We start from the raw sequence: 115,343 nt of genomic DNA, 5'->3' as shown, positions 1-115,343 counted from the left end.
CGGCGAGCACGCCCTTGCTGGCCTGCTCCGGCGTGGCGCCGGTCACCGGCTCCTCGCGGGATTCGATGTAGCCGCGACCGCGCAGGGTTTCCAGCTGCTGGCGGGTGAATCCCTGGGCGGTGATGGCGCTGTGCACCAGGCCATGACGATGCTGAGCGAGCAGCTCCAGCAACGCGATCTGGCGGGTGGCTCGCCCCAGGCTTGCCGGCTCGGTGGCGCGGCCCTTGTCGGTCAGCGTCCAGCGCTCACGGGTACGCGCCTCCAGGGCGCGCCCCTGACGCAGCAGCGAGGGCATCGCCTGGGCGAAGGTATCGCCGAGCGAGTGCTGGTAATAGCGCGCGGTAAACTGACATATCCACAACCAGTCGGCCGGCAGCGGTTCGTCATCGATGACTTCGCTGACAGGCTTGAGCTTGTCGATGGGGAAACTTGAGTCGCTGCGCAGCTCGGCGATCACCCCGACCAGCTGGCGACGCCCGAATTCGACGCGCACGCGCAGGCCCACCTGCCAGCCGTGGCGGGGCGGCTGGCGGGATGGCAGGTAGTCGAACAGATCGCGCAGCGGGCCGGGAATCGCGATGCCCAGCACACGTCCCGGCAGGTGAGTCGCAGTCTTGTCGGTAGTGTCAGGCACGCAAGGTATCCGGATATGAGGTGATATGAGGCGTTCAGTAAAACGGGGATATGCCGTGGCACGCAGTCTACAAGGTGTTGCCCGCGATAAACGGCACAAAGTTTGGTCTTGCGGCAGATGACTGGTAAAATGCGCGGCCTTCCGTCGGAAACGGCGGAATGACCGGTTCAATCCAAAACCCGTGTACGGTGCCTGGCAAGTGATCAGGTGGCGGTGCACAGCGACCTGAGGTTACACATCATGAAACAGGGTATCCATCCGGACTACCAGCGCCAGACCGCAACTTGCTCCTGCGGCGCGCAGCACGAAATCGGTACCACTTCCAAGCAGACTTTCGCGCTTGACGTGTGCTCCGAGTGCCACCCGTTCTACACCGGCAAGCAGAAGCAGGCTACCACCGGTGGTCGCGTCGAGCGCTTCAACAAGCGTTTCGGTGCTGCCATCAAGCGCTGATACCTTCAGCTGCTTGTCGCTTTCATGGCGCTGCGCATCTTGCAGCGTCATGGACGAAAAACCCGCTCACGAGCGGGTTTTTTTGTGCCTGTCGTTCAGGCCGCTCTGAAGAGGGCCGCGACCACGACAGCTGATTCGAGATGCCCTTGCGAAGATGTCACCCCTGCGCTGCGCTTGCTGAAGGGAAAGATTGTTTCCGATCTGGCACTTTTTCTGCTCTGCCTCTGCATCAAGCGCGCCGGAATGGTGGGTTGCGTCGGTGAGCGGTCGAAAATCGAGGATCTTGCGCGAATCGTGGCGTCAACAAGGGTCGAAATCGACACGAAATCCTGTCAGTGATAAGGAAAGGTTTATGGCTGGACAGGGCATCCATAACGTTAGACGAATGGCTAAAACATTTTTTAAACAGTCGTTTTAAAGTCATGCATAACAGCAAGTTGCGTCGGTTGTTCAGAGGTGTCTTTTTCTATATTCTGGAGCAGCCAACCCCCCGCCAAAATACCGGATGACACGCATGTCTGATGCCATGAAGAAAGCAGCACTGCAATATCACGCCGAACCGATTCCCGGGAAGCTCTCCATCGAGCTGACCAAGCCGACCGAGACCGCCAAGCACCTGGCGCTGGCCTACAGCCCGGGTGTTGCCGAGCCGTGCCGCGAAATCGCCGCCGACCCGGAAAACGCCTACCTGTACACCGGCAAGGGCAACCTGGTCGCGGTCATCTCTGACGGGACTGCCATCCTTGGCCTGGGCAACCTGGGCCCGCTGGCTTCCAAGCCGGTCATGGAAGGCAAGGGCGTGCTGTTCAAGCGCTTCGCTGGCATCAACTCCGTCGATGTCGAAGTGGATGCGGAAAGCCCGCAGGCCTTCATCGACACCGTGCGTCGCATCCACACCACCTACGGTGGCATCAACCTGGAAGACATCAAGGCACCGGAGTGCTTCGAGGTCGAGCAGGCGCTGATCGAGCAGTGCAACATCCCGGTCTTCCATGACGACCAGCACGGTACCGCCATCGTCACCGCGGCCGGCATGCTCAACGCCCTGGATATCGCCGGCAAGAAGCTGGAAGACGCGCGCATCGTCTGCCTGGGTGCCGGCGCTGCCGCCATCGCCTGCATGAAGCTGCTGGTCGCCAGTGGTGCCAAGGTCGAGAACATCTTCATGCTCGACCGCAAGGGCGTGATCCACAGTGGCCGTGACGACCTGAACCAGTACAAGGCGATGTTCGCCACCGAGACCGAGCTGCGCACGCTGGACGACGCCATCGATGGCGCCGATGTCTTCGTCGGTCTGTCCGGCCCGAACCTGCTCAAGGCAGAGCAGCTCAAGAAGATGTCCGCCAATCCGATCGTCTTCGCCTGCTCCAACCCGGACCCGGAGATTCACCCGGATACCGCTCGCGAAGCACGCCCGGATGTCATCATGGCGACAGGTCGCTCTGACTACCCGAACCAGGTCAACAACGTGCTGGGCTTCCCGTTCATCTTCCGTGGCGCGCTGGATGTGCGTGCGACGCGCATCAATGAAGAGATGAAGCTTGCCGCCGTTCACGCTCTGAAAGATCTGGCGCGTGAGCCGGTCAGCCAGGATGTGCTGGATGCCTACGAGATCGACAGCCTTGAATTCGGCCCGGGTTACATCATCCCGACGCCGATGGACTCGCGTCTGCTCGAGCGTCTGCCTGCAGCCGTGGCCCAGGCGGCCATCGATTCCGGTGTCGCGCGCAAGCCGTACCCGGCGCACTACCCGCTGACCAGCACGGATCAGGTCTACGGTTAAGCGTCAGCGGTCGAATGGCCGGTTGGCGGCGTCGCTTGAGCGACGCAGGAAATGAAAAAGCCCTCGTCGGAGATTCCGGCGAGGGCTTTTTGTTGGTGGATGCTTTCAGTCATGAGCCACGAACCACCCGCGACTGGCACCCGTGCGGGCAGGCGCCAGGCCTTTGCTCAGAAGCTGTAGAGGATGGAGGCCGCCGTGGTGGTGTCGGTCTTGGCATCCGACTCGTCGGGCGGATTGGTGTTGTTCTCGATCTCATGCGAGAGCTTCAGGGCAAGGCTTGCATTGATGGCGACCGTCAGCGCGGTATAGCTGCGACTGATCACGTTCTCGCGCGTGGCCTCTGCCGAGAACTGCTGCTCGAACTTGGAGGTATCGGACAGCTGCCAGCGGTAGTCCATCGCGCCATAGCCCAGCAGGTAGTTCTCGTGATCCCCCGCCGTGATGTCATCGAACCGATACCCCGGCCCGGCCTCGAGGGATAGGTTGTGCTCGGGGCCATCCAGTACCGTGACGCCTTCACCGACGATGGAGGTGACCTGGTGGTTGTAGCCGGAGAAGCGTTCCTTCTCCCAGCGCAGCAGCCCGAAGGCGTAGTGGTCATCGCTGAGGTCATAGCGCTCGCGCTGGCCGACCAGGTACTTGTCGGTCGTGGTCTCGCCACTGCTGGAGACGTGCTTGGCCTCCACCCGGAAGGTGTGGGTCCAGGGCTTGAGGTGCCAGGACAGGCTGGTCTTGCCCAGCAGGGTCTCGCTGTTCGAGTTGCCCGACAGCTTGGTGAACCCCAGCTCGGCCTGGCCGCTGAAGGGCTCAGAGTCCTCGCTGGCGGGGGCGGTGCATAGAAGAGGTCGTCTGCGACAGCCGTGTCGAGGGGAAGCAGGGCCAGGCACAGAAACGCGGTCCTGCGCAGTGTGGGCAATGGGTGAAGCATGCGAACTCCGGCATGTTTGAGGCATGACATCATCATCGGATATGTGACTTGCGAGATGACGCTGGCTGAGCGGGGCGGCCTGGCGCGTCATCCGGACGCTACCAGTGGATCGCGATACGGGGGAGCCTTGCGAATGCTCATATGGCAGAAGAGCGACCAGCGGCCGCTCTTCCTTGGGCTCTCCCCCTGCCGATGAGGCTGGCAGGCGAGGTCTGGAGATCAGATCAGAAGATGGCCTCGAAAGTTCCGGTACCTTCCGAACCGCTTTCCTGCTCCAGCTCCTTGCGAATGGTGCGTTCCTGATAGGGCGGCAGATTATCCTTGCGGAACAGTTCGCTGATGCCGCCGGACTGACCACTGCGCAGGCGCTTTCCGGTGTCCGGGTCGATGGTCGCCGTCACGATGTTGTTCGGACGCTCCATGGTGGAGGACGGCATGCCCTTGAGGGCACCGCGCATGTAGTCGACCCAGATGGGCAGGGCAGCCTGGGCGCCATACTCGGCCAGGGTGTCGTTGGAGTCCTTGCCGACCCAGACCGTGGCCACCAGCTTGCTGTTGAAGCCGGAGAACCAGGCATCACGCTGGTCGTTGGTGGTGCCGGTCTTGCCGGCCAGGTCATCACGACCCAGCGCCAGAGCGCCACGGCCAGTGCCGCGCTTGATGACATCCTGCATCATGTCACGGATCAGATACATGGCTTCGGGGGAGGCGACACGCTCGGCCAGCGGGTACTGGCGACCGTCACGATTGACGGTGACCATGCCCGGCGCACAGTTGGCACAGGCAACCGCTGGATGCGCTTCATAGTCGGTCTCGTCATCGCCACGCGTGATGGTATCGATGTACCAGGGCTCGACACGGAAGCCGCCATTGGAGAGCACGGCGTAGCCGCGTGCCATCTCCAGCGGGGTCAGTGAGGCGCTGCCCAGGGCCAGTGACAGGCCATTGGGCAACTCGTCACGCTGGAAGCCCAGCTTGACCAGGAAGTCGAGGGTCTTGTCGAGGCCGACCGTCTGCAGCAGACGCACGGAGACCAGGTTCAGCGAACGATACAGGCCAACGCGGATGCGGGTCGGGCCGGTGAACTTGCCGCCGGCATTTTCCGGGCGCCACACCTTGCCGCCATCCTGAAGCACGACAGGGGCGTTGTTGATGATGGTCGCCGGTGACATGCCGGCCTGCTCGAGCCCGGACAGATAGACGAACGGCTTGAAGATCGAGCCTGCCTGGCGGCGTGCCTGGATGGCGCGGTTGAACTTGCTGGCGGAATAGCTGAAGCCACCTTGCAGGGCGAGGATGGCGCCACTTTCCGGATCCAGTGAGACGATGGCGGATTGCGCGTCCGGCAGCTGGCCCAGGCGGTAGCCGTCGTCCTGCTTGATCACGCGTACCAGATCACCGGCATTGGCGATCTCGGCGGCCGAGCCCGGCACGCCGCCACGCCATTTGGCGCTCTTGTACTCACGCGCCCACTTCAGGCCGTCCCAGTCGAGGGTCACGGCTGTGGCGTCGGCCAGCAGCACCTTCATCTGCTTGCCGGTGCTTTCCACCACGATGGCAGCCTTCAGCGGGCCGTAATCCGGGGTACGGTCGAGCACTTTCAGCCAGTTCGAGACATCACGGTCGATGCCGGCGATGCGCTTCTCGCTCTTCTGGGCCGCCTGCCTGGCGGTTTCCAGCACTTCCGGCGACTTGGAGAGTTCTTCCTCGAGGCCGGCCTGATCGGTCTGGTCCTGGGCTTCCGCCAGGGAGGCGGCGATGTCGGATTCCTCGACCCCGCGCCAACCGTGGCGAGTATCGTAGGCGATCAGCCCCTTGATCAGCGCATCACGTGCCATTGGCTGCAACGAGCTGTCCAGCGTCGTGGTGATGCGGACGTTGTCGGTGTAGGCCTTGTCGCCGAAGCGGTCGACGGCGAAGCTGCGCGCCATTTCCGCGACGTAGGGTGCCTGCACTTCCGGTCGGGAGTAATGGCGTGCCGCGGTGATCGGCGCCTTGACGGCTTCGTCATAGGCCTGCGGTTCGATGTAGCCCAGCTCCTTCATGCGCAGCAGGATCCAGTTGCGACGGATCAGTGCGCGCTGCGGATTGGTCAGCGGGTTGAAGCTCGACGGCGCCTTGGGCAGACCGGCCAGCATGGCTTGCTCGGCCAGGGTCAGTTCATCCAGGGACTTGTCGTAATAGGTGCGCGCAGCGGCGGCGATCCCGTAGGCGCGATGGCCCAGGAAGATCTTGTTGACATAGAGCTCCATGATCTCCTGCTTGGAGAGAATCTCTTCCATCTGCAGCGACAGCAGAATCTCGCGAATCTTGCGCGTGAAGGTCTGGTCCAGCGTCAGCAGATAGTTGCGCGCCACCTGCATGGTGATGGTGCTGCCACCTGACTGGATGCTGCCGCTGGAGGCCAGCTGCACGGCCGCGCGCGCCAGCCCCTTGGGGTCGATGCCCGGGTGGGAGAAGAAGTTGCTGTCTTCGGCGGCGAGGAGGGCGTCGATGAAGGTCTCGGGGATCTCGTCGTAGGTGACCGGGATGCGACGCTGGTCACCGTATTCGCCGATCAGCTTGCCATCGCGGGTATAGATGCGCAGCGGCGTCTGCAGCTTGGTATCCTGAAGCTGATGGACGTCGGGCAGGCCCGGCGAGAAGTACAGCGAAGCGCCAACGATGGCCAGAAGTCCCGCGGCACATAGTGATAGCAGCAGCCAGAACACTGGCGAGAATAGTCGTCTCAATAGCTTCATGGGCAAGACAGGGTCCGTGGGTAAGAAAAGCGAGTGGCTGCGCGGGGATTGGCAATTCCATTGCTGGGGCATTATAAGTAGCGGGTTCAGATGCGGCCAGCGTTGAACCCTGACTTGCGCGTCTGTTGTGTTATTCTGGGAAACATAATGTAACATCCTGGAATGATAGAGGGTGTCGCGGCAACGTCGTCAGGGAACCGGCGGCCAGCCAGTCTGGCAAGATCGTCATCAGAGCAGGGGAACGCCAATTGCTGGGACTCAAATCCGCCGGCAAGGGACTCATCGGGGTCGATATCACGTCGGCCACGGTGAAGCTCCTGGAGCTGTCCAGGCAAGGAAATCGATACCAGATCGATAGCTATGCGGTGCGTCCACTCAAGGAAGGCGCAGTCGTCGAGCGACGGATACGGGACATGGACGAAGTCGTGCTGGCCATCAAGCGCGCGGTCGAGCAGGCGCAGCCGCGCTCGAAGCGCGCCGTGGTCGCGGTTCCCGCGAGCGCTGCCATCACCAAGACACTGAGCTTCCCGGCCAATCTCGCCGATGACGAGATCGAGCAGCGCATTGCGCTCGAGTCCGAAAAGCACTTTCCCTTTCCGCTGAACGATGTCGCGTTCGACTTCCAGCATCTGGGCGTCAATCCGCGCAATCCCGATCAGCAGGATCTTCTGCTGGTGGCGTGTCGCAGCCTGGATGTCGATCAGCTGACTTCGGCACTCTCCCAGGCCGGCCTCGAGCCGGCTGCCGTCGATGTCGAGACCTTCTCCCTCGAGCGCGCCTTCGGCGAGCTGCGTCATCAGTTGCCGCCGACCTACGACAATGAAGAGTGTGTTGCCGTCGTCGATATCGGTGCGACCATGACCGCCTTCCACGTCATCCAGAACGGCCGCATCGTCTACAGTCGCGACGCCGTCTTCGGGGGACGTCAGCTGACGGACGAGATAATGAATCGCTTCGATCTCTCCAATGATGAAGCGGGCCTGGCCAAGAAGCGTGGCGGCCTGCCGGATACCTATGACAGCGAAGTGTTGGGTCCGTTCCGCGAGACGCTCATCCAGCAGATCGCGCGCTCGCTGCAGCTCTACTACACCGCCGGCAAGCGTCGTGAGGTGCAGCGCATTCTGCTCGGGGGCGGCACGGCCGCCATCGCCGGGCTGCGTGAGGGCCTGGCGGAGCACACCGGGCTTGAAGTGATCATGGCCAACCCCTTCACGCACATGAGCGTCAATCCGCGCGTCGATATCCAAGCGCTTGCGGGCGATGCCCCGGCGATGCTCACGGCCTGCGGTCTTGCGATGAGGAAGCGCTCATGACCATCGAGATCAACCTGCTTTCCTGGCGTGAAGACCGGCGTGAGAAGCGCAGCAAGCGCTTCATGGGCATACTGGCGCTGGCGGCTGTCGTCGGCATCGGTGGCGGCTATGGCATGAGTGAGTATTACCAGAGTCAGCTCGAGGCGCAGCAGCAGCGCCATGCCTTCATCGAGAAGGAAATGGCCCGCCTCAATCGTGATATCAAGGAAGTCGAGGACATCGAGGCACGACGCACCCAGATGCTCGACCAGATAGAGCTGATCCGCAGTCTGCAGTTCTCGCGTCCGGAAACGGTGCGGGTCTTCAATCAGCTGGTGACGTCTCTGGTGGACGGTGCCTGGTATCAGAGCATCAGTCGCAGCGGGCGCCAGCTCAAGGCGAATGGCACGGCGGAAAGCACGCGTCAGGTTTCCGGCCTGATGCGCGCCATTGCCCTGTCGGATTCCTTCGGCACCCCGACGCTCTCCGATGTGCAGAGCAATGACGACGATCAGCGCAGCTTCAATATCACGATTCCGGAGCGCCCGGCGGGGTCTGCGCTGGACGCTGCCGATGCGGTAAATGACAAGAAAGGAGGTCGGCGATGAGTTTCATCGATGCTGAGATCCGCCGCCTCAAGTCGACGGATTTTCGTGATCTTGATCTGAAGGAAGCCGGCATCTGGCCGGTCACGCTGCAGGCCGTGCTGGCGCTCATCGTGCTGGGCGCCCTGTTCTGGGCGTCCCACTGGTTCCTTGCGGCGCCCAAGGCAGAAGACCTCGAACGTCTGCGTGCCCAGGAAAGTCAGCTGCTCCAGCAGTTCGAAAGCAAGGCGTTCAAGGCCGCCAACCTGCCGGCCATGCGCGAGCAGATGGTGGAGCTGGAGTCTCGCATGGGGCAGCTGCTGGAAATGCTGCCCACCGACGCGGAAGTCCCGGCGCTGCTGGATGATATCAGCGAGACGGCTATCAACAACCAGCTGGCGGTCGAGTACATTCGTCTGAAGCCGGCGGAGAATCGCAACTTCTATGTCGAACAACCTTTCGATATCAAGGTGCGCGGCGACTATCATCGTATCGCCGCCTTCATTTCCGGTGTCGCGGGGCTTTCACGCATCGTGACGCTGCATGATTTCGTGCTGACGCCGGTCGCCAACAGCGATGATCTTGAGCTCTCCCTGCTGGCCAAGACCTACAATTATCGTCAGACCCCGGCAACATCAGGAGGCAAGCAATGAGCCTGATGACACGTCGAAATGCCGTGATGGGTACTTTGTTGCTGGCCACTCTGCTTGCGGGCTGTGGAGATCCGCAGCTGGGCGCGCTGGAAGGGGAACTCGAGTCCTTGAGGGGGCGTCCTTCCGGCAAGGTGCAGGAGTTGCCGCCGCAACCCGAGTATCATCCCGTCACCTATGACATGGCGGATGCGCGCAGTCCTTTCCAGTCACGCCTGCCGGAGCCCGAAGAGGAGCTGACAGCCGTCGACAACGGTGTGCGACCGGACCTCGATCGCCCTCGTGAGCCACTGGAAGCCTGGCCGTTGGAACAGCTCAGCATGGTCGGGACCCTGGATGTCGATGGCGCGCGCTCGGCATTGATTCTGACGCCGGAGCAGGAAGTCCAGCGTGTGCGGGTCGGCAACCATATGGGTAGCAACTTCGGCAGGATCACCCGTATCGGTGATACGCAGATCGATATGGTGGAAATCGTGCCCAATGGTCAGGGCGGTTGGATAGAGCGGTCTCGCGCCATGGCGCTGAAAGAGCCCGTGTCGACAGGTGGTTGAGATCACTGGCGTTGGCAGTAGCCATATTGTCACGGAAGACGAACGGTCGCCCCATCAATAGATGGCGACCGACACCATAACGCTTCGATAAGAATAAGGCGCGATCAGCCCGACGGTTGAACGGAGCCACGGCGAGACAGGGGACTAGGGAACATGACGCGATTGCAACGAATGAGTCTGCTGGGGCTGGCGGCAGTCGGAAGCCTGATGGCAAATGTAGCGATGGCCGCGTCATCGCTGCAGGACCTCAACTTCACCGCCCTCGGGGGCGACCGTATGGAGCTCAAGCTCGACTTCGTCGGCGGAGTGCCGGAGGTCAAGGGCTACCGTATCGAGACGCCGCCGCGGATCACCATCGACCTCCTGGACACCAGCAGTCAGCTCGACAAGCGTCGCTTCGATCTGGGGCTCAGCGGCGTGGACGAGCTGGTGGCGCTGGAGGCCGGCTCGCGCACGCGCCTGGTCATGAAGCTCAACCAGTCCAAGCCGTACGTCACGCGCACCGAGGGCAACAGCCTCTACGTCATCGTCGGCGAGCAGGGCGGTGCGCCGGGCGCTCAGCCTGCGACTGCCTCCCAGGCGAACGCCGCCAACGTGCCGCCGGACAACCGTGCCCTGGAAGTGGCAAGCGAGCCGGCAGTCAGTGGTATCGATTTCCGTCGTGGCACGGATGGTGAAGGCCGCGTCGTGATCAACTTCAATCGCTCCAATGTCGAGTCACGTGTCACCGAGCGCGGGCGCAAGATCTATGTCGACATCAAGGGCGTGAAGCTGCCGCCGGAGATGAATCAGGTGCTGGATGTCGGCGATTTCGCCACGCCGGTGACCCGTATCGATCCGCAGCGTACCCGTGATGGTGTGCGTATGGTGGTGGATGCCAGTGGCTACTACACCCAGCTGGCCACCCAGGCAGGCAACGAGCTGGTGCTTGAGGTCAAGCCGCTGACGCGTGAAGAGCAGGCGGAGCGCATCAAGGACAAGTTCCCCTACACCGGCAAGAAGATCTCGCTCAACTTCCAGAACATCGAAGTGCGCTCCGTGCTGCAGATCATCGCTGACTTCACGGGGCTCAATCTGGTCGCCAGTGACAACGTCACCGGCAACGTGACCCTGAACCTGAAGGAAGTGCCCTGGGATCAGGCGCTGGATCTGGTGCTCAAGTCCAACGGTCTGGCCAGTCGTCGCATGGGCAACGTGCTGATGGTCGCGCCGGCCGAAGAGCTGGCGGCACTGGAGCGCAAGGAGCTCGAGGCGAACCAGCAGGTCAAGGAGCTGGCGCCGATGACCACCGAATACATCCAGGTGCGTTATGCCAAGGCGGCGGACCTGGCGGCGTTGCTGCGCGGTGAAGGCGGTATCGGTCTGCTGTCCGAGCGGGGCCGCGTGATGGTCGATGAGCGCACCAATACCATGCTGATCCAGGACACCCGCGATACGCTCGAGTCCATTCGCGGCACGCTGGAATACCTCGATATCCCGGTGCGTCAGGTGCAGATCGAAGCGCGCATCGTCATTGCGCGCAGTAGCGTCTCCAGCGAGATCGGTGTCAATTGGGGGCTTTCCAACAGCAGCAACGGCAAGTTCGGCCTGGAAGGCGCGTCTACCGGTACGACCAGCGACGGCGGTCTGAGTGTCAATCTCGGCGATGACAGTGATCCGGGCAGTACCTTCAGCTTCGGTTACCTGTCCGGCGATATCCTGCTGGACCTGGAACTCTCGGCGCTGGAAAGCGAAGGCAAGAGCCAGACCATCTCCCAGCCCAAGATCATCACCGCCAACCAGAAGAAGGCCGTCATCAAGCAGGGTCAGGAAATTCCCTACGAGGAGGCGACCTCCAGCGGCGCGACCAACATCGAGTTCAAGGAAGCGGTGCTGGCATTGGAAGTGACGCCACAGATCACGCCTGACAACCGCATCATCATGGACCTGTTGATCAACAATGATGATGTCTCCGATGACAGCTTCAATGGCGAACCGGCCATCGATACCAATGAAATCGAGACGCAGGTGCTGGTCAATGATGGCGAAACCGTGGTGCTGGGTGGCATTCTGACCTCCGAGCAGATTCGCAGCGTCTTCAAGACGCCCTTCCTAGGAGACCTGCCGGTGATCGGGAATCTGTTCCGCTATACCGAAGAGTCCAACGAGAAGGTAGAATTGCTGGTATTCATTACCCCGAAGATCATCGAGGACGGCCTGGCGGTGCGCTGATGCATGTGATTCCCAACGTATTCCTTGTCGGCCCCATGGGGGCCGGCAAGAGCACTATCGGCCGCCTGCTGGCGGCCGACTTGCATCGTGAATTTTGCGATAGCGACCATGTGATTGAAGACCGCTGCGGAGCCAGCATTCCGTGGATTTTCGACGTCGAGGGCGAGTCCGGCTTTCGTGAGCGTGAGCAGGCTGTCATCGATGAGCTGACCTCGCTCAGGGAAGTCGTGATGGCCACCGGTGGTGGCGCCATCATGGCGGAGGCCAATCGGCGCGTACTGCGCGAACGCGGCACTGTCGTGTATCTCTACGCGCCTGTCGAGCAGCAGCTCAAGCGAGCCGGCCGTGATCGCAATCGTCCGCTGTTGCAGCAGGATGACCCCGGGAGGGTGCTCAAGCGGCTGTTCGAGTTGCGTGACCCGCTCTACCGCGAGACGGCCGATATCATCGTGCGTACCGATCGTCGTAGTCCTCGGGCGGTCACCAACGAGATTCGGCGCCGTATCAAGGCGCTGGCGAACCCGTTGCACGCCCCTGGCTAGTCTCATCAGCGGCTGGTGGCCCTGGCGGGCATCAGTCGCTGTCACCTGTTTCGCCCAAGGAGAATTCTGATGTCCCTGGCACCTGCTCATCGTCTTGATGTCGCGCTCGGCGAGCGCAGTTATCCCATTCATATCGGGCCGGGCCTGACCGCACGTGGTGATCTGATTCGTGAGCACCTTGCGGGGCGTCAGGTGATGATCGTCACCAACACCGTAGTGGCACCGCTGTATCTGGACGCACTGAAGGCCTCGTTGGGCGAGGGGCTCGATATCCGCGAGGTCATCCTCGACGACGGTGAGCAGACCAAGCACATGGCCAGCATCGGCCTGATCTGGGATGCCCTGCTCGAGGCCGGCTTCAATCGCCGCTGCACCTTGATCGCCCTCGGTGGCGGTGTGATCGGTGACATGACCGGCTTCGCGGCGGCCTGCTATCAGCGGGGTGCGGCCTTCATCCAGGTGCCGACCACGCTGCTGTCGCAGGTGGATTCCTCGGTGGGCGGCAAGACCGGCGTCAATCATCCGCGCGGCAAGAACATGCTGGGCGCCTTCTGGCAGCCGCGTCTGGTGCTGATCGATACCGCGAGCCTCAAGACATTGCCGCAGCGTGAGCTGTCAGCGGGCATGGCCGAGGTCATCAAGTATGGTCTGCTGTGGGATGAAAGCTTCCTGAGCTGGCTGGAAGACAACATGACGGCCTTGATGGCGCTGGACGAGACCCTGCTCGGTGACGCCATTCGCCGCAGCTGTGCCATCAAGGCGGATGTCGTGGCGCAGGATGAGACCGAGCAGGGCGTGCGTGCGCTGCTCAATCTGGGTCACACCTTCGGGCATGCCATCGAGACGGATCAGGGCTATGGCGTCTGGCTTCACGGCGAAGCCGTCGGCACCGGCATGCTGATGGCGGCTGAGCTTTCGGCGCGCATGGGCTGGCTGTCGAGTGCGGATGTGGAGCGTGTCTCGCACATCATCGCCAAGGCGGGCTTGCCGCTGGCGGCTCCGGAAGACATGGGCGTCGAGGACTTCCTGAAGCACATGCAGCTGGACAAGAAGAATGTCGATGGCCGCCTGCGCCTGATCCTTCTTGAGCGCATCGGCCGCGCGGTGATCACCGAAGAGGCGCCAGCCGGCGTGCTGGCCGACATGCTGGAGCACTGGCCACGCAGCTCTCGCTGACATCTCGGCCAGCCATTGGCTGGTTCATGGGCGCTGCACGATCACGCAAGCCGTCACCCTCTGGGTGGCGGCTTTTCTTTTGGCAGCTTTTCTTTTGGCAGCTTTTCTTTTGGCGACTTGTCTTTTGGCAAGTATCAGCGCGCCGTGGCGGAGTCATTGGTGGAGCGTGATTCCTGAATTGGTATGCCGTATGCGTAATCGGTATGGGGCAGATCGAATAAAAACGCTGTTTTTTATTCAGCCAATACTAAAGTTGCAAGGCGAAATTCATGAGGCATGTCTACCCGCTAAGCGCTTGAGCCTACAGGGTTTTTTGGTTAGGGGTTCTTCTAACCTTCGGTTTTGTCAGGTTTTTTTGGTCGATGGGCGACCTGTGGAGAATTGCGCAGGCGGGAAGCTGGGGGATATGCTCGAGGGAAATCTGGCGTCGTGTAGCGACACTGATGGCGCCACTATCGGCAGGTATAAAAATAAAGATAACCGATAACTATAACCGGGAAAATGCTTGAAAAAAAGCATCTGGACACATGATTTCTCCGTGAGGCACGCCCCATGAACAAAGGTCTCCACCATCCGGGAGAGTTCCGCGACAACTGCGGCTTCGGTCTGATCGCCCATATGGAAGGGCAGGCGAGCCACGAACTGCTGCAGACCGCCATTGAATCCCTGACCTGCATGACCCACCGTGGCGGAATTGCCGCTGATGGCAAGACCGGCGATGGCTGTGGCCTGCTGCTCAAGATGCCGGACGGCTTCATGCGCCAGATCGCTCGAGAATCCCTCGGGCTGGAACTGGGCGCTCGCTATGCCGTCGGCACGCTTTTCCTGCCTGATGATGACGCGCGTGAACAATCCGCGCGTGATGCTTTCGAGTCGGCGCTGAGCGCGCGCAACCTCGAGGTGCTGGGCTGGCGCGAAATGCCGGTAGATGACAGCGTGTGCGGCCCGATGGCCCGCGACTGCCTGCCGCGCATCCGTCAGGTCTTCGTCGGCGCCGCCGATGAGCGTACTGACATCGCCTTCAATGTCGATCTGTTCATGGCGCGTCGCTATGCCGAGCAGGCGCTGAAGAGCGAAGAGGACTTCTACGTCTGCTCGCTCTCCAGCAAGGTCATCTCCTTCAAGGGCCTGGTGATGCCGGAAGATCTTCCGCGCTTCTACAAGGATCTGGGCGACCCGCGTCTCGAGACCGCGATCTGTGTCTTCCACCAGCGCTTCTCGACCAACACCGCGCCACGCTGGCCGCTGGCCCAGCCGTTCCGCTTCCTCGCCCACAATGGCGAGATCAACACCATCGAGGCCAACCGCGGCTGGGCCAATGCGCGCAAGGAGAACTTCGTCTCCGAGCAGCTGCCCGAGATCGCCGAGCTGGACGAGATCGTCAACACCGTCGGCTCCGACTCCTCCAGCATGGACAACATGCTGGAAGTCCTGCTGACCGGGGGCATGGATATCTATCGCGCCATTCGCATGATGGTGCCGCCGGCATGGCAGAACGTCGAGCAGATGGACTCCGATCTGCGTGCCTTCTACGAATACAACTCCATGCACATGGAGGCCTGGGACGGCCCGGCGGGCATCGTGCTCACCGACGGTCGCCATGCCGTGTGCATGCTGGACCGCAACGGTCTGCGTCCGGCGCGTTGGGTCATCACGCGCAATGGTTTCATCACCCTGGCCTCCGAAATCGGCACCTACGATTACAAGCCGGAAGATGTCGTCGCCAAGGGGCGCGTCGGGCCGGGTCAGGTGTTGGGCGTCGATACCGAGACCGGTGAAGTGCTGCACACCGATCAGGTCAGTGAGCGCCTCAAGGGCGCACATCCCTACAAGCGCTGGCTGCGTGAGAACGCCAACTATCTCGAGTCAGCGCTGACCGAGCTGGCGCGCTTCCAGCCGATGGATGCCGATCAGCTGGACGTCTACCAGAAGATGTTCCAGGTCAGCTTCGAGGAGCGCGATCAGTTGCTGCGCCCGCTGGCCGAGAGCGGTCAGGAGGCGGTCGGCTCGATGGGCGATGACACGCCGATGGCCGTGCTGTCGCGCCAGAATCGCGTTCTGACTGACTACTTCCGTCAGAAGTTCGCCCAGGTCACCAATCCGCCGATCGATCCGCTGCGCGAAGCGATCGTGATGTCGCTGGAGACCTGCTGTGGTGCCGAGCTCAACATCTTCGACGCGACGCCGGAACACGCGCATCGCCTGATCCTGACCACGCCGGTGTTGTCACCGCGCAAGTTCAATGCGCTGGTCAATCACGAAGATCCGGCCTTCACCTCGCAGACGCTCAAGCTGCACTACGATCCGGCGCAGGACTCCCTCAAGCAGGCGCTCAAGGGCCTCTGTCAGCAGGCCGAGGAAGCGGCGCGCAATGGCAAGGTGATCCTGGTACTCAGCGACTGTGGCTTGAAGAAGGGGCAGCTGCCGATCCATGCCGCACTGGCGACTGGCGCCATCCATCATCACCTCGGTGCGCTGGCCCTGCGCCCGCGCGTCAACCTGGTGATCGAGACCGGCTATGCGCGTGACGCGCACCAGATGGCAGTGCTGTTCGGGGTCGGCGCCACGGCGGTCTACCCGTACCTTGCCTATCAGGTGATGGCTGACATGCATCGCACTGGCGAGCTGTCCGGCAACCCGGCAGATGCCCGCGAGAACTATCGCAAGGGCATGCAGAAGGGCCTCTACAAGATCCTGTCCAAGATGGGCATCTCGCACATCGGCTCCTACCGTGGCTCGCAGCTGTTCGAGGCGGTCGGCCTCAACAGTGAAGTCATGGACATGTGCTTTACCGGCATGGCCTCGCGCATCGAAGGCGCCGGCTTTGCAGAGCTGCAGTTCCAGCAGGAGCTGCTGGCCCGTGAAGCCTGGCTGCCTCGCAAGCGCATCAAGCAGGGCGGGCTGGTCAAGTACGTGCATGGCGGTGAATACCACGCCTACAACCCGGATGTGGTGGTGAAGCTGCAGCAGGCCGTGCAGCAGGGTGACTACGGCAAGTGGAAGGAATTCGCGCGCCTGGTCAACGAGCGTCCGGTGGCGACCATTCGTGACCTGCTGACCCTCAAGCCGGTCGCCGAGCCGCTGCCGATCGAGGAAGTCGAGTCCGTCGAGTCCCTGCTGCCGCGCTTCGACAGCGCCGGCATGTCGCTTGGCGCGCTGTCTCCCGAGGCACATGAAGCGCTGGCTCAGGCCATGAACGAGGCCGGCGGGCGCTCCAACTCAGGTGAGGGTGGCGAAGACCCGGCGCGTTACGGCACCGTGCGCTCCTCCAAGATCAAGCAGATCGCCTCCGGTCGCTTCGGTGTCACACCGGCGTACCTGGTCAATGCCGAGGTACTGCAGATCAAGGTCGCACAGGGCGCCAAGCCCGGTGAAGGCGGTCAGCTGCCGGGGGGCAAGGTCAACGACCTGATCGCACGTCTGCGCTATGCCGTGCCGGGGGTGACACTGATCTCGCCGCCGCCGCATCACGATATCTATTCCATCGAGGATCTGGCGCAGCTGATCTTCGATCTCAAGCAGGTCAATCCGTCGGCGCAGGTCTCGGTCAAGCTGGTCTCCGAGCCGGGGATCGGCACCATCGCCACCGGTGTCGCCAAGGCGTACGCCGACCTGATCACCGTCTCCGGCTATGACGGTGGCACCGCGGCCAGCCCGATCACCTCGATCAAGCACGCCGGTTCCCCGTGGGAGCTGGGGCTGCCCGAGGTGCATCAGGCGCTGCGCATCAACCAGCTGCGCCACAAGATCCGTCTGCAGACGGATGGCGGCCTCAAGACCGGTCTCGATGTGGTCAAGGCCGCGATCCTGGGCGCCGAGAGCTTCGGCTTCGGCACCGCGCCGATGGTCGCGCTGGGCTGCAAGTACTTGCGTATCTGTCACCTGAACAACTGTGCCACCGGTGTCGCGACCCAGCACCAGGCGCTGCGTGACGAGCATTTCCGCGGCACCGTCGAGATGGTCAAGCACTACTTCCGCTTCATCGCCGAGGAAGTGCGCGAGCTGATGGCGCTGCTGGGCGTGCGTCAGATCACCGACCTGATCGGTCGTACCGATCTGCTCGAAGTGCTGGAAGGCGAGACCAACGCGCAGCGTCGTCTCGACCTCACGCCGTTGCTGGGCAATGACTTCGTGCCCAAGGATGCGCCGCAGTTCTGCCAGGTCAGCCGCAACGAGCCGCATGATCCCGGTGCCAAGAATCTCGAGATGCTGGCCGCGATGGAATCGGCGATCGACAGCCGCAGCGGTGGCGAGTTCAGCTTCCATGTCACCAACTGTGACCGCTCGGTGGGTGCGCGTGTCTCGGGTGAAATCGCCAAGCGCTATGGCGAGGCCGGGCTGGCAGGATCGCCGCTCAAGGTCAGTCTGACCGGTGTAGCAGGCCAGAGCTTCGGTGTCTGGAACGCGCACGGACTCGAGATGCATCTGGAAGGCGACGCCAATGACTATGTCGGCAAGGGCATGAACGGCGGCAAGCTGACCATCGTGCCGCCGCGTGGTTCGCGCTTCGAGAGCCACAAGACCGCCATCATCGGCAACACCTGCCTGTACGGCGCGACCGGCGGACGGCTGTACGCCGCGGGCACCGCCGGCGAGCGCTTCGGGGTGCGCAACTCCGGTGCGCACGCCGTGATCGAAGGCGCGGGCGACCACTGCTGTGAGTACATGACCGGCGGTCTGGTGTGCGTATTGGGCGAGACAGGCGTCAACTTCGGCGCGGGCATGACGGGCGGCTTCGCCTACGTGCTGGACGAGAATCGCGACTTCGTCGACAAGTACAACCACGAGCTGGTGGAAATCCACCGCATCAATACCGAAGCCATGGAGGCCTATCGTCGCCATCTGCGCGAAGTCATCGAGGAATATGTGGCCGAGACCGGCTCCGAGCGCGGGCGCGACATCCTGCGCGATTTCCCTGACTTCGTGCGTCACTTCTGGTTGGTCAAGCCGAAGGCGGCAAGCCTCAACGGCCTGCTGGACCAGTCACGGCGTCAGCCGGAGTGATCGCATCCCTCACCCCAGCATGCCTCGGGTGAGGGCCCGCACCGCGACGGTGCCCGGATTTTGAGAGAGGATTCATCATGGCCAATCAGCTCGCCAACGACTTCCAGTTCATCGATGTGGGTCGTCAGGACCCGCAGAAGAAAGATGCTCGCGTGCGCGCACGTGAGTTCAACGAGATCTATGCCGAGTTCAAGCCGGTAGAAGCCGCCAGCCAGGCACATCGCTGCCTGGGCTGTGGCAACCCCTACTGTGAGTGGAAGTGCCCGGTACACAACTACATTCCCAACTGGCTGAAGCTGGTCTCCGAGGGCAACATCCTCGAAGCTGCCGAGCTCTCTCACCAGACCAACTCGCTGCCGGAAGTCTGTGGTCGCGTCTGCCCGCAGGACCGTCTCTGTGAGGGCGACTGCACCCTGAATGACGGCTTCGGTGCCGTCACCATCGGCTCGGTGGAGAAGTACATCACCGACACCGCCTTCGCGATGGGCTGGCGTCCCGACATGTCCAAGGTCAGCTGGACCGACAAGCGCGTCGCCATCATCGGTGCAGGCCCGGCGGGTCTCGGTGCCGCCGATATTCTGGTGCGCAATGGCGTGCGTCCGGTGATCTATGATCGCCATCCGGAAATCGGCGGTCTGCTGACCTTCGGCATCCCGGAGTTCAAGCTCGAGAAGGGCGTGATGACGCGTCGCCGCGAGATCTTCGAAGAGATGGGCATGGAGTTCCGTCTCAATGTCGAGGTCGGGCGTGATGTGACCTTCGATGCGCTGCTCGAGGAATACGATGCCGTCTTCCTGGGCATGGGTACCTACAACGCCATGAGTGGCGGCTTCCCGGGCGAGGATCTGCCGGGCGTGCACAAGGCGCTCGACTTCCTGATCGCCAACGTCAATCACTGCCTGGGCTTCGAGAAGGACCCGGCGGATTACGTCTCCATGGAAGGCAAGAAGGTCGTGGTGCTCGGCGGTGGTGATACCGCGATGGACTGCAACCGCACCTCCATCCGTCAGGGCGCGGAAAGCGTGACCTGTGCCTACCGTCGTGACGAGGCCAACATGCCGGGCTCACGCCGTGAGGTGACCAATGCTCGCGAAGAGGGCGTCGATTTCCTCTTCAACCGTCAGCCGGTGGCAGTGGTCGGCGATGGCAAGGTCGAAGGCGTCAAGGTCGTGCGCACCCGTCTGGGTGAGCCGGATGCCAATGGCCGTCAGCGTCCGGAAGTGGTGCCGGGATCTGAAGAGATTCTGCCGGCGGATGCCGTGGTCGTGGCCTTCGGCTTCCAGGCAAGCCCTGCACCGTGGTTCGCCGACTTCGACATCGCCGTCGATGAGCGTGGCCGCATCGCGACCAGCGCCGAGCGTCATGCCTTCCAGACCACCAACGCCAAGGTGTTCGCTGGCGGTGACATGGTGCGCGGCTCCGACCTGGTGGTGACCGCCATCGATGAAGGGCGCCGTGCCGCTGAAGGGATTCTTGATTTCCTGGAAGTGTAAAGGTGAACTGACGTCACGCATCAGGCCCGCCATGGCGGGCCTGATGCGTTATGACGGTGCATCGGATGGTGGCGCGAGAAGGGCAGATGGTGGCATTCAAATTGAGCCGGAGCAGCCTTTCCGCTAGACTGGCGACCCATCCTGATCCGTTCCCCCCGGATCTCTCCTACAGCTCACGTTTTCGGCAGGTTTCCATGACACGATTTATCTTCGTGACGGGCGGCGTTGTGTCCTCGCTTGGCAAGGGCATCGCATCCGCTTCGCTGGCGGCTATTCTCGAGGCCCGTGGCCTCAAGGTCACCATCCTCAAGCTGGATCCGTACATCAACGTCGATCCGGGCACCATGAGCCCGTTCCAGCACGGCGAAGTCTTTGTCACCGAAGATGGCGCGGAAACCGACCTCGACCTCGGTCACTACGAGCGTTTCATCCGCTCGCGCATGACCCAGGGCAACAACTTCACCACCGGCCGTGTCTACGAGCACGTGCTGCGCAAGGAGCGCCGCGGTGACTACCTCGGTGGAACGGTGCAGGTCATCCCGCACATCACCGACGAGATCAAGCGCCGCGTGATCGCCGGTGGTGAAGGGTATGACGTCGCACTGGTCGAGATCGGTGGTACCGTGGGTGACATCGAGTCGCTGCCGTTTCTGGAGTCCATCCGTCAGCTGCGTGCGCAGCTGGGTGGCGAGCGTGCGCTCTTCATGCACCTGACGCTGGTGCCGTACATCAAGACGGCTGGCGAGACCAAGACCAAGCCGACCCAGCACAGCGTCAAGGAGCTGCGCTCCATCGGTATCCAGCCGGATATCCTGATCTGCCGCAGCGAAGTCGAGATCGAGGAAAGCGAGCGTCGCAAGATCTCGCTGTTCACCAACGTCGAAGAGCGTGCCGTCGTCTCACTGCAGGATGCTGACACCATCTATCGCATTCCGTTGATGCTCCACGAAGCCGGCCTCGATGAGATCGTCTGCGACAAGTTCCGCCTGGAGGCCAAAGAGGCCGACATGTCCGAATGGGTCGCGGTGCTCGACGCCAAGCTCAACCCGCTCAAGACCATCAACATCGCGATGGTCGGCAAGTACATGGAGCTGCTCGACGCCTACAAGTCGCTGAACGAGGCGCTGACCCACGCCGGTATCCAGGGGCGTGTGAAGGTCAACGTCGACTTCATCGACTCCGAGGAAATCGAGCGCAACGGCACCGACCGCCTGATCGGCAAGGACGCGGTGCTGGTGCCGGGCGGCTTCGGCGAGCGTGGTGTGGAAGGCAAGATCGCCACCGCGCGCTTCGCGCGTGAGAACAAGGTGCCGTATCTGGGCATCTGCCTGGGCATGCAGGTTGCCGTCATCGAGTTCGCACGTAATGTGGCGGGCTGGAGCGATGCCAACTCTACCGAATTCACCCATGACACCCAGCACCCGGTGGTCGGTCTGATCACCGAGTGGCTGACGCCGGAAGGCAAGATCGAGACCCGCGATGCGGCGTCTGATCTGGGCGGCACCATGCGTCTTGGCGGTCAGGCCTGCAGCCTGCTCAACGGCTCCAAGGCGCATCAGGCCTATGGCAGCGACGAGATCGTCGAGCGTCACCGTCACCGCTATGAGGTCAATGACCAGTTCGTGCCGGCCCTGGAAGAAGCGGGCCTGATCTTCTCCGGTCGCAGCGTCGACAACTCGCTGGTCGAGATGGTCGAGCTGCCGGATCACCCATGGTTCGTGGCATGTCAGTTCCACCCGGAATTCACCTCCACGCCGCGTGATGGCCATCCGCTGTTCACCGGCTTCGTGAATGCCGCGCTCAATCACAAGGCGGCGCGTACTCGCGGCGAGTGATAGGGTGTTGAGCGGGCGCCACCTCGGGTGGCGCCCGTAGGTCTTCTGCGTGGTGGTTGCAGGTCTTGATGTTCGCCAGAGCATCATCAGGCAGACTGCCGATGGACAACGATTTGATGGACGGTGCAGAGATGAGCAACGAACAACGCGTGATCGACTTTGCGGGTCTGCAAGTCGCCAACGATCGTCCGATGACGCTTTTCGGTGGCATGAACGTGCTCGAATCGCGGGAGCTGGCGCTGGAAGTCGCCGAGCAGTACGTCGAGGTGACGTCACGCCTGGGCATGCCGTACGTCTTCAAGGCCAGCTTCGACAAGGCCAACCGCAGCTCCATGCACTCCTACCGCGGACCCGGGATGGAGAAGGGGCTCGAGATTCTGGCCGAGATCAAGTCGCGCTTCGGTGTGCCGATCATCACGGACGTGCATGAGCCGCATCAGGCGGCAGCCGTGGCGGAAGTGGCCGATGTCATTCAGCTGCCGGCCTTCCTGGCGCGGCAGACGGACCTGGTCGTGGCCATGGCGCGCACCGGCGCCGTCATCAACGTCAAGAAGCCGCAGTTCCTCGCGCCGCACGAGATGCGCCATATCGTCGCCAAGTGCGGTGAAGCGGGCAATGACCGGATTCTGCTGTGCGAGCGTGGCTCCAGCTTCGGTTACAACAACCTGGTGGTCGACATGCTCGGCATGGCCGAGATGAAGGATAGCGGCCTGCCGGTCTTGTTCGATGTCACCCACTCGCTGCAGCGCCCGGGCGGGCGAGTCGATTCCGCTGGCGGGCGCCGTGAGCAGGTCTTCGATCTGGCACGCTCCGGTGTCGCCTTGGGGCTTGCGGGTCTGTTCCTCGAAGCGCATCCGGACCCGGACAACGCCAAGTGTGACGGCCCCTGCGCCTTGCCGCTGGACCAGCTCGAACCCTTCCTGCGCCAGCTGCAATCGCTGGATGCGCTGGTCAAGGGCTTCGCGCCGCTGGACATTCGTTGAGCAGGACTACTGGCCGTTCACCTCTGTGTGAGCGGCCTTTTTGCACTATGGGCAAGATGCCCGTCGTGGTGTTTCAATCCCCCGTGTAGAGGACGACACAAGATGGCCAATATCGTCGAAATCCGCGCCCTTGAGGTGCTCGATTCCCGTGGTAACCCGACCGTACAGGCCGAGGTCGTGCTGGAAGGTGGCCAACGCGCCAGTGCCTGCGCGCCTTCCGGTGCCTCCACCGGTTCGCGTGAAGCGCTGGAATTGCGTGATGGCGACAAGAGCCGTTATCTGGGCAAGGGCGTGCTGAAGGCAGTCGAAGCCGTCAATGGCGCGATCCGCGAGCGCCTCGTGGGCATGGATGCACTCGACCAGCGCGCGCTGGACGATGCCATGCTGGCGCTGGATGGTACCGAGAACAAGGAATCGCTGGGTGCCAACGCGATTCTTGCCGTCTCTCTGGCGGCTGCCAAGGCGGCAGCGCAGGCCAAGGGCATCGAGCTCTACGCTCACATCGCTGAGCTCTACGGCCAGCCGGGCCAGTACTCCATGCCGGTGCCGATGATGAACATCATCAACGGCGGTGAGCATGCCGACAACAACGTCGACATCCAGGAGTTCATGGTCCAGCCGGTCGGCGCGCCGACCTTCCGTGAAGCATTGCGCACCGGCGCCGAGATCTTCCACGCGCTGAAGAAGGTGCTGCAGGGGCGCGAGCTGAGCACCTCCGTGGGTGATGAAGGTGGCTTTGCTCCGAACCTGGCGTCCAACTCCGAAGCACTGGCCGTCATCAAGCAGGCCGTCAGCGATGCGGGCTACACCCTGGGCACCGATGTGACTCTGGCGCTGGATTGCGCGTCTTCCGAGTTCTACCAGGACGGTCAGTACAACCTGTCCGGCGAAGGCAAGAGCTTCGACGCACGTGGTTTCGTCGACTATCTGGCGGGCCTGGCCGCGGAATATCCGATCGCCTCCATCGAAGACGGCATGGATGAGTCCGACTGGGAAGGCTGGAAGATGCTGACCGACGAGCTGGGTGACAAGGTGCAGCTGGTCGGCGACGACCTGTTCGTCACCAATACGCGCATCCTGAGCCGCGGTATCGATGAAGGCATCGGCAACTCCATCCTGATCAAGTTCAACCAGATCGGCTCACTGTCCGAGACTCTGGATGCGATCAAGATGGCGCAGGCCGCCGGCTTCACCGCGGTCATCTCCCACCGTAGTGGCGAGACCGAAGACACCACCATCGCCGACCTCGCCGTCGGTACCTGTGCTGGCCAGATCAAGACCGGTTCTCTGTGCCGCTCTGATCGTGTCGCCAAGTACAATCGTCTGCTGGTGATCGAGCAGCAGCTGGGAGACGTGGCTTACAACGGTCTGAAAGAGATCAAGGGTCAGTAATTGCCCGTGGTGCGAGGGGCTCAGCGCCCAGCACCGTAGAGGTAACTTGCAACGGGGTCGTGCCTTCTGGCACGGCCCCGTTGTGCATTGCAGGCGATGAATGAGTGGGGAGGCAGGAAATGGACCGCTTCCAGGCACTGATCTCGTGTAAGTCATCTCTTACAAATTCCGCAGGACAATCGAGACACTGACTGCGAGTCGCCTGCGGATATGAACGTATGTTCTTCATTATCTACTTGTTTTTATTGAATATATTTTCTCTGATGGTCTGTTCGGGTATAGCGGGGTAAGAGGTTTGGCTAGTTGCCTCGCCGGCGAATGCTGCCCAGAATGGCTGCATGGACGTGAGGGTGCGGCGGGACACCGCAGTCTCGGCAGGATGCCAACGGGATGATCAGAAAAGACTTGATGGCGAGACAGGACGTTTCGCCCCGCTGAGCAGGACGCTCGGCGGAAAAGGACCTGGCATGGACGTCGGTAGCAGAGAGCTGCATATCTTCGCTTGAAGGAGTCAGGCGAGAGATGCCAAGGAAGCAAGGATGGCGGGCATGACACCGGAGTGTGTCAGGATCAGGATGATCCGTCGGCGATGGGAAGCGCCACACAGGCAGGAAGCACGATAACGACACGGAGTGTCGAAGAGCCCCAGGCTCTGATATGCAGTCAGGAAGCTTGCCCTTCACAGGAAGTGACGGATGACGGGACATCATCTGTGTCAGGAATGATGGGGCAGACAGCGGCAGCATCAAGTGGCAGGAAGCCACGACAAGGATAGTCGGACAAGGAATGTCGTGAGGCTGTCAGCTGCACAGGCAGGGAGCGGTAAAGGCAGGACGCCGGGCAATGCATGGGCAGGACAGCAGGACAGGCAAATATCTGCACTAACGGGCATTGCGGTGGGACAGCTGCGCGAGCAGTGCTGCAATGCCCGCCACGCGTGACGGTGCGCCCCGAATGACAGGATGTCGTGAAGGGCAGGGACAGCACTCAGGAGTGCGATCCAGGATGGATCGACAGGGACACGCTTGGAGCGGGCGACCTTACGGGGTCGCCCTTTTTTTATGTCTGGAGGTCGGGGGGGGAGGAGTTCTCAGCGCGAGCTCTTCAGGCACAGGCTTCAGGCATCAGATACAGAAACGGCAGCGGCTCCCGGGGGAATCGCTGCCGTTTCTGTCGTCAGAGCCGGGCTTTGCCCTGTCAGGGCGGGCAAGCCGCTAGCCACGCGAGATGCGGGTGACTTGAGGGGCTTACTGCTCCAGATACTCAAGCTTGCCGTCGACACCATCCCACTTCTCGGCGTCTTCCATGGCGTCCTTCTTCTCGCTGATGTTCGGCCAGACTTCGGCCAGATCGGCATTCAGCTCGATGAATTCCTTCTGGTTCTCCGGCACTTCATCCTCGGAGAAGATGGCTTCGGCGGGGCATTCCGGTTCGCACAGCGCGCAGTCAATGCACTCATCCGGGTTGATCACCAGGAAGTTCGGGCCTTCGTAGAAGCAATCCACCGGGCAGACTTCCACGCAGTCGGTGTATTTGCAGCGAATGCAGTTCTCGGTGACGATGAATGCCATGCAGGTCTCCTGACGCGGATTGGCGTCTCTCTCGTAGGTCGTGGTCCAGGCGCCCACCATGTGTCGTCTCGGCGACATCATGGCCTTCAGGTTATAAGCGGCGCAGATGTTATAAGGCGTTATTCTAGTGGCGCTCTGCCGCCCCCGCAATCAGCAGGGGCGGATCGTTTTGGAATGGTGCTATGCCCGAAGGTTGCTGTCGAGTCTTGCCATTCACTCTTGAGCCTTGCCGTTCCTTCTCGGAGCAGGCGTGACGGCACTCAGCGCTGCCGGTGCCATTCGTAGATCAGCTCCAGCGCTCGCTTGGGGCTCAGATCATCCGGGTCAAGGCCGTTGAGGGCTTCGACGACCGGATGCGGCGGTGCCGCGAACAGGTCATTCTGTTGCGGTACCGGCTGGCCCAGCGCATCCTCGCGCGCCACCTGTGGGCGATCGATTTCCTGCTGCTCCAGGCTGGTCAGCTTCTCGCGCGCGCGCAGGATGACGCTCTGCGGCACCCCGGCCAGCTGGGCCACCTGCAGGCCATAGCTCTGGCTGGCAGGGCCTTCCTCGACGCGGTGCATGAAGACGATGCCATCGCCGTGCTCAGCGGCCGTCAGGTGCACGTTGGCGACGGCATCGGCATGCTCGGGCAGCGCCGTCATCTCGAAGTAATGGGTCGCGAACAGGGTAAAGGCACGCGTGCGCGCCAGATGCTCGGCGCTGGCCCATGCCAGTGACAGACCATCGAAGGTCGAGGTGCCGCGGCCGATCTCATCCATCAACACCAGGCTCTCGTCAGTGGCGTTGTGCAGGATGCTGGCGGTCTCGGTCATCTCGACCATGAAGGTCGAGCGGCCGCCGGCCAGGTCATCCGATGAGCCGATGCGCGTGAAGATGCGATCCAGCGGGCCGATGCAGGCGCGCGTCGCCGGCACGAAGCTGCCGGTATGCGCGAGCAGAGCGATCAGTGCCGTCTGACGCATGTAGGTGGATTTACCGCCCATGTTGGGGCCGGTGATCACCAGCATGCGCCGCGTATCATCGAAGCGCACATCGTTGGGGACGAAGGGATGGTCGCTGACATGTTCGACTACCGGATGGCGGCCGCCTTCGATGTCGATGCCCGGGGTCTCGCTGAGTTCTGGACGCACGAAATCGAGCGCGGCGGCGCGATCGGCGAAGGCGGTCAGCACATCCAGTGATGCCAGCGCACGGGCCGTCTGCTGCAGGCCATCCAGTTCGGTATTCAGATCATCCAGCAGGTGCTCATACAGCAGCTTCTCGCGCGCCAGTGACTTGGACTTGGCGGACAGCGCCTTGTCCTCGAATTCCTTGAGTTCGGGGATGATGAAGCGCTCGGCATTCTTGAGGGTCTGGCGACGGATGTATTCCGGCGGGGCCTCGGCCGATTGCGAGCGCGGCAGTTCGATGAAGTAGCCATGCACGCGGTTGTAGCCGACCTTGAGGTTGCTCAGGCCGGTGCGCTCGCGCTCGCGAGTCTCGAGTGCGACCAGATACTGGCCGGCGTTCTCGGACAGGCCGCGATACTCGTCCAGCTCATCGTCGTAGCCATCGGCGATCACGCCACCATCGCGCAGCACCACCGGCGGATTCTCGACCAGCGCCTCGCTGAGCATCGCGGAAAGTGCCGGGAACAGGCGGATGGCATCGCGCAGGTCATCGATGGCGCTGCCTTTCTCGACGCTGGCGAGCACGGCGCGCAGCTCGGGCAGGGTGTTGAGACCATCGCGCAGGCGTGCCATGTCCCGGGGGCGTGCGCTGCGCAGCGCGACACGGGCGAGGATGCGCTCCACATCTCCGATGCGCTTGAGCAGGCCTTGCAGTTCGAAGGGGTAGTCGCCATCCAGTAGACGCTGTACCGCCGCCTGACGCTGGCCGATCTGGCGCTGATCGCGCAGCGGGCGGTTGAGCCAGCGCTTGAGCAGGCGTGAGCCCATCGCGGTCGCGGTGACGTCAAGCACGCTGGCCAGCGTGTTGTCGCCGGTGCCACCCAGGTTGGTATCGATCTCGAGGTTGCGGCGGCTGGCGGCATCGATCACCACCGAGTCATCGCGGCTTTCGACGGCCAGCGCGGTCACGTGGGGCAGGCCGGTGCGCTGGGTGTCGCGAGCATAGTCGAGCAGGGCACCGGCTGCCGTGACGGCGCGCGTCAGGTGGCTGCAGCCAAAGCCGTTGAGGTCCTGGACGCCGAACTGATCGCACAGCAGGCGCAAGGCAGTCTCGTGATCGAAGTGCCAATCGCTCTGGCGGGTCAGGCCTGGGCGCGAGGACAGGCTGGCGGGGAGGGTACGGCTTTCGCCGACCATGACTTCGGCAGGCGACAGGCGCTGGATCTCGGCCAGCAGCTCGTCATCACCATTGACCTCGAGCACGCTGAAGCGACCGGAGGAGAGCTCGAGAGCGGCCAGGCCCCAGGTCTCTCCATCACGGTGCAGCGCCACCAGCAGGTTGTCGCGGCTGGCATCCAGCAGCGCCTCATCATGCAGCGTCCCCGGCGTGACGATACGCACCACCTTGCGCTCGACAGGCCCCTTGCTGGTCGCCGGGTCACCGATCTGCTCACAGATGGCCACCGATTCGCCCATCTTGACCAGACGTGCCAGATAACCTTCGGCGCTGTGGTAGGGCACCCCTGCCATGGGGATCGGTGAACCGCCGGAGCTGCCGCGCGCCGTCAACGTGATATCGAGCAGTTGTGCTGCGCGTTTTGCGTCCTCATGAAACAGTTCATAGAAGTCGCCCATGCGATAGAACAGCAGCACGCCGGGGTGCTCGCGTTTGATCTTCATGTACTGCGTCATCATCGGCGTCATCTGGGGCGCGCTGTTCTTGGCCATGGCCATGGACTTCCTTGACTGCACTGCAATGGGAAAAAGCACACATGCGAGAACACGGCATGCGGGATGCGCGATATTCTACGGACTGGCGCGGCCGGCTCCAATGCCTGTGATGTCTCATGCTCGCTGCCCTTTTCACTTGATGACCTTTACAGGGAGAAAGTTCGTGAGCCAATTGACTGGTACGACACCCGAGGCTGCGTGCGTGAATGCTCTGGCTGAGCAGTTGCAGGCGCTGGCGATCGCGCGCGGCGTGCGCGTCACCACCGCCGAGTCGTGCACCGGGGGCGGCGTGAGTGCCGCGATCACGGCGATTGCCGGCAGCTCCAGCTATTTCGATGCGGGCTACGTGACCTATTCCAATGCCACCAAGCAGCGGCTGCTGGGGGTCAGTGAGGCATCGCTTGAAACTTTCGGCGCCGTCTCCGAGGCGGTCGTGTGCGAGATGGTGCGGGGCGCCTGTCGCGACAGCGGCGCTGAGCTGGGGGTGGCGATCAGCGGCGTGGCCGGCCCCGGCGGGGGAAGTGACGAGAAGCCCGTCGGCACCGTGTGGCTGGCGTGGGGGAGCGAGGCGCGCCAGCAGGCACGCTGCTGTCACTTTCCCGGCGACCGGCAGGCGGTGCGTGACGCCGCCGTGCGGGAGGCGTTGCAGGGCTTGATCAAGCGCGTGGAGGCCTTGCAGATCGGCACCGAAGACGCGTGAGTCCGATGCAAGCCCCGCGTTGGGGGTGCTGCCTGAAAAAGCGCACCACCGGACTGGCAGAGCGACGCAACTTGCGGCATTATACTGTCCATGTATACAGGGTTTTGCCACGGCACCTCAGCCGCTAGTCTGACGGTGTCTGCTCAGCTCTCAGTGACAGAATTCTCTATTCCAGGTGGCAGCCCGTGTGGCTCCGCCGTTCGACAGGAGGCCACATGGCAAAGGACGACAATCGTACCAAGGCGCTGAACGCGGCGCTGTCCCAGATCGAGCGCCAGTTCGGCAAGGGCGCCGTCATGCGCATGGGCGATGCCCCGCGTGTGGCCATCCCGTCGGTTTCCACCGGTTCTCTGGGGCTGGATATCGCACTCGGCATCGGCGGCCTGCCCTTCGGGCGCGTGGTCGAGATCTACGGCCCGGAATCCTCGGGCAAGACGACACTGACCCTCTCGGTCATCGCCCAGGCGCAGAAGCAGGGCAAGGTGTGTGCCTTCATCGATGCCGAGCACGCACTGGATCCGTCCTACGCCGAGAAGCTGGGCGTCAATCTGGACGAGATGCTGGTCTCCCAGCCGGACACCGGTGAGCAGGCGCTCGAGATCGTCGACATGCTGGTACGTTCCGGCGGTGTTGACGTCATCATCGTCGACTCCGTGGCAGCACTGACGCCGCGTGCCGAGATCGAAGGCGAGATGGGTGACTCACACGTTGGCCTGCAGGCGCGTCTGATGTCCCAGGCGCTGCGCAAGGTGACCGGTCACATCAAGAACGCCAACTGCATGGTGGTGTTCATCAACCAGATCCGCATGAAGATCGGCGTGATGTTCGGCAGCCCCGAAACCACGACTGGCGGTAACGCACTGAAGTTCTACTCCAGCGTGCGTCTGGATATCCGTCGTACCGGTTCCGTGAAGTCCGGTGATGAAGTCACCGGTAACGAGACCCGCGTCAAGGTCGTCAAGAACAAGGTCGCGCCGCCGTTCCGTCAGGCCGAGTTCCAGATTCTCTACGGCAAGGGCATCTATCACGCCGGTGAGGTGATCGACCTGGGTGTGCAGTGTGGTCTGGTCGGCAAGTCAGGTGCCTGGTACAGCTATCAGGGCAGCAAGATCGGCCAGGGCAAGGCCAACTCCGCCCAGTACCTGGAAGACAATCCCGCCATCATGGAGGAGATTGAAACCCAGATCCGCGCCCAGTTGCTGGCAGCCCCGGAAGCCAAGGAAGAGTCGAAAGAGGCCGCGGCCGCCGAGAGTGAAGACGACCTGGATATCGATCTCGATTGAGGCTCGTCCAGAAGAAAGAGCAAGAGCGCCGGCCGTCAGGCTGGCGTCATCTCAGCGTGTCGTTTCCGACCCGGTGCGATGAACGCAAGGCGCCCGCCCCGATGACTCGGAGGCGGGCGCCTTGCGTTCACGTCCATCGATGTCCTTCTGCTCAACCCCGGAGAGCATGACCATGCACGATGACAGCGCTGAAATGGGCGGGCCTGAATATCAACCGCTCGACTCAGGTGCGATGACGCCGCAACGGCGTGCGCGCAATGATGCCATCGCGCGACTGGCGCGCCGCGAACATAGTCGCCGTGAGCTGCACGACTATCTCAAGGAGCGTGACTACCTGCGGGCGGTCAGCGATGACGAGTTGGCAGAGCGGCAAGCCGCGGGCGAGGAGGGCGCGCAGGCGACCTTGAGTCGCGATGAGGTCGAGCTGCTGATCGAGGAGGTGCTGGAGCGCATGGCCGAGGAGGGCCTGCAATCCGATGAGCGCTTTGCCGCCAGCTTCCTGCGGACGCGCGTCCTGCGCGGGCAGGGGCCGAGGCGTATCCAGCAGGAGCTGCGCCAGCGTGGTATCGATAGCGAGACGCTCAATGCCGTCATGCGTGCCGCCAGTGACCCGACGCCGGATGCCTTCGGCCATGTCGAGGCGGTGGATTTCTTCGAGCTGGCGCGCGAGACGCTGGCCAGGCGCTTTTCCGGCCCCGGCGAGGGACAAAAGGAGCGCGCACGGCGCGAACGCTTTCTGCTCCAGCGCGGCTTCGACTATGAGCAGCTGCGCTATGCCATGGAGTCCGCCTGGAGTGATGAGGAGGAAGATGGCTAGCTGGCGAGCATCTGTTTGGCTCTCATGACGCGCAAACCGGCGCTTCAGGACATTTCCCCCCCTTTAGCTTGCGCGAACAGACGTTATACTAGGTCGTCTTGCGACGGCACGGGGCAGGCGCCTTCTTTCATGCTTTTCATTGCACCTCCATGCATACCCACATGGATGAATATGCAGAAACCATGCGGAAGTCATGCAGAAGACCCCCGGAGCGTCTTTACGCACATCGCTACGGAACCTCTATGAAAAGCGCAGAAATCAGAAACGCCTTCCTGACCTATTTCGAGAAGCAGGGCCATACCATCGTTCCCACCAGCTCTCTGGTGCCGAACAACGACCCGACCCTGCTGTTCACCAACGCCGGCATGGTGCCCTTCAAGGATGTCTTCCTGGGTCGTGACCCGCGTGGCTACAGCCGTGCGACCTCCGCGCAGCGCTGCGTGCGCGCCGGTGGCAAGCACAATGACCTGGACAACGTCGGTTATACCGCCCGTCACCACACCTTCTTCGAGATGCTGGGCAACTTCAGCTTCGGCGACTACTTCAAGCGTGAAGCCATCCAGTTCGCCTGGAAGTTTCTGACCGAAGAACTCGGCCTGCCGAAGGAGAAGCTTTGGGTCACCGTGCACGTCAGCGATGACGAAGCCCGTGATATCTGGTTCAACGAGGTCGGCATCGATCAGAACCGCTTCTCGCGTCTCGACGAGGACAACTTCTGGCAGATGGGCGACACCGGCCCGTGTGGCCCGTCCTCCGAGATCTTCTATGACCATGGCGAAGACGTCGCCGGTGGCCCGCCGGGCAGCCCGGACGAAGATGGCGATCGCTACATCGAGATCTGGAACCTGGTCTTCATGCAGTTCGACCGTGACGCCGAGGGTACGCTGCACCCGCTGCCCAAGCCGTCCATCGATACCGGCATGGGCCTGGAGCGTGTCGCGGCCGTGATGCAGGGCGTGCACTCCAACTACGAGATCGACCTGTTCCAGAATCTGCTGGCCGCCGCGGCCGAGATCATCGGTCACGACAACATCGCCACGCCGTCACTGCGTGTGGTGGCTGACCACATCCGCTCGTGCGCCTTCCTGATCGCCGATGGCGTGCTGCCCTCCAACGAAGGCCGTGGCTACGTGCTGCGTCGCATCATCCGTCGCGCCGTGCGTCATGGTCACAAGCTGGGCGCGCGTGGCAGCTTCTTCTACAAGCTGGTCGCGGCTCTCGACAGCGAGATGGGCGATGCCTATCCGGAACTGCGCGCCGCACGCGAGCAGATCGAACGGGTGCTGCTCAAGGAAGAAGAGCAGTTCGCGCGTACGCTGGAACATGGCATGAAGCTTCTGGAAGAAGCCATCGCTGGCCTCGAGGGCAATACCCTCGACGGCGAGACCATCTTCAAGCTCTACGACACCTACGGCTTCCCGTATGACCTGACCGCCGACATCTGCCGCGAGCGCGAGCTGATCCTCGATGAGGCAGGTTTCCAGGCGGCCCTGGAAGCACAGCGTGATCGCGCCCGTGCCGCCAGCAACTTCGGCGGCGACTACTCCGCCAACCTGGTGCTGGAAGGCGAGACTGTCTTCACCGGTTACGACCAGTTGGAAGGGGAAGCCACCGTCACCTCGCTGTTCGACGCCGAAGGCAATGCCGTCGAGCAACTCGAGGTGGACACCAAGGGCATCGTGGTGCTCGACACCACCCCGTTCTACGGCGAGTCAGGTGGTCAGGCCGGTGACACCGGCTATCTGCATCTGGATGGCGGCCGCTTTCAGGTCAGCGATACCCAGAAGCAGACCGGCCATCACCTGCACCACGGTGTGCTGATCGAAGGCGCTCTCAAGGTCGGTGACAAGGTGCGTCCGCAGGTCGATGCCGAGCTGCGTGCGGCTTCCGTGCGCAACCACTCCGCCACGCACCTGCTGCACGAAGCGCTGCGTCTGGTGCTGGGCGAGCACGTTCAGCAGAAGGGCTCGCTGGTCACGGCCGAGCGTCTGCGCTTCGACTTCAGCCACTTTGAAGCGATGACGGCCGAGCAGCTGTCCGAGGTCGAGCGCATCGTCAACGCGCAGATCCTCGCCAACGCCGAGACCACCATCGAGTTCATGAGCCTCGATGAGGCCAAGGCGCGCGGCGCAGCGGCACTCTTCGATGCCAAGTATGGTGAGGAGGTCCGCGTGCTGACCATCGGTCAGGACGCCTTCTCCATCGAGCTGTGCGGCGGGACTCACGTCAAGCGCAGCGGCGACATCGGCCAGATGCACATTCTCGCCGAAACCGGTATCGCGTCCGGCGTGCGTCGTATCGAGGCCATCACCGGTCGCGCCGCGCGTGACTTCCTGCTTGCGCAGGAAGCGACCCTGACTCGCCTCGGTGAGCGTCTCAAGGCCAAGCCGGAACAGGTCGAGGAGCGCGTTGGCAGCCTGCTGGAGCGCAACCGCGGCCTCGAGAAGGAGCTTGAGCGCCTCAAGGCCAAGCTGGCATCTGCCTCGGCCAGCGACATGCTCAGCGACATCGCGAATGTCCAGGGCATCAAGGTGCTGGCCAAACAGGTCGAAGGCGTTTCCGGCAAGGAGCTGCGCGGCCTGATGGATGACCTCAAGTCCAAGCTCGGTTCCGGCATCCTGGTGCTCGGCGTCGCGGACGGTGACAAGGTCAGCCTGATCGCCGGTGTCACCGACGACCTGACCTCGCGCGTCAAGGCGGGTGACCTGGTACGCCACGTGGCCGAGCAGGTCGGCGGCAAGGGTGGCGGTCGTGCTGACATGGCCCAGGCCGGTGGCAGTGATGCTGCCTCGCTTCCGGGTGCACTGGCCGGTGTGCCATCATGGGTAGACGCCCAGCTGGGCTGACAGTACAAGATGAAGGCCGGGCTCCTCCTGGGGAGACCCGGCCTCTTTTTGGGCTCACATGAGCTTCATGTGGGGACAACGCAAACGGACACGGATAACGGAAACGCACATGGCGCTATACGTTCAGAAGTTCGGAGGCACTTCGGTCGGCTCGGTGGAGCGGATCAAGGCCGTCGCCGAGAAGGTCAAGCGATTCCGCGATGAAGGCCATCAGATTGTCGTGGTCGTCTCTGCCATGAGTGGCGAGACCAACCGACTGATCGGTCTCGCCAGCGAGATCAATGATGACCCGACACCGCGCGAGATGGACATGCTGGTCTCCACTGGCGAGCAGGTCACCATTTCCCTGCTGGCCATGGCGCTGCAGAAGATCGGCGTCGACGCGACCTCCTACACGGGGGCGCAGGTGGGAATCCGCACCGATAGCGCGCACACCAAGGCGCGTATCCAGCGCATCGATACCGATGACCTGCGTGAAGACCTCGACGATGGCAAGGTGGTCGTGGTGGCAGGCTTCCAGGGTGTCGATGAGGAGGGCAACATCACGACGCTGGGTCGTGGTGGCTCTGATACCACCGGTGTTGCCCTGGCTGCCGCACTGAAGGCGGATGAGTGCCAGATCTACACCGATGTCGATGGTGTCTATACCACTGACCCGCGCGTGTGCTCCAAGGCACGTCGTCTGGAAACGGTGACCGTCGAGGAAATGCTGGAAATGGCGAGCCTGGGCTCCAAGATCCTGCAGATCCGTTCGGTGGAATTCGCCGGCAAGTACAATGTTCCCCTGCGTGTGCTGTCTTCCTTCGAGGATGGCCCGGGTACCCTGATCGTCGCTGAGGAAGAAGACAACATGGAAGAACCGCTGATCTCCGGCATCGCCTTCAATGTCAACGAAGCCAAGCTGACTCTGCTCAACACGCCGGATATCCCGGGTGTCGCTTCCAAGATCCTGGGCCCGATCGCCGATTCCAACATCGAAATCGACATGATCGTCCAGAACGTCTCTCCGGACGGCAATACCACTGACTTCTCCTTCACCGTCGCCAAGACCGACTTCAAGGCGACCCAGCGCATCCTGACCGAGACGGTGATTCCGTCCGTCGGTGGTGGTGAGATGCGCGGTGATGACAACATCGCCAAGGTCTCGCTGGTCGGTGTCGGCATGCGTTCTCACGCCGGTGTCGCCTCCAAGATGTTCCGCGTACTGGCGGAAGAAGGCATCAATATCCGCATGGTCTCCACTTCAGAGATCAAGATTTCCGTCCTGATCGACGAGAAATTCATGGAGCTGGCGGTTCGCTCTCTGCACACCGCTTTCGGGTTGGATGCAGAAGCGATCAGCGACGAGACTGCCTGAGTCTCACCACGGAGCGTGCAGCAAGGAAGTCGTAAAGGCACCGACAATCAATGACTTGCCCGAGTCGTGAAGCGTCGGTGCCCAGTCTGGGGATATTGGTCTGGCAGACGTGCGGTACGTGAAGTCGACAGCGCCCGATGCATTTTCTGTCATTCTTCTGAATGTCAGTCTGTGCATCGGGCGCTTTCATTCAACGTGTCTATCGGGTGTGATGAAGGTATGGCATTGGCCGTCGGAGCATGCATGGCGCATAATTCGAGCTTCATGCATCAGGGTGGTCGACTTGTCCCGGTCGATCGCCGCCTCCACATCCCGTTGAAGTCCCAGCTGTTTTGAATTTCTGACAAGGAGATCAGTCATGCTCATCCTGACCCGTAGAGTGGGTGAAACTCTGATGATCGGAGACGACATCACTGTCACCGTTCTCGGAGTGAAAGGTAATCAGGTGCGTATCGGTGTGAACGCGCCCAAGGACGTTGCCGTCCATCGAGAAGAGATCTATCAGCGCATCCAGCGTGAGAAAGAAGACAATGGCGATGCCATTGCCTGACGGCATGCTGCGCCTGCACGTCGCACAACCCTGCACGACCCGATGAACGCCAGCCATTGTCCCCATGGCTGGCGTTCGCGTGTGTGGGCTTGCGGCAGGTGAGGGCGGCCCGTCTGCCCCATGAACAACGGCGTACTTACCTCCATGAGCAGCGGCTCATGCGGGGTGATGAGAGGACGGCTTGTTCAAGTCTGTGTTCCGTAAGGGAAAAATTTGGCTTTTTTCTCAAAAAGGGGGAGACAAGCCGATTCTGGTTCGGTAATATGCCCGCTCCCTTGAACGAGACGCGACGACAGGCTAGCCATCGTCATGTTCTGGTTCATGCGGGGAGATTGCTTGGGGGCGCGCAGCCTCGAGCCTGTTGTCGAGTGGTGATGAGATGTTCAGCATCGAAGCCAAAAAATCGTCACAGAGGCTGGACAAAGCCCAATCAAATGAGTAAGATATGCGCCGTACCTGATGAGGAGAGGTGGCCGAGTGGCTGAAGGCGCTCCCCTGCTAAGGGAGTATAGGGTTTATAGCCCTATCGAGGGTTCGAATCCCTCTCTCTCCGCCATTAGGTACAAATGCAGTAAAATGCGCCCTTAGCTCAGCTGGATAGAGTACCTGACTACGAATCAGGCGGTCGGAGGTTCGAATCCTCCAGGGCGCGCCACTGCAACGCAAGACATGAAGTTGGAAAGACGCAGTACTCGCACGATAAAGTCCTGAAGTCATTTTGAAATGCTCAGGCCACAGATTTCAAGGTTTATGCGCCCTTAGCTCAGCTGGATAGAGTACCTGACTACGAATCAGGCGGTCGGAGGTTCGAATCCTCCAGGGCGCGCCAATTGAAAAACCCGCTTCAACGAAGCGGGTTTTTCTTCGTCTGAAGAAAAGTCAGGCAATGAAAGACGCCAGGCTTTGAGGCCAGGTTCTCAAGCAAGGTTATGAGGCAGGATCAGTGCCGAGTGATCGCCGCCTGCACACCCCGACCCCCGCATTGCCGACGATCTTGTTGTTCTACCGCTTTCCTTGACTGTGATGTCACGCCTTCGGGCGGACGATCGCCAGGGCGCCCTTTTCGCGAGGGGCGCCCTTTTTTTGGTTCACGGATCGGGGCAGTGGCCGGATCGGGTGTTGGCCGGTGCTGATGTTCAGGTTCAGGTTTCAGTTCAGGCTCAGACTGGGGCGTTCACGGCTTCCATTTGCGATGCCTGGGGCGATTCCGATGCCTGAGGAGATTCCGGTGCCTGAGCCGGTTCCGGCATGCGAGTCACTGAGGTGAGAAGACTCGGCGCCAGCTCCAGCGCAGTGCCGGCCACCAGGCCGGTGAAGAACTCGGCGCGCCCCTTGTGACGCTTGATGGCCTGGAAACGGCTTTCGGCTTCTGCGTTGCCGCTCTGACGCATCATGTTCATCCACTGCTTGAGCAGCGGCACCATCACCTTGTCGGGAAGGTGAGCGCAGCGCTCAGCATGAGAGAGCAGCACCTGCGCACGCTGTGTCCAGTCCGTCTCGGGCAGCAGCTCGCCGGTCGCCTGCCAATGCTTGATGCGTGCCGCCAGGAAGGGGTCGGCCAGGGCGGCCCGACCCAGCATGACATCGCGACAGCCGGACAGGGAGCGCGCCCGCCAGTAGCAGTGCATATCCCAGATATCGCCATTGGCGACCACCGGAATGGAGAGCTCGGAGGTGATCTTGCCGATCCATTCCCAGTGCGCCGGTGGGCGATAGCCTTCCTGTTTGGTGCGGCCATGCACCACCAGCTGAGTCGCACCGCCTGCCTCTGCCGCCTGAGCGCAGGCCAGTGCCAGGCGCCGATCATTGAAGCCGAGACGAATCTTGGCGGTGACCGGTACGCCCGTGCCCTCGAGAGCCTTGCGCACGCCTTCCACCGCGCGGAAGACGCGTTCCGGCGAGCGCAGCAGCGCCGCGCCACCATCATGTCGATTGACGGTCTTGGCCGGGCAGCCGAAATTGATATCGACGCTTGGGGCGCCCAGGCGCGCCGCGACGCGCGCATTGATGCCCAGTGCCTCGGGATCGGCCCCCAGCAGCTGCAGGGCGACCGGGGTCGCGTGTCGTGTACGGGCTGTCTGTGTCGGGGAGGCGTCGAGCAGCTCTGGACAGATGCGCTTGAAGACGCGCGGCGGTAACTTGACGTGGGTCACGCGCACGAATTCCGTCACGCACCAGTCGTAGCCGCCAAGGCCAGTGAGACATTCGCGGGTGATGTCATCTATCACGCCTTCCATCGGCGCGATGCCGATGCGGCCGGCCCGCGCGAGGGCCTGTGGGGTCAACGATGGTGTCATTGCAATTGCCGTGGAATCAGGCACTTTAGAGCGACCAACAAGCATTGAATGCAGCTGCATGGGCATACCGACAGAGGCTATCGGCGGCGGAGCCTATCCGTCGTGCCGTGTCCGGCGTGACCGAAGGCATTGGCGTTCAGCGCAGGCGCTGCGCCGTAGTGCGGCTCGATAACGAGAAAGACTCGAGGACACTGGCATGCAAGAGAATGATCTGCTCGGTGAAGGCTTGAACCTGATGGTGTTCGGGATGGGGTTCGTGTTCGTGTTTCTAAGTCTGCTGGTGGTCGCCATGATGGCGATGGCCAGGCTGGTGGATCGCTTTGCGCCTGCACCAGTGCCCGCTGCGCCAGGTGCTGCGCGGGCGCCGGCTGCCCCGGCCCCTGCGGCAGAGGACGACAGAGAACTGACGGTCGTCATGGCCGCGGCGATTCACCGCTTCCGGCAGGACCAGAGCAGGCACTGACGCTTTCGCGGCTTCGCCGATAGCATCTGGGCTCTGCCGAGCGTCTGACCACTGCCAAGAGTAGCAGGCGGCGATTCTATCACGAGCAGTACGGTGGGTAGACCTCCCCCCGAGTGCAATATTCCGTGTTGCAGGCTGATGCAACAGGCTGCCTGCAGCGCGCGCAGAACTCGATATCCACAATATAAAGAACAAGGGATCACTCATGGACAAGCAACCGCTGGGCATCACGGATGTGGTACTGCGCGACGCGCATCAGTCACTGCTGGCCACGCGCATGCGTCTCGATGACATGCTGCCGATCGCCGCCAAGCTGGACGATATCGGCTTCTGGTCGCTGGAGAGCTGGGGTGGCGCGACCTTCGACGCCTGCATTCGCTACCTGGGCGAAGACCCCTGGGCACGCATTCGTGCCCTCAAGGAAGCGATGCCCAAGACCCAGCAGCAGATGCTGCTGCGCGCCCAGAACCTGCTCGGCTATCGTCATTACGCCGATGATGTGGTGGATACCTTCGTCAAGCGTGCCGCGACCAGCGGTGTCGATGTCTTCCGTGTCTTCGATGCCATGAATGATCCGCGCAACCTCGAGCGTCCGCTCAAGGCGGTGCTGGATCAGGGCAAGCATGCCCAGGGCACCATCTCCTACACCGTGAGCCCGGTGCACACCCTGGAGATGTGGGTCGAACTGGCACAGAAGATCGAGTCCATGGGCGCCCAGTCACTGGCGATCAAGGACATGGCGGGCCTGCTGACGCCGTACACCGCCTTTGAGCTGGTCTCGCGCCTCAAGGCGAGCCTGTCGATCCCGATCCACATGCAGTGCCACGCCACCACCGGGCTTTCCACCGCCACGGCCCTCAAGGCCATCGAGGCAGGCATCGACAACGTCGATACCTCCATCTCTTCCATGTCGATGACCTACGGCCACAGCCCGACGGAATCCGTTGTCGCGATGCTGGCGGGGACCGAGCGCGATACCGGACTCGATCTCGAGAAGCTCGAGGATATCGCCGGCTATTTCCGCGAAGTGCGCAAGAAATACGCGGCCTTCGAAGGCAGCCTGCGCGGTATCGACTCGCGCATCCTGGTCGCGCAGGTGCCGGGCGGCATGCTCACCAACATGGAAAGCCAGCTCAAGGAGCAGGGCGCCGGTGACAAGCTGGATGACGTACTCGCCGAGATTCCGCGAGTGCGCAAGGACCTGGGCTATATCCCGCTGGTGACGCCGACCTCACAGATCGTCGGCACCCAGTCGGTGATGAACGTGATGATGGGCGAGCGTTACAAGTCGATCTCCAAGGAAGTCCAGGCGCTGCTCAAGGGCGAATATGGCGCGGCACCGGCGCCCTTCGACAGTGAGCTTCAGTCCCGCGTGCTGGAAGGCGCCGAGCCGATCACCTGCCGCCCGGCAGACAACCTGGCGCCGGAGATGGAGCAGCTGCGTGAGGAGCTCAAGGGCAAGGCCAGCGAAGAAGGCATTACGCTGGAAGGTGGCGAGCGCGAGACCGATGACGTGCTGACCTACGCGCTGTTCCCGCAGATCGGCCTCAAGTTCCTGCGCAACCGTGGCAACCCGGATGCCTTCGAGCCTGCCCCGCAGGCTGTCGATGACAAGGCGCCCAAGGCTGCAAGCGCGCCGGCCGCCAGTGCTCAAGCCGCGTCGAGCGGCCCGCAGACCTACACCCTGAACGTCAACGGCAAGCAGTATGTGGTCGAGGTCGCCGAAGGCGGAGACATCACCCAGGTGCAGGCCAGCACGCCAGCGGCACCTGCTCCGGCAGCCACGGCGGCATCTGCCGCACAGGCCGCCTCCGGTGAGCCGGTGAGTGCGCCGCTGGCGGGCAACATCTTCAAGGTCAATGTCAGTGCCGGTGACAGCGTGGCCGAAGGGGATGTGGTCATCATCCTTGAGGCGATGAAGATGGAGACCGAGATCCGTGCCCACCAGGCCGGCACCGTCTCCGCAGTGAAGGTCAAGGAAGGCGACAGTGTCAGTGTCGGCGACGTTCTGATCACCCTCTGAGCCGGTATGTCCGGCCCATCGTCATGCACGGTGGGCCGGTCGGTGATGCTCCTCTGCAAGGCGACACGACATGGACAAGATACTCAACCTCTGGCACGGCTCGGGGCTCTACAACATGAGCTTCGGCCAGCTGGCGATGATCGTCATCGGCCTTGGCCTGCTTTATCTGGCGATCCGCAAGAACTTCGAACCCCTGCTGCTGGTGCCGATCGGTTTCGGCGGCATTCTGGCCAACATCCCGGAAGCCGGGCTGGCGCTGTCTGCCGCCGAGCAGGCGGCCCATCTCGGCAAGCCGGAGCTGTTGGCTTCGATGGCCAATCTGCTCAACGTCAATATCGCCAGCCTGCCGCTGGATGAGGCGCGCCACGCGGTGGAGCAGGCGCTGCATGGTGAGATCCCGGCCGCGCTCAAGCAACAGGCCAGCAACATGGCGCTGGATGGCGGCTTCTCCAACGGCATGCTCTACAGCTTCTACAGCGTGGCGATCGCCTCCGGCATCGCGCCGCTGGTGATCTTCATGGGCGTGGGCGCGATGACGGACTTCGGCCCGCTGCTGGCCAATCCCAAGACCCTGTTCCTCGGCGCGGCGGCGCAGTTCGGTATCTTCGCGACCCTGCTGGGCGCGGTGGCGATGACCTCGATGGGCCTGATGGACTTCAGCCTGCAACAGTCGGCGGCCATCGGCATCATCGGCGGTGCGGACGGCCCGACCTCCATCTACGTCGCCAGTCTGCTGGCGCCGGAGCTGCTGGGCGCGATCGCCGTGGCGTCCTACTCCTACATGGCACTGGTGCCGATGATCCAGCCGCCTATCATGCGCGCACTGACCACCGCCAAGGAACGCAGCCTGGTCATGACCCAGCTGCGACCGGTGTCCAAGACCGAGAAGATCCTCTTCCCGCTGGTGCTGCTGATCATGGTGGCGATGCTGCTGCCGGACGCCGCACCGCTGCTAGGCATGTTCTGTTTCGGTAACTTGATGCGCGAGTGTGGTGTGGTGGAGCGTCTGTCGGATACCGCCCAGAACGCACTGATCAACATCACCACCATCTTCCTGGGGCTGTCGGTGGGCTCCAAGCTGCAGGCCGACAAGTTCCTGGCGGTGGAGACACTGGGCATTCTGGCCCTCGGCGTGGTGGCCTTCGGCATCGGCACGGCCTGCGGGGTACTGATGGCCAAGCTGATGAACAAGGTCTCCAAGACACCGATCAATCCGCTGATCGGGTCGGCCGGGGTCTCGGCGGTGCCGATGGCGGCACGTGTCTCCAACAAGGTCGGGCTCGAGTACAACCCGCATAACTTCCTGCTGATGCATGCCATGGGGCCGAACGTGGCCGGTGTGATCGGCTCGGCGGTTGCCGCGGGGGTGATGATCAAGTACCTCGGCTGATCGTCTTTGCAGCACTGATACGACAACGCCCGCCATGGCTACCATGGCGGGCGTTGTCGTATCTCGGGTCTTCATCAGTGGCGCTTTATCTTGTCTCGGCCGAGAGGCTGGAGGGCGTGGCAGAGACGGTGCGCTGACTCGGTTGCATGCGCGTCTGCGGGTCGTGGATGGCCTGCCAGAGGCTTTGCAGGGCGGCGCGATCGACAGGTCGGCTGGGCAGGCGTTGACTGTCCTCGAGCTCTTGCCATCCCCCTGGGGCACTCTGACGTGCGAGGGCAAAGCGGAAGGGGTGATAGCCGGGCGAGCCCAGGCGTGTATCGGTCACTGCCAGCAGCGTCTCACCCTCTGGGGTCCGCTCGCGGCTCGCGCGCAGATAGGGCGCCGCGAACCAGCGCAGGCGCTGGCCGTCCTCCAGCTTCGCGACCTCGGCATCCAGCGTCGGATGGCGCGGAAAATCGCGGCGTGCGAGAGACGCCAGCTGCGCGTCGGAGTCGAACACGCTGACCATCCATTCGTGATCTGCCTGCGGCGTGGTCGCGCTGACACGCCACAGCAGGCTGTTGAAGGGAGTCGGCTGTACCATGCGCGGGGCGTCGGCGAAGCCCTGGCTGGCCAGCAGCGGCGCCACGCGATGTTCGACCCAGCTCTTGGCGGCCAGCCCCCAGCCCAGATAGAGGCTCGAGAGCATGAGGCCCGCGGTCAGAAGGCGCCCGGCACGACCACGAATCGCCACCCACAAGCCGGTGATCAGCAATGGCAGGGTGTAGAGCGGGTCGATGATGAAGACGCTGGCCAGACTGATGGGCCGACTGGGCCACGGCCACAGCAGCTGGGTGCCGTAGGTGGTGAAGCTGTCCAGCAGCGGGTGGGTGACCAGGCACAGCACGCAGTAGGCGATCAGCCGACCACGGCCAAGATTCGCCAGACGTGGCAGGCGAGCCAGCAGCCAGCCGAGCACGATGCCCAGAAGCGCCAATACCGGCAGGGAATGGCTGAAGCCACGGTGGTGGGTGTAATTGGCGACCGCGTCGCCGTAGTCGATCATCACGTCGAGGTCGGGCAGGGTGCCGAGCGCCGCTCCGCCGAGCAGCGCATGGCGGATGGCCGCACCGCGTTTCGGGCTGGACAGGCGGCGAATGGCCGGCGTCATGACGGCGCCGCCAACGACGGCCCCGAGGCAGATCTGGGTAAGGGAGTCCATGCGTGGGCTACCTGTGAGGAAGAAGAGAGCGGGAGGCGTGAGAGCAGGCGTCAGTCATCTGAGCGGATCGCCGCCAGGGCGCCCGGCTCGGCCCAGCGCGGGCCGGCATCCAGCACGCGCGCCTGCACCGGGCAGTCATCACGATGACAGCCGGGCAGATAGCCGCAGCTCATCAGCAGCTCGTTGACGATCTCGGGGCCGGTGAAGCGGAAGGTCTTCTTGAACAGCTTGATCCAGGCTGATAGCGGTTGAGGATGGTGGGCATCCAGCCAGCCGCTGAAACTGCCGTGGGAGTCCTTGAGCTGCATCACCACGCCTGCGTTGTGGACCACGGCATTGATCTTGAGCCGGTTGCGAATGATGCCCGCATTGCTGAGCAGGCGCGCGCGATCCTCGTCCCCGTAGGCGGCGATGCACGCGATGTCGTAATCCTCGAAGGCCTCGCGGAAGGCCGGACGCTTCTTGAGCACTGTCAGCCAGGAGAGGCCGGCCTGATTGATCTCGAGCACGAAGCGTTCGAACAGCACCCGGTCATCGCTGACCGGAAAGCCGTATTCATGATCATGATATGGGCCATGAATCGGGTGCTTAGGAGCATTCTCGCAATAGGTGCTGGCGGTGACGACGTCGGCCATCAGTCCTCCTGTACCGCGTAGCGGCCGCTGCCGAGAAAGACGATGGCCAGGGCGCTGGCGAGGAAGAAGCCTTGCAGCTCCAGCGCCCAGCCGCCGGAGGGAGACAGGCTCAACAGCTGGCCCATGTGCGCCACGGCAAAGGCGAACAGCATGTTGGCGACCACGATCAGCCCGGCGATGCGCGAGTGCACGCCGAGCACCAGCATGATGGGCGCGATGATCTCGCCGATGTAGACGCCATAGGCCACCACGCCCGGGATGCCAAGATTCTCGAGCTCGCCGGCGATCCAGCTCAGCGTGCCGCCATCACCAAGCAATTTCGAGAGGCCATGAAACAGCAACAGCAGGCCCAGCATCAGGCGCAGTATCAGCTTGCCGAGGTCGTCATTTTCGAGAAATTGCACGGTAGAGCTCCTTGCTCAGCGGTCGTCGGGCTTGCTCAGCGGTCGTCGGGATGGAAGGCGGCTGTCTCAGGCGTTGGGGTTGTCCACCAGAATGCGCGAGAAGCGCACGATCTCGGCATTGCGGTTGGTCCAGCCAAGGCGCTCCCAGAAGCGATGGGCGTCATGGTTGTCGTGCAGGGTATCCAGATGCACCTTGTCGATGCCTTCGCTGGCCAAGGCCGCCAGGCAGCGGTCGACCAGCGTGCTGGCGATGCCCTGGCCACGCATGTCCGGCGCCGTCATCACATGCTGAAGATAGCCGCGCTTGCCGTCATGGCCCGCCATGGCGCAGCCGACCAGGCGCTCATCGAGAAAGGCCAGGTGGCTCATGCCGGGGTTGCGCGCCAGATAGCGGGCGACAGGGGCATGGCGGTCGGCATCGCGGATGACCACTCCCGGGGTCGTCTCCATCATGGCGATGAAGGCAGGGTGGTCTTCCGGTGTCATCGGGCGATAGGTCAAGGTTGGCATCGTGTGTCCTGGCAAACGGCGGTCGTCGGGGATGCCATATCCTATCAGTCCCGCGGGATATCGAAATGTCTCGGCTGCGCCGCGACACGTGCCAGCCACGCCTGAATGGCGGGGTAGTCATCCAGCGCGAAGCCGCCTTCATCGGCAACATGCGTATAAGCATAAAGGGAAATGTCGGCGATCGTGAATCGCTCCCCGACCAGCCAGTCATGCTCGGCGAGATGGTGCTCCATCACGCGCAGGGCGCGCTTGCCGCCCTCCTGCTTGGCGGCGTACTCGGCGCGGCGCTCGTCGGGGAGGCCGAGGTAGCGGTTGATGAAGCGGGCGGTGGCGATGTACGGCTCATGGCTGTACTGCTCGAAGAACTGCCACTGCAGCACCTTGGCGCGCAGGAGGGGGTCACTCGGCAGGTAGTCGCTGCCATCGGCGAGATAATTCAGGATGGCGTTCGACTCTGACAGCGTCTCGCCGCGATGCAGCTCCAGCAGCGGAATCTTGCCATTGACGTTGCGGGTCAGGAATTCCGGCGTGCGGGTGTCGCCGGCCAGAATGTCGACCTCGATGTAGTGATGATGGCGTTCGAGCAGGTGCAGCAGCAGCTCGACCTTGTAGCAGTTGCCGGAGCGGCGATCACCGTAGAGTGTCAGCATGCAGGGAGCGTCCTGTGCGAGCGTGGAATTGGCGTCTCGACAGTCTAACCAACCTCGCCTGCATGAACAGTGATCATTCGAACAGTGTTCGACGCTTCGATGTCATTCGCGTGCTCCAGACGCAGGCTGTGGATCAGCCGAGGATCATCACCACGCAGGAAGCGGTCAGTACGCCCATCACGCGATTGAAGATCTTCCAGGCGCGTTCGGTATTCAGCAGGCGCCCGATGGCGGTCCCGAAGCCCGCCCACAGCGAGATGCACGGCAGCGCGACCAGTTCCGCGAAGCCTGCCAGCAATACGGCGTTGAGCAGTGCCGGGCCTTCCTCGGGCAGAAAGCTCGCCATCAGCGCCATGCCCATCACCCAGGCCTTGGGATTGGCGAACTGGAACAGGCTTGCCGCGAGAAAGGTCATCGGGCGTGCATCCTGCTGGCTGGCGAAGTCAGGTGGCGGGGCGGTGGCGATCTTCCAGGCCAGGTAGAGCAAGTAGGCACTGCCCAGCACCTTCAGCAGCGTCTGCACGATGGGATAACGCTCGAAGACCAGCCCCAGCCCCAGCGCGATGGCGATGAACAGCACCAGGCAGCCGATCAGGATGCCAAAGATATGCGGCAGGGTGCGCCAGTAACCATAGTTGGCCCCCGAGGCCGTCAACATCACGTTGTTGGGGCCGGGTGTCAGGGTCATCGACAGCATGAAAAGCGTGGCGGGGGCCAGAAAGGCGAGGGATTCCATGGGTGTCCTTCAGCGTGGTGGGCGTTGTCGAGGTCGCATATCTGATTGTATGGATTCAATTTGCAAGTGCCGGCACATTCCCGTGTTTTATGGCTTGTTGGCGGCATGTTTTGAGCATAATCTGATGACAATTACCGTCAACAGGTTTTTTGTCACCATGACAATGTGGATTCCGACCCTGGACCCCGCCATGCCGCGCTACCGTGCGCTGGCGGAGGCCATCCGCCTCGATATCGCCTCAGGCCAGCTCAAGGAAGGCGAGCGACTGCCTCCTCAACGGCGGCTGGCGGATGCGCTGGGCGTGACCATCGGCACGGTGACGCGAGGCTACGCCGAGGCCGAGCGGAGTGGCCTGGTATCGGCGCGTGTCGGGAGCGGCACCTACATCAACGGCGCCACCCGGAGCGCGCATGGATCCTCCAGCAGCTTCGGGCATGCATTGCGTGTCAGAAAGGCCTATGGATTGGCGTCAGAACAGGAGGGCGTGCTGTCGGCAGCGGCCGGCGTGATCGATCTCACCATGAGCCTGCCACCGCCTCACCCCGCGCGGCAGCAGGGAATGGCGGCGGCGCTGGCCGCGATCAGCCAGTCACCCGAGGCCTTGCTGCGCAGTGTCGAGTATCAGAATGAATTCGGGGACGGCAGCCACCGGCAGTTGCTGGCGAGCTGGATGGGTGAGCTCGGCATGCCGGTCGACCCCGAGGAGCTGATGCTGACCCAGGGCGGCCAGAATGGCATCACGCTGGCGTTGTCGGCGCTGCTGGCGCCCGGGGATGCCGTGGTCACCGGCGCGCTGACCTATCCCGGGCTGATCGTCGCCAGCGCCGAACGTGGCCTCAAGCTGTTGCGGGTGCCGCTGGACGAGGACGGCATGGATGTCGAGGCGCTGGCGCGGCTGTGCCGTCAGCAGGCGCCCAGAATGGTCTATGTGATGGCCGAGCAGAACAATCCGGGCGCGGCGCAGTTGTCTCATGCACGGCGCGAGGCCCTCGTCGCCCTCGCGCGCCAGCATGACTTCTGGATTCTGGAAGACGGGGTACAATATCTGCCCGACGAGGAGTGCGGCACGCGGCTCTATCAGATGGCGCCGGAGCGCACCCTGTATGTCTTCAGTACCTCCAAGTTGCTGGCCGGGGGCCTGCGCCTGGGCGTATTGCGGGCGCCGGTGGAGGTGCTGACCCGCATCGGCGCAGTGCTGCGCAGCCACAGCTGGATGGTGGCGCCACTGTTGATGGAGACGGTCTGCGCCTGGTTGACCAGCGGCAACGCGACACAGCTGGTGGAGTGGCAGACGGAGGAGATGCGCGCGCGCCAGAAACTGGCCCGCACGCTGCTGGCGGAGTGGTCGCCGGCGGCGCGGCCGTCCTCGTTTGACCTGTGGCTCGAGCTGCCCGAAGGGCAGCGCAGTCAGGCGATGGTCGCGTCGTTGGCCGAGCGGGGTGTGCACGTCACCAGCGCCGAGCCCTTCTGTGTCGGCAATGAGCCGCCACCGCAGGCCATCCGGCTGTGCCTGAGCGCCGCCGAGAGCCGTGAGGCGCTGACCTACGCGCTGGAAATCTTGCGCGAGCAGCTGCAGGCGCCGCCTGCGCTGCGTCCCATGACGCTCTAGCGCTTCGCCGCTCTCACTCCCGGCGGTCGCCGGACTCCTGCGCCAATCTGGCCTGCTTGAGCGGCACGCCCCAGCGATAGCCGCCGAGCCCGCCATCACCGCGTACCACACGATGACAAGGCGTCAGCAGAGCCAGCGGGTTGGCACCACAGGCATTGGCGACGGCGCGGCTGGCGGTCGGCCGCTCGAGCGCCTCGGCCAGCTGGCGATAGGTCAGGGTATCGCCACTCACGGTAGCGTTGAGCTGCTGCCAGACGCGCAATTGAAAGGCGGTGCCACGAACATCCAGCGGCAGTTCAAGCAGCAGTGCATGGCTGGTCTCCGGTTGCTCACACAGGGCCAACAACCGTGCCCCCAGTGAGGCATGCAGCAGACGACTGGCCGTGTGAGCGCTGCCGTCCTGCTCGTCTGTCTCTGTCTCTGTCTCCATCTGCTGCCAACTGGCCTTGGGTAAGCGTGCTTCCAGCGCCTGCTGACCCGCCTCACGACTGTCGCTGAGCTGAATGACGACCACGCCACGCGTGCTGAGTCCTGCGCTCAGCCAGCAGGACTGTTCCGGTATCCCGAAGCGACACGGCCAATGCAATGCCAGCAGGTCTTCTCCCTGGCCGCCGGAGCGGCGGGCGCTGGGCGTGATGCCGTCCCTGCGTGCATAGGCACGGCTGCTGGAGCGATAGCCGGCGGCGATGATCGCCTCGGTCACGCCATGGCCCTCCTCCAGCAGCGCATGGAACTGCATCTGGCGCAGACCCGCCGAGTACTCGGAAGGTGACAGGCCCAGCAGTGCCGTGAAGCGGCGCTGAAGATGCGAGGCGCTTATCCCGTGCTCCGCCGCCAGGCTTGCGAGTGACGGGGTGGGCTCGCCTGCGGCGACGGCCTGCTCCAGCTGCCGACACACCGCCAGTGGCCAGGGCATGGCGGGGGTTGAGTCAGTATTCGCAGGTGTCGAGCGGGCGGCAGTGGAGGCGCGTGAAAGTGGGGCGTTCGATTCCGGCATCGTCGGTGCTCCAGGCGTGGCCCTGACGGGGTGGCGGTTCTGCTTGTCGGCCTGAGGGCGATCAGGCTTGTCGGGCTGCTCAGGATGACAGCGCCGGCAGGCGCGCATGCCCGCGGCTCGCGCCGCGTGACAATCGGCAAACAGGCGCAGGTTGTCGCGGCGTGGCGCCGGGGATGGGCAGCCGATGCGACAGAAGATGCCAGTGGTGATCACGCCGTAGCGCAGCGCCTCCCCGGCGATCGGCTGGCGCGCCAGCAGACGCTGCCAGATGGCCTCATCGCGCCCTTGAGCGTCGCCAGCGGCAGGTGGTTCCGTCATCCCCGCCGCTGTCTTTTCGCCGGACACTGATGTCATCGTTCATCTCGCTGTGCAAGGTTCACGATCAGTATCGCCATCCGCTCGGGGCTGTGCACTCCGTATCTTGTGCTGACTGTCAGGATTGCGCTCGCAGCGCTTGCCGGGAGTCGCTCAGAACTCGATGGATTCCTGGCGCTTCTCTTCTTCTTCGGCCTGCTTGCGCAGCTTCTTGCGGATGGCGGCCTTGTGGAAGCGCAGCTTCTGTTCCTGGGTTTCCAGGTTGAGTGGCGGCACCGGCACCGGCTGGCCGTTGGAATCGACCGCGACCATGGTCAGATAGCAGCTGTTGGTATGGCGAATCAGGCGACCCTGGATGGATTCGGCGACCACCTTGATGCCGATCTCCATCGAGGAGCGGCCAACATGATTGACCGAGGCCAGGAAGGTGACCAGCTCGCCGACGTGAATCGGCTGCTTGAAGCGCACCTGGTCGACCGAGAGGGTGACGACATAGCTGCCGCTGTAGCGACTGGCGCAGGCGTAGGCGACTTCATCCAGCTTCTTGAGGATGGCGCCACCGTGCACCTTGCCACTGAAGTTGGCCATGTCGGGGGTCATCAGTTCGGTCATGATCAACTGATGCTGGCCGGGCAGAGCTTCGTTGAGGGCGGTCTGTTCTGGCTGGTTCTCGCTCATTGGGGCGTCCTTCAGGCACGGGCCTGTCAGGTGAGTGGGAGCTGTCAGTGGCTCTCAGGTGAAGCAATGGCTCTGGCATGCCGCGCAGAGAGGGATAATGGCTAGTCTGCGGGATTCGTGACGTCTTGGCACCCCGTGAGCGGCATATCAGCTATCTATAAACGACCTTGCCCCCACAGTCGCCTGTGGGGGCAAGGAGCTTGCGGGGTTATCGGTAAGGCTATCTGAATCACTGGCTGAAAAAGCTGGCTGACGCCGCCGTCAGCCAGGTATCAGAGCAGCGTCAGACCCAGCGAGATGATGATGCCGGTCACCAGCAGCTGCACCAGGCAGAAGCCCATGATGTCCTTGGCCTTGAGGCCGGCGATGGCGAGCACCGGCAATGCCCAGAAGGGCTGCAGCATGTTGGTCCAGGCATCGCCCCAGGCGACGGCCATGGCGACGCGTGGCAGGTCGGCCCCCAATGCCTGGGCGGCGGGAATCATGACCGGTGCCTGCACGGCCCACTGACCGCCACCGGAGGGCACGAACAGATTGACGACACCGGCACTGATGAAGGACCAGAACGGCAGGCTGTCGGCGGTGGCAATCGACACGAAGCCTTCGGACAGCGTGGCGGCCAGTCCCGACTGCACCATGATCGCCATGATGCCGGCGTAGAAGGGGAACTGGATGACGATGCCTGCGCCACCCTTGATGGCTTCATTCAGGCTGTCCAGCAGCTTGCGCGGCGTGCCATGCAGCACGATGGCCAGGAACAGGAAGCTGAAGTTGATCACGTTCAGGTTCAGCCCGCCGCCACGGACCACGAAGTGATCCACCAGCCAGGCGAGGCCGAACAGGCCGACGACCCAGGCGAGAATCGGCGAGTTCTCGAGACGCTCGGCGGGACGAGGCTGGTCGCTGATCTCGGTGTGTTTCTCCTCGAGCAGGGCCGGGTCCACGTACACGCTTTCCTTCTCGAAGGGCATCATGGCGCGATTGACCAGCGGCATGATGATCAAGAGCGCCGCGACGATGGCGATATTGAAGAAGGCGAAGATGGTGTCCGAGGTGGGCACGATGCCGATGCTTTCCTCGGTGAAGTGGCCCGCGGTGGCGATGGTCAGCGGAATCGAGCCCGAGATGCCCGCATGCCAGATCACGAAACCGGAGTAGGCACTGGCGATCAGCAGGCGGTAATCGACCTTGATCATCCTGGCCAGCTGCTTGGCGAACAGTGCCCCGATCACCAGCCCGAAGCCCCAGTTGATCCAGCTGGCGATCAGCGATACGAAGGTGACCAGCATGATGGCGCTGCCGGGCGTTCTGGCCAGCGAGGCGATGCTGGCCAGGCCTTTCTTCACCGGCGGGGTGTTGGCGAGCATGAAGCCTGAGATCAACACCAGCAGCATCTGCATCGAGAAGGTCAACAGATTCCAGAAACCATCGCCCCAATAGCGCATCACCTCAGCGGGGGAGCGCTGTTCGATGAGCATGGCGGCTGCTGCTGCAACGACAGTCAGCAACAGGACGAAGATATAGGGGTCAGGCAGATAGCGCTCAACCAGCTTGACGGCTGGCCGTGATAGCGATTGCAGCATGTGAGAGTCCCTGTTGGCTTTTTATCAGTATGGGAAACGGGTTGGCACGCTCACATTAGTCCATTCGCTATCAGGAGAATATCGCGCGATGGTCGAGTGGCATGCCAATGCCAGCGGCAAGCCTTTCAGCGCTGCATCAACCTGCTGGTGGCTTCAGCCAACGGGCATGGCATCAGCGCCAATGATGGCGGCGATGATGCAGGTAGTAGCCGCCGAGCACGGCAGAACGCACGCTGGTGAACAGCAGGAAGGCCAGCCACAGTCCATGATTGCCGAAGCCTTCGAGCAGCGGCCATAGGCCGATGAAGGCCAGCAGGGATATCACCAGCGTATTGCGCATTTCACGCGTCGCCGTGGCACCGATGAAGATGCCGTCCAGCAGGTAGCTCCACACCGCGACCAGGGGCATGGCGACCATCCAGGGCAGATAGACGGTGGCCAGGGCGCGTACCTCGGGAATGTCGGTCAGCAGGTGGATCAACGCCGGCCCGTAGAGCCAGAGCAGGCCGCTGGCCGCTGTCGCGGTGATCAAGGAGAAGCGGGTTGCCGCCCCCACGCTGCGCGCGAAGCGTTGCCAGTCGTTCTGGCCGACGGCTCGCCCGACCTCTGACTCCGCTGCCTGGGCGAAGCCGTCCAGTGCATGGGACGTCATCATCACGAACTGCAGCAACACCGCATTGGCCGCCAGAACATCATCTCCGAAACTGGCACCCTGTGAGGTGAAATAGGCCGTCGCGCCCAGCAGGCACAGGGTGCGCACGAACAGATGCTGATTGACGCGGATCAGCGCGCCCCAGGCGGGCAGAGACAGCAGCGCTGCGCGATCACTGCGCCCCGGCATGCGCCTGAGCTGGCGGGCGACCAGCCACAGACCCGTGGCCAGCGCACAGTAGTCGGCGATGACGCTGGCCAGCGCCACGCCATCGCTGGTCATGCCAAGGCCGGGCACGAAGGCCAGGTCGAGCAGGATGTTGACGCCATTGGTCAGCACGAGGATGCCAAGCGTGACGCGCGAATTCCCCAGCCCCAGGAACCAGCCCAGAATCACGTAGTTGATCAGCACGGCCGGTGCCGACCACAGCCGGATGCTGGCGTAGTCATGGGCCAGGGCGCGCGTGGTCTCGCTGGCCTCCATCAGCGATAGCCCCAGGGTGATCAGCGGCGAGCCGGCGATGATCAATACCAGTCCGATGGCGAGTGCCAGCCCGATGCCCTGGCCCAGCAGGGTGCGCAGACCATCGTGGTCTTCACGGCCATGGGCCTGTGCCGTCATGCCGGTCGTGCCCATGCGCAGAAAGCCGAAGCCCCAATAGAGAAAACTGAAGAGAACCGCGCCCAGCGTGACCGCGCCCAGGTACACCGCATCCTCAAGATGCCCGACCACGGCGGTATCCACCAGCCCCAGCAGCGGCACGGAAATGTTGGAAAGGATGATGGGCCAGGCCAGGCGCCACATATGGCGATCGGCTGAAGGCAGTGCGGCGGTCTTCATGGAGGGGGTGGGCATGATGAGTCCGAATGAAGGGGTGAAGGTAACGTCAGCCGGGAGAGGGCGGCGAGCCATGACGTTGATCAGGATAAGGCCTGGCAGGGCTGGGCGTAATGGCGCTGGAGCGCTAATCTAGTTCTGGTGACTTGATGGCAAGGCCTGCCATGCGCCAGCCGAGAGATTCACTGGCGGGAAGATCCATAACAGGGACGCATGGAGCGTCCGGACGCAAGGGAATTGACTATGAAACGCACGATTCTTCAGCGAAGCACGCGATTGCGCACTGGGCTTGCAGCAGCTGGCATGACGCTGATGCTGACGTCGCCGGTGCAGGCCATCGAGCTGCCCAGCGAGCAGGGTGACGACACGCCCAGCGCAGGCATGATGGTGGCCGATGCCCTTGTCGGGCGTCCACTGTTGCTGGCTACGACCGTCGTTGGTGCTGCCATCTTTGTCGTGTCGGCTCCCTTCGCGGCCATGGGGCAGAATATCGATGAGACGGCGCGCGTACTGGTCGCGACCCCGGCGCAGGCGACCTTCGCTCGCTGCCTGGGCTGCAAGACCACGCGTGTCGATTGGGATTGAAGATGTCCTGATCGCGGCTGGTGAGTATGCGCCGCTCAAGTCTGTACACGACAACGCCGACCTCGAGGGTCGGCGTTGTCGTGTCTATAGGCTGTGAGAGCGGCGGTCAGTGCGCGGGTTGCCTGGTGTGGCTATCGGCTGCGGGCGGCAGTGAGTTGAAGCACAGCACGCGTTTGCGTCCGGCGCGTTTCGCCTCATAGAGCGCATTGTCGGCCATGTTGAACAGCGCGTCGGTGGCCTGGCTGTCATGCGGCGCGTTGGCGACTCCGGCGGAGAAGCTCAAGCCGGTCAGCGGCCCCAGTGTCTCATGCTCGAAGACTTCTTCGTGGAAGGCTTCGAGAATGGCCTCGACGCGTGCACGTGATACCGCTGCGCTGGCACCGGGGATCAGGATCACGAACTCTTCACCGCCGTAGCGACAGGCTTCATCGGAGCTGCGCAGCGACTCACGTATCAGGTTGGCCAGGCGGGTGAGGACCTGATCGCCCATTTCGTGCCCGTAGGTATCGTTGACCTGCTTGAAGTGGTCGAGATCCAGTATTACCAGGGACAGTGGGTTGCCGATGCTGGCCTCGGCCAGTTTCTGAGGCAGAACCTCATCGAGGTGGCGGCGGTTGAAGAGGCGCGTCAGCGTGTCCTTGCGCGCCTCATGTGCCAGACCTCGCTTCAGCTGCAGGTCTGCCAGTGCCAGCATCACCAGGTGGCTGACATCCTCCGCCAAGGGCTGCAGGCGCTCCAGGCTGTCCTCTTCCGGCGGGATAAGCAGCACGAATTCCCCCACCTGGCCATCCCCGACCGTCAACGTCTGCTTGAGGTGACGAGCGTCGGTGGGCGGTGTTCCCCAGTTGATATGCATCGTCTGATTGATGTCATTCGGGTCGTGCAGGGTCACGTTACCTTCGCAGCCGGCGAACAGGCTGGGCAGACGAACATTGAGCTGAGTGGTGATCTCATCGAGCTGAGAGCAGGTCAGCAGGCATTCCGCGAGGTGATGGATCTGGCTGCGGCTCTCGGAGAGTCGCGACAGCTTGAGGTTGGCAGCCTGCAGGTCGCGCTGGGCACGCTTGCGATCGGTGATGTCGTGAACGATGGAGAACAGCAGAGTGCGGCCGTTCAGGTCCACCGGGCCGGTAAAGATCTCGACATCACGCAATTCACCGTTGGCAAGCTGATGGCTGGCCTCGAAGTGGTTGTCGGTACGGTTGACGACCGCACGGATGCGCTTGGAGAGCGACTGGCTGGCCAGCACGTTGATACGGCCCAGTGGCATGCCGCACATCTCGCCGATGCTGTAGCCATAGAAGTCGGCGGCGACCGGGTTGGCATCGATGATCTCTGCAAGTTCCGGGTCGATCAGCAACTTGATGGCGTTGCCGGTGCTGAAGACTTCCTGATACAGGGTCGCGTTCTCCTCGAGCAACTCGATGGCGCGGCGGCGGTCCTCGATATTGTTGATCAATACCAGGGTGCGCTCTTCGCCCTCCAGCGGCGTGAGGGTGACTTCTGCCCAGAACATCTGTCCCGTGTCGGTCTGCATGTGGTATTCGTCCTGAAAGCTGCCACCCTCGCGTTGCAGCTGGCCCCAGGCACGTTTCATGCGACTGATCTCGTCCAGTGAGAACAGCCCCCACAGCGATTGCTGGAAAAGTTCGGCATCACTCTTGCCCAGCAGGGCATGCATGGCCGAGTTGGCATCCGCGATGGTGCCATCCCGGTCGGCGACGATGATGCCCACCGGGGCGGAGTGATAGATGGAGCGTAGACGGGCACGACTGCTGATCAGGCGTTGCTGTTGCTCCTTGATCCAGTCGATATCGCTGTGAGTGCCGATCATCCGAAGAGGCCTGCCATCCTCGGCACGTTCCACCACGCGTCCCTGATCGAGAATCCACTTCCATTCGCCGTTGCGCGTCAGCATGCGGTGCTCGTTGCGATATTCTGCGCTGTGGCCTTCAAAGTGCTGTTTCAGGTCGTCGAGAGTGCGCGGCATGTCATCCGGGTGGATGCGTGACTTCCACTCATCGAAGCTGCTGCCGATCTCGTGTTCCTGGAAGCCGAGCGTGGCCTTCCACTGCGGAGAGTAGAAGACGTGATCGGTGTCCTGCTTCCAGTCCCAGACGCCGGCGCCTGACCCTTCCAGCGCGAACTGCCAGCGTTGCTCGGCCTCACTCAGAGCGTCACTCATTTTCTGCAGCTGTTGATAGGGGTAGACCATGCGCGATGAATAGATGGCGTGATAGATCATCGCGTAGGCCACCACCTTGTACAGATGGCCGAGCAGATTGAAGGCATCGAAGGCAGAGGCATAGAGCGTGAAGCACAGCTCGGAAACCCCCGTGGCCAGCGCCGCGACCGCCAGCCAGCCGGCATTGGTGCCTTCAGGCAGTCGGCGCGCGCCGAGCAGAAGTACCGCGGCCAGCGCAGCGCTCAGTGCCAGAGCCCACTCGTAGCCGATCTTCCAGGCGGTCAGGCCGCTGCCGACGATGAAGGTCTCTGGCAGGAAGTCGAGATGAAAGAGGCCTATCCAGCTCACCATTAACCCGATGGCGAGCGTCACGCCAAAGGCCACGGGCAGATAGCGGCGCGGCACGGGACGGGCTGTCAGCAGGCAGGGAGCCAGCAGCGCGATGATGAAGGCGGTCCGTCCTGCCAGCCAGAAGTGGATGGCCTTGCTGACGGAGGCTTCGCTGACGAAGTCAGGCATGCCGTCGTAGCTGAAGATATGCACCATGTCGAAGAAGGCGGAGAGCATGAAGGCACACCCCATGACCAGAAAGCTGGTCGGCAGTGTCCGACGGTGCCCTTGGAAGATGGAGACGGCAGACATCACTGCGACCAGTATCGCACCCATTTCCAGCAGTGAATGCGGGACAAGGTACTGTCCGATCGAGCTGAACAGCTGCGGGCGCGGCACCACGATCAAGACCACCATGATCGCCAGCATGACAAGCAGCATTCCCGTGCCGGCATTAGGCAGCTGTGTGCGTGTCCCCGGGAAGGGGCGCTTGAAAACGGTAGAAAGAGAGCGAGAGGACATGGGCAATCCGTGCGCGTGAAAGGGGGCGATCGGTGACTTTATCACTACAGGGTAGAATAGTTTGTTTACATTATCCTAACAGAAAATAACCTGGTGTAGCGTTTGGTATTGATTGCGTAGCCGTTTAGGCAGGGGGCGGAGCGCAAGCTGACGACCATGACGTTGTCTGGCCATCTCAGCAGTGGGACTGGCGGGAGCAGGCAATGACAGGCAGCGCGTCGCGGGAGATCGTGATCGAGGGCGAAGAGTGTCGCTGGTCGACGTCTTTGCCAGTCGGTTTCGTTACCCGCTGGTTTCTCGCGGCAAGAGGCGCCGCGTTGGGGGGCAGGCGCTGAAGCGCCTGTCAGGGCCGAGCTTGAGGAAAGGGCTTGAGAAAAGGAGCTTGCAGGAAAGGCTATCGGGGAGCGCTTGAAAAAGGCTTGCGGAGAAGGCAAGAGGAAGCAGGCAGCAGCCGTCACGACGGATGTGGCGCAGTACAGGCCATGTCATCGTCATGACGGCTGTCGGAGCAGGCGGCAATCAGTTGCCGAGTGCGGCCGTGATGATGTGGTACTTGTCCATCAGCTCTTCCCGGCTTTCCTTGTTGGCCGGGTCGAGCGGGATGCAGTCGACAGGGCAGACCTGCTGACATTGCGGCTCATCGAAGTGTCCGACGCATTCGGTGCACAGGTCCGGGTCGATGACGTAGATCTCTTCCCCCGGCGAGATGGCCCCATTGGGACATTCCGGCTCGCAGACGTCGCAGTTGATGCACTCATCAGTGATGATCAGGGCCATGATGCTGTCCTCAGCTTGTGGCTGTGTCGTCGTCGGTAGCGGTGAAATGCCGGGCGAGGGTCTCGGCCACCAGCGGATGCACCAGACGCGACACATCACCGCCATGACGCGATATCTCGCGCACGATGGTCGATGAAATGTAGGAGTTCTGTAATTCCGGGGTCAGGAACAGGCTATCGACGTGCGGAGCCTGGGCCCGGTTCATGTTGGCCAGCTGCAGTTCGTACTCGAAGTCGGAGACCGCACGCAGGCCGCGCAGAATGATACGCGCATTCTGCTGCTCAAGCAGCTCTGTCAGCAGGCAGCTGAAACCGATGACCTCGACATTGTCGAGATGCGCCAGAATCCGGCGTGCCAGATCGATGCGCATCTCCAGCGGCAGGGCAGGGCGTTTGCTGGGGCTGTAAGCCACCGCCACCACTACCTTGTCGAACAGGCGGGCGCCGCGCTCGATCAGGTCGGTATGGCCATTGGTGATCGGGTCGAAGGTGCCGGGATAGACGGCGATGTTCTTGGGCATGACGAACTCGAGCTCTGTCGGCAGCGGGTCAGCCTGGTGACCGGCTGCAGTGGACGACGAAGGATGAGGAGCCGCAGAAGGCCGGGGCGCAGTGCCTGTCGCGCCGCCGGCTCCCCTGGTACGCCGAGTGTAGAACCCCTCGCGCGGCTTGCCAGTCGCGCGAGGGGATTCGTCACCGAGTGCGCAACCCGGGAGGGGTAGCCAACCGGTCTTGCAGCGAGCCTGGCTTACAGCGAACCGAAGGGGTTGTCGACCTTGAGCGAGACGGGCTTCGCATAGCCGGGGATACGGATCTCGCGATCCGTGATCTCCAGCTCCGGACCTTCGAGCACACCTTCACCGAAGCGATAGGTCGGCGTGAATTCGCCGCGCTGTGCCTTGTCCAGATAGTCAGCACGCCGCTGCTCGCAGAGATCACTGCGCTCACGCCAGGCAGCCAATGCCTCCTCACCGTGTCGCGCCGCCAGCAACTTCAGCGTGACATCTGCCGACAGCACCACGCCACTGGCGTTGTTGCCACCGAAGCCCTTGGCATTGATGAAGGCGACATCTGCGGTGAACTCGCGCGCCTCGCGGCGAATGTCGAGATGGCTGTGATGCACGTCATCGGCGATGGCATCCAGCGTCGGGATACCTGGCAGGATGCCGGTCGCCATGCTGCCGAGCGCCGATACCGCCTGATCGCCCGCGGCGCTGCCCTGGCTGTGGCCGACGAAGGATTTTACCGCCACCACAGGCCAGGACTGGATGTCGTTGGCGCGAGCCACTTCATTGAGCACATGGGATTCGGTGGTGCGGTTCTTCGGCGTGGAGGTGGCATGTGCGTGCACGAAGCTGCGCTGGCGCACGCCTTCATCGCCGACGATATCGCGCGCCAGCGCTACCGCCTTGCTCAGGGTGATGTAGTTGCCGACGCCGGGTGCCGAGATGGAGCGCTTCCAGCCGTCTGCATTGACGAACACGTCCGGCACGCTGCCGATGATGCGAGCGCCGGTGTCCAGCGCCAGATCATCCGCCATCAGGATCACGAACTGGGTCGCTTCCGCGATGGTGAAGCCACAGTTGCGCGCGAACGGGCGACAGGCCTTCTGGTAATCGCTGTCGGTGAGCACTTCCAGCGCGTCGAGGGCCTTGAGGCTCTCGTCATCGGCCAGAGCCCCCATGCTGCGGAAGCCCTCGATGACTTCCGGCGTGATCGGCGCATCGGCGGTGCCGACCATCACCACGCGGCGACGGCCGCTGCGGATGTCGTTCAGGCCCAGCTTCAGGTTGTAGAGGAAGCTGGCACAGGCGCCCATCGCTGCACCGGCGCCGCCGACATTGCCCAGCACATAGGCATTGAGGAAGTCGGCGGGCATCTGGGCATAGCCCAGTGGCATCTGCTTGGAAGTGGCGCGCTCGCCGGCCACGAATGACTTCATCAGTCCGCCCCAGCCTTCGGCATCCATCTGGCCGATGGAGTTGCCGGCGTAGACGGCGATATCGTCCGGATCGAGGCTATCGCGCAGCGCATCCCAGTCCAGGCCGCTGTCGCCGAGGCAGTCGCTGGCGCCGAAGATGGTCATCGACAGGCCGCGCGGGTGATGCACGCTGCGATAGAGCTGTTCTGGCGCGAAGCCGCTGGGCAGCTGACCCGCGGCGCGCACCAGCGCCTGACGATGATCGGGCAGCAGAACCTCGAATTCGCCGGCCGGTACCGTGACTTCGACATGACGGTTGTCCAGCTCGCGGATCTGCCAGTCAGCGGGCGGCTGTTCCGGCAGCTGGCGGCTGCGCAGCGTGAAGGTCAAGTCCTGGCCCAGCGTCAGCTTTGACTGACGATTGGCAGGAATGCCGGTCGCGTTGAAGCGCTCGTCTTCAATGCGACGAATCAGGGTGTGGGACAGCACCTGGTCCGCCAGGCGCTCCGCGAGTGCCTGAGCCTCGGCGGGTTGGCCTTCGGCATCGAACCACTGGCCCTGATCATCGCAGCGGGCGAGGTTCATGAGCGACGCGAGCCCCAGCAGGGTCTCTTGACGGTCTGTCTCCGGCAGGGAGTCGAGCACCGTGCGTCGGAACGCCTGATGGCCCGAAGTTCTGCCGGCGGCATTGACGCCGCCCATGCCGACGATCACCGGTAAGTGTGACAAGCCGCTTTCCTCGTAAAAATACTGTGAGTCGTTGGTCTGGGCGATACCTCTGCGGATATTCGTCCAAATGATGGGCGGATGATAACACCCCCTCAATACAGGCGTCATGCACCCCTGCCTCTACGCGGGCGCGCCAGCGAGCGCTTGCTGCGAACACTGTGCGATATCTCTGCGCTCAGTGCGAGACCCTCTGGCCTGTTTTTGTACTTGTCATGGCATGGAGTGATCGTGGTTAAACGTTTGTTTGATTTTCGAGAAACAAGCTGACATTCTGTCTTGGCTGTTTGAGTTGGTGTAGGCGCGTGCCGCGAGGCAGGCGCCTTTTTTTGTGCCCAGGCCTTTCTGCACCGCCGGCCCCGGATGGGCTGTGCGCCATATGGCGCAGCCCGATGCAGGCGCATCTGCTAGACTCCGCGCGTGATTTTCCTGCCCGTTGCTATCGGAACTGCTGATGTACGCCAACTCCCGCCAGATCGATTCTCCCCAGACCGGCCCCCACGAGGATATCGAGCGTCGCGTGCGCCGTGCGATGGCGCATCCGCTGCGCAAACCCGTGGCGGAACATACCCGCGAAGCGTTCCTGCAAGCGCAACGGTGGTTGTCGGCTCAGGGCAGACCCCTGTGGCTGGACAGTGGCTGCGGCGTCGGGCGGTCGACGCGTCAACTGGCACTGGCGCACCCGGACCATGCTGTCATCGGTGTGGACCGAAGCGAAGACCGTCTCAGTCGCAAGCATGGCGAGCTGCCGGACAACGCCCTGCTGGTGCGGGCAGACCTCGTCGACTTCTGGCGTCTGGCGCTCGCCGCGGGCTGGGCACCTGCGCATCACACCCTGCTCTATCCCAATCCTTATCCCAAGGCGCGCCACCTCAAGATGCGCTGGCAGGGCCACCCGGTATTCCCGATCATCATGGCGCTGGGAGGTCAGCTTGAGCTGCGCACCAACTGGGAGATCTACGCCCGGGAATTCGCCCAGGCCATCGGGCATGCTACCGGTGTCGAGGTGACGGCCCACGCCTTCGAGCCGCAGGGTGATTATCTGACGCACTTCGAGCGCAAGTATCACGAGTCTGGCCAGGCGCTGTGGCGACTCGAGTGCCAGCTTGAACACACACCCGAGCGCTACCCGCTGCAGGTCTGACGTGAATCACGCCGGTGGCAGATTCTGGTTGGCGATAGCGGCGTGGCTGTTGTGGAAGGTGTCGCGCAGTGACTGGCGCAGCCAGCTTGCCGCGGGGCCACGAGGGCTGTCGCGGCGCGCGATCAGTTCGATATCGATGTCGGCGGTGGCGCCCAGCGCGCTCAAGTCCAGAATCTTCAAACGCTGCTGGAAGGGCGGGTAGTGGGCGATATGGCGCGGAACCTGCGCCCAGCCCAGTCCGCGCGTCGTCAGCTCAGCCATCGCATAGAAGCTGTTGAGCTGCCAGAAGCGCTGTGAGCGTGGCCCCTCGTGGCCGGGTTCCAGTTGCTGGCGTTGACCGATCATCAGCTGGCGGTGATCCGCCAGGTCGCTGTGGGTCGGGCTCTCAAGCTGCGCCAGCGGATGGTTGCGTGCCACGATCAGCACCTGCTCCAGTCGCCCCAGCGCCTCGCGCTCCAGCGCCATGACACCCAGTGGCTGATAGAACAGGATGCCGAGATTGGCCTGGTGCTGCTCCACCCAGCGGGCCACCTCATCCTGCGCGCCATTGAGCAGATTCAGCGTCAGCGTCGGGTATTGCACCGCCATCTTTTCCAGTACCGCCATCACCGGCGGCATTTCTACCAGCGCCTCATCGATCGCCAACGTCAGGCTGGCTTCCAGCCCCTGGCTGAGGGTGCGAGCGCGTGCCTCCAGGCGCTGGCATTGCATCAGCACGCTGTTGGCTTCGTGCAGCATGGCCTTGCCCGCGGGCGTCAGCACCGGCGTGCGAGGGCGGCGATCGAACAGCTCGCAGCCCAGGTCCAGTTCCAGATTGGCGATGGCGGTGCTGACTGCGGATTGCGCGCGCCCCAGACGCCGCGCCGCCGCCGAGAACGAGCCCGTCTCCGCCACGCAGCGCAGTGTCTGCAGTTTCTCCAGGGTCCAGTTCATTGCCTCGCCTCGCGCCTTGATCCATCTGAATAATAGATGGATGCCAACTTTAAACCATCTTGTATCTCTCTAGAATGCCTCCTCCATCCGCGTCGTTCCGCCCATCCGGCATCACACGCGGTGATCGAGAGGAGGTATGACATGCGTTCCAAGAAAGAACGTCTGGCCCAGGCAGGACTGCTGGAATTGGTCGGTATCCTGCTCGTGGCGCCGCTGTCGGCACTGGTCACGGGGCACGACCTGGCGAGCATGGGCAGCCTGGCGGTGGTGATGTCCACACTGGCGGTGATCTGGAGTACGGTCTGGAACTGGATGTTCGACCGCTGGGTACCGACCCGCCAGCGCAGCGTGGCCCAGCGCATCGCTCAGGCACTCGGCTTCGAACTCGGCCTGGTACTGGTGACCGTCTTCATCGTGGCTGCCTGGCTCGACCTCGGGCTGTGGCAGGCACTCCTGCTGGATCTCGGCTTCGTTGCCTTTTTCCTGGTCTGGGCCATGATCTTCAATCCGCTGTTCGATGCCGTGATGCGCCGTCTGCTGGCGCGCAAGGCCGCGCGCGAGCAGCAGCTGGTCCACCACAATACGAGGTGATTCGATGAGTTATGTCTTCCTGGCAGTGGCCATACTGGCAGAGGTCATCGCGACCAGTGCGCTCAAGGCCTCCGAGTCCTTTTCACGACTCGGCCCCAGCATGATCGTGGTGGTGGGCTACGGCATCGCCTTCTATTTCCTGACGCTGGTACTGCGTGATCTGCCGCTGGGTGTGACCTATGCGGTATGGTCCGGGCTCGGCATCGTGCTGGTCACCGTCTTCGGTGCGGTGGTCTATCGCGAGATGCCGGATCTGCCGGCCATCCTGGGGTTGGCGATGATCGTGGGCGGTGTCGCCGTCCTGCATCTGTTTTCCAGCGCCAGTCCTCATTAAGCTAGGGGCATCACGGCGCCTCCCGGCTGTGACATGGATGCTCACCGACGACGTCACTGGATGCCTCATGCCCCTATTTCGCACTGCACCGACCTCTGCGCGACCCTCCCGACTCTCTCCCCTGCTGCCTTTGCTGAAGGCGGCGCGCCCCGCAGCAGCGGGCAAGTCGCTGCGTTTCACGCGCTCGCTGCGCCGACTGGCCATGGCGGCCGGTGCGACCCTTGTCGTGGCGGGCCCGGCGCAGGCGGCGGGCTTTGACAATCTGACGCGGCTGACTGACAAGGGCTTCATCGTCAGTGCCCAGGCGCGCATGCTCGATACCGGCGAGACGCTGGCCTCGGTCAATCCCGACCAGCAACTGACGCCGGCTTCGCTGTCCAAACTCTATATCGCCGGTGCGGCGCTGGACCGTTTCGGTCCGCAGTATCGTTTCTCCACGCGTCTGCGCAGTACGGGCACGATCAGCGGCGGTGTCTTGACCGGTGACCTGGTGCTCGAGGGCAGCGGCGACCCGGCGCTGACCAGCGAAGAGCTGTGGCGGCTGACCGAGGAGCTGCGCTTTCGGGGCATCCGCCGTGTCGAAGGGCGCCTTTTGATCAGTCAGTGGCGTTTCGGGCCGGTGCCCTGCATCAGTACCGATCGCTGCAATGCCTCGCGGCGTTCCAGCAACGCCTATGATGCGCTGCTGTCGTCCGCGGCCAGCAACTATGCCAGCTGGTGCGTGAAGGTGATGCCGGGTGCGGGCAGTCAGGCGCCGGCGCGACTGGCCAGCTGCGATACCACCCAGCCCACCGAGATCTTCGATAACCAGGTCACTACGGTCGGCGCGGGGGGCAAGAGCGCCATCAATGCCCGCCGTACCACCAGTAACGGTCGCGATACGCTGGTCGTCACCGGCACCATTGCCGCCGACAGCCAGCCGCGCAGTATCTACCGCGCCGTCTCCAATCCTGCGCTGTACACCGGTGAGCTGATGCGCGACATCCTGGCGCGCGCCGGGATCACGGTGACCGGCGGGGTGGATATCACCTCGACGGCGCCGCCCTCCAGCGCCGCGCAGCTCGGTAGCGTCGAAGGCAAGCCGATGCAGGAGTTGCTGACGCGCATGCTCAACTACTCCAACAACTTCATGGCGGACCAGCTGACGCTGGCGCTGGTCGGCGGCAGTCAGGCCACCTTGCGTCAGGGCGGTGCCAAGCTTGAAACCTTCGCCAGCGCGATTCCCGGGCACGGCCCGCTGACGATGTATTCCGGCAGCGGCCTGACTTCCCAGAACCGCACCAGCGTCAGTGGGCTGGTGGCGTTGCTCGACAGCATGTATCACCGCCCGGCGCTGTTCCCCACCTTCGTGGCGGGCCTGCAGGCACCGGTCAATGGCCCGATGCGCTTCATCCGCCGTGGCAGCGAGACCTTCCGCAATCACGTGATGGTCAAGACAGGCACGCTCAACAACCCGGTGCCGGTGCGCGCCATCTCGGGATACTTCCGCACGCAAAGTGGCCGCTGGGGTGCCTTCGCGGTGATGGTCAACGGTCGGGCGGCGGTGCCTTATCTGTCCTGGCCGCAGGTGCTGGATCCGGTCGCCGAGGACCTGACCGCGATGATCGAGCGCAACTGAGCTCCTGATCTCGAGCGCATGACACGAAAGCCCCGCCAATCGGCGGGGCTTTCGTGTTCATGGCCTGAATGACAGACACAAAAAACCCCGCCCGAAGGCGGGGTGGTCCTCCACACGCCCGGCATGGCTGAGGGGAGGGCACTCGGGACGCTCGACAGGGCGCAACGAGATAACAAGAGCATAGCGTTGTGTGAGGGCATTGGCTAACGCCAAAATCGCTATTGCACCGCAACAATCAAGGACTTGAAGCGTTCTTGGCGCTGCGAGGACAAATTTTCCGTCGCGAGTCGTGCGTCGAGTGTCTTCAGCGCGTCGGGTCGAGCAGCACGCGACCGCTGACGCGTCCGTCGATCATCGCCTCGGCGCGCTCGGCCAGGCCTTCCAGACCGACCGTCTCGAGCTGCATCTGGGCGTGCATCTCATCCGGCAGGTCGGCCAGACGCTGCCAGACCTTTCGACGACGTTCGGCATTGATCATGACGCTATCGACGCCCAGCAACGAGACGCCGCGCAGGATGAACGGCATCACGCTGGTGGGCAGGTCGGCGCCCGCCGCGAGGCCCACGGCCGCCACCTTGCCATCGTAATTCATCTGCGCCAGCAGATTGGCCAGCACCTGGCCACCGGCAGTATCCACGGCGCCTGCCCAGCGGCTCTTTTCCAGTGGGCGGCCCTTGTCCTCGAAATCACTGCGCAGATGGACTTCGCTCGCGCCCAGTGACTCGAGCCATTCGCGCTGCTCGGCCTTGCCGCTGACCGCGTGAACCTCGAAGCCTTGCTTGGCCAGCATCTGCACGGCCCAGCTGCCGACCCCGCCGGTGGCGCCGGTGACGATCGCCGGGCCCTGCTCGGGCGTCAGGCCGGCCTCCTCGAGGCGCATCACGCACAGCATGGCAGTCAAACCGGCGGTGCCGAAGGCCATGGCCTGCTCGGCGCTCAGATTGGCAGGGCGCTTGACCAGCCACTCGGGCTTGACGCGCATGCGCTCGGCCAGACCACCCCAATGGCGCTCGCCCACGCCCCAGCCGGTCAGGATGACCTCATCGCCCGGCTGATAGTCCGGCGAGTCGGAGGCTTCGACGCGTCCCGCGAAATCGATGCCCGGCACGAAGGGCAGCTCGCGGACGATCTTGCCACGGCCAGTGATGGCCAGTGCGTCCTTGTAGTTGAGCCCTGAACGCTCGATGGCCACCGTGACGGGCAGGTCAGGTAGCTGATCATCGGAGAGGTCGACGACTCGGGCGCGAGGTGTCTCTTCGTGCAGCATCAGTGCGCGGGACATGGCTGTCTCCTTGTGGATGGCGTTGGTGTTGGCGGTCTTCCTGCTTGAAGGGTGTCACGGCGTCTGATCGAGACGCGTCACCTCACAGTGCCTGCAAGCGACGCTGTGGGGAAGTCTCGCGATATCGACATTGGGATGAGACTGACGCAACCGGGGCCAGCCGGGTGTGCGGTTGGCCCCGGTAACAGGAGGCGCTGGCGGAAGGCTCTCGTCAGGCCTCTCATCAAGGTTCTCGTCAAGACGCTGGCTAGATGAAGCTGCGCACGGTGGCCAGCCCGACCAGCGTCATCAGCACCGTGTAGGGTAATGCCATCCATACCATGCGCCCGTAGGAAAGCCTGACCAGCGGCGCGATGGCGGAGGTGAGCAGGAACAGGAACGCCGCCTGGCCATTGGGGGTCGCAACGCTGGGCAGGTTGGTGCCGGTGTTCACCGCGACCGCCAGCGCATGAAAGTGCTTGCGGCTGATATTGCCGGCCACGAACTCGTTCTTGACCTGGGTGATGTACACCGTGGCCACGAAGACATTGTCCGAGATGGCCGAGAGCAGCCCATTGGCCAGGAACAGTGCACCGGCCTGCTCCTCGATGGGTAGACTGAGTACCCACTGGATGAATGGCTGGAACAGATGCTGCTCGTGGATGACCGCGACGATGGTGAAGAACACCACCAGCAGCGAGGTGAAGGGCAGTGATTCCTGGAAGGCGCGGCCGATCTGGTGCTCATCGGTGATGCCGTTGCCGGCGGTCAGCAGAATGATCACCGCCAGCCCGATCAGCCCGACCTCTGCCATGTGCAGTGCCAGCGCCAGTACCAGCAGCACGGCCACCACGGCCTGCACGATCAGCGCGGCGCGTTCCCGCGGCGTGCGCCGTGCATCCTGATGATGATCATAATCCTCGAGAATTCGTCGCACGCTGGCGGGCAGTCGCTGGCCGTAGCCGAACCAGCGGCCACGCTCAAGCAGCACACACAGGGCGAGGCCGGCGAAGAAGGTCGGCACGGTGACCGGCGCCATGGCGAGGAAGAAGTCGATGAAGTCCCATTCAGCGGCCTTGGCGATCACCAGGTTCTGCGGCTCGCCGATCATGGTGCTGACGCCTCCCAGCGCGGTTCCCACCGCGCCATGCATCAGCAGCGAGCGCAGAAAGCCGCGGAAATCCTCGAGGTCTTCACTGTGCACGGCCTCGACGCTGACATCGTTGGCATGGTCATGCTGGGTATCGAAATGCTTGCCCGAGGCCACCTTGTGGTAGACGGAGTAGAAGCCCACCGCGATGCCGATGATGACCGCCGTCACCGTCAAGGCATCGAGAAAGGCGGACAGCAGGGCGCTGGAGAGACAGAACATCAGCGACAGCCATGTCTTGGAGCGCACGCCGAGGATGATCTTGGTGAAGGCATACAGCAGCAGCGGCTTCATGAAGTAGATGCCGGCCACCATGAACATCAGCAGCAGGATCACCGGCAGGTTGCGCTCCATCTCCTGCATGATGGCATCCGGTGAGGCCATGCCGATGACGACGGCCTCCAGTGCCAGCAGACCGCCCGGCTGGAGGGGATAGCACTTGAGCGCCATCGCCAGCGTGAAGATGAATTCCCCCAGCAGCAGCCAGCCGACGATCACGCCACCTTGCGGGCCGCTGAACCACAGCAGTAGTGGGTTGGTGATCAGAAACAGGCACATCAGCTGCTTGTACCAGCGTGGCGACTGGCCGAGGAAGTTGCGCGCCAGTCCGCGGCTGAGCGTCTGGCGTGTGTCGTGTGATAGCGAAGGCATGGGCAGTTCCCGGCGTTGATTTGTTGTTGTTGGAGGACGGGATCGGCAATGCCGCTTCAGCGCGTGCTTTGCTATCATCGCCGCCGTCATCGAGCGCCTGGCGGTATTAGAGCACGCCCGTCGATGAGGTCTCGGGTAGCCTTTGGTCGTGAAATTCGCGCAGGCAGCGCTGCGCTGTCGCTGGCCGGTGTACTGCGAGCTTTCCCGAGGCGTGTTGCTGGCAGACGTCGTCCGATTGAAAGATCGGCCTTTGCAGCCCCCGTGCTGCTTCTGTACGAGACCCGAAGATGAAATCACGGCATACCGGCTTGACCCACCTCAAGCATTCCGCGCGTTACTCGCTAAAGGGCCTCAAGGCCGCCTGGAGCAACGAAGAGGCCTTCCGCCAGGAGATCGTGCTGTGCGCCTTGCTGCTGCCGTTTGCCTGGTGGATCGGTGATTCGCATGTCGAATGGCTGCTGCTGGTCGGCTCCACGCTGATCGTGCTGATGGTCGAACTGCTCAACTCGGCGGTGGAGTCCGCGATTGACCGCATCGGCCCGGAATTCCATGAACTGTCCGGGCGCGCCAAGGACATGGGTTCGGCGGCGGTGATGATCAGCCTGATATTCGCCGGGCTGACCTGGGGCACCTTGCTCTACGACAAGCTGTTCGGCTGAACGTCCTCGCCCTGGTCTCATCAATGGAAGGGGCAGCGGGCAGGGCCGTGTCATGTGACTGCGGCCTCCGTTATGCTGAGGGCTGGATTGAAGGAGACGACCATGCCCCAGCCATCCCCCGCGCAGTCCCGCCCACTGTTGCCCGCTGATTTCCTTGCGCCGTCATCGCTGCTGGCCGAGCAGTCGGCTGACAGCCGTGCCACGCTCGAGAGCGCCCTGCACGCCGCGCAGGAGCGTCTCGAAGAGAGCCTGACCCAGGCTGAGAATCTCAGCGAGATGCGTGGCGATGACAGCTCTCCGCTGGCGACCTTTCTGGCCCTCGATGAGCGTCAGCGCAGCCAGCTTGGACGTCTGATCACGCTGTCCGACTTCGCGCTGGAGACGCTGTGCCGTCGCCCTGAATTGCTGTCCGAGCTGCTCGAGAGCGGCGAGCTGGAGCGTGCCTTGCCGGTCGCCCAGCTCACTGAGCGCCTCGCCGCCGGTCTCGCCAGTGCCGAAGACGAGAAGACGATGCAGCAGGTGCTGCGGCGTTTCCGCCAGCTGCGCATGCTGGGCATCGTGTGGCGTGATCTCAACGGCGCCGACATGTGGCAGACCGCGGCGGCGGTCTCGCACCTCGCCGAAGTCACCCTCGAAGGCGCGCTTGGCTGGTTGGAAGCGTCGCTCGAGCCGCGTTACGGCCGCCCCGCGCCGGACCGCTTCGGTGAGCCGCAGCGGCTGGTGGTGCTCGGCATGGGCAAGCTGGGCGCCGGCGAGCTCAACCTCTCCTCCGATATCGACCTGATCTTCGCCTTCCCCGACAAGGGCGAGACGTCTGGCGGCCGCAAGTCTCTGGATCATCAGGAATATTTCACGCGTCTCGGCCAGAAGCTGATTGCCGCGCTGGACGCGATGACCGCCGATGGCTTCGTGTTCCGCGTCGACATGCGGCTGCGTCCGCTGGGGGACGGCGGGCCTCTGGTCGGCAGTTTCTCGATGCTGGCCAGCTACTATCAGGATCAGGGCCGCGAATGGGAGCGTTACGCGATGCTCAAGGCGCGCCCGGTGGCAGGTAGCGTCGCTGCCGGCGAGCGCCTGATCGCGCACCTGCGTCCCTTCGTCTATCGCAAGTATCTGGATTTCGGTGCCATCGAGTCGCTGCGCGAGATGAAGGCGATGATCAATCGCGAGGTCAAACGGCGCGGGCTGTCCGACAACATCAAGCTCGGCTCCGGCGGCATTCGCGAGGTGGAGTTCGTCGCCCAGGCCTTCCAGCTGATTCGGGGCGGGCGTGAGTCGGAATTGCAGGTCACCTCGCTCAAGCAGGCCTTTGCGCGCCTGCCAGCTCTGGGCTTGCTGCCGCAGGCGGTCGTGGATGAGCTGGTGCCGGATTACGTCTTCCTGCGCGATCTTGAACATGCCCTGCAGGCCCAGGCCGACCGCCAGACCCAGACATTGCCGCTGGATCCGCTGGGCCGCGAGCGTCTCGCGCTGGCCATGAAACTGCCCGATTGGGAGGCACTCACCGCGCGCCTGGAAGAGGTGCGTATGCGCATCCGCCATCACTTCGACAACGTGATCGCCGTGCCGGAAGACGACGAGGCCGAGCAGGGCGAAGGCCAGCAGGCGCTGGATGAATGGCGAGCGCTATGGCGCGGCGAGCTGACGACGGAGGAGGGCGAGGCACTGCTCGCCGAGAGCGGCTTCAAGAGTGCGGCTGAGAGTTTCCGCCGTCTCGATAGCCTGCGGCGGTCGCGTGCGGTGCAGGGCATGCAGCGCATCGGCTTTGATCGCCTCGATGCGCTGATGCCGCCATTGCTGCAGGCGCTGGGCTCGGCGGCGGGTGACCCCGAGAAGCCCGGCGAGCACGATGCCAGCCTTGTGCTGGAGCGCGTCTTGCCGCTGATCGAGGCGGTACTGCGCCGAACGGCCTATCTGGCGCTGCTGCGCGAGAACCCGGATGCGCTGGCGCAGTTGATGCGCCTGTGTGCGGCAAGCCCCTGGATTGCCGAACAGCTGGCGCGCTATCCGGTGCTGCTCGACGAGCTGCTGCACCCGCATAATCTTTATTCTCCCGCCGACAAGACGCGCCTCGCCGATGAGCTGCGCACCGCGCTGTCGCGCATCCCCGAAGATGATGAAGAAGCGCTGCTCGAGGCCTTGCGAGTGTTCCGCCATGCCCAGGTGCTGCACGTGGCGGCCTCCGATATCGCCGGTGCCCGCCCGCTGATGAAGGTCAGCGACTATCTGACCTTCATCGCCGAGGTGGTGCTGGAACAGGTGCTGGCGATGGCGTGGAAGACCCTGACCCGCAAGCATGGCTTCCCCATCGGGCGCGATGGCCAGCCGATCACCGGCGACAGCCTGAGTGGCAGCTTCGTGATCGTCGGCTACGGCAAGCTGGGCGGCATCGAGCTGGGCTATGGCTCGGACCTGGATCTCGTCTTCCTGCATGATGCGGCCAGCAAGGGCCAGACGGATGGCCCGCGGCCGCTGGACAACCCGCTGTTCTTCACGCGCCTGGGGCAGCGCATCATCCATCTGCTGACGGCGGTGACGCCGGCCGGTGCGCTCTACGAGGTCGACATGCGCCTGCGCCCGTCGGGCAATTCGGGGCTGCTGGTCTCGAGTCTGGCGGCCTTCCGGGACTATCAGCTCACCCAAGCCTGGACCTGGGAGCATCAGGCGCTGGTGCGCGCGCGGGCCGTGGCGGGAGACCCGGCGCTGGCGCTGGCTTTCGAGGAGGTGCGCCGTGAGGTGCTTGGTCAGCAGCGGGACGAGAAGACGCTGCGCCAGGAGGTGATCGCCATGCGCCACAAGATGCGTGATCACCTGGGCAGCAGCGCCAAGGACCGCGAGGCCGGCCAGTTCCATCTCAAGCAGGATGCCGGCGGCATCGTCGACATTGAATTTCTCGCCCAGTACTGCGTGCTGGCGCTGAGTCATCAGGTGCCTGCTCTGCTTGAGTGGAGCGACAACATGCGACTGCTGGAAACCCTCGAGTCCTGTGGACAGCTGCCGGGCGAGCAGGCCGGTGAGCTGCGCAAGGCCTATCTGGCCTATCGCGATGTCAGTCATCGCCTGGCGCTGGAGAAGCACGGCAGCCTGATGCGACTGGAGCAGCACCCGGTGATTGCCGCCCACCGTGAGCGGGTGATTACCCTCTGGCAGGCACTGCTGGGCGAGGATCAGGTCAGCAACAAAGAGTTTTAACGCCAAATCAATGCTCGCAATCCCCTGTCGCTGTCCCCAAGAAAGGGTGCACCAGACAACGTTGACAGGGGAGGTCAGCATGATGGAGTGGATCGCGAATCACTCGAAAACCATCTCGGCGATTGCCAGTGTCGGCTCGTTCTTCATCTGGCTGGTCTACGCGCAGCTGCTGTATCACAACTTCCGGCGCCAGCGCCGCCCGCGAGTGCTGATCAATCGCGGCAAGTCCAAGGGGATCGACAGTCTGTGCATCATCAGCAACATGAGTGCTGAGTCGATCTTCATCGAGCACATCATCGCCAGGCTGGATACCAGTCATGGCAGCCTGCTGATGGATGTCACCGAGTTCGAACGCAGCTATCAGGAAGGTGACGAGCAGGGGGACAACCAGCAGGACGGCGACAGCGAACAGCCCGCGCAGGGGGCTTCCAGCAGCAGTGAATGGCGTATCTCCGATACCACGCGTCAGGGGCCGCTGGGCTCGGGCGACTTCCTGCATATCGGGACTTTCTCTGAAGTCATCGAGCGCATGGCGCGCCGCAATGGCATCTCGCTCGACGGTCACTGGCCCAGCAATGAGCAGCTGGAATTCCAGCGCCTGACGCTGCAAATCATCGGCATCTACGGCAGTGAGGACCATCCGATCGGCGTCGAGCGTGCCTTCCGCCTGCACGATGCCAATGGAGAATGTGCGCTGGTACCGGAGCGCTGGGATTCCAATCGCCTGTCATCACGCAGGCAGCGTCACAAGTTGCGCAAGCTTTTGAATCGCATCAGTGGGGAGGACATCAGCGAGCAGTCCACCTTCCAGCCCCCGAGTGACGAGGAGTCGCGCAACAAGGCTTGATGAGCGCGGGTGCATGAGGCCAGAAATCCATGAACCACCGGACGCATGAGCCCAGGGATGCATGAACCATCGGACATATGAGTGCCCGGGCGCATGCCAGCGGTGGCTTCACACTGTCAGGGCGTCGAGGATGGGGTAGGCTTTCCAGAGCCCCATTCACGGAGAGTCTTCGGATGCAGGAACGCGTCACGCCCTTTCAGCTTTTCATCCTGGTGCTGTCGATCTATGTGATCGGCGCCATGGTGGTGGACCTTGTCTTTGTGTTGTCACCCCAGGTCCAGCGTCTGCTGGAGTACATGGACTACGTGGTCTGCCTGTTCTTCTTCATCGATTTCTGCAAGCGCTTCGCCAGTGCCAAGAGCAAACGTGAGTACATGAAGTGGGGCTGGATCGACCTGCTGGCCTGTATCCCGGCGGGACTCTTCCAGGGCGCGAGGCTGTTTCGCGTGGTGCAGGTGCTGCGGGTGCTGCGCGCCATCAAGTCGATGGAAATGATCTGGAAGCTGCTGTTCCGCAACCGGGCCGAGGGGGTCTTCGCCTCGGCGGCCACCGCTACGGTGCTGCTGGTGGTGTTCGGCGCCCTGACCATGCTGATGGTGGAGACACCGAATCCCGACAGCCCCATCAATACCGCCGAGGAGGCGCTGTGGTGGGCGGTGGTGACGGTGACCACTGTCGGCTATGGCGACTACTATCCCATCACGACGCTCGGTCGCGTGGTGGCGGTGCTGCTGATGGTCGGGGGCGTGGGGCTGTTCGGGAGTTTCGCCGCCTATATCAGCTCGATCTTCATCGAGGATGACAGCGAGCAGGAGGCCCGAGCGGCGCGTGCCCAGCGCGACATGACGCGGGCGCTCTATCATCAGATCAGCGAGTTGACGACGGAAGTGCGCGAGCTGCGTGAACGACTGGATCAGGTCGCGCAGGAGCGGGGAGAGTCGCTGGCTGATCACGAGCGCCACCGCGAGGCGCTGCATCGCCAGGTGAATGAGGAGATGGAACAGCGCCTGAGAGATGCCGCTCCGCCAGACAGGGAGGACCCCGCCGGCGATCGTTGAACCGACAGGCAGATAATGAAAGCCCCCTGATACCGTGAGGTGTCAGGGGGCTTTTTTCGGACTGTCACCAGGCCTCAGCCAAGCGGACACATACGCTGTGGCGGTCGCGCATGGCTCGGGCGGTGATCAGTCGAAGTTGCGCGAGTAGAAGATCTCGAGCATTTCACGACGCAGGCGGCCTTCGATGTTGGTGGCTTCCTCGAAGGTCAGCTCGCGACGCGAGGTGCCGAAGAGGTAGTTGTCCAGTTCGAAGTCCTTGAGCAGCATCTTGGTGTGGAACATGTTCTCTTGATACACGTTCACATCGACCATCTGGTAGGCACGCTTGGTGTCTTCCGCCAGGTAATCCTGGATGGAGGTGATGTCGTGATCGATGAACAGTTTCTTGCCATCCACGTCGCGCGTGAAGCCACGCACACGGTAGTCCATGGTCACGATATCGGAATCGAAGCTGTGGATCAGATAGTTCAGCGCCTTCAGCGGGCTGATCATGCCACAGGTCGAGACATCGATATCCAGACGGAAGGTGCTGATGCCGTTGTCCGGGTGGGACTCGGGATAGGTGTGCACCGTGACGTGAGACTTGTCCAGATGGCCGACGACCGTTTCCGGCAACGGGCCCGGGCCCGGCGCGGTCTGGGACGCGTCCTGCTCTTCCAGCTCGTGCTCGGCGATCAGGATGGTCACGCTGGCGCCATGCGGCTCGTAGTCCTGACGTGCGATGTTCAGCACGTGGGCACCGATGATGTTGGTGACATCCTTGAGGATCTGGGTAAGACGCTCGGCATTGTAGAGCTCATCGATATAATCGATATACGCCGTGCGCTGCTCTTCGGTCTGCGCGTAGCAGATGTCGTAGATATTGAAGCTCAACGAACTGGTGAGGTTGTTGAACCCGTGAAGGCGGAGTTGATCGCTCACGTCCAGGCCTCCTTGAGATGGGAGGGTGGTATGACATCCGATGCGCCATTGCAATGGGGTAGAGGCAGGCATCGGGCCGAAGAGGACATCTCGAAAGGTCCGTCCCGGGCGCTGGCAGCATGACTCACAGGGAGCATTGCGTGCCATCTTTGCCACGAGATGACCGGTGAGACGACCGGTTTGAGGGGCGTATTATGCACAGGCAGGGCTGACACGCCAGCGACAATTCCCGCCGGTCCAGGCGAGTCGTCGTCAGTGGTGCGCTCCCTCCCGCCGTCGGCGGGGCCTTGAGCGGCGGGAGGGCGAGGCGAGATCAGGCCGCGATGTCGATGACTTCGTAGGAGTGAGTGATCTCGACACCCCCGGCGCTCAGCATCAGGGAGGCGCTGCAGTACTTCTCGGCGGACAGTTCGACGGCACGCTTGACCTGGGATTCCTTGAGGTTGCGACCGGTGACCACGAACTTGACGTGAATCTTCGTGAACACGCTCGGCACGCTATCGGCGCGCTCGGCGCTCAGTTCGGCGTGACAGTCGGTGATCTGCTGGCGGGCCTTTTCCAGAATCTGGATGACATCGAAGCTGGTGCAGCCGCCCAGACCCATCAACAGCATTTCCATCGGACGCGGACCAGTGTTACGACCGCCGTTGTCCGGATTGCCGTCCATGACCACGCTGTGGCCGCTGCCGGATTCGGCGAGGAACTGGCGACCATCGGTCCATTTGATGCTGGCGTTCATTGCCATGTCGGAACTTCTCCTTCTGATAAGTCGTTGATGCGCCACCGGCCCGGCGCTAGCAGCCATAGGGGCCGACAGCGATAGAGGCTGAGAGTCATGCGGGCTGAGCGCTATGGAGGCCAAGGGCGCGGTGAGCACGATGGCGCACAGGGTAGCATTGTCATCGGCGTGCCCGGAGGAACGTCCAGCGCTGAGCTTATATCGCGCTGGCTCAGGCCCTGGCGTGGCTCAGCAGCTCATCCAGCTCGGCCAGGCGCTGTGGGGTGCCGACATCGATCCAGGCGCCGCGATGATGCAGGCCGCGCACCTCGCCATGCTGCATGGCGTCACGCAGCAGCGGCGCCAATTTGAAGACGCTGTCAGGGCCCTGGTAGGCCGGTGTCTCGGCGATGGCGCGGCGGATCAGGCGGGGTGACAGCCACGACACGCCGGAGAAGGTCAGGCGGCTGCCGGCCTGCTCGTCCTGCTCATCTTGCTCTTCCTTCTCGTCCTGTTCGTCACTCTCGTCGCGGGTTTCATCCTTCACAATCCCCGCCGGGGTGAGCAGGAAGTCGCCCTCGGGATGATGGGGCGGGTTATCCACCAGCACCAGCCCCGCCAGCGCCTGCGGCTGGTCGGCGTGTAGAGCCAGTGAATGGCTCGCCAGCGCCTGGATGGTCAGCAGCGTGAGGTCAACGTCGCACCAGACATCGCCATTGATCAGCAGGAAGGGCGTGTCATCGCCTGCGTCCTGCGTCAACGCACCGGAGAGTGACAGGGCGCGAGCGATGCCGCCGCCGGTTTCCAGTGGCGTCTCCTCGTGCGAGAAGATCAGTGTCAGGGAGCGCTTGCGCCCCTGCCAGCAAGCCTCGAGCTGGCCCTGGACATTCGGCTTCGCGGCGAAGTGGCTCAGAATCCTGTCGGCCAGGTGGCCGACATTGATGACGACCTTGTCCACATCGATCGCTTCCAGACGCAGTAGGTGGTGCTCCAGCAACGGCAGCCCGGCGACTTCCAGCAACGGCTTGGGGGTATGGTCGGTCAGCGGGCGCATGCGCGTGCCGAAACCGGCCGCCAGAATCATCGCGCGCATCAGTGGCTCCCTGGCTCGTCATCGGCATTTGCAGTGCTTTCCTTGCTTTCCCCACTTGCCGCAGCGCTCTTCGCCGTAGCGGCAGCCGCGTTGCGCTGCAGGCGGGCGGCGCGATCGGCGAGTGCCGCCAGCTCATCGTAATCATCGAGGTTGATCTCGGGGCGCTCGCCATTGACGAGACGCAGATCGCGGGCCTCGCATTCCTCGGCCAGGCGCAGTGACAGTGCCGGCGTCAGTACCTCATCCAGCCAGTGGGTGAAGGAGATCAGTTCCGGGCAGAAGGCCAGGCCTTCGCGCAGGTGGCCAAGGAAGCGCGGCATCAGCGTCAGGTAGCGGGGTTTGGCGTCCCGCAGCGTCAGGCGCGCGAAGATGCCGAGAATCTTGAGATTGCGCTGCACGCCCATGCGCTCGACGCTCTGGCGGTACTCGAGCGGGCTTGGTGCCGGCAAGCCGGTGGCGGCGTAGCGTGGCAAGGCGGCCAGGCGTGCCTGCTCGATCCAGCGCGCCATGGCGGGTTCCGGCCATCGCCAGTGACGGTCACGCAGCAGCGAGATCAGGTCGTAGTTCTCGGGGCCGCTGACGGCGTCCTGGAAGTCGATGATCCACAGCCGGGGCTGGTCCTGGGATGCTGATTGATGCAGGAACAGGTTCTGGGCATGGAAGTCGCGATGCACGCTCACCACCGGTTGCGCGCTGGCGGCCGCGAGCAATTGGTCTCTCAGCTTGCCCCAGGCGGCGTAGCGGCGGTCATGCGGCATGTCGAGAAGCTGGCCAAGACACCAATCCGGAAACAGCTCCAGCTCGGCGGACAGCCGGGCGTCGTCATAGGCAGGCAGGTTGCCGGGTGGCAGCTGATGCAGCTGCTCGAGCAGCCCGATGGCTTCGCCATAGTAGTGGTCGGCGTGCTCGGTGCTGGTCAGGGCGGTCATCAGCGGGGTGTCGCCGAGGTCTTCCAGCTCCAGGAAGCCGAGTGACTCGTCGAAGGCGAAGACCTCGGGCAGCGGCAGGCCGGCGTCACGCCATTGGCGGGCGATGGCGACGAAGCCGTGACTGTCTTCCTTCTCGGGCGGCGCGTCCATCAGGATGCGCGCCGGCGTGGCCGGGTCGAGCTCCTCGAGGTGCAGGCGGAAATAGCGGCGGAAGCTGGCGTCGTCAGCCACGGCGCTCATGCGCACGGCCTCTGGCGTGAGGTCGTGGCGGGCGGCGGCCCAGGCGTGCAGCGCCTGGCGGCGGGCGTCGGATGTCATGGGGCTTGGGCTCCTGTCAGCGTGTGCGGGGCCGGCTGTCAGTTGACGCCTGTGCCGCGGCCCCGCATGCTGTCGTGTGGTGACGAGAAGGCAGGCGGAACCGGCAAGCAGGAAGGCCGGTTGCTGGGCCTGTATAATACCGATTCCCCCAGCCAAGGACACAGAGCAGCCATGGCCCAGCGCAGCCATTCATCCCATCCGGGCAAGCCGACGACCGCTCCCGGGCGACGTCAGCGTCGCTTCGCGACTCACTCTCTGTCTGCTCATTCCCGGCAGGCATCGATAGCCCGATCGGGCGATGACCGCCCGGTCTGGCAGCTCAAGCCACTGGTTTTCCGTCTGTTGTGGACCCTGGCGCCACTGGCCGCCGGCGCTCCTCTGATGGCACAGGCCGCTCCGCCCGAGCCCCTGTCAGCCAGTCAGCTCGATTGGCAGCCCTATGATGAGGTGCCGCAGGGCCAGCTGTGCTCCGGGCGCTATGTCACGCCGGCCTACCGTATCGAGGCGGGCGACACGCCGGAGCAGGTCACGACCTCGGCCGACAAGGCCAACTACGGCAACGATGGCGTCGCCACCCTGATGGGGGAGGTGGTGCTGCGCCGCGGTGATTCCCAGCTGGAATCGCCCGAGATCAGCGTCAACGAGGCGCGTGACACCGCCACCGCCAAGGGCCCTGTCACCTATCGCCAGCCCGGAGTCCTGCTGCGTGGCGACGATGCGCGGGTCTCGCTCAACAGCGATGCGGCCAGCGTCGACAACGGCCACTACGTCTTTCACGAGCAGCATGTGCGCGGCGATGCGGTGCAGCTGGCGCGTCTCGAGGATGGCCGCTACCGCCTGAAGGATGCCAGCTTCACCTCCTGCGAGCCGGGCAACAGCCTGTGGCGCCTGGTCGGCAGCGACATCACCATCGATCAGGACTCCGGCTGGGGGACGGCCAAGCATGCGCGCATGGAAATGGGCGGCGTGCCGGTCTTCTACTGGCCCTACGTGCGCTTCCCGGTCGATGACCGTCGCCACACGGGCCTGCTGTGGCCGCAGTTCAGCTACACCAGCTCCAGCGGCTTCGACTACGCACAGCCGATCTATCTGAACCTGGCCCCCAATTACGATGCCACCCTCACGCCGCGTTACATCTCCGAGCGTGGCGAGATGCTGGAAGGCGAGTTCCGCTATCTATTGCCGCGTGGCGATGAAGGCAGCATCGAGGGTGCCTGGCTCGCCGATGACGACGGCGGAAGCGACCCCGACGATGACGAGGAAGACCTGATCGGCGAGGACCGCTGGTACATCAACTACCAGCATGCTGGCCGCTATGACGCCCGTACCGACTACCAGTTGAAGTACGGTGCCGCCTCCGATGGCAATTATTTCGACGACTTCGGGCGCAACTTCGGGGAAACGGAAACCGATAGCCTCGAGCGTCTGGCACAGCTCGATTACCACGGCGATGCCTGGGACCTGCAGTTCAAGGCGCAGGGCTACCAGCGCATGGACTACCCGCTGGATAACGATGACAAGCCGTTCTACCGTCTGCCGAGCCTGACCGCGAATGGTCGCTGGAGTCAGTCCAACGGCTTCTACGAAGAGTGGAATTCCAACGCGACCTACTTCTGGCGTGATGTCGATGAGACGGATACCGATATCGACGAAGACCAGGCTGCCAATGGTTCGCGCCTGCGTCTGGCGCCGGCACTGGGCTGGCGTAGTGATCAGAGCTGGAGCTTCATCGAGCCGCGCGCCCAGCTGGTCAGCCTGTCATACAGCCTGGATTACGGTGACCGCGAGACGGACCGCAGCACCAGCCCGTCCGCCACCATCCCGGTGCTGTCACTGGACAGCGGCCTGATCTTCGATCGCGAGACCGAATGGTTCGGCGATGGCTATACCCAGACACTGGAACCGCGCCTCTATTACGCCTATGTGCCGGAGGTCGACCAGTCCGATCTGCCCGACTTCGACACCTCGGAAGACGCCTTCAGCTGGAATCAGCTGTGGTCTCCGTACCGCTTCAGCGGGGGTGACCGCGTCGGCGATACCAACAAGGTCTCCTACGGCGTGTCTTCGCGCTTCATCAGCGATGAAAGCGGCCGTGAACGCCTCAAGCTGGGGGTCGGCCAGTCGAGCTATCTATCGGACCGCAACATCGACATGGACGGTGATCCGGACAAGACCTCACGCTCCGACTTCGACAGCTACTCCGACTACTATCGTGCGACGCGTGACCGCTCGCCGGTGGTCTTCCAGGCCGATGTGGTGCTCAACGACCAGTGGACCGCCTCCCAGGCCGTGTTCCAGGATTTCGATCGTGGCGTGACCGAAAGCGCCCAGACCTCGCTGCGTTATCGTGCGGAACAAGGCACGGTACTGAACTTTGGCTTCAATCGTGAGATCGAAGGCTTCGTGCCTTACGACGATGAGGACGAGGACGACGTGCTGGGCTATACCCGCAACGAGTGGGATTTCTCCTTCGCGACGCCGATGAGCGAGAGCTGGTCGCTGCTGGGCCGTTACATGTATGACAGCACCAATTCCCGTTCACTGGAGAAGGTGTTGGGCGTGCAGTACAACGATTGCTGCTACGGCGTGCAGGTCACCTGGCGTGAATGGCAGGATGACAACGACACCGCCAACACCATCTCGGATGACGAAGAGAAGAATGGCATCTTCCTGACCTTTGAATTCAAGGGCTTGGGAGGCGTTGGCCAGAGTGCTGACAGCTACCTGGAGCAGGCTGTACCGGGCTATCGCAACGCGGGCTTCTGAGTCGCCGCGTCAGGCCGTGAATGACGCCAAGGCGCCGCCGCAGGGCGGCGCCATCAACATTTTTACGCCGAGAGAACATGTGATGCGCAAGACCCTGATTGCCCCGCTGGGGCTGGCATTTGTGCTGGCGAGTCTGCCGGCCGGTGCCGCCGAGTTGCTCGACCGCGTGGTTGCCGTGGTCAACAAGGACGCCATCATGCAAAGCGACATGGAGCAGCGCGTCACCCAGGCGAGTCAGCAGTTGCAGAGCCGTGGCATCAACCTGCCGCCGCGTGACGTGCTGGAGCGCCAGGTTCTTGATCGTATGGTCAACGAGCAGATTCAGCTGCAGTTGGCGGAGCAGGCCAACCTCAGCATCGATGACACCCAGCTCAACGTCACCCTGCGCGGCATCGCCAAGGACAACGGCATGAGCCTGGAAGCCTTCGCGGACAAGCTCGAGCAGGACGGCATGTCACTGGCCCAGGTGCGCGATCAGGTGCGTCGTGAGCTGCTGGTGCAGCAGATCCAGCAGCGCAGCGTCGCCAGCCGGGTGCGGATCTCCGATCGTGAGATAGATCGCTATCTCAATCAGCAGAATGTCGGCAGCGACGTCCAGTACCATCTGGCCCACCTGCTGGTGGCACTGCCCCAGGAGCCGACGCCGGATCAGGTCAAGGCCGCGCGCGCCAAGGCCGACAGCCTGCGCCAGCAGATCGAGCAGGGCACCGATTTCGCCCAGCTGGCTGCTGCCGAATCCGCCGGTAGTCAGGCGCTGAGCGGCGGCGATCTCGGTTGGCGTTCCGGCGGTGAGCTGCCGACGGTGTTCGCCGATGTCATCCCGAGCATGCAGGCCGGTCAGGTCTCCGAGCCGCTGCGCAGTGCCAGCGGCTATCACCTCGTCAAGCTGATCGAGAAGCGTGGCGCGGGCAAGGCGTTGATTTCCCAGACGCGCGCACGCCACATCCTGATCCAGCCCAACCCGAACCTCAGCGATCAGCAGGCGCTTGAGCGTGCCGAGTCCATTCGCCGCCGCCTGCTGGGGGGCGAGGACTTCGCCGCGCTGGCTCAGGAGTTCAGCGACGACAAGGGCAGCTCTCTCAAGGGCGGCGAGCTGGGCTGGGTCAGCCCGGGCCAGACGGTCTCCTCCTTCGAGACGGCCATGAATGGCCTGGATGTGGGCGAGATCAGCCAGCCGGTCAAGAGCCGCTTCGGCTACCACATCATCGAAGTCGAGGAGCGTCGCCAGCAGGATGTGACCAACTCCAGCCAGCGTGACAAGGTGCGCAAGACCCTGTTCCAGCGCAAGCTCAATGATGAGCTCGAAGCCTGGCAGCAGCAGGTGCGTGCCGAGGCCTATGTCGATAATCGTCTCGATGAGCAGTAAGTCCGAGTGGAGCAGCGAGACGCCGTCATGAATCGTCCCGAAGAGACTACGCCCGACATCATCGCCCTGACCGCCGGTGAGCCGGCGGGCATCGGCCCCGAGCTGCTGGTCATGCTGGCCGGCCAGGCGGAAGCGTTCCCCGCGCAGCTGGTCGCCGTGGCAGATCCCGCTTTGCTGGTCAGTCGTGCTCGCCTGCTGGGCTTGCCGCTGGTGGTGCATGAGTTGTCGCCGGGCGACCCGCTGCCGCCGGCCCGCAATGGTGAGCTGGCACTGTGGCCGGTGCCGCTCGCAGTGCCCAGCGAGCCGGGCGTGATCGATGCGCGCAACGGCGATCATGTGCTGGCGATGCTGGATGTCGCCATCGCCGCCTGCCAGGCCGGCCATGCCAGTGCGATGGTGACGGCGCCGCTGTCCAAGGCCGCCGTGATCGAAGCCGGGCATGCGAGCTTCACCGGCCACACCGAATATCTGCGCGATGTCTGCGGGGTCGAGGAAGTGGTCATGATGCTGGCGTGCCCCGGGCTGCGGGTGGCGCTGGCCACCACGCACCTGCCGCTGCGCGAGGTGGCCGATGCCATCACGCCCGAGGGGCTGACGCGAGTGATGAAGATCCTCGCCAAGGACCTGACGCGCTACTTCGGCTGTGCCGCACCGCGCATCGCGGTATGCGGGCTCAACCCGCATGCCGGCGAGGGCGGGCACCTGGGGCATGAGGAGATCGAGGTGATCTCCCCGACGCTCGACGCCCTGCGCGCGACCGGCATGCAGCTGGATGGCCCGCTGCCGGCCGACACCCTGTTCACGCCGCGACATCTCGATGGCGTGGATGCGGTACTGGCGATGTACCACGACCAGGGCCTGCCGGTGCTCAAGTATGCCGGCTTCGGTGAGGCTGCCAACATCACGCTGGGCCTGCCGATCGTGCGGACCTCCGTGGATCACGGCACGGCGCTGGACCTTGCCGGCAGCGGGCGCGCCGACGTCGGCAGCCTGCTGCAGGCCGTGCGTGTCGCCATCGAGATGGCAGCCGCCGCGCGAGCCTGAGATAATCCCCGCATCACTCGGGCGTGACCGCATGGCGGCACGTCAGGCGTGCGCCACCGTGTGGCGTCTCGCTACCCCAGTCATTCGACCATCGAGGATGGTCTCGCCGCCCCGGTCTGCCTGTGTCCCTGCAGGCCATGGCGGCGTCTTGTTGTCGGGAATCCCGACGGATTCCCAGGAGGAAGGTCAGTCCCATGTCCCAGCATTTCCCCGCGCATCGCGCTCGCAAGCGTTTCGGTCAGAACTTTCTGCAGGACCTTGGCGTCATCTCTCGCATCGTGAATGCCATTCGTCCCGCGGAAGGCGAGCGCCTGGTCGAGATCGGTCCGGGGCAGGGTGCCTTGACCGGCCCGTTGCTGGAAGCGGCAGGCAAGTTGGAAGTCATCGAGCTGGACCGTGACCTCATCCCGGGTCTGCGCGTGCAGTTCTTCAACTACCCGGACTTCGTGATCCACGAAGGCGATGCCCTGCGCTTCGACTTCCCGGAGCTGGTCGGTGACGGCCCGGCGCTGCGCGTGGTCGGCAACCTGCCATACAACATCTCCACCCCGCTGATCTTCCACCTGCTGGAAGCACGCGGCGCGATCTCCGACATGCACTTCATGCTGCAGAAGGAAGTCGTCGAGCGTCTGGCCGCCGAGCCGGGTGGCACCGACTGGGGCCGTCTGTCGGTGATGACCCAGTATTACTGCGCGGTGGAAAATCTGTTCCTGGTGCCGCCGAGCGCCTTCTTCCCGGCACCGAAGGTGGATTCCGCCATCGTGCGTCTGGTGCCGCACCATGAACTGCCGCATCCGGCCAAGGATGAGAAGCTGCTCGCCGTCATCGTGCGCGAAGCCTTCTCCCAGCGCCGCAAGACGCTGCGCAACAACTTCAAGGGCCGCATCGATGCCGACCAGCTGACCGCGCTGGGCATCGACCCCTCGCGTCGTCCGCAGACACTGACCGTCGCTGAGCTGGTGATGATCAGCAACCATCTCAGTGAGCAGGGCATGACGGTGGACAAGGCCGACAAGGCGCCGAAGAAGCGTCCGCGCAGCAATGTCGGCCATGGTGCGCCGGCAGCCGACAGTGCCAGTGATAGTCATCGTGATAGTGATAGTGACAGTGGCGAACGTCTCGATGCCGAGAACGATGCCAAGGGCGACGCCCGCAACGCCAGCGACCACGACGCATGAGTAGCGTGGCGGACATCCGTATCGACGCCGTACCCGAGTACTGCGCCGACGAGAGTCGTCCGAGCGAGAACCGACACGTGTTCCGCTACACCATCACCGTGCACAACGGAACGGATGAGACCGTGCAGCTGCTGGCGCGCTACTGGAAGATCACCCAGGGCAGCGGCGATGAGCAGGAAGTGCGTGGCAAGGGCGTGGTCGGCAAGCAGCCACTGATCGCGCCCGGCGAGAGCTTCCGCTATACCTCACGCGCCGTGCTCGACATGCCGGTCGGCGTGATGCAGGGGGCCTATACCTTCTGTGACGCGACCCATGCGCGCACCTTCGAGGTCGCCATCGCACCGTTCCGTCTCGCCGGTCCGCATCAGGTTCACTAGGGTGGCCGCGTGATGCAGCATTTCGTATTCAAGACAGCAAGTCAGGCCGCCTCGGCGGCCAGGGAGTTGGCATGACGCAGTGGGCGATTGGCGATTTGCAGGGCTGCCATCAAGAGTTCGAACTTCTGTTGCAGCGCCTCGATTTCACGCCGGGGCGCGATGTGCTGTGGCTGGCGGGGGACCTGGTCAATCGCGGGCCGGGTTCGCTGGAGTGCCTGCGTCTGGTCAAGTCGCTGGGCGATGATGCGCGGGTGGTGCTGGGCAACCATGACCTCCACCTGCTGGCGGTGGCCGAAGGCTTCAGCCGTCACAAGCGCTCCGATACGCTGAGGCCGATTCTCGAGGCGCCGGACCGTGAGGAACTGCTGGACTGGCTGCGTCGTCAGCCGCTGATGGTGGATGCGCTGGTCGGCAATCGTCGCACGGTAATGAGCCATGCTGGCGTGTTGCCGAGCTGGACGCTGGACCAGGCGGCCGGTTATGCCCGCGAAGCGCACGCCGTGCTGGCGGGCGACGACTATCGAGGCTTTCTTGGCGAGATGTACGGCAATACGCCGGACCGCTGGCAGGAGGATCTCGAAGGCACGCCGCGCCTGCGCTGCATCGTCAATGTCTTCACGCGCATGCGCTTTCTGCACAGTGATGGTCGACTGGATTTCGCGGCCAAGGAAGGGCTGGACAGCGCGCCGGAGGGATGTCGCCCCTGGTTCCAGTACCCGCGTCCCGAAGGGGCCTGGGATGATTCGCCGCGCCTGCTGTTCGGTCACTGGGCCGCTCTGGAAGGCGAGACGCCGGCGGCGCGCCAGGATGTCGAGGCGCTGGACACCGGCTGCGTGTGGGGCGGTGGCCTGACGGCGCTCAATCTCGAGACGGAAGAGCGCGTCTTCGAGCCGGCGCTGTCCTCGCGCTGAGCGACCTCGCATCGCCAGTGACAGCAGGTCTGCCGTCGCTGGCGAATGCCTTTCCCCTTACTCAACAAGCGGAGTCCGCATGAGTTTCGAACATCTTGATCTCGCAACCCTCAGTGACTGGCGCCAACGCGACCCGTCGCTCGTGGTACTCGATATTCGCGATCCGCTCAGCTTCACGCAGGGGCGTATCCCGGGCAGCCGTCATCTGGACAACGCCAGTGCCGGTGCCATTCTGGAAGACACCCCGCGCGACAAGCCGCTGGTGGTGGTCTGCTATCACGGCCATTCCAGTCAGCAGGCGGCCGCCTGGCTGGCGGGGCAGGGCTTCGAAAAGGTCTATTCCCTCGATGGTGGCTTTACCCAGTACCAATTGACGCATGGTGATGACGTCGAGAGCGGTAGCTGACGCCGCCTGCACGTGACTGCCATCACTGGTCGTTTTTCCTCGCTTTCCTCATTCAGCTTTGTATCTCGTGCCGCAGGGCAAGGACATTCGCATGACTCAGACGACGCCTTCTTCACTGACCGATTCGCGTGACCGCCTGTTGAGCGGGCTTGAGGTCTATCGCGTGGGCGGCGCGGTGCGTGATGCGCGCCTGGGTTGGCCGTGGTACGAGTGCGACTTCGTGGTGGTGGGCGCGACGGTGGAAGATATGCAGGCGCGGGGGTTTCGGCCGGTCGGGCGGGACTTCCCGGTCTTCCTGCATCCGCAGACCCAGGAGGAATACGCGCTGGCGCGTACCGAGCGCAAGTCCGGCCACGGGTATGTCGGCTTCAGCGTGCATGCCAGCCCCGATGTGACGCTGGAGGACGACCTCATTCGTCGCGACCTGACCATCAATGCCATGGCCGAACCGCTCGACAGCACGCCGGGTCAGGGCGAGGTGATAGATCCCTATGGTGGCCTGGCGGATCTCGAGGCGCGTATGTTGCGTCATGTCTCGAGTGCCTTCAGCGAAGACCCGCTGCGCGTATTGCGCGTGGCACGCTTTCTGGCGCGCTATCAGGGGCTCGGCTTCACGGTCGCGGATGAGACGCGGGAGATGATGGTGGCCATGGTCGAGAGCGGCGAGGTCTCGCATCTGGTGGCCGAGCGGGTCTGGAAGGAGACCGAGAAGGCGTTGGGCGAGGCCAGTCCCGAGGCCTATTTCCAGCTGCTTGATGAGCTGGGAGCGCTGGCGGTGCTGATGCCGCCACTGACCCGCGATGCCGACCAGCTCACAGCGGCGCTGGCGCGTCTGGATCGCCTGCCGCGTCAGCTGGTCGATGAGGCGGAGATGGTCTGCTGGCGCATGGCGCGCCTGGTGGAGCACCTGTCACGCGACGAGATCGATGCCCTGGCGCAGGACCTGCGCCTGCCCAGCGCCGTGCGTGACGCCGCCCAGCAGGCACGTCTGTGCCGGGAATTGAACGAGGCCTCGCGGCGGGAAGGTGGCGTGAGCGCAGCCGATCTCAAGGCCTGGCTGGATGGTGTCGATGCCTGGCGGCGTGGTGAGCGCCAGTCGGTGCTGGTGGCCCTGCTGGCCGTCGAGGACAAGGGGTTGGCACGGTTGGGCAATGCCGTCTGGCAAGCCGCGACGGCGGTGTCGCCGCAATCTCTGGTCGAACAGGGTCTGAAAGGGGCGGAGATCGGGCGTGCGCTCAGTGAGCAGCGCCAGCAGGCCATCGAGCAGGCGCTGAGCGAATGGCGGGCCATGCCGGAAGTGCACGCGCCTCATTGCAGCTGCGGAAACAGTCACTGATCACCTGCCTGCTGCTGAGCACCTGACCTGAGCATATGACCCCGAAAGCCCCGGCCCTGCGCCGGGGCTTTTGCGTCCTGACCGCAGGAAGGGGGCTTTTGTGAGGCGGAGTGTGCGTTTGAGCAGAGCGTGTTTTTCATGAGCAGTGCGCTGCGTGTGAGCAAAGCATGCTTACAGGCGCGGCTCGCTGCCATCGCTCAGACGGCGCAGATTCAGTGCATGACGAATCACGATCAGGCTGGCGAAGACCAGAATCACGCCGCTCATCTGCGGCGCCAGCCACAGGCTGAACAGGGGTGCCGCCAGTCCGGCCACCAGTGAGGCGATGGCTGCCGTGCGCAGTCGCCATGCCAGCCCGACCCATAATGCGGCGCAGCTCAAGGCGACGCCTGGCGCCAGCATCAGCAGCACGCCAAAGGCGGCGGCCACTGCCTTGCCACCGCGATGGCCACGGTGCCACAGCGGCAGGCTGTGGCCGATCAGCACGGCCAGCCCGATCAATCCCAGAGCCCAGGGCGGCAGCGAGAGCGCCAGCCCCAGCCAGAGTGCCGGCATGCCCTTGGCGGCATCGAATACCAGCACCAGGGCGGCGGGCAGTGCGCCATGCAGCCGCAGCACATTGGAGAAGCCCGGATTGAAGGAGCCCGCCAGGCGTGGGTCGGGCAGCCCCAGTCGCTGACAGATCCACACCGCGCCCAGCACCGAGCCGCTGGCATAGGCCACGGCGATCAGCAGGCTCAACTGTTGCCAGGTGGCCAGTTGCGCGCCCCACTCGATCAGGCCCGTCAACATGATACCGACTCGCTGAGTGTCCTAGGTGTCGCACACAGGCAGGGAGAGAGGGGCAGGCGGCTTGGCCAAGCAGGGGCCGGGTGCAGTAGAATCAGTCGCATGATGGCGGGGCCTTGGGCGTCGTTTTTATTCGTTCATTCGACAAGCATAGAGGTAACGCCGTGGATCGTGTGCTGATCGAGGCTCTGGTCGTGGAAACCGTGATTGGTGTCTATGACTGGGAGCGTACCATTCGCCAGCGTCTGGTGATGGATCTGGAAATGGCCACGGATATTCGTGCCGCAGCTGCCGACGATGACCTGACGCACACCCTGGACTATGCCGCCATCAGCGCGCGAATCCAGACCTTCGCCGAAGATAGCCGCTTCGAGCTGGTGGAAACCTTCGCCGAACGCCTGGCGGCCCTGCTGCGTGAAGAATTCGGCATCCCCTGGCTGACCATGACGGTGCGCAAGCCGGGCGCCGTGCCGGAAGCCGCCGCCGTTGGCGTGCGTATCGTGCGCGGTAGCCTCGATGCCGCCTCGGATGCGCCGGCATGAGTCTGGTACTGATCTCCATCGGTAGCAATATCGAGCGTGAGCATCATGTGCGGGTCTGCCTGGATGCGCTGCAAGCGACCTTCGGCAATTTGACGTTGTCCTCCGTCTACGAGAGCGAACCGGTGGGCTTCGTCGACGGGCGCAACTTCCTCAATCTGGTCGCGGGTTTCGAGAGCGACTGGAGCGTCGGCGAATTGCAGGCCTGGTGCAAGCAGCTCGAGTTGGCCAACGGTCGCCTCAAGAACAGCGCCAAGTTCAGTCCGCGCACCCTGGATCTGGACCTGCTGACCGTCGGTACCCTGACCGGGGAGGTCGATGGCGTGATGCTGCCGCGCGATGAGGTCGATCGCAATGCCTTCGTGCTGCTGCCGCTGGCCGAGTCGTTCGGCGAAGAGCGCCACCCCGTCACCGGCGAGGATTACGCTTCGCTGTGGAAGGCCTTCGTGGCCGCCGGGCGCGCCGAACAGCAGCCGTTGTGGCCGGTGGACTTCAGCTGGCGTTGCCGCATGATCTCTCGCGCTGATGCCACGGTCTGACACCATCAGGCACCACGTCGCCGGTGTCCGGCGATGAACATGACTGGCCCCTCAAAAACAACGCCCTGCCGATTCTCATCGGCAGGGCGTTGTTGTCTCGCAGGGCACTGACGTCTGGCAGGGCACTGGCGTCTGGCAGGGCTGAGCCTCAGTCCTGCGCTGTGCTCGGGGCCGTCAGACTGTCCAGCGGCCAGCGCGGCACGGCCTTCATCGGGCCGGTGTCCTGCTCGCCGGCATTCAGGCGCTGCGCGCCCACGTAGGCGATCATCGCGCCGTTGTCGGTGCAGAAGCGGCCGCGCGGGTAGTAGGCGCGGGCGTTGCGCTTGGTCAGCTCATGGCTCAGGCGTTCGCGCAGGCGGGTGTTGGCACTCACGCCGCCGGCGACGACCAGACGCTTGAGGCCGGTCTGGTCCAGTGCGCGACGACACTTGATGACCAGGGTGTCGACCACGGCTTCCTCGAAGGCGCGCGCGATATCGGCGCAGTGCTGCTCATCCAGGTCATCCGCGGCCTTGGCCTTCTTGAGCGTGACCATGGTGTGGGTCTTGAGGCCGGAGAAGCTGAAGTCGAGGCCCGGGCGGTCCGTCATCGGGCGTGGGAAGCGATAGCGTGTGGGGTCGCCCTGTTCGGCCAGCTTCGCGACCTGCGGGCCGCCGGGGTAGGGCAGTTCCAGCATCTTGGCAGCCTTGTCGAAGGCTTCGCCGGCCGCGTCATCCACGGACTCGCCGAGCAGCTCGTATTCGCCCAGTCCGTGCACCGCGACCAGCTGGGTGTGTCCGCCGGAGACCAGCAGCGCCACGAAGGGGAATTCGGGCGCATCGTCTTCCAGCATCGGCGCCAGCAGGTGGCCTTCCATGTGGTGGACGCCGAGCACCGGCACTTTCCATGCCTTGGCGAGCCCATGTGCGGTGGATGCGCCGACCATCAGCGCGCCGACCAGGCCGGGGCCTGCGGTATAGGTGATGGCATCGATGTCAGCGGCCTGCAGCTGCGCCTCATCTATCACCTGCTGGATCAGCGGCAGCAGCTTGCGAGTGTGATCACGCGACGCCAGTTCCGGCACCACGCCGCCGAACTCGGCGTGCATGGCGATCTGGCTGTAGAGGGCATCTGCAAGCAGGCCCTGGTCCGTGTCGTAGATGGCGACGCCGGTCTCGTCGCAGGAAGTCTCGATGCCGAGCACACGCATGGCTGACTCTCAGGAAGTATCAGAAGTAGAGGGCGGCACGGCCAGCGAGGCTGCCTGAGCGAGCCCGAGAGGCGTGTGTGCCGTGAATGCGCGACATTCTACTGGCTGTGAGCACGGGTGTCGCGCCAGCTGGCGTAGAGGGAGAGAGGATTTCCGGTTTCCGCGTTTGCAAAGCCGGGGGCGGGTGTCTAGAATATGGCACTCTGCAAGACTGGGTCGTGCATCCGACCACCCCGCAAAAGCTCCCCGAATCATGATTCCAGCCAGCGACGGCTACCCTCACCGGTGGTGTCGCAGGCGACTGATTGATGCTGGATCGACCTGCAGGTGGCGGTTTACCGTCACTGGCTGGTGGCTCCTGAGGAGTGGCTGCACCGGATGTGCGTTCAAACCGAACTCATGATCTCAAGGTAGGTGAGTGTTTAATGCCTTCAGTTAAAGTACGTGACAACGAGCCGTTCGACGTCGCCCTGCGCCGTTTCAAGCGCTCCTGCGAAAAAGCCGGTGTTCTTTCCGAAGTGCGTCGTCGTGAGCACTACGAGAAGCCGACAGCTGTTCGCAAGCGTCAGCAGGCGGCCGCTGTAAAGCGCCACGCCAAGAAGGTTCAGCGTGAGCGCAAGCGTTTCGAGCGTCTCTACTGATCCGTACTTTTGGGGAGTGATATTCTGCTCTCTGGAAGGACACCAAGCGGCTGCCTCACGGTGGCCGCTTGTTTTTGTCTCTAGTGGTCCGTTTGTTCTCGAACCGTGTGCCGTTGCCTGGCGCATGTCGCTAACTCGAGGAATGGCCTGACCCGAAGGTAGCCGCTCACTCAGCTGAGCCGGCACTATCTTGCGGTCAGTCCGTTTTTCCACGACTTCTGGCGAATCATGGCTGGTCTCATCCCTCAAGGCTTCATTGACGATCTGCTGGCCCGCACCGACGTGGTCGAGGTGGTGGGTGAGCGCGTCCAGCTGAAGAAGGCCGGCAAGAGCTATGTCGGCCTCTGCCCGTTCCATCAGGAAAACTCTCCCTCGTTCAATGTCATCCCGGACAAGCAGTTCTATCACTGCTTCGGGTGCGGGGCGAGCGGCAGTGCGCTCAAGTTCCTGATGGAGTTCGATCGCTTGCCGTTCCCCGAGGCCGTGGAGCAGCTGGCCTCGCGGCTGGCACTTGAAGTGCCGCGCGAAGGCGGCAACCAGAGTCCGCACGAGCGCCGTGAGCGTCAGCGTCGCGAGCAGGCCCGCGAAGAGGGCGTCAATCTGCTCGAGGCGGCCGCGGACTTCTATCGTCAGCGCCTGACGGAACCGGCCGCGCAGCCGGCACGTGAGTATCTGGAAGGGCGTAGACTGTCGCGCGAGGTCATGCGTGACTTCGGCATCGGCTTCGCGCCGGAAGGCTGGGAGCACCTCAAGCATCACCTGAGCAAGCTGGGTGTCAGCGAGGATGTGCAGATTGAATACGGTCTGCTGATCCATCACGAGGAAAGCGGCCGCCGCTATGACCGCTTCCGTGATCGCGTGATGTTCCCGATCCGTGACTGGAAAGGCCGCACCATCGCCTTCGGCGGTCGCGTGATGGGCGATGCCAAGCCCAAATACCTGAATTCTCCCGAGACTCCCGTCTTCCATAAGGGGCGCGAGCTCTACGGGCTGTTTGAAGCCCGTGAGGCGAATCGCAAGCTGGAACGCATGCTGATCGTCGAAGGCTACATGGACGTGGTGGCGCTGGCGCAGTACGGCATTCGCAATGCCTGCGCGACCCTGGGCACCGCGACCAGTGAGGAGCACCTCAAGCGCCTCTATCGCCTGGTCGATGAGGTGGTGTTCTGCTTCGACGGCGACAAGGCAGGTCGGCAGGCGGCGCGGCGCGCGCTGGAAACCGTGCTCGAGGTCATGATCGATGGCCGTCAGGCGCGCTTCCTGTTCCTGCCGGAAGGCGAGGACCCGGACTCCCTGGTGCGCAGCGAGGGGCAGGAGGCGTTCGAGAAGCGTGTCACCTGCGCCTCCGGGCTCTCCGAGTTCCTGTTCGAGCAGGCCGCGGAAGGGCGTGACCTCAAGCGTATGGAGCAGCTCGAGCGGTTCGTGACCCAGGCGCTGGAGTGGATCTCGCGCGTGCCCGAAGGGGTGCTGCGCTCGCTGCTGCTCAAGGAGCTGGAACGACGCAGTGGTCTGGAGCGTGAGCGGCTGAATGCCATGCTGGTGGAGCGCGCCGCGGCGCGTGAAGCCCAGCAGGCACGTCTCCGACAGCATCAGCAACTACGTCAGCAACCGCAGCATTTGCAACAGCAACAACGTCAGCCCGGCGCGACACGCCCGGCGCCGCGCTCAGCGTCCGCTGCCAGTCCTCAGGACGGCGCGACGCTGGGTGACGCGCAGGACGAGTGGTCGTCGCTGGAGGCGATGGCAGATGCCGGCTTCGGCGACAGCGAGCCCGATGGCTGGCTGTCGGATGACTGGCAGTCGCACAACGAGATGTCTGCGGGCCAGGGTGCTCAAGCTTCGCGCGCGACGCCGGCCAGGTCTCAGAAGCGCACCTCGGTCAGCATGCTGACGCGCCTCTTGCATCTTCTGGTGCACGAGCCGCAGCTGGTCGCCGAGCTGCCTGACTCCAATGAGTGGATAGAGGGGGCGGGCGAGCCGGCCGACAGCGAGGATGCACAGCTGTTGAACGATGTGGTGCGTCTCCTGAAGGCAGGGCAATATCGTTCGCCTCAGGTGCTGTTGGCGCACTTCCTCGGTACCGCGCAGGGGCCGAGGCTTGAGCAGCTGGCAGCCCGCGAATTGCTGATTCCGCGTGACGTGCGCAGCGAAGAGCTGAAGGGGCTGGTGGAGCATTGCCAGCATCAGCAGGCGCGCACCACGCCGGAAGCGGAATATCAGGCCTTGCTGGCCAAGGAAAAGCGTGGCGAGAAGTTGTCGGCAGAAGAGAAGCAGCGGCTGATGGCCCTGCTGATGGAGCTGGCAACACGGCGCTGACGCAGTCTTGGTGCCAGGAAGGCCGACAATGGTGGAAATGCCGTGAGTGCTGAGGTGATGGCGCAGGAAAATACGCCCCATGGCCTTGAAAGACGCACTCATGCCCACTATTTAATGAGGTAGCTCCCGATGCGGACTGCCGCAACGTAACCGATAACGCTAACACACCTGGATGGTCCGGCAAATACGCCGCTGGCAGCATCTCCCGATGGCACGCTATACTGGTGCGCTTGATGCTCTCTTCGTCCCTATACCGGCGCCATGCTCACTCGCTGAGCCGCGTCGCGTCCAGGTGCTTCATTCTTCTTCGTCGAGATAGGGGTTCTATGGCTGGTAATGCGCAGCAGCAGTCGCGTCTCAAGGAGTTGATCGCGCGCGGCAAGGAACAGGGTTACCTGACCTATGCCGAGGTCAACGATCACCTGCCCGAGGATATCGCTGATCCCGAACAGGTGGAAGACATCATCAGCATGATCAACGATATGGGCATCAAGGTCGCGGAAGAAGCGCCCGATGCCGATACCTTGATGATGTCTGATTCCTCCACTGACGAGTCTGCCGCCGAAGAGGCCGTTGCCGCCCTCGCCGCGGTGGAAAGCGATGTGGGACGCACCACCGACCCCGTCCGCATGTACATGCGTGAGATGGGCACCGTGGAACTCCTGACCCGCGAAGGCGAAATCAAGATCGCCAAGCGGATCGAGGAGGGCACGCGTGAGGTGATGTCGTCGCTGGCATTCTTGCCGGGGGCAGTCGACTCCATCCTGGAAGCCTACGACGGCACTCTGGGCGAAGACGGCGGACGTCTGTCCGATCTCTTCTCCGGTTTCATCGACCCTGACGAAGGCGTGCCGGGTGTCGCCGAAGTCGAAGTCGAGGAAGTCGAAGAGATTCCCGAGGGTGAAGAGTCCGAAGGCGACGAAGACGAAGACGACGATTCCGCCTCTGAAGGCGGCCCGGATCCCGAGCTGGCCCGCGTCCGCTTCGAGCAGATCCGTGAGCAGAACGAGGCGACCAAGGCCGCCATCGAGAAGTACGGTTCCGGCTCTGCCGAGGCGAAAGCCGAGCAGGACCGTCTTGCCGAGCTGTTCTCGCCGATCAAGCTGGTGCCCAAGCACTTTGAGCGTCTGGTCGGCCAGGTCCGCGTGTCTGTCGAACAGGTGCGCGAGCAGGAAAAGGTCATCCTGCAGATCTTCGTCAAGCGCGGCAAGGTGCCTCGCAAGAGCTTCATCAAGGCCTTCCCGGGCCATGAGTCCGACATGGACTGGTTCGACAGCTTCATTGGTGGCAGCAAGAAGTACGCCGACAAGCTCGAGCCGTTCCGTGCCGACGTGCTGCGTGCCCAGCGCAAGATCGCCTTCGAGCAGGACATGGTCCAGCTGCCGGTCAGCGAGCTCAAGGAAGTGAACCGTCGCCTGTCGATCGGTGAAGCCAAGGCGCGTCGTGCCAAGAAGGAAATGGTCGAGGCCAACCTGCGTCTGGTCATCTCCATCGCCAAGAAGTACACCAACCGTGGTCTGCAGTTCCTGGATCTCATCCAGGAAGGCAACATCGGTCTGATGAAGGCCGTGGACAAGTTCGAGTACCGTCGTGGTTACAAGTTCTCGACCTACGCCACCTGGTGGATCCGTCAGGCGATCACTCGCTCCATCGCGGACCAGGCACGCACCATCCGTATTCCGGTGCACATGATCGAGACCATCAACAAGCTGAACCGTGTCTCGCGTCAGATGCTGCAGGAAATGGGTCGCGAGCCGACGCCGGAAGAGTTGGGCGAGCGTCTCGAGATGCCGGAAGACAAGGTGCGTCGCGTGCTCAAGATCGCCAAGGAGCCCATCTCCATGGAGACGCCGATCGGTGACGATGATGATTCGCACCTGGGTGACTTCATCGAGGATGGCACCATGGTCTCGCCGATCGACTCCGCCACAGGCGAAGGTCTGATCGAAGCGACCCGCGGTATCCTGTCCGGCCTGACCGCACGTGAAGCCAAGGTGCTGCGCATGCGCTTCGGTATCGACATGAACACCGACCATACCCTCGAGGAAGTCGGCAAGCAGTTCGATGTCACCCGTGAGCGTATCCGTCAGATCGAAGCGAAGGCGCTGCGCAAGCTGCGTCACCCGTCACGCTCCGAGTCACTGCGTTCCTTCATGGAAGAGTGATCTGAAGCGCTCGAGGCCGCGCCTCGACAGCTGGCCCCGCTGACAAGACAACGCCCGCCCCCATGCGAATGGGAGGCGGGCGTTGTCGTTTGCGGGCTTTACGTTACGGGTCTTTCTCTATGGGCTGTGCCGCCTTCAGGCTTGTCTTTATGGATGTTGTCACCTTCGAACTGTGTCGTTCCAGAGCTGCGTGATGTGCCTTGGGGGCTATCAGGCGCCGTGGCGCAACTGGTGAGACGAGGGCGTTGCCGCCACGCTGAAGACGACACGGCCCTTGATGCACTGACGGGAGACCGGCCCCATCTGCTCGCTGCTCAAGCCGTCGGGGTGCTCGCCACGTAGCCACAGGCGGCCGTTGTCGTCGATGCGATGCAGGCGCTTGACCAGCTGGCCGAGCCTGGGATGTTCCACCACGACGGTGGCACCGGGCGTCAATCGCCAGCGGCTGGGCCAGCGCATGCTGATGATGAGGCTGTGCTGCGGGAGACTGGGGGCAAGACTATGACCGTGCAAGCGGTAGCTACTGAACCAGCGCATGTGAGGCTCCTTGAGAATGAGGGCATGACACGGTCAAGATCCTGTCGGTGCTTTCCTGTGGCAGTGGCGATAGTTGAATTGTATCCACTGCTTAGTAAAATATAATCATTCTCATTTGATGTCCAGCCGTTTCCGTCACCGCCTCGCGCAATGGCTATCGAGAGACGGCTGCCCAGCGGAACCTTTCGAGAGCGAAACCTGTCGAGAGCGAAACCTGTCGAGAGCGGAGGCTGTTGATGGTAAAGACGAAAAAAAGCCGCGGCTCAGGTGAGCAGCGGCTTTTGGGAGTCACGGGTCTGTCTCTTTCGCTTCACGCTGTACTTCATGTCTTGTCACGTCACTTCGCGTTATTTCATGGGGCAGGGCGAAGTGACGGCCATGCGACAGGTCATGCGCGCAGCTCGGCAAGAGGGTTTTGCTGGCGGGCTCAGTCGTTGGCGTTGAGCTCACGCAGCAGGGCGCGGCGCTGGCGGCCCATGCGGATCGCCAGCAGCACGATCTCGATCACGGCGATGGCCATCAAGGTGTAGCCGAACAGTTCCGTGACTTCCTCGGCGGCATTCTTGACCGAACGCAGGTAGGAGTCCCCCATCAGGGTTTTCCAGAATTCCGAGCGACCATAGAGGCGTGAGAAGACGTAGGTCGCCAGGAAGCCGGCGCCGAACAGGCCGAACGCAAAGCTGCGCCCGAAGTGCTCGAACTCGGCAATGAAGCGGCTGCGGTTGCGCCATACGCCGATGATGACCGGGATAGCGACCACACTGACCAGGAACTGCCAGCTGCCATCGCCGATCATGCCGTCGAGCAGGGCGTCCTGTTCCCGGATCAGGGACGCCGCGAACAAGCCGAACAGCAGCAGGCTGATGGTGCGCAGGTCCGGCAGGCGCGAATGCACCATCCACATGGTGGCTGCGCTCAACGCCAGCAGAGTGCTCTGCATGTGTTCTGTCCAGCTGGCTTCGCTGAAGCCGACATCACCGAAGTGGTGGGCATCATGCATGACCAGCGACATCATCGCGGCTACCAGTGGCGCATAGATGGCCAGGCGCAGGCAGGCTTGCATGAAGAGCGAAGTGGGCTTGCGCCCATACAGCGGTTGTTCGGCGCTGATGGGGAGCGGGACAGCGTTATGGTGCTGGGTATGCGAAGTCAGGCGAGACAAGGGACTCTCCGGACAGTCCATGGACTGCCTGTCAGGGTGAGGGTGTCGTTTGCCTGCTCATTATAACGATGCAAAGGTGCTCAGTTAATATTCTGATAAGAAAACTGTGAGATTCCATTTCAGCATCGATGTTGCGCCGAGCGGAAATGTTCGTCAGCTCTGACGTAACCTATCACGCTCGGCTTCCTCGACGATCCAGTCATGCACGGCCTGGATTCGGCCGTCATCCAGGGTGCCGTGGGGATGGACGATGACGTAGCGCTTGCCGGTCAGCACTCGCTGCGCGAAGGGCGCGATCAGCGTGCCGCGCGACAGCTCGTCGGTGATCAGGGTGCGCCTTGCCATCGCGACCCCCATGCCGGCGATGGCAGCCTCCATCGACAGGTGGTTGCGGTTGAAGGTATAGCCACGCTGAACGTTGATCTCGGGCGCACCGATGCTGGCCAGATAGAATTCCCACTCGGCGTGATCGTGACTGCCGCGCCAGGCGGTGATGTCATGCAGCAGCGGATACCAGGCGAGGTCCTCTGCGCTGCGCAGCGGTGGGCGTCCGCGCATCAGGCCGGGATGGCAGACGGGGAAGATCTCCTCTTCCATCAGTTCGGTGACCTGCATGCCCGGGTAGTGACCGTCGTTGAGGTCGACCGCCAGCTCGAAGTCGCCCTCGCGCAGCGGCGAGTCACTGTCCTCGGCGCGCACGTGCAGCTCGATATCCGGAAAGCGCGCCTGCAGGCGAGGCAGCCGGGGCGCCAGCCATTTGGAGAGAAATGACGGCACCGAACGCAATCTGAGTACACCGCTCATCAAGCCGCTGCGCAGCCGTTTGACCTCCAGTCCCACCGCGCTATAGGACTGCTCCACCACGCGCGCCAGCCGCGCGCCTTCCCCTGTCAGCTCGAGTCCACGTGAACGACGCAGAAACAGCTTGAAGCCCAGCCGCTCTTCCAGCTGCTTGATCTGCTGGCTCACCGCGCCGGTGGTGACGTGCAGTTCTTCTGCCGCACGCGTGAAGGAGCCGTGACGCGCGGCGCAGGCGAATACCTGCAGCCAGGCATGGGTCTGACCATTCAGGTGGCGCAGGCTCGGTGTGGTGGCGGGTGTGCCGGTCACCGTCGGCGGCGCGGTGGGGCCAGTACCAGGCGTGTTGTCGAGGGAAGACGTCATGGGCGGGTCTCATGCAAGCGCTGGAGCCAGATAGTGAGGGAGAAGCCGCAATGGCCAGATGCAGATGGCGGTGGTAGCTAAAGGCATCAGGGCACAAGGTGGCGCGAAGAGCATAGTTTACGCCGTTTTTGATGCATAGGGTTTAGTCAGGCTAAACCCACGGCCAATTTTTATGGTTTGTCGCGTCCCGTCCCTATCCATCATCATTGCCTCATCCACTGGCAGGCGCTCAGGCGCGGCGAGTTTCCGAGATGAGGTGTTGTCATGTCCATCAGTGTATTTGATCTCTTCAAGGTCGGTGTCGGCCCCTCCAGCTCGCACACCGTCGGCCCGATGCGTGCTGCCGCGCAGTTCGTCGAGACCCTGCGCTCACGTGATCAGCTGGAGCGCGTGGCGCGCATCGAGGTGCAATTGCATGGTTCGCTGTCTGCCACCGGCGTAGGCCACGGCACCGACAAGGCGACCATCCTCGGCCTGATGGGCGAGCTGCCGGAAACGATCGACCCTGCGATCATCGACCCCTGCATCGAAGAGCTGCTGGAGTCCCAGACGCTGCTGCTCGACAACCGCATCGCGGTGCCCTTCGTGTGGGTACGTGACATGCAGTGGCACGATGCGCCGCTGCCGTATCACCCCAATGCCATGCGTCTGATCGCCTACGGCCATCGCGAAGAGCTTTATCACAATGTCTATTACTCGGTGGGCGGTGGTTTCGTGGTCGACGAAGTCGAGGCCGCACGTGACCCGCTGCTGGAAGATGAAAGCCTGCGTCTGCCGTATGAATTCAACACCGCCAATGAACTGCTGGCGCTGTGCCGCATGCACAAGATGCGCATCAGCGAGCTGATGATGGCCAACGAATGTGCGCTGCGCAGCGAGACTCAGGTGCGTCGTGGGCTATGGCGCATCTGGGAAGTGATGAACGAGTGCATCGACAACGGCCTGACGCACGAAGGCGTGCTGCCCGGCGGTCTCAACGTCAAGCGCCGTGCCAAGCGTCTGCATGCGCGTCTGCTGGATGTGGAATCCAGCAAGTCGATCATCACCTCGACCTTCTCGGCGATGGACTGGGTCAACCTGTTCGCGCTGGCGGTCAATGAGGAGAACGCGGCCGGTGGTCGCATGGTGACGGCGCCGACCAATGGCGCGGCCGGCATCATTCCGGCGGTGCTCAGCTATTACATGAAATTCCAGGATGATGCTCGTGAGGAGGACGTGGTCGATTTCCTGCTCACGGCAGCCTCGGTGGGCATTCTGTGCAAGAAGAACGCCTCCATCTCCGGCGCGGAAGTCGGCTGTCAGGGCGAGGTGGGATCCGCCTGCGCCATGGCAGCCGCCGGGCTTGCCGAGCTGATGGGCGCGACGCCGGAGCAGGTCGAGAACGCGGCGGAAATCGGTCTCGAGCACAATCTGGGGCTGACCTGTGACCCGATCGGCGGCCTGGTGCAGATTCCCTGCATCGAGCGCAATGCGATTGCCTCGGTCAAGGCGATCAATGCCGCCCAGATGGCGATGTGTGGCGATGGCGATCACTTCGTCTCGCTGGACAAGGCGATCCGCACCATGCGCGACACCGGCCGTGACATGCAGGAAAAGTACAAGGAGACCTCCAAGGGCGGTCTCGCGGTCAACGCCATCGAATGCTGATTCGACCGGTCGCCACTCCAATATGAGCTGATATGACTTTCCGCCGGAGGCCTGCCGCCTCCGGCCAAACCCGTTGTCTCTTGTCAGGTACATGATCTCCGGCCAGAGGTCATGATCTCGGCAACCCTCGTTGACGCCTCTTCGGCGCGGTATTCCGCGACGGACAGGCGTCTTTTTTATGGCGGGAATTGCGCTCATCCCGACTGTTCGGCTCGGGCTGGTGGGGTATCTGCCGGCCTTGAGATGTCTCGGGATGGCTGCCTTGTAAAGAAGTCGCTGATATATCGGCTATTGGTCGAGTGAGGGCGCTTGCCGCTGGCAGCGCGCCTCTTGCTATTCTAGTTTACGTTAACGTCAGTTGCGCCGGTCGCAACGATGGAGCGTATCGAGGGCCTGTCAGTGCTGTCTGTTGATTGCGCCTGAGAACAGGGCCTGTGACCAGCGCCAGTGAACAGGGTCTGTGACCAGGGCCTGTGGACAGCGCCTTCTGTTGATACTGCGTGTCGATGACGAGCCGCGATGTTGTGGGCGGACGTTGCGGGCATCAGCGCTGACGAACAGCCCCCATGTCTCTTGGAAGACACAGACCACCGGCTTGCCGGTCAGGACGGAGTACTGACATGCCATCACCGCCCATTCAGGGGCCGCGTGCCAGCGGGGGCGCATCCGCGACAGCCCCGATTCTCGAGACGCGTGGCTTGAGCAAGGACTTTCGAGGCTTCACGGCCGTCGATGACGTCAATCTCCAGGTGCAGGAAGGGCATATCCATGCCCTGATCGGCCCCAATGGCGCCGGCAAGACGACAGTCTTCAATCTACTGACACGTTTTCTGCCGGCCACTCGCGGCGAGATTCTCTACCGCGGCAAATCCATCACCCGCATGAAGTCGCATGAGATCGCGCGCCTGGGGTTGGTGCGCTCCTTCCAGATATCGGCGGTGTTTTCCCAGATGACGGTGCTCGAGAACGTGCGGGTCGCGTTGCAACGCCCCCAGGGCACCTCGTTTCATTTCTGGAAGCCGGAACGCAGCCTCGACAGCCTGAACGAGCAGGCGCTGCACCTGCTGGAGCAGGTAGGGCTGCGCGATGACGCCCACCGCGTGACCGCCAGTCTGCCTTACGGTCGCAAGCGAGCGCTGGAGCTGGCGACCACGCTGGCGCTTGAGCCCACGCTGATGCTGTTGGACGAGCCGACCCAGGGCATGGGCGCCGAGGATGTGGACCGTGTGGTCGAGCTGATTCGTGTCGCGGCGCGGGGCCGTACGGTGCTGATGGTCGAGCACAATCTGAGCGTGGTCAGCCGTCTGTGCGATCGCATCAGCGTGCTGGCGCGCGGGCGGGTGCTGGCGGAGGGCGATTACGCCAGCGTGTCGGCCAACCCCGAGGTGCGTGAAGCGTATCTGGGCAGTGAAGCGCCCGAGTCCACGGCGGATGAGCACAAGGAGGTTTCATGACGGTGGTTATGGAGCAGGCGGTGGACAGGCAGGCCTCGGCGGCCGACTCGTCGCTGGGGGAAGAGCAGCTCTGCCTGCGCGAGCTGAACGCCTGGTATGGCGAGTCCCATGTGCTGCATGGCGTCAACATGACGGTGCGGCGCGGCGAGCTGGTGACCTTGCTGGGGCGCAACGGGGCCGGGCGCAGCAGCACGCTGCGCGCGATCATGAACATGGTTGGCCGGCGCAGAGGCGACATCCTCATCAAGGGGCAGGACAGCATGGGGCTGGCACCGCATCGCATCGCCCATCTCGGTGTCGGTTTCTGCCCAGAGGAGCGCGGCATCTTCGCCAGTCTGAGCGTCGAGGAGAATCTGCTGCTGCCACCGCTGGTCAAGAGCACAGGGCATGACCAGGCCCAGAGCCAGGTCATGTCGCTGGATGAGCTCTATGCCCTGTTTCCCAATCTGCATGAGCGGCGCACCAGTCAGGGCACGCGCCTCTCCGGTGGCGAGCAGCAGATGCTGGCGCTGGCGCGCATCCTGCGCACCGGAGCGGACCTGCTGCTGCTGGATGAGATCACCGAGGGGCTGGCGCCGGTCATCAACCAGAAGTTGGCCGAAGTGCTGGTGATGCTGAAGGCGCGTGGCATGACCATCGTGTTGGTGGAGCAGAATTTCCGCTTTGCCGCCCCGCTGGCCGACCGGCATTACCTGATGGAGCACGGCACCATTCTGGAAGAGATCAGCGCGGCTGAATTACCGGCCCGCCACGAATATCTGCACAAGGTACTGGGGGTCTGAACCCCCGCTCGGGATGAGCTGCACAGGGTCGGCCGCCATGCACGGCCTTTGCACTCGCCAAACTGAAGTCCGCACGTCTCACCACAACAATCACAATATTGCCGGGAAAACCGGTCTGGAGATGTCATGCACGCCACCGCTTCATGCAACGCCACCGTTTCATCCAGTGCCACCCCCGTCGCGTCACCGTTGTCCCGCCGCATCACGGCGGCTACACGCCGGCGCCTGTTGCCCCTGTCTGCGCTCATGATGGGGTCACTCCTGTTGGCGGGAATCGCGCAGGCCGATATCAGCGACGGCGTGATCAAGATCGGCTATCTGGCCGACATGTCAGGCACCTATCGTGACCTGGCCGGCCCGGGCGGCCTCGATGCACTCAAGATGGCGGTCGAGGACTTCGGCGGCAGCGTCAACGGCATGCCGATCGAGGTATTGAGTGCCGATGACCGCAACAGCGCCGATGTCGGTGCCAATACGGTGCGCGGCTGGATCGATCAGCAGAATGTCGACATGGTCGCCGGGCTGGTGGCCTCATCGGTGAGCATCGCGGTGACACGGATTCTCGCCGAACAGGACACGCTGGGAATCGTCTCCGGCTCGGCGGCTTCCAGCATCACCAATGAGCATTGCACGCCCAATCATGTCCACTGGGTGTACGACACCTATCCGCTGGCGCATGGCACGGCCAAGGCGATCGTCGATGAAGGTGGTGACAGCTGGTTCCTTTTGACCGCGGACTACGCCTTCGGTCATGCCCTGGAAGGCGATGTGGAAAAGGTGGTGAACGAGAGCGGCGGCACCATCGTCGGCAAGGTACGTCATCCATTCCCGACCAGTGATTTCTCCTCCTACATCCTGCAGGCGCAGGGTTCCGGGGCCAAGATCGTCGGGCTGGCCAATGCCGGGTCGGACACCGTCAATGCGTTGACCACGGCGAGTCAGTTCGGCGTGGTGCAGGCTGGGCAATCGTTGGCGGGGCTGCTGATCTTCCTCAACGACGTGCATGCCCTGGGGCTTGAGGTGGCGCAGGGGCTGCAGCTCACCACCGGCTGGTACTGGGACCTCAATGACGAGACACGTGCCTGGTCCCAGCGCTATCACGAGCGCAATGAGCGCATGCCGACCATGGTGCAGGCCGGTATCTACTCCAGCACCCTGCATTACCTGAATGCGGTCGCGGCCACCGGTAGCGATGACACCGCCACCGTGCGCACCAGAATGGGCGAGACGCCGGTCAACGACATGTTCGCCAGCAACGGCACCATCCGTGCCGATGGGCGCATGGTGCACGACATGTATCTGGTCAAGGTCAAGGCGCCCTCCGAGTCTCAAGGCGAGTGGGATGTCTATGACGTGATCCGCACCATTCCCGGCGCTGAAGCCTACCGACCGCTGGCGGACAGCCAGTGCGAGCTGGTCAAGGGCTGAAGCCGAACATCAGTCGAGTCGCTGAGACGTATGGCATGGCGCTGCCGGTCGGATGATCGGCAGCGCCGAGCGGCTGACGCGAATGGGCGCTGAAAAGGAATGGGCGGATGACCATGATTTTTGGAATACCCCTGATGGTGCTGTTCGGTCAGCTGATGCTGGGGCTGATCAACGGTGCCTTCTATGCATTGCTGAGCCTTGGGCTGGCGGTGATCTTCGGTCTGTTGCGCATCATCAACTTCGCGCATGGTGCCCAGTACATGCTGGGCGCCTTCGCGGCGCTGCTGGGAGCGCAATATCTGGGGCTCAACTACTGGACGGCGCTGATCGTGGTGCCGCTGGTGGTGGGGGCCCTGGGCATCGTGGTCGAGCGTCTGCTGCTGCGGCGCATCCAGCATCTTGATCACCTCTATGGGCTGTTGCTGACCTTCGGGCTGGCGCTGATCTTCGAGGGCACGCTGGTGAATCTGTTCGGAGTCTCGGGGTCGAGCTATCCGATCCCCGAGGCGCTGAGTGGCGGCTTCAAGCTGAGCTTCATGTTCCTGCCCACCTACCGCGCCTGGGTGCTGGTGGCGGCGTTGGTGGTCTGCTTCGGAGTCTGGTTCCTGATCGAGCGCACGCGCCTTGGAGCCTATCTGCGCGCGGGAACCGAGAATCCCGAGCTGGTGCAGGCCTTCGGCATCAATGTGCCCTTGATGGTGTCGCTGACCTACGGGCTCGGCGTGGCGCTTGCCGCCTTCGCCGGCGTACTGGCCGCGCCCTTGTATCCCGTCTCGCCGGCCATGGGCTCGAGCCTGCTGATCGTGGTGTTCGCGGTGGTGGTCATCGGCGGGATGGGCTCGATTCTCGGCGCCATTCTTACCGGGCTCGCGATGGGGCTGATCGAGGGGCTGACCAAGGTGTTCTATCCCGAGGCTGCCAATACCGTGATCTTCGTGGTGATGGTGATGGTGTTGATGCTTCGCCCTGCCGGGCTGTTCGGAAAGGAGGCCTGACATGGCCGTACTGCAACAGGATCACCAGGCCGCGCGTGCAGGCAGCGCGCCGCGCAGAATCACCCCGCTGGGCATGCTGTATCTCGTGCTGTTCCTGCTCGGGTTACTGGCACCCTGGGTCGCCTATCCCGTCTTTCTGATGAAGATTCTGTGCTTTGCGCTGTTCGCCAGCGCCTTCAATCTGCTGCTCGGCTTCGTGGGGCTGCTGTCCTTCGGGCATGCTGCCTTCCTGGCCACGGGCGCCTATATCACCGGCTTCTTGCTCGCGGAATACCCGGGCCTGAGTCCGGCGTTGGGCATCGTGGCCGGTACGCTCGGCGCGGTAGTGCTGGGGACGCTGTTCGGGGCGCTGGCCATCCGGCGGCAGGGCATCTACTTCGCGATGATCACGCTGGCCCTGGCCCAGATGATGTTCTTCTTTTTCATCCAGGCGCCGTTCACCCATGGCGAAGATGGCCTGCATGGCGTGCCGCGCGGTGAGCTGTTCGGCATGTTCGATCTGGCGAACAATCACACCCTGTATTACTTCGTGTTCGCGATCTTCGTGGCGGCCTTTGCCCTGATCCGGCGCGTGGTGCATTCCCCCTTCGGTCAGGTGCTGAAGGCCATTCGCGAGAACGAGCCGCGCGCCATCTCGCTGGGCTATCACACCGATGCCTACAAGCTGGTGGCCTTCGTGCTGTCGGCGGGGCTGGCAGGCCTGGCGGGGGCGACCAAGACGCTGGTGTTCCAGCTCGCCTCGCTGGGTGATGCCAGCTGGCACATGTCGGGGGAGGTGATCCTGATGACATTGCTGGGCGGCGTCGGCACGCTGCTCGGGCCACTGGTGGGCTCCGGGCTGGTCATCGGGCTGCAGCATCAGTTGGCGCAATCCGCGCTGGGGGATTGGGTCAGCGTGATTCTGGGCGCCATCTTCGTGGTCTGCGTGCTCAGCTTCCGCAGCGGCATCATCGGGGAATGTCAGCGCTGGATCGCACGTCGTCAGCAGCGGGAAGAAAAATGAGCGGCGAGGGGCAAGAAGGAAAAGCGAGAAGCACGAAGGGAGATCAGCAAGACAGAGTGAGTGGCCCATCGTGTTTTGAAGCAAAGAAATCCATGGCTTGTCGCTGTCTGCTGGCATAAAAAAAGTCCACCCCAGATAGGGTGGACTTAAATGCCATTGTATATCGAGGGGGATACGCCGGTCCCGGATCCTCGACTCAGCAATGAGCACGCCATGCGAGATAGCCGCCATTTGCCATCTCGCTGTATAGATTGCATGCCCGATGCCAGCTTTACAGTATCCTCAGTAAAAACAATGGCTTGAGATATTAATGCCTGTTTGTGAGCTGCCAGCTGTCGGTCAGATGACTCGAGGCGTGCGCGCTGCTGGGCGATTCATGGTGCGTTGCAGCATGATTGTGCACCAAATATGTGCCGTTTTTCGAGCATATGCGTACGTCATCAATCACTTATGTGGCTTGCAGATGTGGTTTGCGGGTGTGGCTAGCAGGCATCGTCTGTCCGCTGGCACTGTATCTGTACCTCGCCGCCTGCCAGACGCACAGGCCACACCGTCAAGGCAAGAGTGTCTTCGTCCAGGCATTGGCCATCACTGAGTCGATAGCGCTGCTTGTAGAGTGGCGAGATCACCAGTGGCTCTCCGGCGTGATCGCCCAGCAGGCCGCGGGCAATCACGTTGGCGCCTGACACCGGATCATGATGGTCGATGGCGAACAGCGTGAGGTCATCGCTATCGGCTATGGCCGGCAGCGTGAACAGGGCGATCTGGCAGGCCTGGCCGTCCGCCTCAAGCCAGGCGGCGACGCCGGAGCCCGGTACCAGGTCCTCGCGCTGGCAGAGTGTCACCCAGCGACGGGATGATGTCGCCGTGGCGGAGTGGTGGGGCGATGCAGTATTCCGTGTCATGGCAAGTTCAGGCGATGTCATGAGCGTACCTCCGTGGCCAGGTGGATCGTTGACTGAGGCTGATGTTCTGCCACTGATTCGCATGCGCCACCGTCGCTGATGATCAGATTGTCACTGGCCAGTTCATCGCGGCTGGCGGGGCGGATCTGGTCGCGTTCGACGATGTTGACCACGGCCGGGTCGGGGCGCTGGTCATTGACGTAATTGCGGAAGCGTTTGAGTTTCTCGGGGCTCTTGAGGGCATTGGCCCATTCGCACTCGTAGCGGTCCACCACCTGCTGCATCTGCTCTTCCAGGGTTTCGCCGAGCCCCAGACTGTCCTCGAGAATCACCTCTTTCAGATAGTCGAGGCCGCCTTCGAGGCCCTCGCGCCAGACGGAGGTGCGCTGCAGGCGGTCGGCGGTGCGGATGTAGAACATCAGGAAGCGGTCGATGGTGCGGATCAGGCTCTCGTCGTCCAGGTCGGTCGCGAACAGCTCGGCATGACGCGGGCGCATGCCGCCGTTGCCGCAGACGTAGAGGTTCCAGCCGTTCTCGGTGGCGATCACACCGACATCCTTGCTCTGGGCCTCGGCGCACTCACGGGTACAGCCGGAGACGGCGAACTTGAGCTTGTGCGGGGAACGCAGGCCCTTGTAGCGGTCTTCCAGCGTCAGCGCCATCGCCATGCTGTCCTGCACGCCATAGCGACACCAGGTGCTGCCGATACAGGATTTCACCGTGCGGGTGGACTTGCCGTAGGCGTGGCCGGTCTCGAAGCCGGCGGCGATCAGCTCGCTCCAGATTTCCGGCAATTCATGCAGCTGGGCTCCGAAGAGGTCGATGCGCTGGCCGCCGGTGATCTTGGTATAGAGGTTGTAGCGCTTGCCGATCTCGCCGATGGCGATCAGCTTGTCCGGCGTGATCTCGCCGCCGGGGATGCGCGGCACCACGGAATAGGTGCCGTTCTTCTGCATGTTGGCCATGAAGGTGTCATTGGTGTCCTGCAGCGGAATGTGCGAGGACTCGGTGATCGGCGCGTTCCAGCACGAGGCCAGAATCGAGCCCACCGCCGGCTTGCAGACCTCGCAGCCCAGAGCATCGGGATGGCGTCCGTGGCTGGCCATCAGCTCGGCGAAGGTCTCGATGCCTTCGACGCGCACCAGCGAGTAGAGCTCCTGACGCGTGTGGGCGAAGTGCTCGCACATTGAGCGGTCGACCTCGACGCCACGACTTTCCAGCTCGGCGTCCACCACCTTCTTGAGCAGCGCCGCACAGCCCCCGCAGCCGGTGCTGGCCCTGGTGCAGGCCTTGATGGCGCCCAGATCACTGTTGCCGTCATCGATGGCGCTGCAGACATCGCCCTTGGAGACGTTGTGGCAGGAACACAGAGTGGCGCTATCGGGCAGGGCATCCGCGCCCAGCGTGATGGCCTCGCCACTGGCATCCGGCAGGATGAGTGCCGCCGGGTCCTTGGGCGCCGCAATGCCATTGGTGACGTACTGCAGCAGGGTGTCGTAGCGCGAGTTGTCGCCGATCAGTACCGCGCCCAGCACCTGCTTGCGGTCCTGCGAGACGATCAGGCGGCGATAGACGCCATCGGCCTCGTCACAGTAGCGATAGCTGATCGCGCCCTCGCTCTTGCCGTGGGCGTCACCGATGGAGCCGACATCCACGCCCAGCAGCTTGAGCTTGGTGGACATGTCGGCACCCTGGAAGCGGAAGCGCTCCTGCGCATCGCTTGTGGCATCGCCAGCGCTGGCGGCCAGCAGGGACGCCACGCCGCGGGCCATCTGATAGCCCGGCGCGACCAGCCCGAAGATGCGTGATTGCCACAGGGCGCACTCGCCGATGGCGAAGATTTCCGGGTCCGAGGTGCGGCATTCGTCATCGATGATGATGCCGCCGCGCTCGCCGATCTCGAGGCTGGCGCTGCGTGCCAGCGCATCCTGAGGACGGATGCCGGCGGAGAACACGATCAGGTCGGTCTCCAGGTATTCGCCATCGGAGAAGTTCATCCGCCACTGATGGTGCTCGCCGGGCACGATGTCGGTGGTGGCGCGATTGAGGTGCACCCCCACGCCCAGCGCAGTGATGTGTTGCTTGAGTGCAAGGCCGCCATCCTCATCCAGCTGGACCGGCATCAGGCGTGGCGCGAATTCGACGACATGCGCTTCCAGGCCGAGTGACTTGAGGGCATTGGCGGCCTCAAGTCCCAGCAGGCCACCGCCGACCACCACGCCACGTGTCTTGCCGTCGGCAGCGGCGCGAATCTGATCAAGATCCTCCAGGGTGCGGTAGACCAGACGATTGCTGGCGGCAGCCTCGCTTCCCGGCTCACCGAGGCCCTGGATGGGCGGCACGAAGGGGGTCGAGCCGGTCGCCAGTACCAGGCTGTCATAGGGATAGCGCCCGCGCGGAGTGATGACGTGGCCACCATCGCGATCGATCGCCGTGACGCATTCGTCCAGATGAAGCGTGATACCGACGCTGGCGTAATCCTCGACGCTACCGAGCGCGAGAGATTCGGCATCACGCCCGGTGAAATACTCCGAGAGGTGCACGCGGTCGTAGGCGATATGGCGTTCTTCGCCGAAGACATGAATCTGGTAGTGCGCGGTGGCACCCAGTGCGATCAGCTGTTCGACGCAGTGATGGCCAACCATGCCATTGCCGATGATGATCAGGTGTTTCATGCGGCCTCCTCGAAGGTGTCAGGGGTGTTGTCGGTCTTGTTCGTGGTGTTGGTCTTGTTGGTCTTGTCGGTCTTGTCAGAAGTGTCTTGAGTGCCCGGCTTGCCACCGGGGTCATCAGGCGCCGTCGGCGGGCCGTCCTGGGTCAGACGTGCGAGGGCTTCTGCCGGCATCAGCAGGAGGTCTTCGCGAATCCTGGTCAGTGGTGTGCCGGCCTTGAGCGCTTCGAACAGGGCATTGCCGGCACTGACGTCGCCGTAGAGCACTACACCGACCAGACGCTCCTCGCGCAGCAGCAGTCGGCGGTAGTCGCCCAGGGCGTGGTCCTGATAGACCAGCACCTCGTCATTCGTCTGTGGGGCAAGCTCGCCGCAGCTATAGAGGTCGATGCCGCTGATCTTGAGGCGCGTCGCCAGTGGCGCATTGCGATAGGGTGGAGTCGGTTGCGCGAGAAGCTGGCGGGCGAGCACTTCGGTCTGCGCCCAGATGGGCTCGATCAGGCCGAAGGTCTCGCCATCCACCTCACAGCATTCGCCCAACGCATGAATGTGCGGATCGCTCGTGAGCAGGTGGCCATCGACCTGGATGGCGCGCTGACAGGTCAGCCCTGCAGCACGCGCAAGCTCGATTTCGGGACGAATGCCGGTGGCGGCGATGGTCAGTCCGGCGTGCAGTTCGCGGCCATCCTTGAGGCGCACGCCGGTGATGCGGCCCGCCGGGGTCTCGAGCCACTCTTCGAGATACGCGCCAGTAATGATGTCGAGGCCACGCTCGCGAAGTTCCTGCTCCAGCAGTCCGGCCGCGACCTCATCCAGCTGACGGTTCATCAGGCGCTCGCTGCGTTGCAGCAGCGTCACCTCAAGGCCACCCTTGCGCAGGCCCTCGGCGGCCTCGAGCCCGAGCAGCCCGCCACCGATGACCAGTGCGCCAGCGCCCCCCTGCCGTCCGGCAAGGCAGGCGGCCTGCATCTGCTCGACATCCTTCAGATCGCGAAAGCCCATCAGCCCCGGCGGCCAGTCATTGGCGTACGACGCCTCTGGCAGGTGAGCTGGTAGCGGCAGAGGCAGCGCCGGGCGTGAGCCGGTCGCGATCACCAGCCGCTGATAGGGAATGCGGCCACCGCTGGCGGTCTCGACACAGCGAGCGGCGCGATCGATCTGGCTGACGGGGTCGCCGCTGATCCGTGTGATGCCATGCTGCGAGAACCAGTCGGCCTGCTGGCTGATCAGGCCTTCGGTTTGTGTCTCGCCCGCCAATAGCGGCGAGAGCTGAATGCGGTTGTAGGGGAGGTGGGGCTCCTCGCCGATCACCGTGGTCGGCCAGGGCAGCTGCTGATCAGGGCTCAGCGAGACCAGCTGCTCCAAAAGCTTCTGCGCCGCCATGCCGTGGCCGATGATGACCAGTGCTGGCGTAGGCTCGCGGGTGGTAGATGACGGATGCATTCTGCCTCCTTGCGCTGACGTTCTGGACGCATAAAAAAAGCGCCTGCTTGCCGCCGTGATGATCACGACGTCAAGCAGGCGCCTTTGCCTGGAAGATGAGGGCTAAGCATTGGATAGCGAGTTGCAGTGTTCAGGTGACGATGTCGCTGTCACCCGCAACTGCGGCAGGTCTGGCGGACCGTTGGCTGCTGCATGTCACTCATCGGAGTGATGTACTGCGAGACCTGCGATTCGGGGTCGTCATTGACCCAACCTGCCGATACTCAGGCGAATTCGGTGCCGCTCCAGAGAAAGTCGCTATTTTTCATTCGCTTGCAGTTGCAGATGCTCGAGGCACTGTCCTGACATGGTAGAGCCGGTCACGGTTGGGGGAGACATCAAGGCAGGGATTGGTGCAGTTGCATGCGCTGATGCACATGGCTGGTGCGTCAGCGATGCCTGGCGCTGGCCGACTCGCGCTGTTCGCCTCCTGGTTCGGTAGCTTATGGCGACCAAGTGATTGTTATTTATGGTGATTGATCAGGGTTGGTCTGTTAAGTGCGTCTGTCAGGTTATTGGTGTGATACCTGATTGAGGGTTCGCGACTCCGCAAGCTTCACTGTTGCGAGACCCGCGAACCGGCCAACGGCGGCTCTTCAATCATGCACGTCATGTCGACGTCTCGAAGACGAGATTGCGCACCCATCGGCATGACGAGGCCGTATCCACCGTCAGTTTCCATTGTCAGCCTGCAGGGCAGACCTGGACTGACCACGACAGGCAAAGGCGCCTGATGACCGCACATTACGTGGCGGGTCATCAGGCGCCTTTTTTCATGCTTACTGCACCAGGGAGTGATGTCGATGCAGGCCAGCAAGCCCCAGAGCACAAGTGAGTCTTCCCCCAGCAGCGCCTCGACGACCTGCCCGTATTGCGGTGTCGGGTGTGGCGTGTCACTTGAACTGGAAACCCGGGAGCAGGCAGGCGGTGAGCTCAAGCGCAGGGTCGTCGCCGTCAGCGGCGACAACGACCATCCGGCCAATTATGGGCGTCTGTGCGTCAAGGGGTCTGCGCTTGCCGAGACGCTGTCACCCAGCGGCCGCCTGACGCAGCCTCAGATACGCGATGCCGCTGGTGTGCTGCGAGAGGTGAGCTGGGATACGGCGCTGGATCTGATCGCTGCTCGCTTCGATGAGCTGCGCAGTACCCATGGTGGGGACAGCATCGCCGCCTATCTGTCAGGACAGCTGTTGACCGAGGACTATTACCTTGCCAACAAGCTGTTCAAGGGCTTCATCGGCACACCGCACCTGGATACCAATTCGCGGCTGTGCATGGCCTCGGCGGTCGTGGCGCACAAGCGTGCCTTCGGAGCAGACGCCGTGCCTTGCAGCTATGAGGATCTCGAGCGTGCCGAACTGGTGGTGCTGGTCGGCAGCAATCTGGCATGGAACCACCCGGTGCTGTTCCAGCGTCTCAAGCAGGCACGTATCGACAATCCGCTGCTGCGTATCGTGGTGATCGACCCGCGGCTGACCGACAGCTGCGAGATCGCGGACCTGTATCTGGGTATTCGCCCCGGCAGCGACGCGCGCCTCTTCAATGGCTTGCTGGCCTATATGGCTGAGCGCGGACGTACCGACCGCCTCTATCTGGAGGCCCACACCCAGGGGTTCGATGCGGCGCTCAAGCAGGCGAAGCGTGACGACTGCTCGCTTTCCGCGATTGCGCGGGATTGCGATATCGATGTGGAGCGTCTCGAGACCTTCTATTACTGGTTCGCCACCCAGCTGCACGTGGTCACGCTGTTCTCCCAGGGCGTGAATCAATCGACCAGTGGCACTGACAAGGGCAATGCGATCATCAATTGCCATCTGGCGGGTGGCAAGATCGGGCTGCCGGGCGCGGGGCCGTTCTCCATCACCGGGCAGCCCAATGCGATGGGCGGTCGCGAAGTCGGTGGTCTGGCGAACCAGTTGGCGGCACATATGGATTACGACACGCCGGGCGCGCGGGCGCTGGTCAGCGAGTTCTGGCAGGCGCCGAATCTACCCGAGGGGCCTGGTCACAAGGCCGTCGAGCTGTTCGCGGCGGTGGGGCGCGGCGAGATCAGGGCACTGTGGATCATGGCGACCAACCCGGCGGTGAGTCTGCCGGATAGTGCACGAGTGCGTGCGGCACTGGCGGCCTGCCCGCTGGTGATCGTCTCCGAGTGCATGGCCGACAGTGACACCCTGGCCTACGCCGACGTGGTGCTGCCGGCCAGCAGCTGGAGCGAGAAGGATGGCACCGTCACCAATTCCGAGCGTTGCATCTCGCGTCAGCGTGGCCTGCTGACTCCGCCGGGCGATGCGCGTCATGACTGGTGGCAGCTGGCGGAGGTCGGCAAGCGCATGGGCTATCAGGAGGCTTTCGACTACTCGGGGCCCCACGCGATCTTCCGTGAACACGCTCGCCTCTCGGGGTTTCGCAATGCTGCGCCGCATCTCAAGGCCGGTCGCAGGCCATCGGCGATACCCTCGGTCAAGCGGCTGTTCAACATCGCGCCGCTGGCGGAGCTGGATCGCGCGGGCTACGACGCGCTCAAGCCGATCCAGTGGCCGGTGCGCCGCGGGAGCAAGGGCGAGCTGACCGGCACGCCACGCCTGTTCGAGGATGCCACCTTCAACACCCCAAATGGGCGCGCACGCCTCGTACCCGTGGCACCGCAATTGCCGCAACAGACGCTGAGCGATGCGGCGCCGCTGCGTCTCAATACCGGACGTATACGTGATCAGTGGCACACCATGACGCGCACCGCGCGCAGTGCTCGCCTGATGAATCACCGGGCCGAGCCTTTCGTGGAGCTTCATCCGCAGGATGCGGCGGCTCGTGATTTGCAGGATGGCGGTCTCGCGCAACTCAAGGGACGTGATGAGCAGGGCGGGCTACGTGGGGATTATCGGGCTCGCGTGCGCATCAGCAGTGGTCAGCGTCGCGGGGAGGTGTTCATCCCGATGCACTGGAGCGACCACTTCGCGAGTCATGCCCGAGCCGGTGCGCTGCTGGCGGGTCTCGTTGATCCCTTCTCCGGTCAGCCGGAATCCAAGCATGGCGCGGTCGAGGTCGCGCCATTGCCGTGCGAGTGGCGGGCCACTCTGTTGATCGCCCCCACCATCCTGGCCGGGCGTGAGGACCTGGCGGATGCCGTGGCCCAGCTCGATGGGCGCTACTGGGCACGTATTCCGCAATCGGCATTGGTGCGCTACCAGCTGGCGGGTCAGGGGCAGCCGGATTGGCAGCATTGGTGCGAAGGCCATCTGGGTGTCCCGGCGGGGCTCTGGGCACAGGACGCCGCTCAGGGAGGCATCAGCGCAGCGGGCTTTCGTGATGGGCGCCTTGTCTGGTGGCTGAAGGTGATGCCGGGTGACGCACACCTCGATCGCCAACCCAATATCGCCTGGCTGGGCGAATGCTTTGCATCAGAGCAGCTCTCCGCGCATGAGCGGCGCAGCCTGCTGGCCGGCCGTCTCTCCGGGCAGGCGGACGTCGGGGCGATGATCTGCGCCTGCCATCAGGTCGGCGAGCTGACCATTCGTCAGGCCATCCAGTCCGGTGACGGTTCCGTGGAAGCACTGGGCGCGCGACTGGCCTGCGGCACTCGCTGCGGTTCCTGCCTGCCTGAACTCAAACGTCTTGTGGAAGAGGAGCGATCCGATGAGCGGACTGATTCGTTGGAAATGGCGTGACCTGATGTCGGTATCCAGCAGTGCAGAGTCTTTCGGGATTCTCATGGCACGGCTGACCGACGGCCTGATGTCGCGGCGCGAGTGGCGTGGAGGGAATCAGCATGCGCCGACGCGCAGCGATGCCAACGGGATTTCTCCCGCCTGGGAGGCGTTTCTTCCGGGGCAGGTCGCGCTGGTGGGCGCGGGGCCGGGGGACCCGGACCTGATGACGCTCAAGGCATGGCGAATGCTGAATGCTGCGGATGCGGTGGTCTATGACCGTCTGGTCGGCGGTGAGATTCTCGCTCAGCTGCCGGTTCACTGTGAGCGCTACTACGTCGGCAAGGCCTGCGGCAATCATAGTGTGCCGCAGGATGAGATCGGCGCGCTGATGGTGCGTCTGGCAGGGGAGGGCATGCGGGTCGTGCGCCTCAAGGGCGGTGATCCCGGTGTCTTCGGACGCATGGGGGAAGAGCTCGCGGCTCTCGATGATGCCGCCATCACGCGTCATATCGTGCCAGGCATTACCGCGGCTTCCGGTGCGGCTGCTGCCCTGGGGATGCCATTGACGGACAGGGCGCATGCGCAGCGTCTGCGTTTCGTGACCGCTCAGCTCTGCAGCAAGAGCGAGCAGCCTGAATGGCAGCAGCTGGCGCGTCGCGATGAAACGCTTCTCTTCTACATGGGGCTCAATCGTCTCGAGGTGATCTGCGATGAGTTGCAGCGTCATGGACTGCCGGCGGACTGGCCGATGATGCTGGTCGCCAATGCCAGCCTTCCCGAGCAGCAGACCCTGCATGGCTCGCTCGGCAATATGGTGAGTCGTCTGGCCGAGCATCCATTGCCGACACCGTGTCTGATCATCGTGGGCAGTGTCTGCCAGATGGCGGCGGGGAGAGAGAGTGCAATGGCCGATGCCATCGCACATGCAGCGACTCACATGTCTTGCAGGGTCCCTGTAGAAGAGAAGCATATTGAGAGGGTTGCATAGTGGAGGGCGTTTGATGGGACAGTGCTGACAGCGTTTGTCGAGGAAGTGGCTATATAGTGGACTCCCGTGTGATGTCTTTCGAGATGCCGTCCTGATGGTGCTAGAGAAACGCATGGACTCGCTTTGCACTCTTTTGGGCATTACTGCCAAAAAGCCCTTGCCCTCACGACAGTTCGTGCGTAAAGTACGCATCCGCTGCCGGGGACGCATGGCGTTACCAGCGGTGAAAGAGGTTTGCAGGTGATTGTTTTG

At 63.2% G+C, this 115,343-nt stretch carries 89 protein-coding genes, 3 tRNA genes and 1 pseudogene (1 of these 93 running past the window's edge); 58 read left to right on the top strand and 35 right to left on the bottom strand.

Annotated features, from left to right (window positions below):
• Window positions 1-634, bottom strand: the beginning of a protein-coding gene (locus QQF40_RS09260; RefSeq protein ID WP_285461149.1) for a primosomal protein N'. Its footprint begins 1,625 nt before the window's first position; only the first 634 of its 2,259 coding nucleotides appear in the window; it begins with the start codon at window positions 632-634; the stop codon falls past the left edge of the window.
• 240 nt (window positions 635-874) lie between these two features.
• Between QQF40_RS09260 and rpmE the strand changes: the two genes are divergently transcribed.
• The 3 genes from rpmE (at window position 875) to QQF40_RS09245 (ending at window position 2,870) form a co-directional block, all read left to right on the top strand.
• Window positions 875-1,087 (top strand): 50S ribosomal protein L31, encoded by a 213-nt coding sequence (gene rpmE / locus QQF40_RS09255; protein WP_054556509.1) that lies wholly within the window; start codon window positions 875-877, stop codon window positions 1,085-1,087.
• A 24-nt stretch (window positions 1,088-1,111) separates the two neighbouring features.
• Entirely contained in the window at window positions 1,112-1,426 is a 315-nt protein-coding gene (locus QQF40_RS09250) for a hypothetical protein (RefSeq protein WP_175089642.1), read from the top strand.
• Between the two features lie 175 nt (window positions 1,427-1,601).
• Window positions 1,602-2,870, top strand: a complete 1,269-nt coding sequence (locus tag QQF40_RS09245) for a malic enzyme-like NAD(P)-binding protein (RefSeq protein ID WP_043333076.1) — start codon at window positions 1,602-1,604, stop codon at window positions 2,868-2,870.
• A gap of 167 nt (window positions 2,871-3,037) precedes the next feature.
• Here QQF40_RS09245 and QQF40_RS09240 read toward each other — a convergent pair whose 3' ends face one another.
• Together QQF40_RS09240 and QQF40_RS09235 are read right to left on the bottom strand one after the other, a co-directional pair.
• Complete coding sequence (locus QQF40_RS09240) at window positions 3,038-3,757, bottom strand: DUF481 domain-containing protein (RefSeq protein ID WP_285461148.1); 720 nt, start codon at window positions 3,755-3,757, stop codon at window positions 3,038-3,040.
• Window positions 3,758-4,022: 265 nt separating this feature from the next.
• Window positions 4,023-6,539 (bottom strand): penicillin-binding protein 1A, encoded by a 2,517-nt coding sequence (locus tag QQF40_RS09235; protein WP_285461147.1) that lies wholly within the window; start codon window positions 6,537-6,539, stop codon window positions 4,023-4,025.
• A gap of 248 nt (window positions 6,540-6,787) precedes the next feature.
• Here QQF40_RS09235 and pilM point away from each other — a divergent pair, with 248 nt between their 5' ends.
• The 12 genes from pilM to eno all read left to right on the top strand — a co-directional run bounded on the left by pilM (window position 6,788) and on the right by eno (window position 24,252).
• A complete protein-coding gene (gene pilM, locus QQF40_RS09230) occupies window positions 6,788-7,852 on the top strand; it encodes a type IV pilus assembly protein PilM (RefSeq protein ID WP_175089640.1) in 1,065 nt (354 codons plus the stop codon).
• Window positions 7,849-8,439: a PilN domain-containing protein gene (locus QQF40_RS09225; protein ID WP_285461146.1), complete on the top strand. Its 591-nt coding sequence runs from the start codon at window positions 7,849-7,851 to the stop codon at window positions 8,437-8,439. Before pilM ends, QQF40_RS09225 begins: the two co-directional genes overlap by 4 nt.
• On the top strand, window positions 8,436-9,068 hold the full coding sequence (locus QQF40_RS09220) for a type IV pilus inner membrane component PilO (RefSeq protein WP_043332958.1): 633 nt from the start codon (window positions 8,436-8,438) through the stop codon (window positions 9,066-9,068). The genes QQF40_RS09225 and QQF40_RS09220 overlap by 4 nt, the downstream gene beginning before the upstream one ends.
• The gene (locus QQF40_RS09215; protein WP_285461145.1) at window positions 9,065-9,616 is read left to right on the top strand and encodes a pilus assembly protein PilP; all 552 of its coding nucleotides are present in this window, start codon (window positions 9,065-9,067) and stop codon (window positions 9,614-9,616) included. The genes QQF40_RS09220 and QQF40_RS09215 overlap by 4 nt, the downstream gene beginning before the upstream one ends.
• 153 nt (window positions 9,617-9,769) lie before the next feature.
• Entirely contained in the window at window positions 9,770-11,827 is a 2,058-nt protein-coding gene (locus QQF40_RS09210) for a type IV pilus secretin PilQ (protein ID WP_285461144.1), read from the top strand.
• Window positions 11,827-12,369, top strand: a complete 543-nt coding sequence (aroK, locus tag QQF40_RS09205; protein ID WP_175089636.1) for a shikimate kinase AroK — start codon at window positions 11,827-11,829, stop codon at window positions 12,367-12,369. Before QQF40_RS09210 ends, aroK begins: the two co-directional genes overlap by 1 nt.
• A 69-nt stretch (window positions 12,370-12,438) precedes the next feature.
• A complete protein-coding gene (gene aroB / locus QQF40_RS09200; protein WP_175089635.1) occupies window positions 12,439-13,545 on the top strand; it encodes a 3-dehydroquinate synthase in 1,107 nt (368 codons plus the stop codon).
• 552 nt (window positions 13,546-14,097) lie between these two features.
• Window positions 14,098-18,549 carry a glutamate synthase large subunit gene (gene gltB / locus QQF40_RS09195; RefSeq protein WP_285461143.1) on the top strand — a complete coding sequence of 1,484 codons (4,452 nt, stop codon included), beginning with the start codon at window positions 14,098-14,100 and terminating at the stop codon, window positions 18,547-18,549.
• Window positions 18,550-18,626: 77 nt separating this feature from the next.
• Window positions 18,627-20,042 (top strand): glutamate synthase small subunit GltD family protein, encoded by a 1,416-nt coding sequence (locus QQF40_RS09190; protein ID WP_043332950.1) that lies wholly within the window; start codon window positions 18,627-18,629, stop codon window positions 20,040-20,042.
• Window positions 20,043-20,236: 194 nt separating this feature from the next.
• Complete coding sequence (pyrG, locus tag QQF40_RS09185) at window positions 20,237-21,877, top strand: CTP synthase (RefSeq protein WP_175089633.1); 1,641 nt, start codon at window positions 20,237-20,239, stop codon at window positions 21,875-21,877.
• Between the two features lie 131 nt (window positions 21,878-22,008).
• Window positions 22,009-22,860, top strand: a complete 852-nt coding sequence (gene kdsA, locus QQF40_RS09180; RefSeq protein ID WP_175089632.1) for a 3-deoxy-8-phosphooctulonate synthase — start codon at window positions 22,009-22,011, stop codon at window positions 22,858-22,860.
• 102 nt (window positions 22,861-22,962) lie between these two features.
• Window positions 22,963-24,252, top strand: a complete 1,290-nt coding sequence (eno, locus tag QQF40_RS09175; RefSeq protein ID WP_285461142.1) for a phosphopyruvate hydratase — start codon at window positions 22,963-22,965, stop codon at window positions 24,250-24,252.
• Between the two features lie 1,247 nt (window positions 24,253-25,499).
• On the opposite strand, the gene fdxA is transcribed toward eno, so the two are convergent.
• Both fdxA and mutS read right to left on the bottom strand, forming a co-directional pair.
• Window positions 25,500-25,823 (bottom strand): ferredoxin FdxA, encoded by a 324-nt coding sequence (gene fdxA / locus QQF40_RS09170; RefSeq protein WP_043333067.1) that lies wholly within the window; start codon window positions 25,821-25,823, stop codon window positions 25,500-25,502.
• A gap of 260 nt (window positions 25,824-26,083) precedes the next feature.
• Entirely contained in the window at window positions 26,084-28,663 is a 2,580-nt protein-coding gene (gene mutS / locus QQF40_RS09165; RefSeq protein ID WP_285461141.1) for a DNA mismatch repair protein MutS, read from the bottom strand.
• A gap of 166 nt (window positions 28,664-28,829) precedes the next feature.
• Here mutS and QQF40_RS09160 point away from each other — a divergent pair, with 166 nt between their 5' ends.
• The 9 genes from QQF40_RS09160 (at window position 28,830) to QQF40_RS09120 (ending at window position 37,048) form a co-directional block, all read left to right on the top strand.
• A complete protein-coding gene (locus QQF40_RS09160) occupies window positions 28,830-29,366 on the top strand; it encodes a CinA family protein (protein ID WP_282627913.1) in 537 nt (178 codons plus the stop codon).
• 215 nt (window positions 29,367-29,581) lie between these two features.
• Entirely contained in the window at window positions 29,582-30,649 is a 1,068-nt protein-coding gene (recA, locus tag QQF40_RS09155) for a recombinase RecA (RefSeq protein WP_175089629.1), read from the top strand.
• Between the two features lie 172 nt (window positions 30,650-30,821).
• Window positions 30,822-31,466: a regulatory protein RecX gene (locus tag QQF40_RS09150; RefSeq protein ID WP_502871430.1), complete on the top strand. Its 645-nt coding sequence runs from the start codon at window positions 30,822-30,824 to the stop codon at window positions 31,464-31,466.
• Window positions 31,467-31,708: 242 nt separating this feature from the next.
• Window positions 31,709-34,312, top strand: coding sequence for an alanine--tRNA ligase (gene alaS / locus QQF40_RS09145; protein WP_175089628.1), 2,604 nt, complete (start codon window positions 31,709-31,711; stop codon window positions 34,310-34,312).
• Between the two features lie 109 nt (window positions 34,313-34,421).
• Window positions 34,422-35,669, top strand: coding sequence for an aspartate kinase (locus tag QQF40_RS09140; RefSeq protein ID WP_175089627.1), 1,248 nt, complete (start codon window positions 34,422-34,424; stop codon window positions 35,667-35,669).
• 358 nt (window positions 35,670-36,027) lie between these two features.
• Window positions 36,028-36,219: a carbon storage regulator CsrA gene (gene csrA / locus QQF40_RS09135; protein ID WP_043332937.1), complete on the top strand. Its 192-nt coding sequence runs from the start codon at window positions 36,028-36,030 to the stop codon at window positions 36,217-36,219.
• A 463-nt stretch (window positions 36,220-36,682) separates the two neighbouring features.
• Window positions 36,683-36,775: transfer RNA gene (locus QQF40_RS09130), tRNA-Ser, on the top strand.
• Window positions 36,776-36,797: 22 nt separating this feature from the next.
• A tRNA-Arg gene (locus QQF40_RS09125) sits at window positions 36,798-36,874 on the top strand.
• Window positions 36,875-36,971: 97 nt separating this feature from the next.
• Window positions 36,972-37,048: transfer RNA gene (locus QQF40_RS09120), tRNA-Arg, on the top strand.
• A gap of 331 nt (window positions 37,049-37,379) precedes the next feature.
• Here QQF40_RS09120 and QQF40_RS09115 read toward each other — a convergent pair.
• The gene (locus QQF40_RS09115) at window positions 37,380-38,456 is read right to left on the bottom strand and encodes a tRNA dihydrouridine synthase (RefSeq protein WP_175089718.1); all 1,077 of its coding nucleotides are present in this window, start codon (window positions 38,454-38,456) and stop codon (window positions 37,380-37,382) included.
• A 256-nt stretch (window positions 38,457-38,712) separates the two neighbouring features.
• On the opposite strand from QQF40_RS09115, the gene QQF40_RS09110 reads away from it, so the two are divergent.
• From QQF40_RS09110 to QQF40_RS09100, 3 genes are all read left to right on the top strand, one after another.
• Complete coding sequence (locus tag QQF40_RS09110; protein WP_175089626.1) at window positions 38,713-38,979, top strand: OadG family protein; 267 nt, start codon at window positions 38,713-38,715, stop codon at window positions 38,977-38,979.
• Window positions 38,980-39,184: 205 nt separating this feature from the next.
• Window positions 39,185-41,002: a sodium-extruding oxaloacetate decarboxylase subunit alpha gene (gene oadA, locus QQF40_RS09105; protein ID WP_285461140.1), complete on the top strand. Its 1,818-nt coding sequence runs from the start codon at window positions 39,185-39,187 to the stop codon at window positions 41,000-41,002.
• Window positions 41,003-41,072: 70 nt separating this feature from the next.
• Window positions 41,073-42,392 carry a sodium ion-translocating decarboxylase subunit beta gene (locus QQF40_RS09100; protein ID WP_131432760.1) on the top strand — a complete coding sequence of 440 codons (1,320 nt, stop codon included), beginning with the start codon at window positions 41,073-41,075 and terminating at the stop codon, window positions 42,390-42,392.
• An 85-nt stretch (window positions 42,393-42,477) separates the two neighbouring features.
• On the opposite strand, the gene QQF40_RS09095 is transcribed toward QQF40_RS09100, so the two are convergent.
• The 6 genes from QQF40_RS09095 to QQF40_RS09070 form a co-directional block, all read right to left on the bottom strand.
• The gene (locus QQF40_RS09095) at window positions 42,478-43,593 is read right to left on the bottom strand and encodes a metal-dependent hydrolase (RefSeq protein ID WP_285461139.1); all 1,116 of its coding nucleotides are present in this window, start codon (window positions 43,591-43,593) and stop codon (window positions 42,478-42,480) included.
• A 50-nt stretch (window positions 43,594-43,643) separates the two neighbouring features.
• Window positions 43,644-44,228 (bottom strand): DNA-3-methyladenine glycosylase I, encoded by a 585-nt coding sequence (locus tag QQF40_RS09090; protein ID WP_285461138.1) that lies wholly within the window; start codon window positions 44,226-44,228, stop codon window positions 43,644-43,646.
• Complete coding sequence (locus QQF40_RS09085) at window positions 44,228-44,632, bottom strand: DoxX family protein (RefSeq protein ID WP_285461136.1); 405 nt, start codon at window positions 44,630-44,632, stop codon at window positions 44,228-44,230. The genes QQF40_RS09090 and QQF40_RS09085 overlap by 1 nt, the downstream gene beginning before the upstream one ends.
• 66 nt (window positions 44,633-44,698) lie before the next feature.
• Window positions 44,699-45,142, bottom strand: coding sequence for a GNAT family N-acetyltransferase (locus QQF40_RS09080; protein ID WP_285461134.1), 444 nt, complete (start codon window positions 45,140-45,142; stop codon window positions 44,699-44,701).
• Between the two features lie 44 nt (window positions 45,143-45,186).
• Window positions 45,187-45,792: a glutathione S-transferase family protein gene (locus QQF40_RS09075; protein ID WP_175089621.1), complete on the bottom strand. Its 606-nt coding sequence runs from the start codon at window positions 45,790-45,792 to the stop codon at window positions 45,187-45,189.
• A gap of 133 nt (window positions 45,793-45,925) precedes the next feature.
• Window positions 45,926-46,528 (bottom strand): LysE family translocator, encoded by a 603-nt coding sequence (locus tag QQF40_RS09070; protein ID WP_176677998.1) that lies wholly within the window; start codon window positions 46,526-46,528, stop codon window positions 45,926-45,928.
• 157 nt (window positions 46,529-46,685) lie between these two features.
• Between QQF40_RS09070 and QQF40_RS09065 the strand changes: the two genes are divergently transcribed.
• Complete coding sequence (locus tag QQF40_RS09065) at window positions 46,686-48,137, top strand: aminotransferase-like domain-containing protein (RefSeq protein ID WP_285461133.1); 1,452 nt, start codon at window positions 46,686-46,688, stop codon at window positions 48,135-48,137.
• Window positions 48,138-48,150: 13 nt separating this feature from the next.
• Here QQF40_RS09065 and QQF40_RS09060 read toward each other — a convergent pair whose 3' ends face one another.
• From QQF40_RS09060 to QQF40_RS09045, 4 genes are all read right to left on the bottom strand, one after another.
• Window positions 48,151-49,452: a methylated-DNA--[protein]-cysteine S-methyltransferase gene (locus tag QQF40_RS09060; RefSeq protein WP_285461132.1), complete on the bottom strand. Its 1,302-nt coding sequence runs from the start codon at window positions 49,450-49,452 to the stop codon at window positions 48,151-48,153.
• Between the two features lie 150 nt (window positions 49,453-49,602).
• Window positions 49,603-50,127 (bottom strand): acyl-CoA thioesterase, encoded by a 525-nt coding sequence (locus tag QQF40_RS09055; RefSeq protein ID WP_043332919.1) that lies wholly within the window; start codon window positions 50,125-50,127, stop codon window positions 49,603-49,605.
• Between the two features lie 272 nt (window positions 50,128-50,399).
• Complete coding sequence (locus QQF40_RS09050) at window positions 50,400-51,710, bottom strand: short-chain fatty acid transporter (protein WP_285461131.1); 1,311 nt, start codon at window positions 51,708-51,710, stop codon at window positions 50,400-50,402.
• A 172-nt stretch (window positions 51,711-51,882) separates the two neighbouring features.
• The gene (locus QQF40_RS09045; protein WP_254627085.1) at window positions 51,883-53,217 is read right to left on the bottom strand and encodes an MATE family efflux transporter; all 1,335 of its coding nucleotides are present in this window, start codon (window positions 53,215-53,217) and stop codon (window positions 51,883-51,885) included.
• A 285-nt stretch (window positions 53,218-53,502) separates the two neighbouring features.
• Here QQF40_RS09045 and QQF40_RS09040 point away from each other — a divergent pair, with 285 nt between their 5' ends.
• Window positions 53,503-53,784 carry a hypothetical protein gene (locus QQF40_RS09040; protein WP_285461130.1) on the top strand — a complete coding sequence of 94 codons (282 nt, stop codon included), beginning with the start codon at window positions 53,503-53,505 and terminating at the stop codon, window positions 53,782-53,784.
• A 106-nt stretch (window positions 53,785-53,890) separates the two neighbouring features.
• Here QQF40_RS09040 and QQF40_RS09035 read toward each other — a convergent pair whose 3' ends face one another.
• From QQF40_RS09035 to QQF40_RS09020, 4 genes are all read right to left on the bottom strand, one after another.
• Window positions 53,891-56,821 (bottom strand): sensor domain-containing diguanylate cyclase, encoded by a 2,931-nt coding sequence (locus QQF40_RS09035; RefSeq protein WP_285461129.1) that lies wholly within the window; start codon window positions 56,819-56,821, stop codon window positions 53,891-53,893.
• Window positions 56,822-57,340: 519 nt separating this feature from the next.
• Window positions 57,341-57,598, bottom strand: coding sequence for a YfhL family 4Fe-4S dicluster ferredoxin (locus tag QQF40_RS09030; protein ID WP_175089615.1), 258 nt, complete (start codon window positions 57,596-57,598; stop codon window positions 57,341-57,343).
• Between the two features lie 10 nt (window positions 57,599-57,608).
• Window positions 57,609-58,118, bottom strand: coding sequence for a pantetheine-phosphate adenylyltransferase (gene coaD, locus QQF40_RS09025; protein WP_175089614.1), 510 nt, complete (start codon window positions 58,116-58,118; stop codon window positions 57,609-57,611).
• A 227-nt stretch (window positions 58,119-58,345) separates the two neighbouring features.
• On the bottom strand, window positions 58,346-60,220 hold the full coding sequence (locus QQF40_RS09020; protein WP_285461181.1) for a beta-ketoacyl synthase: 1,875 nt from the start codon (window positions 60,218-60,220) through the stop codon (window positions 58,346-58,348).
• Between the two features lie 478 nt (window positions 60,221-60,698).
• Between QQF40_RS09020 and trmB the strand changes: the two genes are divergently transcribed.
• Entirely contained in the window at window positions 60,699-61,388 is a 690-nt protein-coding gene (gene trmB, locus QQF40_RS09015; protein ID WP_175089613.1) for a tRNA (guanine(46)-N(7))-methyltransferase TrmB, read from the top strand.
• A gap of 6 nt (window positions 61,389-61,394) precedes the next feature.
• On the opposite strand, the gene QQF40_RS09010 is transcribed toward trmB, so the two are convergent.
• On the bottom strand, window positions 61,395-62,321 hold the full coding sequence (locus QQF40_RS09010) for a LysR family transcriptional regulator (protein ID WP_285461128.1): 927 nt from the start codon (window positions 62,319-62,321) through the stop codon (window positions 61,395-61,397).
• Window positions 62,322-62,462: 141 nt separating this feature from the next.
• Here QQF40_RS09010 and QQF40_RS09005 point away from each other — a divergent pair, with 141 nt between their 5' ends.
• From QQF40_RS09005 to dacB, 3 genes are all read left to right on the top strand, one after another.
• Window positions 62,463-62,912: a PACE efflux transporter gene (locus tag QQF40_RS09005; RefSeq protein WP_285461127.1), complete on the top strand. Its 450-nt coding sequence runs from the start codon at window positions 62,463-62,465 to the stop codon at window positions 62,910-62,912.
• A gap of 4 nt (window positions 62,913-62,916) precedes the next feature.
• A complete protein-coding gene (locus QQF40_RS09000) occupies window positions 62,917-63,246 on the top strand; it encodes a DMT family transporter (protein ID WP_175089610.1) in 330 nt (109 codons plus the stop codon).
• A gap of 67 nt (window positions 63,247-63,313) precedes the next feature.
• Window positions 63,314-64,864 carry a D-alanyl-D-alanine carboxypeptidase/D-alanyl-D-alanine endopeptidase gene (gene dacB, locus QQF40_RS08995; RefSeq protein ID WP_249330404.1) on the top strand — a complete coding sequence of 517 codons (1,551 nt, stop codon included), beginning with the start codon at window positions 63,314-63,316 and terminating at the stop codon, window positions 64,862-64,864.
• 304 nt (window positions 64,865-65,168) lie between these two features.
• Here the strand turns inward: dacB and QQF40_RS08990 are convergent, their stop codons facing one another.
• Window positions 65,169-66,146, bottom strand: coding sequence for an MDR family oxidoreductase (locus QQF40_RS08990; protein WP_285461126.1), 978 nt, complete (start codon window positions 66,144-66,146; stop codon window positions 65,169-65,171).
• 247 nt (window positions 66,147-66,393) lie between these two features.
• A complete protein-coding gene (gene nhaB, locus QQF40_RS08985; protein WP_285461125.1) occupies window positions 66,394-67,926 on the bottom strand; it encodes a sodium/proton antiporter NhaB in 1,533 nt (510 codons plus the stop codon).
• A gap of 287 nt (window positions 67,927-68,213) precedes the next feature.
• Here nhaB and QQF40_RS08980 point away from each other — a divergent pair, with 287 nt between their 5' ends.
• The 4 genes from QQF40_RS08980 (at window position 68,214) to QQF40_RS08965 (ending at window position 73,682) form a co-directional block, all read left to right on the top strand.
• Window positions 68,214-68,585: a diacylglycerol kinase gene (locus tag QQF40_RS08980; protein ID WP_043334615.1), complete on the top strand. Its 372-nt coding sequence runs from the start codon at window positions 68,214-68,216 to the stop codon at window positions 68,583-68,585.
• 102 nt (window positions 68,586-68,687) lie between these two features.
• Complete coding sequence (gene glnE, locus QQF40_RS08975) at window positions 68,688-71,777, top strand: bifunctional [glutamate--ammonia ligase]-adenylyl-L-tyrosine phosphorylase/[glutamate--ammonia-ligase] adenylyltransferase (RefSeq protein ID WP_285461124.1); 3,090 nt, start codon at window positions 68,688-68,690, stop codon at window positions 71,775-71,777.
• Window positions 71,778-71,856: 79 nt separating this feature from the next.
• Window positions 71,857-72,624 carry a hypothetical protein gene (locus QQF40_RS08970; protein WP_175089606.1) on the top strand — a complete coding sequence of 256 codons (768 nt, stop codon included), beginning with the start codon at window positions 71,857-71,859 and terminating at the stop codon, window positions 72,622-72,624.
• 173 nt (window positions 72,625-72,797) lie between these two features.
• A complete protein-coding gene (locus tag QQF40_RS08965) occupies window positions 72,798-73,682 on the top strand; it encodes an ion transporter (protein ID WP_175089605.1) in 885 nt (294 codons plus the stop codon).
• Window positions 73,683-73,808: 126 nt separating this feature from the next.
• Here QQF40_RS08965 and speD read toward each other — a convergent pair whose 3' ends face one another.
• The 4 genes from speD to QQF40_RS08945 form a co-directional block, all read right to left on the bottom strand.
• On the bottom strand, window positions 73,809-74,603 hold the full coding sequence (speD, locus tag QQF40_RS08960; protein ID WP_175089604.1) for an adenosylmethionine decarboxylase: 795 nt from the start codon (window positions 74,601-74,603) through the stop codon (window positions 73,809-73,811).
• 313 nt (window positions 74,604-74,916) lie between these two features.
• A complete protein-coding gene (locus QQF40_RS08955; RefSeq protein ID WP_285461180.1) occupies window positions 74,917-75,342 on the bottom strand; it encodes an OsmC family protein in 426 nt (141 codons plus the stop codon).
• A gap of 211 nt (window positions 75,343-75,553) precedes the next feature.
• A complete protein-coding gene (locus tag QQF40_RS08950; RefSeq protein WP_285461123.1) occupies window positions 75,554-76,414 on the bottom strand; it encodes a nucleotidyltransferase family protein in 861 nt (286 codons plus the stop codon).
• On the bottom strand, window positions 76,414-77,661 hold the full coding sequence (locus tag QQF40_RS08945) for an aminoglycoside phosphotransferase family protein (RefSeq protein ID WP_175089602.1): 1,248 nt from the start codon (window positions 77,659-77,661) through the stop codon (window positions 76,414-76,416). Before QQF40_RS08945 ends, QQF40_RS08950 begins: the two co-directional genes overlap by 1 nt.
• Window positions 77,662-78,042: 381 nt before the next feature.
• On the opposite strand from QQF40_RS08945, the gene QQF40_RS08940 reads away from it, so the two are divergent.
• The 8 genes and pseudogenes from QQF40_RS08940 (at window position 78,043) to QQF40_RS08905 (ending at window position 87,045) form a co-directional block, all read left to right on the top strand.
• Window positions 78,043-80,427 (top strand): LPS-assembly protein LptD, encoded by a 2,385-nt coding sequence (locus tag QQF40_RS08940; RefSeq protein ID WP_502871429.1) that lies wholly within the window; start codon window positions 78,043-78,045, stop codon window positions 80,425-80,427.
• A gap of 82 nt (window positions 80,428-80,509) precedes the next feature.
• Complete coding sequence (locus QQF40_RS08935; RefSeq protein ID WP_285461121.1) at window positions 80,510-81,793, top strand: peptidylprolyl isomerase; 1,284 nt, start codon at window positions 80,510-80,512, stop codon at window positions 81,791-81,793.
• Between the two features lie 27 nt (window positions 81,794-81,820).
• Window positions 81,821-82,837 (top strand): 4-hydroxythreonine-4-phosphate dehydrogenase PdxA, encoded by a 1,017-nt coding sequence (gene pdxA / locus QQF40_RS08930; RefSeq protein WP_285461120.1) that lies wholly within the window; start codon window positions 81,821-81,823, stop codon window positions 82,835-82,837.
• Between the two features lie 194 nt (window positions 82,838-83,031).
• A pseudogene (gene rsmA / locus QQF40_RS08925) lies at window positions 83,032-83,820 on the top strand (16S rRNA (adenine(1518)-N(6)/adenine(1519)-N(6))-dimethyltransferase RsmA); the annotation flags it as partial.
• A gap of 191 nt (window positions 83,821-84,011) precedes the next feature.
• Entirely contained in the window at window positions 84,012-84,392 is a 381-nt protein-coding gene (apaG, locus tag QQF40_RS08920) for a Co2+/Mg2+ efflux facilitator ApaG/CorD (RefSeq protein WP_043334633.1), read from the top strand.
• Between the two features lie 71 nt (window positions 84,393-84,463).
• A complete protein-coding gene (locus QQF40_RS08915; protein ID WP_175089598.1) occupies window positions 84,464-85,303 on the top strand; it encodes a symmetrical bis(5'-nucleosyl)-tetraphosphatase in 840 nt (279 codons plus the stop codon).
• Window positions 85,304-85,382: 79 nt separating this feature from the next.
• Window positions 85,383-85,709, top strand: coding sequence for a thiosulfate sulfurtransferase GlpE (gene glpE, locus QQF40_RS08910; protein WP_054557228.1), 327 nt, complete (start codon window positions 85,383-85,385; stop codon window positions 85,707-85,709).
• Window positions 85,710-85,800: 91 nt separating this feature from the next.
• Window positions 85,801-87,045, top strand: coding sequence for a tRNA nucleotidyltransferase/poly(A) polymerase-related protein (locus QQF40_RS08905; protein ID WP_285461119.1), 1,245 nt, complete (start codon window positions 85,801-85,803; stop codon window positions 87,043-87,045).
• Window positions 87,046-87,216: 171 nt separating this feature from the next.
• On the opposite strand, the gene QQF40_RS08900 is transcribed toward QQF40_RS08905, so the two are convergent.
• Complete coding sequence (locus tag QQF40_RS08900) at window positions 87,217-87,837, bottom strand: glycerol-3-phosphate acyltransferase (RefSeq protein ID WP_285461118.1); 621 nt, start codon at window positions 87,835-87,837, stop codon at window positions 87,217-87,219.
• 161 nt (window positions 87,838-87,998) lie between these two features.
• On the opposite strand from QQF40_RS08900, the gene folB reads away from it, so the two are divergent.
• Window positions 87,999-88,376, top strand: a complete 378-nt coding sequence (gene folB, locus QQF40_RS08895; RefSeq protein ID WP_175089595.1) for a dihydroneopterin aldolase — start codon at window positions 87,999-88,001, stop codon at window positions 88,374-88,376.
• Window positions 88,373-88,912 carry a 2-amino-4-hydroxy-6-hydroxymethyldihydropteridine diphosphokinase gene (gene folK, locus QQF40_RS08890; RefSeq protein ID WP_175089594.1) on the top strand — a complete coding sequence of 180 codons (540 nt, stop codon included), beginning with the start codon at window positions 88,373-88,375 and terminating at the stop codon, window positions 88,910-88,912. Before folB ends, folK begins: the two co-directional genes overlap by 4 nt.
• Window positions 88,913-89,060: 148 nt before the next feature.
• On the opposite strand, the gene tsaD is transcribed toward folK, so the two are convergent.
• Entirely contained in the window at window positions 89,061-90,101 is a 1,041-nt protein-coding gene (tsaD, locus tag QQF40_RS08885) for a tRNA (adenosine(37)-N6)-threonylcarbamoyltransferase complex transferase subunit TsaD (protein ID WP_175089593.1), read from the bottom strand.
• 425 nt (window positions 90,102-90,526) lie between these two features.
• Here tsaD and rpsU point away from each other — a divergent pair, with 425 nt between their 5' ends.
• The 3 genes from rpsU (at window position 90,527) to rpoD (ending at window position 95,223) form a co-directional block, all read left to right on the top strand.
• On the top strand, window positions 90,527-90,742 hold the full coding sequence (rpsU, locus tag QQF40_RS08880; RefSeq protein WP_024951433.1) for a 30S ribosomal protein S21: 216 nt from the start codon (window positions 90,527-90,529) through the stop codon (window positions 90,740-90,742).
• Between the two features lie 228 nt (window positions 90,743-90,970).
• Window positions 90,971-93,058, top strand: coding sequence for a DNA primase (dnaG, locus tag QQF40_RS08875; protein WP_285461117.1), 2,088 nt, complete (start codon window positions 90,971-90,973; stop codon window positions 93,056-93,058).
• Between the two features lie 326 nt (window positions 93,059-93,384).
• On the top strand, window positions 93,385-95,223 hold the full coding sequence (gene rpoD, locus QQF40_RS08870; RefSeq protein WP_043334650.1) for an RNA polymerase sigma factor RpoD: 1,839 nt from the start codon (window positions 93,385-93,387) through the stop codon (window positions 95,221-95,223).
• A 210-nt stretch (window positions 95,224-95,433) separates the two neighbouring features.
• Here the strand turns inward: rpoD and QQF40_RS08865 are convergent, their stop codons facing one another.
• The 3 genes from QQF40_RS08865 to QQF40_RS08855 all read right to left on the bottom strand — a co-directional run bounded on the left by QQF40_RS08865 (window position 95,434) and on the right by QQF40_RS08855 (window position 98,086).
• A complete protein-coding gene (locus tag QQF40_RS08865; RefSeq protein ID WP_054557224.1) occupies window positions 95,434-95,760 on the bottom strand; it encodes a S24/S26 family peptidase in 327 nt (108 codons plus the stop codon).
• A 427-nt stretch (window positions 95,761-96,187) separates the two neighbouring features.
• Window positions 96,188-96,922, bottom strand: coding sequence for a hypothetical protein (locus tag QQF40_RS08860; protein ID WP_175089591.1), 735 nt, complete (start codon window positions 96,920-96,922; stop codon window positions 96,188-96,190).
• Window positions 96,923-97,075: 153 nt separating this feature from the next.
• On the bottom strand, window positions 97,076-98,086 hold the full coding sequence (locus QQF40_RS08855; protein ID WP_175089590.1) for a LysR substrate-binding domain-containing protein: 1,011 nt from the start codon (window positions 98,084-98,086) through the stop codon (window positions 97,076-97,078).
• A 264-nt stretch (window positions 98,087-98,350) separates the two neighbouring features.
• On the opposite strand from QQF40_RS08855, the gene QQF40_RS08850 reads away from it, so the two are divergent.
• The 6 genes from QQF40_RS08850 (at window position 98,351) to QQF40_RS08825 (ending at window position 105,395) form a co-directional block, all read left to right on the top strand.
• Window positions 98,351-99,733, top strand: a complete 1,383-nt coding sequence (locus QQF40_RS08850; RefSeq protein ID WP_285461116.1) for an L-serine ammonia-lyase — start codon at window positions 98,351-98,353, stop codon at window positions 99,731-99,733.
• A gap of 620 nt (window positions 99,734-100,353) precedes the next feature.
• Window positions 100,354-101,187: an ABC transporter ATP-binding protein gene (locus QQF40_RS08845; protein ID WP_052384708.1), complete on the top strand. Its 834-nt coding sequence runs from the start codon at window positions 100,354-100,356 to the stop codon at window positions 101,185-101,187.
• Window positions 101,188-101,195: 8 nt separating this feature from the next.
• Window positions 101,196-101,969 (top strand): ABC transporter ATP-binding protein, encoded by a 774-nt coding sequence (locus tag QQF40_RS08840; RefSeq protein WP_502871428.1) that lies wholly within the window; start codon window positions 101,196-101,198, stop codon window positions 101,967-101,969.
• A gap of 246 nt (window positions 101,970-102,215) precedes the next feature.
• The gene (locus QQF40_RS08835) at window positions 102,216-103,397 is read left to right on the top strand and encodes an ABC transporter substrate-binding protein (RefSeq protein ID WP_285461115.1); all 1,182 of its coding nucleotides are present in this window, start codon (window positions 102,216-102,218) and stop codon (window positions 103,395-103,397) included.
• Window positions 103,398-103,504: 107 nt separating this feature from the next.
• On the top strand, window positions 103,505-104,392 hold the full coding sequence (locus tag QQF40_RS08830; RefSeq protein WP_285461114.1) for a branched-chain amino acid ABC transporter permease: 888 nt from the start codon (window positions 103,505-103,507) through the stop codon (window positions 104,390-104,392).
• Window positions 104,393-104,465: 73 nt separating this feature from the next.
• Window positions 104,466-105,395 (top strand): branched-chain amino acid ABC transporter permease, encoded by a 930-nt coding sequence (locus tag QQF40_RS08825; RefSeq protein ID WP_217485862.1) that lies wholly within the window; start codon window positions 104,466-104,468, stop codon window positions 105,393-105,395.
• 482 nt (window positions 105,396-105,877) lie between these two features.
• Here QQF40_RS08825 and nirD read toward each other — a convergent pair whose 3' ends face one another.
• Genes nirD through QQF40_RS08810 form a run of 3 tightly spaced genes read right to left on the bottom strand, consistent with a single transcriptional unit; the run spans window position 105,878 to window position 110,414 of the window.
• Entirely contained in the window at window positions 105,878-106,300 is a 423-nt protein-coding gene (nirD, locus tag QQF40_RS08820) for a nitrite reductase small subunit NirD (RefSeq protein WP_217485860.1), read from the bottom strand.
• Window positions 106,301-106,317: 17 nt separating this feature from the next.
• The gene (gene nirB, locus QQF40_RS08815; RefSeq protein WP_285461113.1) at window positions 106,318-108,975 is read right to left on the bottom strand and encodes a nitrite reductase large subunit NirB; all 2,658 of its coding nucleotides are present in this window, start codon (window positions 108,973-108,975) and stop codon (window positions 106,318-106,320) included.
• Window positions 108,972-110,414, bottom strand: coding sequence for an NAD(P)/FAD-dependent oxidoreductase (locus QQF40_RS08810; RefSeq protein ID WP_285461112.1), 1,443 nt, complete (start codon window positions 110,412-110,414; stop codon window positions 108,972-108,974). Before QQF40_RS08810 ends, nirB begins: the two co-directional genes overlap by 4 nt.
• An 842-nt stretch (window positions 110,415-111,256) precedes the next feature.
• Between QQF40_RS08810 and QQF40_RS08805 the strand changes: the two genes are divergently transcribed.
• Together QQF40_RS08805 and cobA are read left to right on the top strand one after the other, a co-directional pair.
• Window positions 111,257-114,121: a nitrate reductase gene (locus QQF40_RS08805; protein ID WP_285461111.1), complete on the top strand. Its 2,865-nt coding sequence runs from the start codon at window positions 111,257-111,259 to the stop codon at window positions 114,119-114,121.
• Complete coding sequence (cobA, locus tag QQF40_RS08800; RefSeq protein ID WP_254627082.1) at window positions 114,090-115,091, top strand: uroporphyrinogen-III C-methyltransferase; 1,002 nt, start codon at window positions 114,090-114,092, stop codon at window positions 115,089-115,091. Before QQF40_RS08805 ends, cobA begins: the two co-directional genes overlap by 32 nt.
• Window positions 115,092-115,343: the final 252 nt, after the last annotated feature.

It is taken from the genome of Cobetia sp. LC6 (assembly GCF_030264805.1).
Classification (GTDB): domain Bacteria; phylum Pseudomonadota; class Gammaproteobacteria; order Pseudomonadales; family Halomonadaceae; genus Cobetia.
Note: the sequence above shows the minus strand (reverse complement) of the source record. Positions and strands in the feature narration are given on the sequence as shown.

Coding starts and splice junctions, on each gene's coding strand:
- QQF40_RS09235 (WP_285461147.1), bottom strand. CDS start 6,539: ATGAAGCTATTGAGACGACTATTCTCGCCAGTGTTCTGGCTGCTGCTA.
- recA (WP_175089629.1), top strand. CDS start 29,582: ATGGCAAAGGACGACAATCGTACCAAGGCGCTGAACGCGGCGCTGTCC.
- QQF40_RS09115 (WP_175089718.1), bottom strand. CDS start 38,456: ATGGAAGGCGTGATAGATGACATCACCCGCGAATGTCTCACTGGCCTT.
- QQF40_RS09050 (WP_285461131.1), bottom strand. CDS start 51,710: ATGCTGCAATCGCTATCACGGCCAGCCGTCAAGCTGGTTGAGCGCTAT.
- rpoD (WP_043334650.1), top strand. CDS start 93,385: ATGGCTGGTAATGCGCAGCAGCAGTCGCGTCTCAAGGAGTTGATCGCG.
- alaS (WP_175089628.1), top strand. CDS start 31,709: ATGAAAAGCGCAGAAATCAGAAACGCCTTCCTGACCTATTTCGAGAAG.
- QQF40_RS09035 (WP_285461129.1), bottom strand. CDS start 56,821: ATGTCCTCTCGCTCTCTTTCTACCGTTTTCAAGCGCCCCTTCCCGGGG.
- QQF40_RS08955 (WP_285461180.1), bottom strand. CDS start 75,342: ATGAACGCCAGCATCAAATGGACCGATGGTCGCCAGTTCCTCGCCGAA.
- QQF40_RS09080 (WP_285461134.1), bottom strand. CDS start 45,142: ATGCCAACCTTGACCTATCGCCCGATGACACCGGAAGACCACCCTGCC.
- cobA (WP_254627082.1), top strand. CDS start 114,090: ATGAGCGGACTGATTCGTTGGAAATGGCGTGACCTGATGTCGGTATCC.
- QQF40_RS09220 (WP_043332958.1), top strand. CDS start 8,436: ATGAGTTTCATCGATGCTGAGATCCGCCGCCTCAAGTCGACGGATTTT.
- rpmE (WP_054556509.1), top strand. CDS start 875: ATGAAACAGGGTATCCATCCGGACTACCAGCGCCAGACCGCAACTTGC.
- trmB (WP_175089613.1), top strand. CDS start 60,699: ATGTACGCCAACTCCCGCCAGATCGATTCTCCCCAGACCGGCCCCCAC.
- QQF40_RS09190 (WP_043332950.1), top strand. CDS start 18,627: ATGGCCAATCAGCTCGCCAACGACTTCCAGTTCATCGATGTGGGTCGT.
- fdxA (WP_043333067.1), bottom strand. CDS start 25,823: ATGGCATTCATCGTCACCGAGAACTGCATTCGCTGCAAATACACCGAC.
- QQF40_RS08990 (WP_285461126.1), bottom strand. CDS start 66,146: ATGTCCCGCGCACTGATGCTGCACGAAGAGACACCTCGCGCCCGAGTC.
- QQF40_RS09055 (WP_043332919.1), bottom strand. CDS start 50,127: ATGAGCGAGAACCAGCCAGAACAGACCGCCCTCAACGAAGCTCTGCCC.
- glnE (WP_285461124.1), top strand. CDS start 68,688: ATGCCCCAGCCATCCCCCGCGCAGTCCCGCCCACTGTTGCCCGCTGAT.
- QQF40_RS09250 (WP_175089642.1), top strand. CDS start 1,112: ATGGCGCTGCGCATCTTGCAGCGTCATGGACGAAAAACCCGCTCACGA.
- QQF40_RS09100 (WP_131432760.1), top strand. CDS start 41,073: ATGGACAAGATACTCAACCTCTGGCACGGCTCGGGGCTCTACAACATG.
- tsaD (WP_175089593.1), bottom strand. CDS start 90,101: ATGCGTGTGCTCGGCATCGAGACTTCCTGCGACGAGACCGGCGTCGCC.
- mutS (WP_285461141.1), bottom strand. CDS start 28,663: ATGGCCAAGAACAGCGCGCCCCAGATGACGCCGATGATGACGCAGTAC.
- QQF40_RS08835 (WP_285461115.1), top strand. CDS start 102,216: ATGATGGGGTCACTCCTGTTGGCGGGAATCGCGCAGGCCGATATCAGC.
- QQF40_RS09045 (WP_254627085.1), bottom strand. CDS start 53,217: ATGCCCACCCCCTCCATGAAGACCGCCGCACTGCCTTCAGCCGATCGC.
- QQF40_RS09110 (WP_175089626.1), top strand. CDS start 38,713: ATGCAAGAGAATGATCTGCTCGGTGAAGGCTTGAACCTGATGGTGTTC.
- kdsA (WP_175089632.1), top strand. CDS start 22,009: ATGAGCAACGAACAACGCGTGATCGACTTTGCGGGTCTGCAAGTCGCC.
- rpsU (WP_024951433.1), top strand. CDS start 90,527: ATGCCTTCAGTTAAAGTACGTGACAACGAGCCGTTCGACGTCGCCCTG.
- QQF40_RS09065 (WP_285461133.1), top strand. CDS start 46,686: ATGACAATGTGGATTCCGACCCTGGACCCCGCCATGCCGCGCTACCGT.
- QQF40_RS08850 (WP_285461116.1), top strand. CDS start 98,351: ATGTCCATCAGTGTATTTGATCTCTTCAAGGTCGGTGTCGGCCCCTCC.
- QQF40_RS08805 (WP_285461111.1), top strand. CDS start 111,257: ATGCAGGCCAGCAAGCCCCAGAGCACAAGTGAGTCTTCCCCCAGCAGC.
- QQF40_RS09030 (WP_175089615.1), bottom strand. CDS start 57,598: ATGGCCCTGATCATCACTGATGAGTGCATCAACTGCGACGTCTGCGAG.
- nirD (WP_217485860.1), bottom strand. CDS start 106,300: ATGACACGGAATACTGCATCGCCCCACCACTCCGCCACGGCGACATCA.
- QQF40_RS08810 (WP_285461112.1), bottom strand. CDS start 110,414: ATGCATCCGTCATCTACCACCCGCGAGCCTACGCCAGCACTGGTCATC.
- QQF40_RS08845 (WP_052384708.1), top strand. CDS start 100,354: ATGCCATCACCGCCCATTCAGGGGCCGCGTGCCAGCGGGGGCGCATCC.
- QQF40_RS09020 (WP_285461181.1), bottom strand. CDS start 60,220: ATGGGCGGCGTCAATGCCGCCGGCAGAACTTCGGGCCATCAGGCGTTC.
- QQF40_RS08840 (WP_502871428.1), top strand. CDS start 101,196: ATGGAGCAGGCGGTGGACAGGCAGGCCTCGGCGGCCGACTCGTCGCTG.
- gltB (WP_285461143.1), top strand. CDS start 14,098: ATGAACAAAGGTCTCCACCATCCGGGAGAGTTCCGCGACAACTGCGGC.
- QQF40_RS08935 (WP_285461121.1), top strand. CDS start 80,510: ATGCGCAAGACCCTGATTGCCCCGCTGGGGCTGGCATTTGTGCTGGCG.
- coaD (WP_175089614.1), bottom strand. CDS start 58,118: ATGCCCAAGAACATCGCCGTCTATCCCGGCACCTTCGACCCGATCACC.
- QQF40_RS08965 (WP_175089605.1), top strand. CDS start 72,798: ATGCAGGAACGCGTCACGCCCTTTCAGCTTTTCATCCTGGTGCTGTCG.
- QQF40_RS09095 (WP_285461139.1), bottom strand. CDS start 43,593: ATGGACTCCCTTACCCAGATCTGCCTCGGGGCCGTCGTTGGCGGCGCC.
- QQF40_RS09150 (WP_502871430.1), top strand. CDS start 30,822: ATGCACGATGACAGCGCTGAAATGGGCGGGCCTGAATATCAACCGCTC.
- oadA (WP_285461140.1), top strand. CDS start 39,185: ATGGACAAGCAACCGCTGGGCATCACGGATGTGGTACTGCGCGACGCG.
- aroK (WP_175089636.1), top strand. CDS start 11,827: ATGCATGTGATTCCCAACGTATTCCTTGTCGGCCCCATGGGGGCCGGC.
- nhaB (WP_285461125.1), bottom strand. CDS start 67,926: ATGCCTTCGCTATCACACGACACACGCCAGACGCTCAGCCGCGGACTG.
- aroB (WP_175089635.1), top strand. CDS start 12,439: ATGTCCCTGGCACCTGCTCATCGTCTTGATGTCGCGCTCGGCGAGCGC.
- QQF40_RS09005 (WP_285461127.1), top strand. CDS start 62,463: ATGCGTTCCAAGAAAGAACGTCTGGCCCAGGCAGGACTGCTGGAATTG.
- QQF40_RS08950 (WP_285461123.1), bottom strand. CDS start 76,414: ATGCGCGCGATGATTCTGGCGGCCGGTTTCGGCACGCGCATGCGCCCG.
- QQF40_RS09060 (WP_285461132.1), bottom strand. CDS start 49,452: ATGACGGAACCACCTGCCGCTGGCGACGCTCAAGGGCGCGATGAGGCC.
- QQF40_RS09210 (WP_285461144.1), top strand. CDS start 9,770: ATGACGCGATTGCAACGAATGAGTCTGCTGGGGCTGGCGGCAGTCGGA.
- QQF40_RS09040 (WP_285461130.1), top strand. CDS start 53,503: ATGACGCTGATGCTGACGTCGCCGGTGCAGGCCATCGAGCTGCCCAGC.
- QQF40_RS09000 (WP_175089610.1), top strand. CDS start 62,917: ATGAGTTATGTCTTCCTGGCAGTGGCCATACTGGCAGAGGTCATCGCG.
- QQF40_RS08825 (WP_217485862.1), top strand. CDS start 104,466: ATGCTGTATCTCGTGCTGTTCCTGCTCGGGTTACTGGCACCCTGGGTC.
- QQF40_RS09075 (WP_175089621.1), bottom strand. CDS start 45,792: ATGCTGACACTCTACGGTGATCGCCGCTCCGGCAACTGCTACAAGGTC.
- csrA (WP_043332937.1), top strand. CDS start 36,028: ATGCTCATCCTGACCCGTAGAGTGGGTGAAACTCTGATGATCGGAGAC.
- QQF40_RS08855 (WP_175089590.1), bottom strand. CDS start 98,086: ATGACGTCTTCCCTCGACAACACGCCTGGTACTGGCCCCACCGCGCCG.
- pyrG (WP_175089633.1), top strand. CDS start 20,237: ATGACACGATTTATCTTCGTGACGGGCGGCGTTGTGTCCTCGCTTGGC.
- QQF40_RS08980 (WP_043334615.1), top strand. CDS start 68,214: ATGAAATCACGGCATACCGGCTTGACCCACCTCAAGCATTCCGCGCGT.
- folK (WP_175089594.1), top strand. CDS start 88,373: ATGAGTCTGGTACTGATCTCCATCGGTAGCAATATCGAGCGTGAGCAT.
- QQF40_RS09245 (WP_043333076.1), top strand. CDS start 1,602: ATGTCTGATGCCATGAAGAAAGCAGCACTGCAATATCACGCCGAACCG.
- glpE (WP_054557228.1), top strand. CDS start 85,383: ATGAGTTTCGAACATCTTGATCTCGCAACCCTCAGTGACTGGCGCCAA.
- nirB (WP_285461113.1), bottom strand. CDS start 108,975: ATGAAACACCTGATCATCATCGGCAATGGCATGGTTGGCCATCACTGC.
- QQF40_RS09215 (WP_285461145.1), top strand. CDS start 9,065: ATGAGCCTGATGACACGTCGAAATGCCGTGATGGGTACTTTGTTGCTG.
- QQF40_RS09140 (WP_175089627.1), top strand. CDS start 34,422: ATGGCGCTATACGTTCAGAAGTTCGGAGGCACTTCGGTCGGCTCGGTG.
- QQF40_RS09070 (WP_176677998.1), bottom strand. CDS start 46,528: ATGGAATCCCTCGCCTTTCTGGCCCCCGCCACGCTTTTCATGCTGTCG.
- QQF40_RS09225 (WP_285461146.1), top strand. CDS start 7,849: ATGACCATCGAGATCAACCTGCTTTCCTGGCGTGAAGACCGGCGTGAG.
- QQF40_RS08905 (WP_285461119.1), top strand. CDS start 85,801: ATGACTCAGACGACGCCTTCTTCACTGACCGATTCGCGTGACCGCCTG.
- QQF40_RS08915 (WP_175089598.1), top strand. CDS start 84,464: ATGACGCAGTGGGCGATTGGCGATTTGCAGGGCTGCCATCAAGAGTTC.
- QQF40_RS08945 (WP_175089602.1), bottom strand. CDS start 77,661: ATGACATCCGACGCCCGCCGCCAGGCGCTGCACGCCTGGGCCGCCGCC.
- eno (WP_285461142.1), top strand. CDS start 22,963: ATGGCCAATATCGTCGAAATCCGCGCCCTTGAGGTGCTCGATTCCCGT.
- dacB (WP_249330404.1), top strand. CDS start 63,314: ATGCCCCTATTTCGCACTGCACCGACCTCTGCGCGACCCTCCCGACTC.
- QQF40_RS08830 (WP_285461114.1), top strand. CDS start 103,505: ATGACCATGATTTTTGGAATACCCCTGATGGTGCTGTTCGGTCAGCTG.
- pdxA (WP_285461120.1), top strand. CDS start 81,821: ATGAATCGTCCCGAAGAGACTACGCCCGACATCATCGCCCTGACCGCC.
- QQF40_RS08900 (WP_285461118.1), bottom strand. CDS start 87,837: ATGTTGACGGGCCTGATCGAGTGGGGCGCGCAACTGGCCACCTGGCAA.
- QQF40_RS08865 (WP_054557224.1), bottom strand. CDS start 95,760: ATGCGCTGGTTCAGTAGCTACCGCTTGCACGGTCATAGTCTTGCCCCC.
- apaG (WP_043334633.1), top strand. CDS start 84,012: ATGAGTAGCGTGGCGGACATCCGTATCGACGCCGTACCCGAGTACTGC.
- QQF40_RS08940 (WP_502871429.1), top strand. CDS start 78,043: ATGGCACAGGCCGCTCCGCCCGAGCCCCTGTCAGCCAGTCAGCTCGAT.
- QQF40_RS08970 (WP_175089606.1), top strand. CDS start 71,857: ATGATGGAGTGGATCGCGAATCACTCGAAAACCATCTCGGCGATTGCC.
- QQF40_RS09010 (WP_285461128.1), bottom strand. CDS start 62,321: ATGAACTGGACCCTGGAGAAACTGCAGACACTGCGCTGCGTGGCGGAG.
- dnaG (WP_285461117.1), top strand. CDS start 90,971: ATGGCTGGTCTCATCCCTCAAGGCTTCATTGACGATCTGCTGGCCCGC.
- QQF40_RS09090 (WP_285461138.1), bottom strand. CDS start 44,228: ATGGCCGACGTCGTCACCGCCAGCACCTATTGCGAGAATGCTCCTAAG.